Source organism: Acidovorax sp. LjRoot66 (assembly GCF_964253305.1).
Classification (GTDB): Bacteria; Pseudomonadota; Gammaproteobacteria; order Burkholderiales; family Burkholderiaceae_C; genus Acidovorax.
In genome coordinates this window covers 334158-442170 of record NZ_CAXUQU020000001.1, presented here as the reverse complement: position 1 = coordinate 442170, position 108013 = coordinate 334158, and the positions used below count along the sequence as shown (strand labels likewise).

Genomic DNA, 108013 nt, shown 5'->3' with positions numbered 1-108013 from the left:
AGGCCAGATTGCCCGGGCCGGGGATCGCCAGGAACAGCACGATGGCAGCCACGAAGGCGCCGTAATCCGCAATGCCAAACATGAGAACCCCCAGGGGAAAGACGAGCCGCGAGTGGGCGAATACTGCTGCGACAACAAACGAGCAGCGAGCGGCGAGTTTACGCGACCCGTGCGCGGGACCTTGCCCTTTTTACCAACAGCGGGTCATGCCGGGCGCATCCAGACGATGCAGCGCTCGGCCTCCAGGCCCGGCACGGTGAGCTGTTCCACGTGAAACACCTGCACGCTGGCAGGCAGGGCCGCAATTTCCTCCGTGGGGTGCTTGCCCTTCATGGCCAGCCACACGCTCTGCGCGCCCAGTGCCTGGCGCGACCAGGTGGTGAAATCCACCAGCGAGGCGAAGGCCCGGCTGGTCACCACGTCGAAGGGGCCGTCCAGGCTCTCGACCCGGGCATGCACGCCACGCAGGTTGGGGAGCTTGAGAGACACCGCTACCTGCTGGATGAAGGCGGCCTTCTTGGCCACCGTGTCCACGCAGCTCACATCCACTTCAGGGCAGCAGACGGCGATCACCACGCCCGGCAGGCCGGCACCGGCACCTACGTCGAGCAGGCGGGCACCCTGCCCTGGCGGCAAGGCCTCTTGCGCCAACGCGCGGCGCAGCGGCGGTACCGCCGCCAGGCTGTCCAGCAGGTGGTGGGTCAGCATCTCCTTCGGGTCACGCACGGCCGTGAGGTTGTAGACCTTGGTCCACTTCTGGATCAGGTCCAGGTAGCACAGCAGGGCATCGGCCTGCGCACCGGTGAGCGGTACGCCCAGTTGCTCGGCGGCCGACAGCAGCGTGGGGCGGAAGGCCGCCGTGGTGGCGGAAGGGGTGTTCATGACCATCTCTCGGTATCCGTTGTTCAGTAGGCAGTGCGTCGGGTTGCGTGGTTTCGCTCGGTGGTTCCACGTGAAACCACCCAACCACTGCGGCCATCAGGAGCCGGCGCTGTTCCAGCAGTTGGCTGGCTGGTCCTTGGTCTGCACCCAGTAGCGGGTGCCCTGACCCAGGGTCGTATTCGTGGTGCGCATGCCCTGCAGGCCGCCGCTGTTCAGGCCATCCAGCACATCGGCCATGCGCCAGCCGCTGCCTAACTCCTTTTCGCACCGGGCCGACGCCAGGGCTGCGGAGGTCAGGATCGCGCCCATCACGGGCTGGGTCGGTGCCAGCATGCCACCGGTCCAACCGGCATAGATGGCATCGGAGGCCCCTGCAGGTTTGGCAGCTGTGCCGGGCTGGATGCACAGCACGGGCAGCACCACGCGGCACGAGGTGTCGCCCTGCTGGTGGTTGCAGGGGTGGTCGTCCTTCAAGGGCCGATCCGTCGCGCGGGGCTCCCCTGCGCAGCCCAGGCGAGCGATCTCGGCGGGCACGGTGGCATCGTCCGCCACCACCGCAAAGGTGAGGCCATGGCCGATGCCCGAGCTGGCCGCCGCTGGCACCGCTGCCGTGGACACCGCCCCGGACGCCACCGTCTGTGCCGGGCGGACGGGAACAGGAGTGCCTCGCGACAACACAGCGCTTTCCTTGCCGGTTTGCGCCTCGGCGCGCTTGTCGCGCTGGTGCTTCATCCACAGCGGAATGGCCAGCAGCAGCACCAAAACAGCCACCACGGCGATGGCACGCACCATCAACAACTCGCCGCGCTGGCGCGCGCGCAGCCCTGCCCTGCCTTTGCCGGCCACGGGCCGCTCAGTGCGCTGTGGTTTCTGCATGGGCACGTGCGCCGGCAATACCACGGAAAGCGCCCTTCTTGAGATGCACCATGAGCAGTGAAATCGTCGCAGGCGTGATGCCCGAGATGCGCGATGCCAGGCCCAGCGTTTCGGGGCGGTGGCGGGTCAAAATCTGGCGCGCCTCGATGGAGAGCGCCGACACCTGCATGTAATCCAGGTCGTCCGGCAGCTTGAGGCTCTCGTAGTGGGCGGCGCGCTCCACCTCATCCTTCTGGCGGTCGATGTAGCCCGAGTACTTGGCCGCGATCTCCAGCTGCTCGACAACAGACTCGTTCAAGCTGCCCAGGGTTTCACGTGAAACATCGGCCGAGGCGTACTTGCCACCGTCCATACCCACCAGCGCCGCGTAGCCCACATCAGGTCGGCGAAGCAGCTCGAACAGGTTGTACTCGTGCTCGATGCTCTTGCCCAATACCCGTTCGGACTCGGCCGCAGGCAGGCTGCGTGGGTTCACCCAGGTGGCCTTGAGGCGCTCTGTTTCACGTGAAACAGCGTCGCGCTTGCGGCTGAAGGCGTCCCAGCGGGCATCGTCCACCAGACCCATCTTGCGGCCCATCTCGGTCAGGCGCAGGTCGGCATTGTCCTCACGCAGCTGCAGGCGGAACTCGGCCCGGCTGGTGAACATGCGGTAGGGCTCGTTCACGCCCTTGGTGATCAGGTCGTCCACCAGCACGCCCAGGTAGGCCTCGTCGCGGCCCGGCAGCCAGGGGCCATCGCCCCGGCACTGCAACGCCGCGTTGACGCCAGCGAACAGACCTTGGGCGGCGGCTTCTTCGTAGCCCGTTGTTCCATTGATCTGGCCTGCAAAGAACAGGCCCTGGATCTGGCGCGTCTCGAAGCTGCTCTTGAGCGAGCGCGGGTCGAAGTAGTCGTACTCGATGGCGTATCCCGGGCGCAGGATGTGCGCGTTCTCCAGACCCGGCATGCTGCGCACCAGCTCGTACTGGATGTCGAACGGCAGGCTGGTGCTGATGCCGTTGGGGTAAAACTCGTGCGTGGTCAGGCCTTCGGGTTCCAGAAAGATCTGGTGGCTGTCCTTGTCGGCAAAGCGGTTGATCTTGTCTTCCACGCTCGGGCAGTAGCGCGGGCCCACGCCCTCGATCTTGCCGGTGAACATGGGGCTGCGGTCGAAGCCGCTGCGGATGATCTCGTGCGTGCGCTCGTTGGTGTGCGTCACCCAGCACGGCATCTGGCGCGGGTGCATGGTCGCATGGCCCATGAAGCTGAACACCGGCACCGTGCCCTCGTTCACGCCGCCCGGCATGCCGTCGCCGGGCTGCTCCGCGCACTTGGAAAAGTCGATGCTGCGCCCATCCAGGCGCGGCGGCGTACCGGTCTTCAGGCGCCCCTGGGGCAGCTTGAGCTCCTTGAGGCGTGCCGACAGCGACACGGCGGGTGGGTCCCCTGCCCGGCCGGCCGCGTAGTTGTTCAAGCCCACATGGATCTTGCCATCGAGGAAGGTGCCGGCCGTGAGCACCACCGTGCGCGAACGGAAGCGGATGCCCACCTGCGTGACGGCGCCCACCACCCGGTCGCCCTCCACCATCAGGTCGTCCACCGCCTGCTGGAACAGCCACAGGTTGGGCTGGTTCTCCAGCATGCGGCGGATGGCGGCCTTGTACAGAATGCGGTCGGCCTGCGCACGGGTAGCGCGCACGGCTGGGCCCTTGGAACTGTTGAGGATGCGGAACTGGATGCCGCCCTCGTCCGTGGCCAACGCCATGGCGCCGCCCAGGGCGTCCACCTCCTTGACCAGGTGGCCTTTGCCGATGCCGCCGATGCTGGGGTTGCAGCTCATCTGCCCCAGCGTCTCGATGTTGTGCGTGAGCAGCAGCGTCTTGCTGCCCATGCGGGCAGCCGCCAGCGCGGCCTCGGTGCCGGCATGGCCACCGCCGACGACGATCACATCAAATTCCTGGGGGTACAACATGGGAACGCTCCGGGGCCTGTCAGGCCCGATAATCAAAAATCCCGGTACGACACCTGTGGCCGGGCCCCGCCCGGGTGCGGGGGTACAAGCCTGCACCCTGCCCCGGCGGGCAACCCGGGATTTTCCCACTTTGCGCCAGCCCTGTCTGCGGGCAGCCCTATCGTCCGCCGCCCTACCCGACTGGTGGGCGATTAGCGGGTACGGATGGCAGCGGTCCACACGGACAGCTGCACAGCGATGTTTCACGTGGAACCCTTCACTGTGCAGCTTCCAAGTTGCGCCACGGCGAGAGCACTCCGGCGCGCTTGCAGGAATCCTGCCCCCGCCCTGTGCTCCAATCCAGCCATGCACAAGAACTCCCTCCTCGTCTTCGCCGGCAGCACGCGCCAGCAATCGTTCAACCGCCGCCTGGCCCACGCGACCGCCGCGATCGCCCGCGATGCGGGTGCCGAGGTCACGCTGCTGGAGCTGTCGGACTTCGACATCCCCATGTACAACGCCGACCTGGAGGCGCAAGGCACGCCGGCCGACGTGGTGCGGCTCAAACAGGTGCTGTGGGCGCACCCGGCATGGATCGTCTGCTCGCCCGAGTACAACGGCAGCTACACCGCCCTGCTCAAGAACACCATCGACTGGGCATCGAGCCCCGTGAACGGCAACCCCGAGTGGCAGGACGGCACCAAGCCCTTCCGCGGCAAGGTGGTGGGCATGCTCAGCGCCTCCAACGGCGGCCTGGGCGGCCTGCGCTCGCAAAGCCACCTGGCACCGCTGCTGCACAACCTGGAGTGCTGGCTGGCACCCAAAGCCTTTGCCCTGGGCCAGGCCAGCACGGCTTTCGACCAAGCGGGTGCCCTGGTGCAACCCGTCCATCGCGAACGCGTGCGTGCCGTGGTCGACCAGGTGCTGTGGGCCTCGGCCCGCCTGAACGCCGCTTAAGCTATAAAATTTATAGCAATCTGATGCAATGCCGATCCGGCTGCGGCGCCTGCTGCACCGCCCCGTCCATCAGCTCGCCCATCCCCGGCATGCCCCAGGGCAAGCCGGCGGGTGTGCGCTGCATCCAGCTCGGGGACGACGCGCGCTGCCTCATTTTTGGGCACCCTGCACGCCCTGCCGTCTGCAGCGGCCTGCAGCCCTCGGCCGAGATGTGCGCCGACAGCACGCCAGCGGCCATGGCCTTCCTGACCCGGCTCGAAGACCTTACCCGCCCCTCGGCCTGATCAGTCTTCCTCGTCGTCGTCCTTGTCGGCCTCGGGCGGCACATCCAGCGCCACCCGGGTTTCGAACTTGGAGCAGTTCATCGCGAAGGTGCTCTTGAAGTTGCGCACATTGTTGTTCGACGAAAACACCTCGCGCGTAAACGCGTGGTAGCGCTCCATCGACGCGGAGTTGATGATCAGCAGAAAGTCGAACTCACCCGAGACCTCGTAGCAGGCCATCACATCGTCCTGCGCCGCCATCTTGGCCTCGAAGTTGCGCAGCAGCGCATCGTTCTGCTTGTCCAGCTCCACCGACACGAACACCGTGAGCGCGCGCCCCACGCGCTGCCGGTTCACCACCGCGACCTGCTTGAGCAGGATGCCCGCCGCGCGCAGGATGGCAATGCGCCGCTGGCAGGTGGCCGGCGAGCTGTTGACCTTGCGGGCCAGCACGCGCAGCGGCTGCGAGGCGTCTTCCTGCAGCAGGTTGAGGATCTGGATGTCCAGGCGGTCGAGGTTCATGGCTTGCTCAGGGTAGCAAAGAAGGATGAGACAAACACATCACTTTCCTTGAGATTTTGAGACACAGGACCTATTGAACGCCTGATTGCGGTGAATTCAACCAGGCAGCTCGCCCAACAATGCGTAGGAGCCATCCGACACCTTGGAACGCATTGCCATGACCACCACCGCCGCCGATTTCGACCAGCAGCTCGTGCGCTGGCGCCACGACCTGCACCGCCACCCCGAGACCGGATTCAACGAGGTGCAGACGGCCAACTACGTGGCGCGCATCCTCTCGGCACTGGGCCTCGACGTCCATCGAGGCATCGGCGGCACCGGGGTGGTGGCCAACCTCAGCGTGGGCAGCGGCGGCCCCACCATCGGCCTGCGCGCCGATATGGATGCCCTGGCAATGGCCGAGGCCGCCCCCGGCCGGGCCCATGCCTCCAGCCACCCAGGCTGCATGCATGCCTGCGGGCACGACGGCCACATGGCCATGGTGCTCGGCGCCGCGCAGCTGCTGGCCGAGCGCCGCGACTTCGACGGCACGGTGCGCTTCATCTTCCAGCCTGCCGAGGAGCATGGCAAAGGCGCCGCAGCGATGATGGCCGATGGCCTGTTCGAGCGCTTCCCCGTCGATGAGATCTACGGCGCGCACAACATCCCCGGTATGCCGGCCGGCCACATGGCCATCCGCAGCGGCGGCATCATGGCCAGCGAGGACAACTTCGTGATCAAGATCACCGGCCGTGGCGGCCATGCGGCACGCCCGCACATGGCCATCGATCCGCTGGTCATCGGCGCCGAGATCGTGCTCGCGCTGCAGACCGTGGTGGCGCGCTCGGTGGACCCCAGCCAGCCGGCCGTGGTGTCATGCACCGAATTCACCACCGACGGCATCCGCAACGCCCTGCCCACCCACGTCACCATCCAGGGTGACACGCGCAGCTATTCGCCGGCGGTCCAGGCCCTCCTGGAAAAACGCATGCGCGAGATCTGCGAAGGCATCTGCGCGGCGCACGGCGCCACCTGCCGCTTCACGTACACGCACGAGTTCGCGCCCACCGTGAACTGGCCGGCCTGCGTGGAGGTGGCCAGTGCCGCCGCAGAGGCCGTCATCGGTGCCGAGCGCCTGGACCGCAATGTCACGCCGATGATGATCTCGGAAGACTTCGGGGCCTTCCTGCAGGTGGTCCCCGGGGCGTTCATGTTCATCGGCAACGGCGAGGCCGGCAGCCCCGGTGGCGTGCCCTTGCACAACGCCGGCTACGACTTCAACGATACCGTGTTGCCTATAGGCGCGCGCTACTTCGCAGAAATCGCCCGCGTGCGCCTGCCCATTTCCTGAACCCGAGAATCCCATGCTGTTCACCAACCCCCAGGCCACACGCCGCCCCTACGACCCTGACCTGCAGCGTGTGATGAACCTCGCCCAGGGCCACGAAAGCCGCCAGTGGCTCTCTGACTGGACGCAACTGCGCCTTGGCAGCACCCCGCTGCACGCCCTGCCCCACCTGGCGCGGCAACTGGGGCTCGGTCAGATCCATGTGAAGGACGAATCAGTGCGCTCGCCGCTCGCCAGCTTCAAGGCACTGGGTGCGCCCGTGGCGCTGCTGCGCCTGGTGCGGCGCCAGTGGCCCGCTGAAGCCTGGGCACCCGCCGACCTGCTCGCCGGCCGGCATGCGTCGGCCCTTGCCGGTTTCACGGTGATCAGCGCCACCGACGGCAACCACGGCCGGGCCCTGGCCGCTGCTGCGCAGAGCATCGGCTGCCGCTGCGTCATCGTGCTGCATGCCCACGTCAGCGCCGAGCGCGAGCAGCCCATCCGCGCGCTGGGCGCCGAGATCGTGCGCATCGCCGGCAACTACGACGATTCCGTGCAGGAGGCCGAGCGCCTGGCCCGCGCCCACGGCTGGTGGGTGGTCTCCGACACCTCGTACGACGGCTACGAGGAGATTCCGCGCGACGTGATGCAGGGCTACGGAATCCTGGTCGAGGAGCTGCTCGAACAGATCCCTGCACGCACCGATGGCGCCTGTCCCTTCACCCATGTGCTGCTGCAGGGCGGCGTGGGCGGCCTGGCCGCCGGCGTCGTGGCGCATTTCTGGGAGCGCGATGGCGCCGCACGCCCGGCTTTCATCGCCGTGGAGCCCGAGCAGGCCGACTGCCTGCTGCAAAGCGCCATCGCTGGCCGGCCCGCCCGCGCCACGGGCAGCGTGGACTCGGTGATGGCGGGCCTGGCCTGCGGCGAGACCTCGCCCCTGGCATGGCGCTTCCTGCAGCCTGCGGTGGACCTGTTCATGACGGTGGGCGACGCCCAGGCCGAGGAGGCCATGCGCACCCTGGCCAGTGGCGCCGCCGGCGACATGCCCGTGCTCAGCGGCGAATCGGGCGCCGCCAGCCTGGCCGGGCTGGTCGCGCTCATGGCCAACCCGGAGCTGGCCGCCCAGGCCGGCCTCGGCGCCGACTCCCGCGTGCTGCTGATCAGCACCGAAGGCGCTACCGCCCCGGGCGTCTACGAAGCCATCACCGGCCGCAGCCCTGCCAGCGTGCTGCAGGCCCAGCTTGCATGGATGGCACGCCCGTCGCACGGATGACAATGGATGAACCCACGACCCCAGGAACCCCGATGACCCCTTCCGCCCTTGATTTCGACGCACCCGAGGTGCGCCGCCTGCGCGACGACCTGGCCCTGGCCCTGCGTGCCGCCGCCCACCACGGCCTGTCCGAAGGCGTGTGCAACCATTTCAGCGTCGAACTGCCCGATGGCTCGGGCCGCTTCCTGCTCAATCCGCGCGGCCTGATGTGGAGCGAGGTGCAGGCCGAGGACATCGTGCTCATCGACGAACAGGGCCAGCGCCTGGCTGGCCGCCACGAGGTGGAACCCACGGCCATGTTCATCCATGCCGCGATCCACCGCATCTGCAAGAAGGCCTGCGTGCTGCACACCCACATGCCCTACGCCACGGCGCTCACGCTCACCACCGACCGCTGCCTGGACACCACGCTCTCGCAGAACGCCATGCGCTTCCATGGCCGCACGGCCGTGGACCCGCACTACAACGGCTTCGCACTCGACGTGCGCGAAGGCGAACGCATCGCCGGCGTGCTGCAGGCGGCGGACATCGGCTTCCTCGGCAACCACGGCGTGGTGGTCTGCGGCGACCGCATCGACTACGCCTACGACGACCTCTACTACCTGGAGCGCGCCTGCATGGCCCAGGTGCTGGCGCAGTCCACCGGCCGCCCCCTGGCCCCGGCGAGCGCCGCGCTGGCGCAGCACGTCAGCGAGCAGTCCATGGGCGAGCGCCTGCAGTCCGAGCTGTTCTTCGAGGCGCTGCGCAGGACGCTCTGAGCATTTTGCGGTTCCGGGCTGTCACACAGCGGACCCCTGGCGCGTCTGGTTATCGACCAGACTACGCTTGGAGATGCGCCATGACCACCACCCTGCCCCCGGCCTACCAGGCCGATGACACCTTCACCGCCCTGCGCCCGCGCCTGTTCGGCATTGCCTACCGCATGCTGGGCGTGCGTGCCGATGCCGAGGACGCCCTGCAGGACGCCTGGCTGCGCTGGAGCCACGCGGACACCAGCACCCTGCAGTCGGCCGAGGCCTGGCTGGTCACCGTGGTCACGCGCCTGTCCATCGACCGGCTGCGTGCCGCCAAGGCTGAGCGCGAGGCCTATGTCGGCTGGTGGCTGCCCGAGCCGCTGGTGGAGCAGCTCGACGAGCACACGCCCGAGGCCGCGGCCGAGCTGGCGGGCGAACTCTCGGTCGCCTTCCTGTACGTGCTCGAACGCCTGGGGCCCGAGGAGCGTGCCGCCTTTCTGCTGCGCCAGGTGTTCGACTACGACTACCCCGAGATCGCCGCCCAGCTGGGCAAGACCGAGGCCACCTGTCGGCAGATGGTGCACCGCGCCAGCGAGCGCGTGCAGCAGGCGCGCACCCGCTTCGAGGTGCCCCGGGGCGTGCACCACCAGCTGCTCGAACGCTTCATCGCCGCCGCCCACAGCGGCCAGCGCGATGCCATACAGGCCCTGCTGTCCGAAGACGCGATGCTCATCGGTGACGGCGGTGGCAAGGTGCAGTCCTTCCCGCACCCGCTGGTGGGCGCCTTCCGCATCGCCAACCTGTTCTGGGCCCAGTGGCGGCGCATGGCCGAGCAGGTGGTCTACCGCCCGGTGCTGATCAATGGCGAGCCGGGCCTGCTGCGCTACATCGACGGCCGGCTCGAATCGGCCCAGGCCATCGTGACCGACGGCGAGCGCATCGTCGCCATCTACGCGATCCGCAACCCGGACAAGCTCGCGGGCATCCCGCTCACACTCGGCTGAAAACTTTTTTGCGATCGGCTGTCACAAGGGCACATGCCCACGCGTCTTGAAGTGTATGGAAGCCAACGAAAGGCCCGGCGCCTTCCAGTTTCCACCCTTCATCACCACCACCAGGAGTTTCCACCATGTCCCAGCACACCGCCCGCCTGCCCTACCACCAGCTCGCCAACAAGGCCTTCATGGGCCTCGTGAACCTGTCCGAGACCATCAAGAAGGGCAGCATCGGCGCCCGCCTGGCCGAACTCGTCTTCCTGCGCGTCTCGCAGATCAACGGCTGCGCCTACTGCATGGACATGCACTGGACCTATCTGGTCAAGGACGGCATGGAGCCGCGCCACCTCAACGCCGTGGCCGGCTGGCGCGAAGCGCCCTTCTTCAGCGAGCGCGAGCGCACCGCCTTGCGCTGGGCCGAGATCATCACCGCCACGCCGCACAGCGACGCCAGCGACGCAGAGTTCGCCCTGCTCAAGGCACAGTTCAACGACACCGAAATCGCCGAGCTGGGCTTTGCCATCGGCGTCATCAACGCCTGGAACCTGATCAACGCAGGCATGCGCGCGCCCATCCCGGTCCAGGCGGGCTGAACGCGCGCGTTTTCCCGCCCTGAACCCAGGTCGGCGACAATACGGGGCCGGCCGGTGTGGTGCGGCCCGGATCCTGATGCGCGCCCTGCCTCGGACCCCAGCGAGCCCCCTGGCGCAAAGGACCGGCATGCCGATCGCCCCGCAGGAGCTGGTGGCCCAACTGGACCCCCTGGTCTCCGATCCCCGCCGGCTGGCCGCCGTCCATAGCGTGGCGCTGCTGGACAGCCCGGCCGAGGAGGCCTTCGACGCCATGAGCCGCCTGGCCGTGAACCTCGTGGGCGCGCCCGCGAGCTTCCTTTCCATCGTCGACGCCGAGCGCGACTTCTACAAGAGCGCCCACGGCTTTCCGCAAGAGCTGGCCTCTGCCCGCGAGGTGCATGGCCGCACCTTCTGCCACTACGCCATCGCCAGCACCGATCCGCTGGTGATCGGAGACACCCACGCCGACCCGCTGTGGCGTGCCGTGCCCATCGTCGACAGCCTGGACGTGCGCGCCTACGTCGGCGTGCCCCTCATCGTCGATGGCCAGCCCATCGGCAGCTTCTGCGTCATCGACAACCAGCCACGCACCTGGACCGAGACCGAGATCGAGACCCTGGTACAGCTCGCCAAGGCCGCCGCGCGCGAGATCCAGCTGCGCAGCGCGCTCAAGGAGTCCGAGGCCAATGCCGAACGCGCCCATGCGCTGGCCAAGGCCAACGAAGAGCTGCTCGCCGTGGTCGCGCACGACCTGCGCTCGCCGCTGCAGGTGATGGGCCTGAACACCACCGTGCTCGCCCGCGCCGGCCATGCCCCCTCGCTGCCGGCCATCCGCCGCATCGAAGGCGCCATCACCTCCATGAAACGCCTGGTGGACGACCTGCTCTCCACCCATGCCGTCGACAGCCGCGAACGCACCTTGTGCGAGACCATCGCACCGACCCGGCTGCTGGCCGATGCGGCAGACGCCATGGGCATGGTGGCCGAGCGCGCCGGCATCCACCTGCACCTGGTGCCCGGGCAGACCGGCGAGGTCTTCGTGGACTACGCCCAGCTGCTGCGCGTGCTGTGCAACCTGATCGGCAACTGCCTCAAGTACTGCCCGGCGGGCAGCACCGTCTCCCTCAGCGCGACGGAGACCGCCGACAGCATCGTCATCCGGGTCACCGACGATGGTCCCGGCATGGGCGAGGCCGAGCAGTCCTGCGCCTTCGAGCGCGGCTGGCAGGGCAGCGCCGGCGTGGCCGGGCAGGACGGCGCGGGCCTGGGCCTGTGGATCGTGCGCACCCTGGTCGAGCAGAACCAGGGCCGCGTCGCGCTGCACAGCGCAGCCGGCCAGGGCACCGAGGTCGCCGTGCGCCTGCCGCGCCACCGCAGCTGAGCGCCCGAGCGGCCGCTGCGGCGGCCCGACGCGAGCAACACCGGCACGGGACTCAGGGAATGCCGTACTTGTTGGGGTAGCGGATGTTCTCGCGCATGTGCGCGCTCATCGGGATGCGCAGCGTGGCCGTGTCGAACCACTGGCGGTACAGCGCCGCCAGCTCGCCCGAGTGCATGAGGCCCAGCACCGTGCGGTCCACCACCTCGCGCAGCGGCAGGTCGTCCTTGGGCAGCATGAAGGCATAGGGCTCCACGGTGAGGTGGCGGCCGGTCACATGCAGCTCGTCGCGCAGCGGCGATGATGCGATGAGGCCGTAGAGCAGCACATCGTCCTGCGCGAAGGCATCGACCTGGCCCCGCTCCACCAGGCGCACGCCCTCGGCGTCGGTGGCCACCAGGGTCACGGCGATCTCCTGCTCACGCTCCACGCGCTGCAGCGTCTCCTGCGCCGTCGTGCCCCGGCTCACGGCAATGCGCCGCCGCCACAGGCTGGGCACCCCGTCGAGCTGCACCGACTGGCGCGCGAGAAAGCGCACACCCGTGGTGAACAGCGTGTGCGAAAAGTCCACCTCCTTTTGCCGGCCAACGGTGTTGGTGTTGCCCCCGCACTCGATGTCGATGCGGCCGGCCGCAAGCAGCGGGATGCGCTGCGCCGCCTCCAGCGGGCGGAACGCCACGCGCAGGTCCGGCAGGCCCAGCTGTTTGCGCAGCGCCTCCATGACCTTGTTGCACACGGCGATCGAATAGCCCACGGTATTGCCCGCCGCATCGCGAAAGGCAAAGGTGCCGGGCGTGGGGATATAGCCCACGTGCACCGTGCCGCTGCGCGCGATGCGGGCCAGTGCGCCGCCCGTGCCCTGGGCATGGGCCAGAGGGCCCAGCAGGGCCAGCACGATCAGGACCGACAGGGACTTCGCGAGAACACGTGCATACATGGCTCACTCCCTAGCCCAGCCCCGGCGGCACCGCCAGGTACCAGCGCGTCGCCTGCTCGAAGGCATGGCCCACGCGCAAGGCCGTGGCCTCGTCGAACGGCCGCGCAATGAACTGCAGCGACACCGGCAGCCCCAGGCGCGTAAAGCCCGCCGGCACCGCCACCGAGCACAGGTCCAGCAGGTTCACGAAGCGGCCGAAGCGCGACAGCGGCGTGGCCAGCTCGTCCACCTCGGTGAGCGGTATCGCGGCGATAGCATTGGTCGGAAAGGCACAGACATCGATCCCGTCCATCGCGGCCAGCATCTCGGCCTTGGCCTGCTCGCGCAGCCTGAGCAGCTGCAGGTACTGCGCCGCGCCGATATCGCGCCCGAGCAGGATGCGCCGGCGCACATGCGGGTCGAACTCCAGCCCCTCCTGCTCGAACAGCGTGCCCAGGTTCGCATAACCCTCGGCGCTCATCAGGCTGCCTGCCACGCGCATGGATTCGGCCAGGCTCTGCGGCAGCGTGCGCTCCACGCGCTGCAGGCCCAGGCCCTCCAGCACGCGCACGGCCTCGTCGCAGGCGGCCAGCACCTCGGGGTCCATGTCCACGCGCTCGGCCTCGGGCAGCACCCACATGCGCATGCCGGCCACACCGCGTGCGGCATCGAGCTGCGGCAGCACCGCGCGTGCAGGCACCGGCAGCGACACGGCATCGCGCGGGTCGGGGCCCGAGAGCACGTCCAGCAAAATGGCGCTGTCGCGCACCGTGCGCGTGAGCGGGCCCACGGTGTCGTGCGTGGGGCACAGCTCGATGAGCCCGTGGCGGCTGATCAGCCCGCGCGTGGTTTTCAGGCCCACCACCCCGCACAGCCCCGAAGGGATACGCACCGAGCCGCCCGTGTCCGTGCCTATGCTGGCCGTGCACAGGCCCGCCGCCAGCGCCACGGCCGAACCGCTGCTGCTGCCGCCGGGCGTGCGGTGGGTGCGCAGGTCCCAGGGGTTCCAGGGCGTGCCCATGGCCGCATTGGTGCCCCAGCCGCCAAAGGCGAACTCCACGGTGTGCGTCTTGCCGATCACCACCGCGCCGGCCGCACGCAGGCGTTCCACCACGGCCGCGCTGGCGGTGGAGGTGCGAGGCGGCCGCGCCTTGGAGCCCGCCGCAATCGGCTTGCCCTCGACCTCGAACAAGTCCTTCACGGCCACCGTCACGCCGTGCAGCGGGCCCAGGCGGATGCCCGCGCGCGCCATCTGGTCCAGCCCGCGCGCGGCGGCACGGGCCTCGTCGGCATAGACGTCGGTGAAGGCATGCAGGCGGCCGCCGTGCTGCGCGATGCGCGCAAGTTGGGATTCGAGCAGCGCCTCGCTCGACAGTTCTCCGCAGGCGATGGCCTGGGCCAGTTGCTCCAGCGGCGCATAGGTCATGGATGCCATGGAATTCTTGGTATTCATGCCGCCCCCACCGCGCGGCGCCCATGGGCCAGGCGGCGCTCCAGAAGCCGCGACAGCATGGACAGGGGAAAGGCGATGGCGAAATACAGCAGCCCCACCAGGATGAAGATGTGCAGCGGCAGGAAGTACTCGCTGGACATGGCCTTGGCCGTGAGCATCAGCTCGTTGGTGGCGATCAGCGCGCACAGCGAGCTGTCCTTGAGCAGCGCGACGTAGCTGTTGAGCAGCGGCGGCAGCATCACCCGCAGGGCTTGCGGCAGAGTGACGTGCAGGAACACCTGGCGCGGCGTGAGCCCCGCGGCCAGCCCCGCCTCGCGCTGCCCGCCGTGCACGGATTTCAGGCCGCCGCGCAGCACCTCGGCCACGTAGGCCGAGCCGTGCACCCCGAGGCCAATGGCCCCCGCCCAGTAGCCCGGCAGCGTGATGCCGGCCGCCGGCAGCGCGAAGTAGATGGCCAGCAGCAATGCCAGCAGCGGCACCGCGCGCAGCAGTTGGATAAAGCCGTTGGCCCCGTGGCGCAGCAGTGCCACACCACTGCGCAGCATCCACACCAGCAAGGCGCCGAGCACCAGTGCGATGGCGAAGCCGATGGCCGAGAGCTCGGCCGTGACGCACGCCGCCTGCGCCAGGCGCGGCCACCACTCGGCCAGGTACTCGGCATAGGGCGCGAGAAAGGCGTTCATCGCGCACCCCCTGCCGTGCGGCGTTCCAGCCGCGCAAAGGCCCAGCTGATGGGCAGCACCATGGCCGCATACAGCAGCATGGCGGTCAGGTAGATCAGCGGCGTCTCGAAGGTCGAGGTGACCAGGTTGCGCGCGTAAAACATCACCTCGGGCGCCGCGATGGCCGAGGCGATGGACGTGTCCTTGACCAGCTGGCTCGCGTAGTTGCCCAGCGAGGGCAGCGTCACGCGCAGCATCTGCGGCAGCAGCACGCTGCGCAGCGCCTGCGCGGGCGTCAGGCCCACGGCCAGGGCGGCCTCGCGCTGGCCCGCATGCAGACAGCGCAGGCCGGCCGCGAACACGTCGCACAGAACCGCCGCGCCCACCAGGCCCAAGCCGAGCACCGCAGCGGTCAGTGGCGACAGCCGCACCCCCACGGACGCCAGGCCGAAGTACAGCACGAACAGGTGCGCCAGTGCCGGCACGTTGCGCATCCATTCCACATAGGCCGCAATGGCCAGCTGCAGCAGACGCTGGCGCACGAAGACCACGGCCAGCGCCAGCAGCAGGCCCAGGCTGGCCGCCAGCAGGCCGGCGCCCAGGGCCACCTGCCCGGCCGTGAGCGCGCCCCGTGCCAGCGTGGCCACGATCAGAGTGAAGGTGTCGATGCCAGGCATGCTCATGCCCCCACCTGGCCGAGGAAGCTGCGCGTGCGCTCCATGCGCGGCTGGTCGATCACCTGGGCAGCGAGTCCTTCTTCCACCACATGCCCGCCGTCCATGAAGATCACGCGGTCGGCCACGTCGCGCGCAAAGCGGATCTCGTGCGTCACCAGGATCATCGAGCGGCCCTCCTCGGCCAGCTCGCGGATGACGCCCAGCACCTCGCCCACCAGCTCCGGGTCCAGCGCCGAGGTCGGCTCATCGAAGAGGATCAGCTTGGGCTTCTGTGCCAGCGTGCGCGCAATCGCCACACGCTGCTGCTGCCCGCCCGAGAGCTGCTCGGGGTAGGCATCGGCCTTATGGCGCAGGTGCACCTTGTCGAGCATCTCCTCGGCCAGCGCATGGGCCTCGTCGCGCCGCATGCCGGCGGCCTTGATGGAGGCCAGCGCCACGTTCTCACGCACGGTGAGGTGCGGCCACAGGTAGAACAGCTGGAACACCATGCCGATCTCGCGGCGCTGTGGCGCCAGTTCGGTGTCGGTCATGAAGCGCCAGCCCCCCTTGCGGTCAGGCAACTGGCCGATGCGCTTCGACTTGAGCAGCACCTCGCCGGCCTGGGGCTTTTCGAGGAAGTTCAGGCAGCGCAGGCAGGTGGACTTGCCCGAGCCGCTGGGCCCGATCAGCGAAAGCGTCTCACCCTTTTGCAGGTCGAAGGAAATGCCCTTGAGCACTTCGGCCGGGCCGTAGCTCTTCCTGAGGCCGCTGACTTGAAGCAGGGGATGGTTCACATGGTTCTCCAGACAAAACTGCGGGTGCCGCGGCACGGTCCTTGCAGCCGCACCCCTCGATACCCAGTGCCTCCATGCTAGGAATACCGACCCTCTGTTCATTGCAGGCGGTCGCCGCTATATTGAACGTATGCGACATGCAGGGAAAACCCGATGCCCCCACCCAAAGCGCCCCCCGATGCCCTCTCTGACGAGATTGGTGCAGCCGCGCACCAGGCCAGTGCACAGAACGCAGGCGACATTGGTGCACTGATCGGCCGGCTCGACGCCTCACCCCGGGCGGCCGCCACGCGCAAGCGGCCCGCCCACGCGTCAGCCACCGAGCTGCGCGTGGGCATCCTGCTGTGGCCGCAGTTCCCGCTGCTGTCGCTGGCCGGGCTGTGCGATGGCCTGCGCCACGCGGCCGACGTGGGCGACCAGAGCCGGCAGATCCGCTGCTCGTGGACCATCCTCGGCGTGCCGGGGCAATCGGTTCAGGCCAGCTGCGGCGTGGCCGTGCCGGTGCAGGAATCGCTCTCGTCCGAATGCGACTACGACTACATCGCCGTCATCGGCGGGCTGCTGCCCGCCATCCCCACCGCGAGCCCGCGCTACCAGGCCTTCCTGCACTTCGCTGCCTCGCTGGGCAAGCCGCTGATCGGCATCTGCACCGGCACCTTCGCGCTGGCGCACGCGGGGCTCATGGCCGGGCGCCAGGCCTGCGTGCACCCCTACCATGTGGAGGACTGGAAGGCCGCCTTCCCGGCCCTGGACTACCGCACGGACTGCCACTACGTGTTCGACGGCGACCGCATCAGCTGCGCGGGCGGCATCTCCATCGTGGAGCTCACGGCCGAGCTGGTGCGCCTGCATTGCGGGCCCGACCGCGCGGCCAAGGTCATCCACCAGATGACGGTGAACCCCGCCGCCAGCAGCACCCACGTGGCGCGCCGCCATGCGCTGGGCTACGGCACGGCCGACCACGACAAGCTGCGCCAGGCCATCGTGCTGATGGAAAAGAACATCGGCACGCCGCTGGAGATCGCGGTCATCGCGCGACTCGTGGATTCGAGCAGCCGCCAGCTCGAGCGCGTCTTCCTGGCCGAGACGCGCACCACGCCGTCGGAGTTCTACCGCAACGCGCGCCTCAAGTACGCGCGCTGGATGCTCACCAGCACCGACCTGCCGGTGATCACCATCGCCTACGAGTGCGGCTTTTCCGATGCCTCGCACTTCATCCGGCACTTCCAGCAGCTGTACGGCATGCCGCCGGGGCGCATGCGCAAGGCGCTGCAGGCCGGCACCGTGGAGGCCTGAAGCAAGAACGCCGCATGCGTTCCCAGGGGCATGCACGCGGCTCGCCAGGGTCTCAAAAGCTCACTTGCAGGAAGGCAGCTTCCAGTCTGCCGCGCGGTCCACGCCGGCCCGGGCGTTCTGGCCCACCGGGATGTACCAGACGTCCTGCACCAGGCCGTAGGTCTTGCCGATCTTGCGCAGCTCGCAGGTCTGCCAGAGTTTGGCGATCTCGGTGTTGACCGCCTTGAGAAGCTCGGGGTTGTCCTTGTTCAGGCCGAATACCACCTGCCCCGGGCCGGTGAGCAGCGGGTAGTCGGGCGAGGCATCGCTGAAGGCGTTGAACTTGATCTTCCACTGCGGGTTCTGCGAGATCGCGTACTGCATCACCGGCGGGTCGCCGATCACCGCGTCGATGCGCCCGGCCAGCAGGTCGCGCACGGCCGCGTCCGAGGTGTCGTACAGCGCCAGCTGCAGGCCACTGATCTTGCGCAGCTCGGGGATGAACGAGAAGCCCGTGATCGTGCCGACCTTCTTGCCCTCCAGGTCCTTCAACTTGCTCCAGTCGGTCTTGTCGGACTGCGTGATGCCGTTCTTGAAGTAGTGGATGGGGTCGCTCAGCGCCATGATCTTCGAGCGCTGTTCCGTCCAGCCCATGGTGCCGGCCATCACGTCCACGCGCTTCGATTGCACCGAGGCGATGGTGCCCGACCACTCCATCAGCGCCGGCTTGACCTTGAGCTGCAACGCCTCGGCGACGCGCTGCAGGATTTCGCCGTCGTAGCCCACCATCCGGCCGTCCTGGTAGCCCGTGCCCGGCATGTCGCCCGAGAAGGCGATGGTGAAGGCGCCCTTGTCCACGGTCTCCAGGGCATGGGCCGAAAGCCCCAGGGCGGACAGACAGGTGGCGGCCGCGAACGAGGCCAGCAGCCTCGCGATTTTGAGTGTTGGCATGGTGGTGATCTCCAGAAGTCCGGTGGTGGTTCCCTCCCATCGTGCGATGGGGTGAATCGACTGTAGGGACGCCTGCCGCGTGGCGATTGGAGGTGCGCACGGCGAAATGGAATGCCCGCGACATTGCGGGAATGCCCCAGGAAACAGCTCCGTTGTGTAGCCTGCCGGACAGTCCAAGGGCTGCAGGCGGCCTACAGTGGGCCTTCCGATACCCACAACTCCAGGAGACACACCCCATGATCGCCATCCCCTCCCTGCAAGAAAGCGTCAGCCCCGAAGAATGGCAGCTGCGCTGCGACCTGGCCGCCTGCTACCGCCTGGTGGCACTGTACGGCTGGAGCGACCTGGTGTTCACCCACATCAGCGCCAAGCTGCCCGAGTCGGTGTCGGGCCCCGAGCACCAGTTCCTGATCAACCCCTACGGACTGATGTTCGACGAGATCACGGCATCGAGCCTGATCAAGGTCGACATGCAGTGCAACAAGCTGCACGACTCGCCCTTCCCGGTGAACCCGGCCGGTTTCGTGATCCACAGCGCCGTGCACGAGGCCCGGCACGATGCCCAGTGCGTGCTGCACACCCACACCCGCGCCGGCGTGGCGGTGAGCGCGCAGAAATGCGGCGTGCTGCCCATCAGCCAGCAGAGCACCTTCGTGCTCGCCTCGCTGGCCTACCACGGCTACGAGGGCGTGGCCTTTCGCGACGAGGAAAAGCCGCGCCTGCAGGCTGACCTGGGCGAGGCCAACTTCCTCATGCTGCGCAACCACGGGCTGCTCACGGTGGGCAAGTCGATTGCCGACGCCTTCCTGTCGATGTACACCTTCGAGAACACCTGCCGCATCCAGATCGACGCCCAGGCCGGCGGCGAGCTCAACCCGTTGGACCCGCAGATCGTGAGTGGCGTGGCCCAGGCCATGCGCGTGCAGACCGGTGGCCTGGGCGGTGCCTTTGTCTGGCCCTCGCTGTTGCGCAAGGCGCAGCGCGACGCGCCTGGTTACGACAGCTGACACTTGCCCCGGGCAACCCGGGCGGCTTTACCGCCCGGGTCATGCAAAAAGCGGGAGCAGCGCATAGGATCGGGGGTTCCCGCCGTATCCAACCCAGAGGACCCACAATGAAACTCTACTACTCTCCTGGCGCCTGCTCCCTGTCTCCGCACATCGCATTGCATGAAGCGGGCCTGGCGTTCACGCCCGTGCTGGCCAGCACCAAGAGCCACAAGCTGCAGGACGGCACCGACTACTACACCATCAATCCGCTGGGCTACGTACCCCTGCTGGAGCTGGACGACGGCACGCGCCTGCGCGAAGGCCCGGCCATCCTGCAGTACATCGCCGACCAGGTGCCGCTGAAGATGCTGGCCCCCCAGAACGGCTCGCTGCAGCGCTACCGCCTGCAGGAATGGCTGACCTTCATCGGCACCGAGATCCACAAGGGCTTCAGCCCCCTGTTCAACCCCGCCACGCCCGAGGAATACAAGACCATCGCGCGCGACAAGCTGCTGCAGCGCCTGCAGTGGGTGGACGGCCAGCTGGCCGACAAGCAGTACCTGATGGGCGAACAGTTCACCGTCGCCGACGGCTACCTGTTCACCGTGACCAACTGGGCCAAGCCCACCAACGTGGACATCTCGGCCTTCACCCACCTGGCCGCCTACCGCGACCGCGTGGCCGCCCGCCCTGCCGTGCAGGAAGCCATGAAGGCTGAAGGCCTGCTCAAGTAAGCAGCGCCGAGCGGCCGCCGCTGGCGCGTCATGCCTCCAGCGGTTTCTGCCGCGACGCCACGGCCGCGCCGATCCACAGCGCGCAGGCCGAGAACACCAGCCCGCGCGCCAGCCCGCCGGGGCCATCGGCGATCCAGCCGACCACCGTGGGCCCGACGATCTGGCCGGCCGCGAAGACGATGGTGAAGGCGCTGATGCCGCTGGCCCACAGCGCCTGCGGCAGGTTGTGCCGCACCAGCGCCGTGGTGGAGGCCACCACCGACAGGAACACCGCGCCGAACAGCAGGCCCGAGGCCAGCACCACGGGCCACGCCGAGGTCAGCGCCGGCAGCACCGTGGCCACGCCCAGCAGGCCGTTGAGCAGGGCCAGCGCCTGCCCTCCCCGGCTGCGGTCCAGGAGGCCCGCCCAGATGCGCGAGGACAGCACCACCGCCAGCCCCAGCAGCGCATAGAACCAGGTCACGGCCGTGCCGCTGGCGCCCTGCTCACGCAGCAGCGCCACCACGAAGGTCATGTAGCCGATATAGCCCACACCGAACAGGCCATAGCCCAGCAGCGCCGGCGCAAAGGCCGCCCAGCGCATGCCACCGGTTGCCGGCTGCGAGGAAGCTGCGGCAGCGGCCGGTGCGGCCAGGGCCTGCAGCGCCCGCGCCGGCCACAGCAGCACCAGCGTGGCTGCCACGCAGGCCAGGGCCAGTGCCCACCACGCCCAGGCCCAGGGGTGCGGGCCCGGTGCAGTGGCCAGCACCGCCGGCACCAGCACCGCCGACAGGCTGATGCCCCAGCCCGTGCCGCCGTAGTACAGGCCCAGCAGCAGGCCGCTGCGCCCGGGCTGCTGCGCGCCCAGCCGCGCCGCGAGCAGGCCGCCGCAGACGAAGACCAGCGCACTCGCCACCCCGGCCAGCAGGCGCTGCACCAGCAGCGGCACGGCATCCACGAAAAAGCCGCACAGCCCCATGAACACGGTGGCCAGCACCGACCCCGCCACAAGCAAGGTGCCGGGCGAAAAGCGGCGCAGCAACATCGGCGTGGCCAGGGCGCCCAGCAGGTAGCCCAGCGCATTCACGGTGTTCATGGCCCCGGCCAGCGTGTAGGACCAGGAGAGGTCCTCGCGCATCGGCGGCAGCAGCAGCGCGTAGGCAAAGCGCGTGATACCGAGCGAGACAGCCGCCCCCATCGACAGGGCCACGGCCAGCCACAGGCCATTGCGCAGCAGGGCGGAGGAAGGCGCGGGCGGGTCATGGCTCATGGCGGCCATTGTGCCGGGCAAGGGTCCACGGTGCTGTCGCCCGCTGTTCTCCATGCGCAGCCTCCCAGGCCTTGCGGTAACACAAATCCCTTGCCCTGTGTTGCGCCAGCCCACTGCAGCCTTTGCCGATTGCGAATACGCTTGTCCGTCATTTCCGGTCCTTGCGACCTCCGCACGAACGAAAGCTCCGCTCCATGTCCACAGCCTCTCTTTTCGATCCCCTCCAGGTCGGTGACATCCACTTGGCCAACCGCATCGCCATGGCACCGCTCACGCGCAACCGCGCACCCAATGCCGTGCCGGCCGAGATCACGGCCACCTACTACGCGCAGCGCGCCAGCGCCGGCCTGCTGATCACCGAGGCCACGGCCATCAGCCACCAGGGCCAGGGCTATGCCGACGTGCCGGGCTTGTACGGCACCGAGCAGCTCGATGCCTGGAAGAAGGTCACCACCGCCGTGCACAAGGCCGGCGGCAAGATCGTGACCCAGCTGTGGCACGTGGGCCGCATCTCGCACAACGACCTGCAACCCGATGGCGGCGCACCCGTGGCGCCCTCGGCCCTCATCGCCAAGTCCAAGACCTACCTGATCGACCGCGCCACCGGCAAGGGCAGCTTCGCCCCCACCTCGCAGCCGCGCGCGCTCGACGCATCCGAGCTGCCCGGCATCGTGCACAGCTACGCGGCCGCCGCCCGCAACGCGGTGGAGACCGCCGGCTTCGACGGCGTGGAGATCCATGGCGCCAACGGCTACCTGCTCGATCAGTTCCTCAAGACCGGCGCCAACCAGCGCACCGACGACTACGGCGGCAGCATCGAGAACCGCGCCCGCCTGCTGCTCGAGGCCACGCGCGCCGCCGTGGATGCCGTGGGTGGCGGCAAGGTCGGCATCCGCCTGTCGCCCGTCACGCCGGCCAACGATATCGTGGACGAAGACCCGCAGCCCCTGTTCGACTACGTGATCCGCCAGCTCGCCCAGCTGCGCCTGGCCTACATCCACGTGATCGAAGGCGCTACCGGCGGCCCGCGCGAACTGCCGGACCGCCCCTTCGACTACGCCGCCCTCAAGACGGCCTACCGCGAAGCCGGCGGCAAGGGTGCCTGGATGGTCAACAACGCCTACGACGCCGGCCTGGCCGAGAAAGTGGTGGCCGACGGCACGGCCGACATCGTGGCCTTCGGCAAGCTCTACATCGCCAACCCCGACCTGGTCGAGCGCCTGCGCACCAAGGCCCCGCTCAACGCCTGGGACCAGAGCACCTTCTACGGCGGCGGCGAGAAGGGCTATACCGACTACCCGACGCTCGCTGAGACAGCAGCGTAACAAGCGTTGTCAGCTCTCGGGCGGTGCCTGCCTCAGCAGCGCATGCAATGCGCGCTGTACACGCCAGTGCCCCCGTGCAAGGGCCGCCCCGCCGCACCGGGGGCGTCCCCCCTTTGGGGGGATGACGCGAAGCGGCTCAGGGGGGCTACCCCAGCCCTATCGGACTGGGGGCCCGCATCACGATGCGGGTGAACAAGCGGTCATAGGCCCCGTCGCGGACCGGGCCCTGCGCCAGGGGATTGATGTTGCTGGCAAACGCCGCATCCACGGCCGCCCAGTCCTGCGCATCCAGGTGCGCGTGGGCTGCGGGAAGCACCACGGTCTCTTCGATCCGCATGTGCTCTAGGTAGAAGGCCACATAGCGCTGCAGGGCCTCCTCGAACGCGCTGCGCCGCGTGTCCCCCAAGAGTTCCCAGGCCAGCAGCAGGTGCTGCAGCTCGCGCACGGCTGCCTCCCCGCCTGCATGCTCGCGCTCGAGTTGCGCGATGGCTGCCGCCGCCTCGGGCGCACGCTCCGCCACTCGGGGGAAAAGCCACTGCGACTCCTTGGGGTGGTGCTGGCGCTCGGGAAACTCATCGATGTAGAACAGCATCGCGCGCATCACGTCGAAGAACGCGGCCGGCGCGTCGGCCGGCCCCCGGTCCAGCATCAGTTCCAGCGAGCGCAGCACCGCTGCCAGCGAGGCGTGTTCGTCGCGAATGGTCCGCACACTGGCATGGGGCATGGCTTCGCTCCTGAAGATTACATTGCCCCAAGGGTGCCATGCCGGTGTCCGGACCGACCTGACGCAGGTCAATGAAAGCCCCATGAAAAAAGCCCCGCTCGCAGAAGCGCGCGGGGCCTTGCCCTGGGGCCGAAGACGGCGTGGCGTCAGCGTGCCAACAGCTGGCGCGAGCCCGTTGGTGCACGCAGCGATGCATGCTGATGGGGCTGGGCCACGGGGCTGCCGCTGTGACCGCCATGGCCGCTGTGGGCCATCGACTCGTCGAGCTGGAACTGCTGCACCACTTCCGACAGGCGCGCCGCCTGCTCGCGCAGCGACTCGGCCGCGGCAGCGGACTCTTCCACCAGCGCCGCGTTCTGCTGCGTCATGCGGTCGATCTCGCCCACCGACTGGTTCACCTGGCCGATGCCGGCCGACTGCTCGGTGGCCGCGGCCGTGATCTCGCCGATGATGTCGCCCACGCGTTGCACGCTGGCCACGATCTCCTTCATCGCCGTGCCCGCGTCTTCCACATGGCGCACACCGCCGTCCACGGCGGTCACGCTGTTGCTGATCAGCGCCTTGATGTCGCTGGCCGCTGCGGCCGAACGCTGGGCCAGGCTGCGCACTTCGCTGGCCACCACGGCAAAGCCACGGCCCTGCTCGCCCGCACGGGCCGCTTCGACCGCCGCGTTCAGCGCCAGGATGTTGGTCTGGAAGGCGATGGAGTCGATCAGGCCGATGATGTCGCCGATCTTGCGGCTCGATGCCGAGATCTCCTGCATGCTGGCCACGGCCTGCTGCACCACCGAGCCGCCACGCGTGGCGGTATTGGAGGCCGATGCCGCCAACTGGTTGGCCATCTGCGAGGACGATGCCGTCTGCTGCACGGTGGAGGTCAGCTGCGACAGTGAGGCCACGGCCTCCTGCGCGTTGCTGGCCGTCTGCTCGGTGCGCTGCGACAGGTCCTGGTTGCCCGTGGCGATCTCCTGGCTGGCCGTGGCGATGTTGCCGCTGGCATCGCGCACCTGCGCCACCAGCGAACCCAGGCCCTGCTGCATGTCGCGCAGCGCGCGCTGCAGATCGGCCACCTCGTCCTTGCCCTGCGGGTTGATGGGCTGCGACAGATCGCCACCGGCAATCGCCTGCGCCATGCGCCGGGCTTCGGCCAGTGGGTTGCAGATGGACTGCATGTTCAGCAGCGTGAGCGGCACCACCACCACCACCGTGATCAGCACAGCCAACGCGAACAGCAACTTGGTCTGCGCAGTGACGCTGCTCTGCTGCTCCACGGCCTTGGCCACATCGGCACGCAGCACCTCATCGAGCTGCACCATGAGCTTGTCGGCCTGGTCGAACTCGGCCACGGCCTTGCCGCTCATGCGGTTGGCGATGGTGGCCGTGTCGTAGCCCCCCGCCTCCAGCTGGCGCGCCACATGGGCGAACTGCTCGCGGTAGCTGTCCAGGCGCTTGATGATGTCGCGTACCACGGGGTTGTCGCTGTCCTCGGGTCCGTCCAGGAACTTGGTGGCGATCTTCTTGGCCTTCTCCTGGCTGGCCAGCCACTTGGCCTGTGCCACCTTCACAACCTCGGGCTTCTCGTAGCCGATGATCATGTCCTTCTCGAGCTGGCGGATGGTGCCCATCTCGCCGCGCAGCTCGGCCATGTACCCCACTTCGGCGAAGGAGTTGGCCATGAAGTCCTCGCTGAGATCGGCAATGCGGAACATGCCCAGCATGCCGGCACCCCCCAGCAGCCCCAGCAGACCCAGCACCACGCCAATGGCCCCCAGCATGCGGAATCGAATGGTGAACTGCCGCATGAGCGAGAAAAGATTCATGATCTGTCGTCCTTATGGATGTGTGTGCCCGTGCCGGACTGCAAGGAAGGCGTCTGCGACGCAGGGCCTTCCCCACCCCCGTGTCCGCCGGGCTGCAACAAAACGTTGCAGTTTGCCAGACAAGTGTGACCATGCGCCATACGTGTTTATCACATGCGCCAGCGCTTGAGCAGGAGGGCATTCGCCATCACGCTTACCGAGCTGAGCGCCATAGCAGCCCCGGCCACCACCGGGCTCAGGTAACCCAGCGCCGCCAAGGGGATGCCGGCCACGTTGTAGGCAAAGGCCCAGAACAGGTTCTGGCGGATTTTCATCACCGTGCGGTGCGAAATGTCCAGCGCTGCCGCCACCAGCAAGGGGTCACCGCGCATCAGCGTGATGCCCGCCGCATGCATGGCCACATCGGTGCCATTGCCCATGGCCATGCCCACGTCGGCGGCGGCCAGGGCCGGCGCGTCGTTCACGCCGTCGCCCACCATGGCCACCACATGGCCGCCCTGTTGCAATGCGGCCACCCGCACGGCCTTGTCACCCGGCAGCACCTCGGCCATGACCTCGCCCGCCGCCGGGTCGAGCCCCAGGCGGCGCGCCATGGCCTCGGCCGCCCCCCGGTTGTCGCCCGACAGCATCACCGTGCGGATGCCCCGGGCCTTGAGGGCCGCCAGCGCCTCGCGCGCGCCCGGCTTGGGCTCATCGCCAAAGGCCAGCAATGCGCGCAAGGCCAGGCCCTGGGCCGTGCGCTCGGCCACCGCAGAGACGGTAGCGCCCTCGGCCTGCAGATCGGTGGCACGGCCGGCCAGCGATCCCAGGTCCACCTCCAGCTCCTGCATCCAGCGCAGGCTGCCCACGAGGTAGCTGGCGCCCTGCACTTCGCCTTCGGTGCCACGGCCCGGCACGGCGCGCACGGCATCTGGGGCCTGCAGGGCCAGCTGGCGCTCCTGCGCCGCGCGCACCACGGCGCGCGCCAGCGGGTGCTCGCTGCCGCTCTGCACCGCCGCGACCGCCGCCAGCACCGCGCCTTCGACTAGGCCCGGCACCACCTCGAAGGCGGTCAGCCGCGGCTGGCCCACGGTCAGCGTGCCGGTCTTGTCGAAGGCCACCGTGTCCACCTGGTGCGCACGCTCCAGCGCCTGCGCATCCTTGATCAAAATGCCGTGCTTGGCGGCCACGCCCGTGCCCGCCATGATGGCGGCCGGCGTCGCCAGGCCCAGCGCACAGGGGCAGGCGATCACCAGCACCGCCACGGCGTGGATCAGTGCCGCCTCCATGCCAGCACCGGCCCACAGCCAGCCCAGCAAGGTGGCCAGGGCCATGGCCAGTACCACCGGCACGAACACGGCCGACACCTTGTCCACCAGCCGCTGCAGCGGGGCCTTGGCGGCCTGCGCATCCTCCACCAGGCGGATGATGTGCGCCAGCACCGTCTCGGCGCCCACGGCCGTCACCGCCATCACGACGCGCCCGTCGCCGTTGATCGAGCCGCCCGTGAGGGGCGCGCCCACGTCGCGCGCCACCGGCAGCGGCTCGCCAGTCAGCATGGATTCGTCCACCTGCGTGTGGCCCTCGTGCACCGTGCCGTCCACCGGGATGCGCTCGCCCGGGCGCACCACCAGCCGGTCGCCCACCAGCACCTCGGCCACAGGCACGTCCACCTCGCCGGCCTTGCCCAACAGGTGCACCACGTCGGGCCTCAAGGCATGCAGCGCATGGATGGCGGTGGTGGTCTGGCGCTTGGCGCGTGCCTCCAGCCACTTGCCCAGCAGCACCAGCGTGACCACCACGGCCGAGGCCTCGAAATACAGGTGCGGCGCATGGCCAGCATGTGCAGTAAGCCATAGCCACACCGACAGGCCCCAGCCCGCGCTGGTGCCCAGCGCCACCAGCAGGTCCATGTTGCCCGTGAGGGCCTTCAGTGCATGCCAGCCCGCTTTGTAGAAGCGCGCCCCCAGGATGAACTGCACCGGCGTGGCCAGTGCGAACTGCAGCCACGCGGGCAGCATCCAGTCCTGCCCGAAGAGATCACCCAGCATGGGCAGCACCAGCGGTGCCGACAGCGCCAGGCCCACGCCCACGGGCAGGAAGCCAGCCCAGGGCGACAGGTCCTCGGCCGCATCGGCGTGGTCCTTCGCCAGCGGCTCGTAGCCCGCATTGCGCACGGCGCGGCGCAGTTGCGCCTCCAGCGCAGCGGCATCGCTGCCGGCGGGCGCCGCCACGCCGATGCGGGCGGACTCCGTGGCCAGGTTGACCGAGGCATCCTGCACGCCCGGCACCTTGCGCAGCGCGCGCTCCACGCGGCCCACGCAGCTGGCGCAGGTCATGCCGCCGATGCCCAGGTCGAACTGTTGCAGGGCCTCAAGGGCCCGGTCAGGGGTGGTGTCGTTGGTCATGAGGGGTACCTTACAGCTTGCCATGGTGTCAAGGTCAAGCCCTTGCCCCAGATCAAGTCGGCGCCTTGTCCGATACGGTGGCATTGCCGGCGGTGGTCGAATTTTGTGCATGACAAGCCCTACACCCCCACGGGCGCGCACCGGCCAGGCCCCCCAGCCGCTGGACCGCGCCGAATTCCGCGAACGCTTCCTGCTCGACTTCCAGGACCCGCGCTTTGCCGACGAGGCCGGCGACGCCCTGGACCGCATCGAGGCCATCGCCTGGCGCAACTACGACGACAACCGCAAGGCGCCACGCACACGCAAGGCCGGGCCCGGCTATGCCGACCCGGACTACGACCTGTCGGTCGACTGGCTGGAGGCCAAGGAGCGCATCGACGCAGCGCGTGCGCGCTGGGCCGACCCGGCCAGCCCCTCGCGCGTGCTGCTGGTCTGCGGCTCGGCACGCAACGACGGCACCTGCCCCGGCGAGATCTCCAAGAGCTGGCGCATGCTCAACATGGCGCGCGACGTGCTGGCCGCCGAGCACATTGAAATCGACCTGCTCGACCTGAGCCGCGTCACCTCCGACTACGGGCGCCACATCCATCCCTGCAAGGGCTGCGTCTCCACGGCCATGCCGCTGTGCCACTTTCCGTGCAGCTGCTACCCCAACCATGCCATGCGCCAGACGGGAGACTGGATGAACGAGATCTACGAACGCTGGACCGCCGCGCACGGCGTGATGATCATCACCCCCGTGTACTGGTACCAGTCGCCCAGCCCGCTCAAGCTCATGATCGACCGCCTGGTCTGTGCCGACGGCGGCAACCCCGACCCCACCAGCACCCACGGCAAGAAGTCCGCCGAGGCCAAGGCGCTGGAGCTGGCCGGCTGGGGCTACCCCAAGCACCTCGAAGGCCGCACCTACGCCCTGGCCGTGCACGGCGACGTGGCCGGCATCGAGATGTCGCGCCGAGGCCTGTCGGACTGGCTCGACTGGATGGGCTTCATCGACGCCGGCCAGGCTGCGCGCCTGGACCGCTACATCGGCTACTACGAAAGCTACGCCCAAAGCCACGAGGTGCTGGACCGCGACACCGCCATGCAGGCCGAGATCCGCGGCGCCGCACAGGCCCTGGCCGCGGCGGTGGGCGAGCTGCGCGCGGGCACCCTCTCGCGCCCCGATGCCGGCGTACGCCGCGCCCGGCCGAAGTAGGCAGTCCCTCTTCAAGGTTTTGCAGCAGGGCTTGACCTTGCCACCATGTGAAGGTTTACGCTCCAGGCTGTTCAATGCAATCAGCCAACCAGCAAGGAGTATTCACATGCAGCCATCTACCACCACCAGCCATGACTTCCAGGTCCAGGGCATGACCTGCGGCCACTGCGAGCGCGCCGTGACCCAGGCCGTGCAGGGCGTGGACCCGGCCGCCAACGTGCGCATCGACCGCGCCAGCGGCAATGTGCATGTGGAGCACAGCAGCGCCGCGCGCGAAGCGCTGGCCGCCGCCATCGCCGAAGAAGGCTACGCCGTCGCGGCATGAGCAAGACCGACTGGCCCGTGCCCATCGGCGAGGCCGCGCGCCGCGCCGGGGTTTCGGCGCGCATGGTGCGCCACTACGAGTCCCTGGGCCTGGTGGCCGGCGTGGCGCGCACCGACAGCGGCTACCGCCAGTACACCGCGGCCGACGTGCATGGCCTGCGCTTCATCCGCCGCGCACGCGACCTGGGCTTTTCGATGGAAGAGATCGCCGGCCTGCTCGCCCTGTGGCAGGACCGCAGCCGCGCCAGCAGTCAGGTCAAGCGCATCGCCCAGGCCCACATCGAGGACCTGAACGAGCGCATCGCCGCCATGCAGGCCATGCAGCGCAGCCTGCAAACGCTGGTGTCGTGCTGCCATGGGGATGAGCGGCCGGACTGCCCGATCCTGGATGACCTGGCGGGGGAGCCAGCTCCCCCCAGGCACTAGGCGCGCTTGCGCGGTGCCGCTGCTGCAGCCGGTGCCACCTTGCGCACCCGCTTGGCAGGCGCCTTGGCCACCACCGCGCCATCGGCGCGCCGCAACACCCCCTGGCACAGCGTCGCTATGCACTGCTCGGCCACCTGCTCGGCCGTGTACTCGCCGCCGGGCTGGTACCAGCGGCCGATCCAGCTCAGCGCCCCGGCGATCACGAAGGCCGTCATCTTCGGATCGCACGGCTCCAGCGAGCCCTCCTGCACGCCCTCGGCCACCAGGCGTCGGAACTCCCGGTCGATGGCGGATTTGTGGCGGCGTAGTTCGGCGCGGCTCTCGGGCGGCAGCTGCTCGTCGCCCACACGGATCAGGCACTTGCCGAAATCCTCTGTGACGATGCGCGCATAGACCTGCATGCAGGTCATGAGCTGGTCGACGGCCTTGCCGCCAGCCGCGCGCGAGGCATCGATGCCCTCGAGCATCATCTGCAGGCCCTTGCTCACGCACTGCAGCAGGATCTCGTCCTTGTTCTTCACGTAGTAGTACAGCGTGGGCTTGGTGACGTTCAGCCGCGCGGCGATGTCGTCGAGCGAGGTGGCGTGAAAGCCGCGTTCGTTGAACAGCTGCGCGGCGGCCTGCAGCACGGCATTGCGCTTGGCTTCGCGCTGCTGTTCGCGGTGCGACGCGGGCGCCCAGGGCGACGCGGGCGGGCGGTCCGCACTGCGGGGGGGCGACACGGTGGGGCTGGGCATGGCGGGCTGGTTCCTCGGGAAAGTACGGATGCTGGTTTGGCGCAGGGCCTTCCAGAATCTACTCGTGAGTAAACAGTTTACGCACAAGTAGAAAATTTCTGCAGGCCCGCAGGCATTTTCTGGTCAGCACAAACCCGCATTAGAAAGCCAATGGAGACACACCCACCCGGCAATCCCCCCGCCAGCGCGCCGCCCCTGCTGCAGGTCGATGGCGTCACGCTGGCCTTCGGCGGGGTCAAGGCGCTCACCGGCGTGGGCTTTGGCGTGCAGTCCGGCTCCATCACCGCCGTGATCGGGCCCAACGGCGCGGGCAAGACCTCGCTGTTCAACACCATCTCGGGCTTCTACCGCCCGGGCAGCGGCGCCATCCGTTTCAAGGGCCAGGACATCACGCGGGTGCCGGCCCCGCAGCGCGCCCGGCTGGGCCTGGGGCGGAGCTTCCAGAACATCGCGCTGTTCCGCGGCATGACGGTGCTCGACAACATCAAGCTCGGGCGCCACGCGCACCTCAAGGCCAACGTGCTCGACGCGCTGCTGTACATCGGCCGCGCACGGCGCGAAGAGGCCGCCCTGCGCGCCGACATCGAGGAGCGCATCATCGACTTCCTGGAGATCGACCACATCCGCCACGCGCCGGTCTCGGCCCTGCCCTACGGCCTGCAAAAGCGCGTGGAGATGGCCCGCGCCCTGGCCATGCAGCCCGAGATCCTGATGCTCGACGAGCCCGTGGCCGGCATGAACCGCGAGGAGACCGAGGACATGGCGCGCTTCATCCTCGACGTGCGCGCCGAATGGGGCGTCACCGTGCTCATGGTCGAGCACGACATGGGCATGGTCATGGACCTGTCGGACCACGTGGTGGTGCTCAACTTCGGGCAGGTCATCGCCCAAGGCACGCCGGCCGAAGTGCAGGCCAACCCCGAGGTCATCCGCGCCTACCTGGGCTCGGGCGACGTGGGCGACCTGCGTGCCCGGCTGCATGCTGGGGCCGCGACGCCGCTGCAGGGAGTCGCATGATGGACTGGGCCTACCTGTTCGAAATCAGCCTCACCGGCATCTCCGGCGGTGGCCTGTACGCGCTGGCGGCACTGGCCTTCGTGATGGTCTACAAGGCCACGCGCGTGGTCAACATCGCCATCGGCGAGATGCTCATGGTCGGCGCCTACCTGTTCTTCACCTTCGCCGCCACCTTCGCGCTGCCGCTGTGGCTGGCCATTCCTGCAGCGGTGCTCGGCTCGGGCCTCTTGGGCGCGGTGATCGAGCGCACCATGATCCGCCCGCTGCTGGGCGAGCCGCCGATCTCCGTGTTCATGGTCACCGTGGGCCTGGCTTCGGTGCTCGTGGGCCTGGTGGAGATGATCTGGACGGCCGACCAGCGCCGCCTGCCCGAGTTCATGCCGACCAAGCCCATCATGATCGGCGAGGCCTTCCTCGCGCCCAAGGTGTTCTGGGGCGCGGTGATCGCGGTGGCCTTCATCGCGGCCGTGCTGCTGGTGTTCCGCTTCTGGCGCGGCGGCGTGGCCCTGCGCGCCACGGCCAGCGACCAGGCCGCCGCCTACTCGGTGGGCATCAACGTGCCGCGCGTGTTCTCGCTGGCCTGGGTGGTCTCGGCCATGATCGCCGCAGTCTCCGGGATCATCGTCGGCTCCATCGGCGGCATCTCGTCGAGCATGGGCGTGTTCGGCCTGTCGGTGCTGGTGGTGGTCATCGTCGGCGGGCTCGACAGCGCGCTCGGCGCCCTCATCGGCGGCGTGCTCATCGGCCTCATCGAGGCCCTGGCCGGCGCCTACCTGGGCGGCGAATACAAGCTCCTGGCCACCTTCATCGTGCTCGTGGCCGTGCTGCTGGTGCGGCCCTATGGACTGTTCGGCACGCACGAGATAGAGAGACTCTAGAAACATGCGCCCCCACGTTCATCACTTCGTGTATTCACTGCCCCCCAGGGGGGCGCAGGCCTGCCTTGGGGCGGCCCGGCGGGAGGCCTGATGCGCATCGGTACTCTCAAGGAATCCTACGTCGCCGACGCGGCGCTGTTCGACTCGCGCACGCAGAAGGTCTGGCTCGCCGTGGCCGCCGCGCTGCTGCTGCTGTTCCCCTTCATGGCCAGCGACTACTGGCTCTACCTGGCCTGCCTGGTCAGCATCAACGTCGCCAGCGCCACGGGGCTGAACATCCTCACGGGCTACACGGGGCTGGTGAGCCTGGGGCAGGCCGCCTTCATGGGCCTGGGGGCCTACACCGTGGCCGTGCTGGAGACGCGCGTGGGCACGCCCTTCCTCCTGAACCTGCTGGCTGGCGGCTTCGTGGCCATGCTGGGCGGCATCGTCGTGGGCATCCCCTCGCTGCGCGTCAAGGGCCTGTACCTGGCCATCGCCACCATCGCCGCATCGTTCATCGCGCACTTCATCTTCGCCAACTGGAAGTTCACGGGCGGCACCGGCGGCCTGAGCGTGCCGCCGGCCAAACTCTTCGGCCTGCCGCTCGATACCTCGTTCCGCCTGTACTGGGTGATCGTGCCGGTCACCGTGCTCATGCTGCTGGGCGCGGCCAACCTGTTTCGCACGCGCGTGGGCCGCGCCTTCATCGCCATCCGCGACCGCGACATCTCGGCCGAGGTGCTGGGCATACCGCTGCTGCGCTACAAGCTTTTGTCGTTCGGCCTGTCCTCGTTCTATGCGGGCGTGGCCGGCGGTCTGTGGGCCTACTTCTTTCGCGTGGTCACACCCGAGAGCTTTCCGCTGCTCATGTCGATCTTCTTCCTGGCGGCCATCATCGTCGGCGGCATGGGCTCCATCCTGGGCGGCATCCTGGGTGCGGTGTTCATGACCATGGTGCCCGAGCTGCTCAAGCTGGTGGTCGACCTGCTGCCCGGCGGCAACGAGCTCACGGTGTTCCTCTCGCCCGTGCGCACCGTGATCTTCGGCCTGCTGATCATCGGATTTCTGGTGTTCGAGCCGCAGGGGCTCGCAGAAGTGTGGCGGCGCATTCGCCGCTTTTTCCATCTGTGGCCGTTCCGCAATTGAGAGAGCCGCTGCAGCCCATAAAACCATGAAGGAGACAAGCACCATGCCCACGACCACCACCCCATCCCTCGCATCCCAGCGCCGCCGCACCCTGCTGCTCGCCGCAGGCGCCACGCTGGCCGCACCGCTCACCGCCACCGCACAGGCCAGCGGCGAAGACATCGTCATCGGCGGCTCCATCCCGCTCACGGGCGTGTTCGCGTTCGCGGGCGTGGGCATCAATGCCGGCATCGGCGACTACGTGAAGATGGTCAACGACGCGGGCGGCATCAAAGGCCGCAAGCTCAAGTACGTGCCCGAGGACACGGGCTACAAGGTCGACGTCTCGGTGGCGGCCTACAAGAAGATCACCAGCCAGAACAAGGTGAATCTCTACTACGGCGACTCCACGGGCTTTGCCAAGACCATCAATCCCGAGCTCGACCGCGCGGGCAGCACGCTGATGGCCGGCGCCTCGTTCGCGTCCGAACTCAACGACCCCGCCAAGTACCCCAACCAGTTCCTCGTCGGCCCCGACTACACCGAGATGTTCGGCATCCTGCTCAAGCACATCGCCAAGGAAAAGCCCGGTGCCAAGGTGGCCTTCGTATATTCGGACTCCGAGTTCGGCCGCGACCCCATCGACAAGAGCGAAGCAGCCGCCAAGGCACTCGGCCTGTCGGTGCCCGTCAAGATCATGACGCCCGCCGGCAGCGTGGACGTCTCGGGCGAGGTCATCAAGCTGCGCCGCGCCGCGCCCGACTACACCATCTTCCACGGCTACATCCTGGCCCCCATCCCCGAGTTCATCACCCAGGGCAAGCAGCAGGGCATGACCAGCAAGTGGATGGGCACCTTCTGGACCATGGACAGCTCCACCGTGATGAAGATGGGCGAGGCCGCCGACGGCTTCATGGGCGTGATGCCCTACCGCTACTACTACGACACCGAGAAGGCGCCCATGCTGGAGAAGATCCGCGCGCTGCGCCCCGAGTACCAGAGCACGGCCTACATCCAGGGCTTTCTCGCCGCCATGCTGTTCACCGAATCGGCCAAGCGCTGCCTGGATGCGGGCAAACCGCTCGATGGCAAGAACCTCAAGGCCGCGCTCAACAGCATCAAGGACTTCGACACCGGCGGCCTGATCGGCGTGCCGATCACCATCAGCGGCAACTCCATCCCTGTGGGCCGCGTGTACCGCGCGGACATGAAGGCCCAGAAGATGGTCGCCGCCTCTGACTGGATCAAGCTCTGATGTCCCTGACACCCCCCCTGAGTCGCTTCGCGCCTTCCCCCTTCAGGGGGACGCACCCCGAGGCCCGGCAAAGCCGGTTCCACGGGTGCGCTGGCAGAGCAGCGCCCACGGCATGCTCCGGGTGCGGCGCGGTGCGCGGTGGTCCTACCCTGCTGCCGAGACCGTGATGCCGCACGCTCCTGAGTTCGTCCTCGAAGTCAACAACATCGAGGTCATCTACAACAAGGTGGTGCAGGCCCTGCGCGGCCTGTCGCTGTCCGTGCCGCGCGGGCAGATCGTGGCGCTGCTGGGCAGCAACGGGGCGGGCAAGTCCACCACGCTCAAGGCGGTGTCGGGCCTGCTGGCGCTGGAGGATGGTGAAGTGCAGGGCGGCAGCATCCGCTTCAACGGCCAGCCCACTGCGGCGCTCGCACCTCAGCAGTTGGTGCGCAACGGCCTGTCGCACGTGATGGAAGGCCGCCGCGTGTTCGAGGACCTCACGGTGGAGGAGAACCTCGTAGCCGCCACCTATGCACTCACGGGCCGCAAGGATGCAAAGCCCGATTTCGACAGCGTCTACAGCTACTTCCCGCGCCTGCACGAGCGGCGCCGGGGCCTGGCCGGCTACCTCTCGGGCGGCGAGCAGCAGATGCTGGCCATCGGCCGCGCGCTCATCGCCCAGCCCCAGCTGATCCTGCTCGACGAACCTTCGCTGGGCCTGTCGCCGAAGCTCGTGGAAGACATCTTCACCATCATCGCGCGCATCAACGCCGAGCGCGGCACCTCCATGCTGCTGGTCGAACAGAACGCCACCGTGGCGCTGGCCGTCGCCCACCAGGGCTACATCATGGAGAACGGCAAGATCGTGATCGACGGCACGGCCGAGCGCCTGGCCAGCGACCCCGACGTGCGCGAGTTCTACCTCGGCATGGGCGGCGGTGGCGAAGCGAAAAGCTTCAAGGACATCAAGCACTACAAGCGCCGCAAAAGATGGCTGTCATGACCCTCCCCGAACTCACCCTGCCCCAGATGCTGCGCGAGCGCGCGCGCACCGAGCCCGGCCGCGTGGCCATCCGGCAAAAGGACTTCGGCATCTGGAAGCCCTTCACCTGGGCCAGCTACCACGAGCGGGCCAGCCACTTCGGCCTGGGGTTGCGCGCGCTCGGGCTGCCGGCCGGCGGCCATGTGGGCGTGATCTCGGAGAACCGCACGGAGTGGGTCCTGGCGCAGATGGGCGCCGGCCTGGTCGGTGCGGTCACCGTGGGCGTCTACCCCACCAGCCCCACCAACGAGGTGGCCTATGTGGTCGGCCATGCCGACATCGAGATCATGGTCTGCGAGGACCAGGAGCAGACCGACAAGCTGCTCGCGGCGCTGCCCGAGTTGCCGCGCCTCAAAAAGATCATCGTCATGGAGACCAAGGGCCTGCGCAGCTTCGCGCCCGAGGTGCGCGCGCTGATCGCCACCTTCACCGAGGTCGAGGCGCTGGGCGCCGCATCGGGATCGCAGGCGCTGGTGGACGAGGCACTCGCGCGCCAGACGCTCGACGACGTGGGCCTGATGATCTACACCTCGGGCTCCACCGGCAAGCCCAAGGGCGCGATGATCAGCTACCGCAACATCCGCGGCGTGGTGCCCGGCATCGTCGACCGGCTGCAGCTCGACGCGGCCACCACCCACCTGTCCTACCTGCCGCTGTGCCACGTGGCCGAGCAGATGCTCACCAGCTTCGTGCCGGTGTACATCGGTTCGCAGGTGAACTTCGGCGAATCCATCCGCACCGTGCAGGAGGATCTGCGCGAGGTAGCGCCCACCATGTTCCTGGGCGTGCCGCGCATCTGGGAGAAGATGCATGCCGCCATCCACATCAAGCTGCAGGAGACCGGGGGCCTGCGCCGCCGGCTGTTCCACCGCGCCATCGCCGCCTGCCAGCCCCTGGCCGAGAAGCCGCGCAGCAGCTGGAGCCTGGCCGAGCGGGCCACCTTCGCCGCCAGCTACTGGCTGGTGTTCCGTGCGCTGCAGAATTTCATCGGCCTGCGCGATGCGCGCGTGGCGCTCACCGGGGCCGCACCCATCCCGCCCGACGTGGTGCGCTTCTTTCGTGTGCTCGGCCTGCCGCTGGTGGAGGTCTACGGCCTGACCGAATCCACCGGCATGGTCACGGGCCACCGGCTGGACCAGGTGGTGGTGGGCACCGTGGGCGTGCCCACGCTGGGCGTGGAGCACCGCATTGCCGACAATGGCGAGCTGCAGCTGCGCGGCGACATGGTGTTCGCGGGCTACTACAAGAACCCCGAGGCCACGGCCACGAGCATCATCGACGGCTGGCTGCACACCGGCGACGTGGTGCGCGAAGAGCAGGGCCAACTGAAGATCGTCGACCGGCTCAAGGACATCATGATCACGGCCGGCGGCAAGAACCTCACGCCCTCGGAGATCGAGAACACCATGAAGGGCAGCCCCTTCATCAAGGAATGCATCATCGTCGCCGAGGGACGCAAGTTCGTCGGCGCGCTGGTGATGATCGACTACGAGACCGTGGGCAAGTGGGCCGAGGCCCGGCGCCTGGCGTTCACGCATTTCCGTTCGCTGGTCGAGGCACCCGAGGTGCGCGAACTCATCGACACCGAGATCCGCCGCGGCAACGAGCGCCTGGCCCAGGTCTCGCAGATCCGCCAGTTCCACCTTCTCACCAAGGAGCTGGACCACGACGACGGCGAGGTCACCGCCACCATGAAGGTGCGCCGCTCCAGCATCTACAAGACCTACGCTGCCGAGATCGAGGCGCTGTACCGCTGAGGAACCGACATGACCGACGACACCGAGGCTGCGCCTCCCGCCCTGCTGCACGAGCGCCAGGGCGCCATCGCCACCTTGCGCTTCAACCGCCCCGCCGCGCTCAACGCCATCGACGTGCCCATGGCCCAGGCCTTCCTGGCCGCCGTGCAGGCCATTGCGGCAGACGCCAGCGTGCGCGCCGTGGTGCTGCGCGGCAACGGCAAGGGCTTCATGGCCGGCGGCGATCTGGCCACCCTGCGCGCCAACCCCGTGCAGGGCGCGATGGAACTGCTCGGGCCGTTGCACGCGGGCCTGGCCCTGCTGGCGCAGATCGATGCGCCCGTGATCGCCCAGGTACACGGCGTGGCCGCAGGCGCCGGCCTGTCGATGCTGCTGCAGGCCGACTACGTGCTCATGGCCGAGGGCACGCGCCTGAACTTGGCCTACATCAACCTGGGCACCAGTTGCGACGTGGGCGCCTCCTGGGCGCTGCCGCGCATGGTGGGCCTGCGCCAGGCGCTGGAGATCGCGCTGCTCGGCGATTCCTTCACGGCCGACGACGCGCTGCGCCTGGGCCTGGTCAACCGCGTGGTACCCATGGCCGAACTCGACGCCGCCACCACCGCCGTGGCCGAGCGCCTGGCCGCCGGCCCCACCGTGGCCTACGGCGCAATGAAACGCCTCATGCGCCAGTCGCTGGAACGCAGCCTGCCCGAGCAGCTGGCGGCCGAGCAGCAGGCCTTTGCGCACTGCGCCGCCACCGCAGACTTCCGCGAAGGCATAGCGGCCTTCTACGCACGCCGGCCCGCCCAGTTCAATGGGCGCTGAATTCCCTTTCTTCTCTTTCGACACATTCCCCCCATGAGCAGCCTTCAAGACGTCTACGTCCTTTCCACCGCGCGCACCGCCATCGGCACCTTCGGCGGCAGCCTCAAGGACGTACCCAACACCGACCTCGCCACCACCGCCGTCAAGGCCGCCATCGCGCGCAGCGGCCTGCCGGCCGATGCCATCGGCCACGTGGTGATGGGCAACGTGATCCCCACCGACACCAAGGACGCCTACCTCGCGCGCGTGGCCGCCATCGATGCGGGCTGCCCCATCGAGACACCGGCCTTCAACGTCAACCGCCTGTGCGGCTCGGGCCTGCAGGCCATCATCTCGGCGGCCCAGGCCATCGGCTATGGCGACTGCGACATCGCCATCGGCGGCGGTAGTGAATCGATGAGCCGCGGCCCCTACTTCGACACCGCAGCGCGCTACGGCGCGCGCATGGGCGACGCGAAAAGCATCGACTAGGGCCTGTTCACCCCAATTTCGGGGTCGCGAAGGCCCTTGCCGGCGCGCCAATCTAGGCGCGCGACACAGCGTGTGCCCTTGCACACGCAAGGAACGCAACGACGAGTGGCGCGCCGGCAAGGGCCTTCCCTTCGGGTTGCCCGGCCTGGGGGCCGTCTGCAGCGTTGCCCGCGCTTGCAAGGTGCACACCTTGCTGCACACGGGCGCCTAGCATCCAGCCCCCAGGCCGGGCAACGCGATCCCCGAAATTGGGGTGAACAGGCCCTATGCTCGGCATCCTGCACGACCCGTGGCAGAAGATGCACATGGGCATCACCGCCGAGAACGTGGCCGAGCGCTACCGCATCGGCCGCGAGGCACAGGATCAGTTGGCCGTGCAAAGCCAGCAGCGCGCAGCGCACGCCATCGCTGCGGGCTACTTCCGCGAGCAGATCGTGCCGGTGGAGATCACCACGCGCAAAGGCGCGGTGGTCTTCGACACGGACGAGCACGTGCGCGCCAATACCACCCTGGAAGTGCTGGCCGGCATGAAGCCCGCGTTCAAGAAGGACGGCCTGGTCACCGCCGGCAATGCCTCAGGCATCAATGACGGCGCCGCCGCCGTGGTGCTGGCATCGGGCGCGCGCGCCTCGGCCCTGGGCCTGAAACCCCTGGCCCGCCTGGTGGGCTACGCGCATGCGGGCGTGGAGCCGGCCTACATGGGCATCGGCCCGGTGCCCGCCACACAGAAGGTCCTGCAGCGCACCGGCCTCACGGTGCAGGACATGGACGTGATCGAGGCCAACGAGGCCTTCGCCGCCCAGGCCTGCGCCGTGATCCAGGAGCTGGGCCTCGATCCGGCCAAGGTCAACCCCAACGGCTCGGGCATTTCGCTCGGCCACCCCGTGGGCGCCACGGGCGCCATCATCACCACCAAGGCCATCGCCGAGCTGCACCGCACGGGCGGGCGCTATGCGCTGGTGACCATGTGCATCGGCGGCGGTCAGGGGATTGCGGCGATCTTCGAACGGGTGTGATCCGCCCAGGCACCTGCTGCCTGGCGCATTGCTGAAAGCGGCACAGCAATGCGTGGCCATTTCCCATCAATCGGCGGCGCCATGTTTCTACGCTTGGGGGCTTCTTCCTCCTTGCTGAAAAACACCCCGTGCCGCACTTCACCGTTGTCCCGTCCCCTACCCGCTGGGGTGCTCCATGACCTGGGTCGCCCTGGGTCTCTTTGCCGGCCTGGTGCTGGGCACCTACGACTTCCTCACCAAGCTCGCGCTGCGCGAAAAGAGCGTGCTCGACGTGGTCGTGCTGAGTTCCGCGCTCGGCGCATTCCTGTGGCTGCCCTTTCTGCTCGCACCGGCCACTGCGGCACCTGCATTGCAGCCCTGGGGCCTCTACCCCGCACCGCTGGGCTGGCGCGAACAGGCACTGGTGCTGCCCAAGTCGCTGATGATGGTCGCCACCTGGGTACTGTCGTACTACGCGGTCAAGGCACTGCCGCTGTCGATCTCGGCCGGCGTGCGCGCGTCGGGCCCGCTGTGGACGGCGGCCGGTGCCATCGTGCTGCTCGGCGAGCAGCTCACCGGGTGGCAGTGGCTGGGCCTGGCGGTGTCCATGCTGTCCTACCATCTGTTCGCGCGCATCGGCAGCCGCGAGGGCATCCGCTTTCACCGCGACGGCTGGGTGCTATGCATGCTGGCCGCCACGCTGCTGTCCTCGGCCAACGCACTGTACGACAAGCACATCCTTGCCGGGCTGCGGCTGGACCTGGCGGCCGTGCAGGCCTGGTCGGCGCTGCAGCGCGGCGTGATCGCGCTGGCCCTGCTGCCCTGGGTGTGGCGCAGCGTTTCGCTGCGCGGCCTGTTCACGCGCCACTGGGCCGTGCCTGCGATCGCACTGGCCTATCTGGCGGCGGAATACCTCTACCTTGCTGCAGTGCAAACCGAGGGGGCCATGATCTCCGTGATTTCGGTGCTGCGCCGTACCAACCTGGTCATGGTGTTCGGGCTCAGCGCGCTGTTCTTCCAGGAGCGTTTCATTCGCCAGAAGACACTGGCCATCGCCGGCGTGCTGGCCGGCATCGTGCTCACGCTCTGGAACTGACGCGGTCCGGGGGCGCCAGACTTCGGATCCATGCCATCACCTGCTGCCCCTGCGGCGTAATGGCCATGCGCTCCGAGGCGAGCAGGTAGTACGACTGCTCGCAGGGCAGTGCCACCTCGCCCAGGCGCACCAGCGCACCGCTGGCCAGCAGGTCCTGCACCAGAGAACGCCGGCCCAGTGCGATGCCCTGCAGACCCAGGGCAGCGTCGAGCACAAAGCCCGTGTCCGTGAAGGCCATGCCCTGTTGGCGCGCTGCGGCAACCCGGATACCCGCCTTGTCCAGCCACGGCTTCCAGGGCTGGCGCGTGTGCGAGAGCAGCACCGCCTTGCGGAACGCAGCCACGCCCGCGGGCACGCCCAGGCGCGCCAGGTAGGCCGGCGCCGCCACGGGGAACCACTCATCGTCCATGAGTTTTTCGCAGTGGTGGGCGGCCGGTCGGGTGCGCGCAAAGCGCACGGCAATGTCGGCATCGCCCCGGTCCACGTCCACCGTGTCGATGGAGGGGTGGATCTCCACGCCCCACCCCGGCGGCTGTGCGTCCAGGCGCGACAGGGCTGGCACCAGGCGCCAGCGCGCGAACGAGGGCAAGGCGCTGATGCGCACCACGGGCAGCAGGCCTGCACCATCCGCACCGAAGATCTGCTGCAGGCGGTGCAGCGGCTCCTTGAGCTGCTGGTGCAGATGCACCCCTTCGACCGTGAGCGCCACGGCGCGCGTGCTGCGCACGAACAGCGGCCGCGCCAGCAGCCGCTCCAGTTCGCGGATGCGGTGGCTCACCGTGCTGTGCGACAGGTGCAGCTCCTCGGCCGCCTTGCCGAAACTGCACAGCCGCGCCACGGCATCGAAGGCAAGGATCAGGTGGATGGGCGGAATGGCTTTCATCGACCGCAGGCCGCGTTGTCCATGCCAGCCATTGCCGCGCCCCGCCCGCTCAGAACGGGGCCGAGTCGGGGTCGGTGTCCGCCGGTGCCGTCGCCGGCCCGGTGATGGCGCGCCCCGCCACGTCCTTGCCGCGTGCCGGCACGGGCACGGCGGCCGCCAGCCCCGGGCCCGAGGGGCCGCTGCCCGCGGGGATGGCTTGCGCAACAGCGCTGGCCCCAATGCCATCGGATTCACCGCCCAGCGCCTCGATCAGGTCGGGGATCAGCTTGGACAGCTCCCCTGTGGCGATGGCCACGTCAGTGTCGAAACCGCCGTCATCGGCCTTGGTGCCTTCGAACACGGTGTCCAGGAAGGACACCTTCTTGATCTGCAGCCCCTCGGTCAGCATCAGCGAGACGCGGTCGTCCCAGGTCAGCGCCAGCTTGGTGGGCAGCTTGCCGGCGGCGATGTGCGCCTGCACTTCCTCGATGTCCAGCGGGTGGCGCGAATAGCGCACCACGGCCTTGGACTCGTCGGCGCTCTTCAACTCGCATTCGCGGTCCACGGTGAAGCCCACGGGCGGCTCCTGCGTGCTCAACCAGTGCGACATGGCCACCTGCGGGCTGGTCTCGGTGTACAACAGCGAGACGGACAGGCCCGGCAGGTATTCGACCAGCAGCGAAACGACCTCGTCGGCACGGCCCTGGCTGGACGTGTCGAACACGATGGTGCGTGCTTCCCTGTCGATCCATACCCACATCGAGCCCTGCTTGGTGAAGGCCATGGGCAGCAGGTCGAGCTTGGCCTCTTCCTTGAGCTCCTTGCTCTCCTTCTTGCCGGGCTTGCGCCCGGTTTCCTTCTCGATGCGCTCGGCCTTTTCCTTCACGCGGCGGTTGAGCACCGAGCCTGGCAGCACCTTGGACTCGACCATGAAGCGCAGGATCCACTGCCCTCCCACCGACTCGACCATGGCGCCATGCTCATCGCCGCGCGGCGGCACCCAGCCCAGCGACTTTTCCTGCGTGGCACCGCACTCCATGAAGGGGGCCTTGGCCAGCGCCTCTTCCACCTGCGTCAATTCCACCTGCCATTGCGGAGCAATGCGGTACACGATCATGTTCTTGAACACGAAAAACCCTCTGGTTACCGGACGAAGCTGTCCACCGGTGCCATGCACGCCTGCGGCGCTGGCACGGAACCCTCCATTGTCGGTGGTCGGCGCCCCTTGCGTACCGGGCCGCAGTGCAACACAGGGAAAATCCATACGCCTGCTCCGCTTTTGATAGCTGCAAGGCCCCGCAGGTAAAGACGATCTTCTTGTCACAACTTTACACTGGGACAAACAACGTGCATGCGGGCGATACATGGCAGGCAGACACTGCAGTCAACCGCTGGAACCACCGTTCCGGGGCCCCTTCCTCCCTCTGAAAGGACTCTCACCATGGCTTTCCTGTCCCGCCACACCGTTGCCGCCGCCGTCCTCGCCGCCCTGGCCCTGCCGGTGCTGGCACAGCCCACCCCTGCCAACCCGCCCGCCGTGGGTGCGGCAGCCGCCCCCGATGCCCGCAAGGGCCCAGGCGAACACCGCGAACGCCACCAGGCCCACATGGCCCAGCGCGCCGCCGCGCTCAAGGCACAGCTCAAGCTGACCCCGGCGCAGGAACCAGCCTGGAACACCTTCACCGCCTCCATGCAACCGGGCGAACGCCAGGCCCGCCTGGACCACAAGGACATGGACAAGCTCACCACCCCCGAGCGCATCGACCGCATGCGCGCCATGCGTGCACAGCACGCCGCCGAGGCCGACCGCCGCGGTGAAGCCACCAAGGCCTTCTATGCCGTGCTGACGCCCGAGCAGCAAAAGACCTTCGATGCCCGCGCCCAGCGCATGGGCCCGCGGGGCGAACATGGCAAGCACGGCCCCCATGGCCACCGCGGCCATGGCGACAAGCCCGCCGGTGCAGCAGCAGCACCGGCAACGCAGAAGTAAGCACCGGGCGTGCGACACCCGCCTGCACGGCAGCGGTGTCGCAACCATCAGAAGGGGGCTCCATTCGGAGCCCTTTTCCTTTTTCCGCCATCAAGCTGCGGTTGCGGCCTACAAAACCACTGGTGGGGGCGTTCCTACACTCATTTACATACAGCTGTGTATGTCAAACCACGGAACAAAACCATGAACACCAAACCCTTCCGCCCGGCTTCATCCCCACTCTCCGTTGCGCTGGCAGCCGGCGTGGCGCTGGGCGCCCTGGCCGCTGTGCCGCAGACCGCCATGGCACAACAGAGCGCACAGGCCTCACCCTCCATCTACATCCAGGGCTCCCAGGCCCGCCGGGATACCGATGCCATCACCCTCGGCGGCACCTTGCCCTGGAAGGACTGGCAACGCCCGCTGTGGGGTGGCCAGCTCACGGGCTACTGGGATCTCTACGCCAGCCGCTGGACCTTTGACGGTGCGCAGGGCGGGCGCTCGCACACCACAGTGCTCGGCGTCACCCCCACCCTGCGCCTGCGCATGGACGAAGGCCGCTCGGCCTGGTTCTGGGAGGGCGGCATCGGCCTCACGGTGGCCGACAAGCGCTACGTCACGCCCGAACGCACCTTCAGCACCCGTGCCAACTTCGCCTCCCACCTGGGGCTGGGGGTCAGCCTGGGTGAGCAGCGCCAGCACGACATCGTGTTGCGCGTGCAGCATGTCTCCAACGCCGGGGTAAAGAAGCCCAACCCGGGCGAGAACTTCGCGCAGCTGCGCTACGGGTACCACTTCTGAGCCGGCCACCAGCCCCGGCGACCGGCCTACCCGGCACCTGGCCCCACAGCCCGCCTCTTCGGCGGGCTTTTTTGTGCCCAGGCTCCGATCCATCTGTGGATAACCATGGGTATGGTTGCCGAACAAGCCATTGGTTATCCACAGAACTGCCGCGCAGCCGAAAGTTGTTGTCATCCAACCGCAAAGTTCAACCCCGTCGTGCCACAGGGTTTGAAGCCACGCAAGTGCGCGCCAGCATTGGGAAAAACGGGCTTGTCCACAAAAAAGCCCCTGCTCTACTACTACTGCTATTGATTTATAGAGCTATTAAAGAATAACAAGCAAAACCTGATGCAGGGCGCGTCGACCGACCTGGAGCCTGTTGTACCCACAGAGCAACGCGCTGGCACCCTGCAGCTGCCCGTGCCCTTCACAGGCCGCAGAAGGCCCCTTCTTTGCACACGGCAGGCCAAGGGTCAGGCTGGCTTGCGAAGCCACGCCTGGCTGAACAGGAGGCCGCGCAGGGTCCGATAAGCCATTGCCAGGCTGCAGGCGACCTTGAAGGGTGCAAGGAGCCGCTCCCCGGGAGAGAAGCCGCGCCTGTGCAGTGACTTTTCCACGTATCGGCCTGTCCTTGTGCATAACTTTGGGGGAATTGCTGGCACAACTGCCCGGTTGTCCACAGCGAAGTGCGGTTCCCGGTTGTTGTCCCCGTTGGCGCGACAGCAGGAACCGCGTGCGGCACACAGGGTTCAGCGCCACGCAAGTGCTTGCCAGGACAGGGGAAAATGCACTTGTCCACACAAAATGACGCGCTCTACTACTACGACTATGTATTTATAAAGACTATAAGAAGAAGACAGGGAACAACATTCATCGTCGCTCCACTCCCTTCTTCTCCGGTCGAACTGGCTTCAGGCGCGAAAAGCGGCAGCTCTGCACTCCACGTAGCACATGTTCTAAAAAATAGCGCTACCGAAGCCAGTGCCCCCGCGCAAGGGCCGCCCCGCCGCGCTGGGGGCGTCCCCCTCCGGGGGAAGGCGCGAAGCGACTCAGGGGGGGTTTCTTATCCAGGACTGCGCAGGAAGGCCTCCAGCGCGTCCACAGGCAGGGGGCGGCTGAAGAGGTAGCCCTGGTAGAGCTGGCACCCTGCGCGGGCCAGCAGCTCGCGTTGCTCGGCGGTTTCGACGCCTTCGGCGATGACCTCCAGGCCCAGGCTGCGCGACAGGCCGATGATGGTGTCCACGATGGCTGCGTCGTTCGGGTCGGTGAGCAGGTCGCGCACGAAGCTCTGGTCGATCTTGAGCTGGTCCAGCGGCATGCGCTTCAGGTAGCTCAGGCTCGAGTAGCCGGTGCCGAAGTCGTCCAGCGAAAAGCCCACCCCGTAGGAGCGCAGCGCCGCCATGGTGGCGATGGTGGTTTCCATGTCCTCCACCAGCAGGCTCTCGGTCAGCTCCAGCTTGAGCAGGCCCGAGGGGGCGCCCGTGATGGCGAGCACCCGGGCCACGTCGTCCACGAAGCTCGCATGCCGGAACTGGCGCGAGCTCACGTTGACGGCCACGGTCAGGTGGCTCAGGGCGGGGTCGTCCTGCCAGCTGGCCAGGAGCTTGCACGCGGTGTGCAGCACCCAGCGGCCCAGCGGCAGGATCAGTCCGGTTTCCTCGGCCAGCGGGATGAACTGCGCCGGCGAGACCATGCCGCGCTGAGGGTGGGCCCAACGCAGCAGTGCCTCCACCCCCACCACCAGGCCCGACTGGCGCACCTGGGGCTGGAAGTGCAGCAGAAACTCATCCTGCGCCAGGGCCGAGCGCAGGTCGGTCTCGAGCGAGGCGCGCTCGGTCACCACGGCCTGCATCTGCGGGTCGAAAAAGCGCAGCGTGTTGCGGCCCGCCGTCTTGGCCTGGTACATGGCCAGGTCGGCCTGCTTGAGCAGCTCGCCCACGCTGGTCTGCTCGCTGGTGAAGGGGGCCACGCCGATGCTCGGCGTGCTGCGGTACTGGTAGCCCGCCAGGGCATAGGGCATGGCCAGCGTGGCCAGGATCTTCTCGCCCACCGAGCGCGCATGCAGCACCAGTTCGTCGGGCCGGACGCTCAGCTCCTCGAGCATCACCACGAACTCGTCGCCGCCCAGGCGGGCCACGGTGTCCACGGCGCGCACGCAGGTGTTCAGGCGCTGCGCCACCTGCTGCAGCAGCATGTCGCCCTGGTCATGGCCCAGGGTGTCGTTCAGGGTCTTGAAGTTGTCGAGGTCGATGAACAGCAGCGCCCCGCCCTGCTGGTGCCGCCGGGCACTAGCCAGCGCCTGGTGCATGCGGTCCATCAGCAGCATGCGGTTAGGCAGCCCGGTCAGCGGGTCGTAGAACGCCAGGCGCTGGATCTCGCGTTCGGTGGCCTTGCGCTGGCGGATGTCGGTGTTGATGGCCAGGATGGAATGGGGCTGGCCGTTGTCGCCGCGCACCAGGGTCCAGCGGCCCTCCACATCGATGGAACTGCCATCGCGGTGCTGCTGCACGATCTCGCCGGTCCACTCCCCATGCTCCAGCGTGGCCTGGGTGGCCCGGCGGAACTGCGTGGAGTCCTCGTACAGCAGGGTCTCGATCGACTGGCCCAGCACCTGCAGCTTAGACCAGCCATACAGGCGCTCGGCACTCAGATTCCAGAAGATGATGCGGTGTTCCAGGTCGCGCACGATGATCGCGTCCTGCGCCTTGTCCAGCAGCGAGGCCTGGTGGCGGATGCGTGCGTCCGCCACCTGGCGCTCGATCTCGGCCGAGGCGCGCGCCGCAAAGATCTGCAGGGTGGAGATGACGAAATTCGGGTCGGCGATGGCATGGCGGAACAGCACGAACACCAGGCCCACCACCTCGCCATCGGCGTTGCACAGCTGCTGCCCGGCGTAGCCACGGGCCTGCACCATGCGCAGCACCGGCGCATCCGGGTACAGCTGCTGTACCCCGTCGGCCACCACGAACTGGCGCTGGTCCAGCAGCTGCAGGCTGGGCGTGCCTTCGAGCGCGTAGTCGGTGGGCGCAAGGAACTGGCCGTCGAGCACGGCCGCCAGCGTGCTCACGCGCGGTGGCTGGTCATGGTACTGCGGCAGCAGGCGCACCACGCAGCCGCCCTGGGCATCCAGGGCCTCGGCCATGTTGCGCACCAGCTGCTCGAAGAATTCCGTGCCCGTGCTGGCCGACACGGCCGCTGCCACCTTGAGCACCGAGGCCTGCAGCCGCTGCTGCGCCTTCTGGGTGCGCAGGCTGTTGATGCCAAAGGCCAGGTCATTGGCCAGTTCCTGCAGCAACCCGGTCTCTTCGGTGCTGATCTGCAGGATATCGGGTGCGTACAGGTAGAGCAGGCCGAAGGTGCGGTCGCGGTCGCGCAGCGGCAGGCAGATCACGGCGTGGAAGCCGTGCTCCAGCATGCGCTCGGTCCAGTCCACGAAGTGGCTTTCCTGGCGGATGTCCTGCACGATCACGGGTTTGCCCGAGCGCACGGCGCGGCCCGCCGGGCCGCGCCCGTAGGCGTCGTCTTCCGACCAGCTCAGGTGCAGCGCTTCCAGGTACTGGTTGTTGTAGCCCGCATGGGCCACCGGTTCTATGGACTTGCGCTCATCGTCGCGCGCAAAACCCACCCAGCCCATGCGGTAGCCACCAATGTCCACCGCGATCTGGCAGATGGCCTGCAGCAAGGCGGCCTCGGAGGTGGCGCGCACCAGGGTTTCGTTGCAGGCACTCAGCAGGCGCTGGGCCCGGCCCATGCGGGCCAGTTCGGCCTCGTTGCGCACGCGCTCGGTCACGTCGGAGGCCAGGACCTGGCGCGCCCCCACGCCGTTGAAATCGATGTTGCCCGCCGTGATCTCCATGTCGATCAGGCTGCCGTCCTTGCGCACATGGCGGCGCACCTTGGGCAGGCTGCGCTGCTGCGGGTCGATGGCGCGCAGCCGGCGCTCGGCAGTTGCGCGGTGCTGCGCGGGCCACAGGTCCTGCATGTGCATGCGCAGCAGTTCCTTTTCGCTGTAGCCGTAGTGGTGCACCATGGCGTGGTTCACGGCCAGCAGGCGCAGGCTGCCCCGGTCATACACCCACATGGGCTGCGGGTGTTCGTCGAACAGCATGCGGTACTGCAGCTCCGAGGCATGCAGCTGCCCGGCCACGTGGCGCAGCTGCACCATGGCGCCGAGCGATTCGGCCAGGATCTCCAGGTGCGCCACGTCGCGCCGCGAAAAGGCATTGACCCGGTCCGAGGTGACCGTGAGCGAGCCCACCACCACGTCCCCTGCGCGCAGCGGCGCGGCCATCACCGAGCGCACGCCATGGCGGTGGACCATGGACTGCATGTCCCAGCCCTCGCCCTCGGTGTCGTTGCAAAGCACCGTGCGGCCCTGCTGGAGCGAGGGCCAGAGGATGCATTCATCCACCGCCAGCAGGTCGCCCTCGGGCCGCACCATGTCGCCGGCCGAGGCCTTGGCCGCCAGGTGCCGGCCCTCGATCAATTCCACCATGGCGCCGCGGGCGCCGGTCTGGCGCTTCACCGCCTCGGCCACCATGTGCAGCACGTCGGCGAGCGGCATGTCCAGCGAGGAGATGCGCTGCTGCAGGTGCAAGAGCTCGGCATGGTTGCGCGTGTCGCGCTGGGCTTCCAGTTCTACCGCCTTCTGTGCACTGTGGTCGGCCATGCCGCCGACCATGCGCACGGCGCGCCCGCTGCTGTCGCGGATCAGGAAGCCGCGGTCGAGCACCCAGGCATAGCTGCCGTCCTGGCGCCGAAAGCGGTAGGCGTCCGACCAGTGGCTGTCGGTTCCGTCGATGGCCGCGTGGATGCCCTTGAGCACCGCTTCGCTGTCCTCGGGATGCAGCCGCAGCGTCCAGGAGGTGCTGTCCGGCGGCAACTGGTCGAGCGGCACGCCGAACAGGGTCTGCATGCCCTCGTTCCACCACATGGCGTCGGTGGTAAGGTTCCAGTCCCAGATCGCATCGGCCGTGGCGCGCGAGACGAGCTGGAAGCGCTCTTCGCTGCGCTGCAGCGCCAGGTCGGCCTGGTGGCGTGCCGAGATGTCCTGGAAGGCCCCCTGGATGCGGATGACCCGGCCCTGCGCATCCCGCACCGCCTGGCCGGCGGTGCGCACCCAGAAATGCCGGTCCCCCGGCATGACGACTTCGGCCTCCAGGTCGAAGGGGGTACCGTGCCGCAGGCAGGCCCTGAACGCGTTGCGCAAGGCGCTGCGGTACGGCGGCGTGTAGAGGTCCAGGATCTGGCCCACGGCACCCACCCGCCGGGTCAGCCCGTAAGTGGCGGCGATTTCCTGCGACCAGCTCAGCCGCATGCTGGGCAGCTCCACGATCCAGCCGCCCACCTGGGCGATGCGGCCAGCCACGCGCAGCGTTTCTGCCTGCTCCACCAGCTCGTCGTGCATGCGGTCGCGCTGCTCCACCAGCTGTGCCAGCAGGCGCTGCTGGCGGCGCAGCTCCAGCTGCACCATGGCCTGCTCGGCCAGCACCTTGAGGCCGTCGAGCTGCTCGGCCTCCAGGCGGCGGGCACGGGTGTCCAGCACCGCCAGCGTGCCCAGGGCAAAGCCGTCGCCATTGACCAGCGGAACACAGGCGTAAAAGCGGATGTGCGGGCTGCCGGTGACCAGCGGGTTGTGGGAGAACACCGGGTGCGCGCTGGCATCGTCCACCACCACCGGGTCCTTGCTGCCGTTCAGTGCGTGGGCGCAGAAGGCAACCGCGCGGTCGGTCTCCTGGAACGGGATGCCCACGGCGGCCTTGAACCACTGGCGCTCGCTGTCCACGAAATTGACCACCGCCATCGGTGTCCGGCAGATGCGTGACGCCAGAACGGCCAGCTTGTTGAAGGCGTCCTCGGAGGGCGTGTCCAGGATGGCGTAGGACTGCAGTGCATGGAGCCGCGCAGCCTCAGCGGTGGCGTGCTCTGGATGCTGCATGGTCAGTCGCGCAAGGTGCCGCTCGGGCCGTGCGTGTCCGGGCGTCGGTGACACGTTCTTGCGGGGAGCGGTGTAGCCAGCATGGAAAGAGGAGCCCGGACCGGAGTCGATGATGAAAAAAGGGGTGGCAAAAGTCGCAGCGAAACACCCCCCGTCTGTCCTGGGGTGCCAGATGACCGTTTCTAGACGCAAACCGTGGTCGCTGCAACTTAAAAAGGCAATCCTACACCGGGAAGCGCTTGCCCCATGTCGGCCCTAACCCGCACTGTGGGCGGTGTGGCAGTCGCGGATGCAACCTTCGTGCAGCGCGAGGCTTGCTAGCCTTGCCGGCATGCAGATCTCCGAACTCGCCCGCCGCACCTCGGTCTCGGTGCACGCCCTGCGGCACTACGAAAGCCAGGGCCTGTTGCAGCCCGGGCGCCGGGCCAACGGCTACCGTGACTATGCCGAGGGTACCGAGCGCGAGGTGGTCTTCATCGCCATGTCGCGCCAGCTGGGCTTTGCGCTGCCGCGCATTGCCGAGCACCTGGCGGACTTTCGCGGCGGCCGGCTCACCATCGCCGCCATGGTGCAGGCCCTGCACCAGCGGGCGCAGGAGCTCGCTGACCAGGCGGCCCTGCTGCAGGCCCAGCGCCAGACGGTGCTGGACCACATCGCCTGGCTGCAGGCCAGGGAACCTGCCGCCAAGACCCCCAACCCGGCGCCGCCCCCCTGGCCGCGCGTGCGCAAGCGCCCGCTGGCCCCGGCCAGTTCCCCCATCCCCCGTGTCTCCAGGAGAAAACCATGACCCCACACGCCCCCGATTCCTCCGCGCTGCTCCAGGCCCATGTGCTGGCCATGCCGATTGCGCAAACCCTGGGCCTGCGCTTCACCCGGGTGGCCCATGGCCAGGTGGACCTGGAGATGCCGGTGCAGGAATCCCTGTGTTTCCGCCCAGGCCAGCTGCAGGCCACGGCGATCTTCGCGCTGGCCGACTTTGCCGCGGTGGCGGCTGCCGGCAGCACCCTGCCGGCCGGCTGGACGAATGCCACCGTGGATGCGCACGTGAAGCTGCTGGCCCCGGCCCGTGGCACCTGCCTGCGCGCCCGGGGCCGTGTGGTGGACGCGGGCCGCACGCTCACCGTCTGCGCGGCGGATGTCTATGCCGTCGCAGAGTCAGGTGATGAAACGCTGTGCGCCACGTTGCTGGCCACGGCGCGCAATGTGGAGGGTGCGGCGGCGCGCCCTCCACGTGAAGTCCTGTCCTGAATCAGCCCTTCCGTGCGCGGCGTGCGCGCACGGCCTGTGCCAGGCCTTCGAGCACCGGCACGGTCTGCACGAGGCTGATGCAGGCGTCCGTCACCGAGACGCCGTGCGCCAGCGGCTGGCCGGGCACGATGTCCTGGCGGCCTTCCTGCAAATGGCTTTCGACCATCAGGCCGGTGATGCGCGCATCGCCCGCGGCGATCTGGCGCGCCACGTCCTCGGCCACGGTGACCTGGCGCTGGTGCTGCTTGCTGCTGTTGGCGTGCGAGACGTCGACCATCACCTGCGGGCGCAGCCCGGCCGATTGCAGCATGGCGCAGGCGGCATCCACATCGGCCGCGCTGTAGTTGGGCGCCTTGCCGCCGCGCAGTATCACGTGGCAGTCGTTGTTGCCGCGCGTCTCGAAGATCGCCGCCTGGCCCATCTTGGTCATGCCCATGAAGGCGTGGGGCGCGCTGGCCGCCTGGATGGCATCGCTGGCCACCTTCACGCCGCCGTCGGTACCGTTCTTGAAGCCCACCGGGCACGACAGCCCGCTGGCCAGCTGCCGGTGGCTCTGGCTTTCCGTGGTGCGGGCGCCGATTGCGCCCCAGCTCACCAGGTCGCTGATGAACTGCGGGCTCAAGAGGTCCAGGAACTCCGTGCCCACCGGCAGGCCCAGTGCCAGCACGTCGAGCAGCAGCGCACGCGCCATCTCCAGCCCCTCGTTGATGGCAAAGCTGCCATCGAGGTGCGGGTCGTTGATGTAGCCCTTCCAGCCCACGGTGGTGCGTGGCTTCTCGAAGTACACGCGCATCACCACCAGCAGGTCGTCCGCGAGCACATCGGCCTGTGCCTTGAGCGCCCGTGCGTATTCCATGGCCTGGCCGTGGTCGTGGATGGAGCACGGCCCCACCACCACGACGAGGCGGTCGTCGTGCCCGTGCAGCACGCGCGAGATCGCGGCGCGGCTGGTTTCCACCAGCGTCTGCGCCGCCTCGGGCGCGGGCTGCCACTCCTGCAGCAGGGCCGGCGTGATCAGCGGGCGCACGGCCTTGATACGGGTGTCGTCGATGCGGGTCGTGTCGTGGGTGGAGAGCGCGGTGGTCGCGGGGGCGGTGTGTACGTGGAGGGTCATGCGCGCCATTTTCGCCTTGGATGCCGGAGGGCTTTGCGCCAGGGTGCTGTCCTACAGCGTTTCACCCACGCCGCAGATATACCTATAGCCAGTCCCAGCCCCGTCTCCAGGAGTTTCCATGGCCATCCAGAATGCCCTTGCCAGTGTCGCTGTCAGCAGCCTGCCCGACGCGGTGCAATGGTATGGCGCCCTGTTCGAACGCGGACCCGATTCGCAGCCCATGCCCGAACTGGCGGAATGGACCCTTCCGCAGGGCGGCTGGCTGCAGGTCTACGAACTGCCCAGGCGCGCCGGCCGCTGCTCGGTCACGCTGGCGGTGGACGACATCGACGAACAGGGCGAGCAACTGGAGCGCATGGGAGTGGACACCGCCCAGCGCTCGAACAGCAAGAAGGTGCGCGCCATTTTGGTGACGGACCCGGACGGCAACCACCTGGCCTTTGCCCAGGCCCTGGGCGGTCAGCGCCTGGCGAGTTGATCAAGGCCGGCGGAAGGCGGGCTTTTGCCCGGCCCAGTGCTTGGCACTGAGGTAATCCAGCCGCACCGTGCCGCCGCTCGAAGGCGCATGCACGAAGCGCCCCTCCCCCACGTAGATGCCGGCATGGTTGGGCTGGCGCCCGGTGCCGAACACCACCAGGTCACCCGCGCGCAGCTCACCGGACTCGAGCGGGTAACCCCAAGAATTGAGCGCGGCCACGGTGCGCGGCGGCGGCGTGCCGACCTGGTTGCGGTAGACATAGCCGATCAGCCCGCTGCAGTCGAAGCCTGAATCCGGCGTATTGCCGCCGTAGCGGTAGGGCGTGCCCACCAGGCCCAGCGCATGGATGGCAATGCCGTGCGCCTGGTCCGGGCTCAGCGGCGGCGTCGTGCGGACCGGGGCGGACGGAAAAGAGGAGGACGACGACGAGGGGGGCCGGGAGGTGCCGCAGCCTGCGATCAGCAGCGCAGCGGACACCAGGGCCAGACAGGAAAGAACACGCATGGATCGCAAGCGTACCGCACCCTGTGCGCGGGGGTGAATGCCCCGCCGTGGCAACCGCCTTTTGTGAAGGCATCGCCACTGTTGTCTCCGTCTTCGTTTACACCGTTGCGGTCGCTGCCCGGGCGCCTTCGCTGCGCTCGGCGAGCCGGTTGGCCACGCTCACGATGGCCTGCACCGAGGCGGTCACGATGTTGTGGCTGGTGCCGGCGCCGAAGGTGGAGCCGGCCACGCCGTCGAGCGCCGCTTCCACGATGGCCAGGGCCTGGGCGTTGGCCCCCGTGCCCGTGGCACGCTCCTCGTAGTGGTCCACGCGCAGCGGCAGGCCCAGCGCGTCCACCGTCGCGGCGATGGGGCCGTTGCCCTCGCCCTGCAGGGACTGGCGCACGCCATCGATGCTCACGTCGAGCTCGATACCCTGGCCGTCATCGGCCAGCTTGTGTCCATGGCAGACGATGGCCGCGTTGGGGCCGCTGGCCAGGTAGGTGGACTGGAACAGCTTCCACAGCGCATCGCCGGTCATCTCGCCCTCGCTGGCATCGGTCTGGCGCTGCACCACGGCGCTGAACTCCACCTGCATGCGCCGTGGCATCACCACGCCGTGCTCGCGCTCGAGCAAAAAGGCGATGCCGCCCTTGCCCGACTGGCTGTTCACGCGGATCACGCTGTCGTAAGTGCGGCCGAGGTCGGCCGGGTCGATGGGCAGGTAGGGCACTTCCCACAGGCCGTTCGGGTCCTGCGCGGCAAAGCCCTTCTTGATCGCGTCCTGGTGCGAGCCCGAGAACGCGGTGAACACCAGGTCGCCCGCATAGGGGTGGCGCGGGTGCACGGGCAGTGCCGTGCATTCCTCGGCCACGCGCGCCACGGCGGTGATGTCCGAAAAATCCAGCCCCGGGTGTACGCCCTGGGTGTACATGTTGAGCGCCAGGGTCACGATGTCCACGTTGCCGCAGCGCTCGCCGTTGCCGAAGAGGCAGCCTTCCACACGGTCGGCGCCGGCCATCATCGCCAGCTCTGCGGCGGCCACGCCCGTGCCCCGGTCGTTGTGCGGGTGCACCGAGAGCACCACGTGCTCGCGCGGTGCCAGGCGCCGGTGCATCCACTCGATCTGGTCGGCAAAGACGTTGGGCGAGGCGTTCTCCACCGTGGTCGGCAGGTTGATGATGATGCGCCGCTGCGGGCCCACGCCCCACGCGTGGATGGCTGTCTGGCAGGCGCGCAGCGAGACTTCGAGCTCGGTGGCGCTGAAGGTCTCGGGCGAATACTGCAGCGTCCACTGCGTCTCGGGCTGGGCATCGGTCAGTCGCTTCAAATGCGAGACATGCTGGTCGATGAACTCCATCACCTGCGTCACGTTCATGCCGAAGACGATGCGCCGCCAGGCCGGTGCCGTGGCGTTGTACAGGTGCACGATGGCGCGCGGCGCGCCGCGCACGGCCTCCACGGTGCGCTCGATCAGGTCGGAGCGCGATTGCGTCATGGCCATGATGGTCACGTCGTCGGGAATCAGGTTTTCGTCGATGAGGCGGCGCACGAAGTCGAAATCGGTCTGCGAGGCGGCCGGAAAGCCCACCTCGATCTCCTTGAAACCGATGCGCACCAGCTCCTGGAACAGGCGCATCTTGCGCTCGCCGTTCATCGGCTCGAACAAGGCCTGGTTGCCGTCGCGCAGGTCGGTGGACAACCAGATCGGCGCCTGGGTGATGGAACGTGAGGGCCAGGTGCGGTCGGTGAGCGCGACGGGGGCGATGGGCTGGTACTTGGTGGCGGGCTTGGCGATCATGAGAGGCTCCACGAACGCTGTGCGGCGCGCCATCTGAAGGGAAGGCGCTGCCTGCACAGCAGGTCAAACGAATGAAAAAACGAGTGACGTCCCCTGCAGCCCTTTGCGTGGAAGCAAAGGCTGGTTCGCGGGCCGGGGTCAGGGGGAAATCAGGTGTTGCGCGACGTGGCGGCAACGATGGCGAACGCAGGCAGACCCCGGCCAGGCACTAGGCCTAGCGATAGGGTGGATAGGGACATGCTGCGTTGCATAGCAGCAAATCCTAGCACAGGCCTGGCCGCGCTGCCAAGCCCTGGGTCTTCAGACCCCTTGGGTGCGCCGGCTCCAGTCCTCCACCGTCCCCTGCTCCAGCCGCCGTGCCACCAGCTTCTGCCATGCCGCCGGCAAGGGCAACGCCGCCAGTTCGCGCAGCAGCGCGGCATCGAGCACGCGGTGGTAGAGCACCCCGATCACGCGCGCCAGCGGCCAGGCCGGGTACGGGCGTGCCACCAGCGTGATGGCGTCACCCGCCTGCACGGTGCCGAGCGCGAGCACGCGGTAGTACCAGCCGGTGCGGCCTGTGCGCTGCAGGCGCAGCGCCATGTCGGGCAGGCCGAAGCGGGTGTTGAGCTTCCAGCACGGTTGGCGCGTCTGCGTGACCTCCAGCAGCACGCTGCCCATGCGTATGCGGTCGGCCCAGCACAGGTCGGCCTCGGCCATGCCGGTGCTGGCGATGTTCTCGCCAAAGGCCCCCGGCTGCTCCAGCACGGGCAGATCACTGAGCTCGCTGCGCCACAGCGCGTAGTGGTCCAGCGGGTACTGGTGCACGGCCTTGTCGGGGCCGCCGTGGATGCGGATGTCGCCCTGCTCGTCGCCCTGCAGGCCGGCCGCGTCCACAGGCACCGGGCCCGCGACGGCCTGCTTGGCAATGGCGCTGCGTGTGTCCGGCCGGTCGCCGAACGGCACGGCGGCCCCACGCAGCACGGCCGCGACCTGGCCCAGCAGCACCGGGCTCATGCGTGGCCGCCCCCGATGCCGTCGAGCCAGGCGCCGAACACGGCCTCGGCCGCACGGGCCAGCGCGCTGCCATGCTCCCGGGCCCCGCTGCGCAGCGCCTGCAGGTCCACGCCAGCCGCGGCCAGCTCGCAGGCATGGCCCACCAGCCACTGCTCGATGCGCGAGAGGTCCGCCTCCAGGTGGAACTGCAAGGCGAGCGCATGCGTGCCCACGGCAAAGGCCTGGTGCGGGCACAGGGGCGTGGTGGCCAGGTTTTCGGCGCCGGGTGGTATCTCGAACTGGTCGCCATGCCAGTGCAGCACCGGCGTGCCCCGGGCCAGGGGGGCCAGCACCGAGCGTTCGCCGCGTGGTGTGAGGGCCAGCGGCGCAAAGCCGATCTCCTTGTGCCGCATGGGTGCCACGCCGGCACCCAGCGCGCGGGCCATGAGCTGCGCGCCCAGGCAGATGCCCAGCACCGGCAGCCGGCGTGCCAGCCGCTCGCGCAGCAGCGCCAGCGTATCGGTGAGGAACGGGTAGGCCGCCTCGTCGCAGGCGCCGATAGGCCCGCCCAGCACCAACAGCAGGTCGGGCGCGGGGTGCAGGCAGTCCTGCAGCGGGCCCACGCCCGCGTCGTGCGTGTGCAGGGCGTAGCCGCGCTGCTGCAGCACAGGGGCCAGCAGGCCCAGGTCTTCGAAGGGCACATGGCGCAGCACGAGCGCGGTCTTCATGGTGGCTTCCATTTTTGTACTAGTACATTAAAATGAATGTATGAGTACATTGTACGTCTCCGGAAAAACCACTGCGGACATCGCCGACAGCCTGCTGGCCGCCATGCGCGACGGAACCCTGCCGCCTGGCAATCCCCTGCCTGCGGTGCGCGTGGCGGCGCAGCAACTGGGCGTCAACCCCAACACCGTGGCGGCTGCGTACGCGCGCCTGCGCGATGCCGGCCATGTCGTGACCGATGGGCGCCGCGGCACGCGTGTGGTCGAGCCGCCTGAGCGCATGCCCCACGCCTATGCCGTGCCCCAGGGCCTGCGCGACCTGGCCAGTGGCAATGTCGATGCGGCCCTGCTGCCCCAATTGCAGGGCGGCGCAGCAACCTGGGCGGCACTGACCTCCTCTGCGGGCTACGACGCCCCGGCCGACCTGCCCGCATTGCAGGCCGAGGCGCGCCAATGGCTGTCGGCCCAGGGCCTGCCTTGCGAAGAGATCGCCGTGTTCTCCGGCACGCTCGATGCGGTGGAACGGGCCCTGCGTGCGCACACGCGCCCGGGCGAGCGCGTCGCGGTCGAAGACCCCTGCTGGCCGCCCATGGTGGCGCTGCTGCACAGCCTGCGCCTGAAGCCCGTGCCGCTGTCCGTGGATGGCGAAGGCGTGTGCATTCCCGATGCCGGGGTGCTCGCAGGCTGCACGGCCCTGGTGCTCACGCCCCGCGCGCACAACCCCACGGGCGCGGCGCTCAGCCCCGCGCGATGGAAGGCGCTGCGCGTCCAACTGCAGGCGCTGCCCCACCTGCTCGTGGTGCTCGATGACCACTGGGGCCCGCTGTCCGCCGCGCCACTGGCCATGGCCGCATCACTCCCCCCGCTGTGGCTGCACGTGGTGTCGGTCAGCAAGTTCCTCGGGCCCGACGTGCGCGTGGCGCTGGGCACGGGCAGCCCTGCCCTGCTGCAATCCATGCAGGCGCAGCAGGCCCTGGGGCCGCGCTGGGTCAGCCGCATCCTGCAAGGCCTGGCGGCCAGCCTGTGGCGGCAGATGCGCGACGGCAGCGCGCTGGTGCAGGCCGGCGGCTCGTACGCCGCACGGCGCCAGGGCCTGGTGCAGGCACTGGCCGCGCAGCAGATCACCGTGGCGCCCGGCGAGGGCCTGCACCTGTGGCTGCCCGTGGCCGATGAGGCCGCCGTCGTGCAGTCCATGGCCTCGCGCGGCTGGGCCGTGCAGGCCGGCGGCCCGCTGCGCCTGGCCAGCGCGCCGGCCGTGCGCGTGAGCCTGGGCGGCTGCAAGCCAACGGACATGCCGCGCCTGGCGGCCGACCTCGCGCAGGCGCTGCGCGCGCCGGGGCGTGCGGTGTTCTGAAGCGCTGTCATCCAGTCCGGCGGCAGCGCTTCTAGAATCGCGCCCATCTTCACAAACCACACCGGAGACCACCCATGCCCTACATGCTGCTCATCATGGAACCCCCAGGCCAGCGCGCCGAGCGTGGCCTCGCGGCCGGGCAAGAGGTCTATGCGCGCATGCAGCGCTTCGGCGCCGGGCTGCAGGCCCGCGGCCTGCTGCTGGGTGGCGAATCGCTGGCCAACAACACCGAGGGCGTGCGCCTGCAGGTGCGCGAAGGCCAGCCGCGCCTGGTGGACGGCCCCTTCGCCGAGACCAAGGAAATGGTCGGCGGCTTCTTCCTTGTGGACTGCTCCACGCGCGAGGAGGCCCTGGCCATCGCACGCGAATGTCCGGCCGCCGAGTGGGCGACCATCGAAGTGCGCGCCATCGCTCCCTGCTACGACGGTGCGGCCGCCTGAGCGGCCGCAGACCCGTCAATTGTCGTTCTCGGCCTTGCCCTGCGCGGCGTAGGCCAGGCCGATCTTGCGATACAGCCGGTGCCAGACGAATATGTAGAGCACCACCACCAGGCAGGCCACGCCCAGCGCGGGGCGGAAAGGCGTCGAGAACACAAAGCGCCAGGCCCAGTACAGCTCCGAGAAGCCCATCAGCGCAAAGGTGCCCAGGCCAACCCACGGGCCCTCGGCGCGCCAGGCGCCCACCGATACGAAGGCGTGGGCGATGAGCGCGGAGAGTGCCAGCAGCGCATTGGTCACCATGGACAGCACGGGCCGCACCTCGAACCAGCCCGCCAGCCCCTTGAGCGTGGGCGCGTCGTCGGACCTGGAGGTCAGCGCCGCCTTGACGATCATGGCCATGAACAGGCCCTTGCTCTTCCAGCCGCTCGAACCGGACCCGCCCAGCATCGCATCGGCCAGCTTGCGCGTGAGCCAGTCGTGGCGGGAGGATGAACCGCTGCTGCCATCGCCGTCGTCCTCGTCGTCCTTCTCCTCGGGCGGCAACTGCGCGATGGCTCCCGGCACCTGGTCGCGCAGTGCCTCGGGCACGTGCTCCATGGCCCCACTGCGGCTGCGCACGGCATAGGCGCACACAATGAGGGTCCGCAGCGCCTCGGGCACCTCATCCAGGCGCCAGCCGCCGTCCTTCACATGCTCGATGCAGGCTTCTTCGTTCAGCATGGCCGGCGGGATCTGCCGGAACTCCTTGACACCCTGGCGCAGCGCCGCCGCATAGCGCTCGGGGGTCATCAGGCGCCGCGGAACGAAGCGCACGGTGTCTTCGTCGGCCTCCATGGCTACGTCCACCATGGCATCGGTGATGCGCTCGCGCGGAATGTCGGCTAGCGTGCGCGGGTGTGTGCCCAGTTGCTCCATCAATGTCGCGTCGTCGGCGGCACTGGCCTGCCCGCGCGCCAGCGCGTGCAGCCAGCGGGTGTCTTCGTGGTCGCCCCACTCCGACTGGAACTGCGGGTACAGGGACAGCACGGTGGATGCCTCCAGCGCTGCCTCCCGTTCATGGCCCAGGGCCCGGTGGGCGCTGGCCATCACGTAGTGGGCATTCTCGGGGTTGCTGACCTCCGAGCGGCCCTGCTGCGCGTCGGCGATAGCGCCTTCATGGTCACCGGCCCACAGTTTTGCCCAGGCCCGCGTGACATGCCAATGGCTGGCCTGGCTCGGCTCGCCCTGCTTGCGCAAGCGCTCCAGGTGGTCCTCGATCATGCGGGTAGCCACCTTCACGCGCTCGGCCTCCGGCACCTCCAGGAACACGCTGGGGCTCTCCTTGAGCGCCGCCACGCACACCGCCACGCTGCGCATCGGCCGGGGGATTTTCTTGAGCGACAGGCCGTTGGTGCGTGCCGATGCCAGGCACAGTTCGGGGGTGACCAGGGCCGGCGGAATGTGCTCGATCAGGCTGCCATAGTCGTGCCGCACGGCACGTTCGGCCAGCTCGGGCGTGAGCTTCGCCGGATCGATATAGCTGATGTTGTAGATGTCGGCCTTGAGCGCCGCGGCCTCCAGCGCATCGGTGCGCAGCCAGCGCGCCACGTTGCGCAGCGGCACCTCGGCGCGCACGGCCTTGAGCGCCATTTCGGGCGTGACCAGGCAGCCCCAGACGTCGTACAGGCTGTTCTTGTCCCAAGTGGTCGGCAGGCGGCTGCACCGTTCGTCGCGGTAGTCCCAGTCGCGGTCCCCGGCATAGAGCCCGCGTGCCAGGGCCAGGCCCTCGGCGGTCATGCATTCGGACGGGATGGCGGTCGCCGTGCGCACGTCCCTGCGGATCAGCGCCTCCAGCCGGACAGGCGTGTGCAGGTACGCGGGCAGCCAGGACAGGTTGTCCACGTAGTGGGCCAGTGTGGCGTCGGCCATCGCATCGTCCATCCACTGCGCGGGCACGCGGTAGATCGCATAGTGGTCATCGGCCACGGCCTGCAGCCATTCCTCGCGGGTCTGGGGCTCGGCGGGCGTCGGCGCAGCGGTGCCGCCCTCGCCTGCATCCGCTTCATCCCCGGGCGTGCCCGCCACTGCGCTGTTGTGTGCGCGGCGTGCCGTCTCCAGGGCATCCAGGCTGGGCGAGGCCATCAGCCACAGTTCCCACCAGGCGTCCCCGTCGCCCGTATCCGAATGCGCGTACAGCGTGAGCCATTGCTCGCGCGACTCGCGCAGCACACCGCTGTCGCCGGGCAGGGCCTGCGCCAGCGGCACGGCCCAGGCGTAGCTGCGTTGCTCCCTGCGGTTCCACGGCACGATGCACTCCGGGTCTGCGTCAGGCTTGCCGTAGCGCGCGGTCAGCGTGTCCAGCAAGGCGGTGCGCAACTGCCCCACGGCATCGCCAAGTTCGCTGCCCAGGTAGTCGTAGTAGCCGTTGTGCTCTTCGCTGATGTAGGCGCGCGCGATGCGGCGCACGGCCACGGTGCGGTTGGCCTGCACGGTGGCTTCGTCCTCATCGTCGTCCTCGTATTCATCATCATCACCATCGTCGTCATCGCGGGCACCATGCTCCGGGGAGGACTCGCGTTCCAGCGTTTCGCCAGCCGCCATGCGGTGCAGGCGTGCCTCGGCCTCGGCCAGCAGGTCTTCGGCCAGGTCGGTGACCTCCTGAGGCGCTACCATGCCTTCCAGGTGGTCCGTGGCGGGGGGCGTGAAGAACGGGCCTGGCGGCCGGCAGCCATCCAGCGCATTGTTGCTGCGCCACAGGGGCGTGCCGTCGGCCTGCTGCAGGGCGACCTGCTGGCCGTCGTACACGGCGCGCCACACCAGGGCACCCTCGTTGTCGACAAAGTGCACCTGGCCATCGCGCGTGAGAAAAGGCACCAGCGGTGTGTCCGGCTCTTCGCCCACCAGCCAGCCATCGCCATCGGTCAGCGGCTCCAGCAGCGGCTCGCCCACTGTGAACACCCGCCCGTCCGGGTGCAGCATGCCCCAGGTGCCTGGTCCGGCATCGCCCCTGCGCGACGACGCGAGCACCACCGCGCAGCCGCCTGCGGCACGGAAGTGGCTGCCCCAGGCCAGCGCCGGTGTGGACAGTGCCGTGCCGTCGGCGCGCAGGAAATCCGTGCCGTTGTGCGTGTTGGCCGCCAGGCCGCAGACCATGCGGTCGGACAGGTGCCTCTCGCCCTTGACCACCACGCGGCCCCGGGCATCAAGGTAGCCGTGGCCGTTGTACCAGGATTCGGCCTCATCGAAATAGGCCAGGCCGGCGTCGTTGAACGCCTGGATGCGTGGGTAGCGCGGCTCCATCACCCACTGGCCGCGGGTGTTGATCAGGCCCCATTTGTCCTCCTCGATCGAGGCCGGGGTCACCGGCAGCTCGCCGAAGGGCCACACGAAATCGAAACGGGGCTCGATCACCCAGCGGCCGTCTCGGTCCACAAAGCCCTGCAGGCGCTGGTTCTTCTCCCGGTTCCAGTGCGTTGCGCGCGCCAGGCCGCCGGCACCGAATGGGCTGAGGTCATGAAAGCTCTGCTCCGATGTGAACCGCCCCTCGCGGTCGATGGTGCGCCAGGCGTTCTCGGCCACCTTCACGGCGCACAGCCCATCGCGGAAGGGCCGCGTGTCCTCGAAGCGCGGCGCTATCACCACCTCGCCCGCCAGGTTCACAAAACCCCAGCGCCCGTCCTGCAGAAAGCGCGCCATGCCGTCTTCGGAATAGTTGCGCGCGTTCTCCAGCGTGGGCGGCACGCGCCAGCGGCCCTCGGCATCGATGTAGCCCCAGCGGCCATCACCGGCCTGGGCGGCGGAGACCCAGCCCCCGTGCCCGTCGGCGTTGAAGCGAAGCAGGGACCGCAGTCCCTCTGCCGGTGCCACGGCCCGGTCCGGGTGCACGATCACGTGGGCGTTGCGGCTGCCGTCGGGCGACAGCGGGATGCTGGCGACCCAGGGGGGCGCCGCAGTGGTGTTCTTTTCCATGGTCCTTTTCCTCCGCGCGGGATCGTAAGGGCGGGTCCGGGAGCCCGGAGCCAAAGACCCCGTCCGCCAGCGAAAAACCGGGCATTTGTCACGCTTGCAGCCACCAGACCCTGCGGCCGGGGCGGGTTTTGGGGTCAAGGTGTATTAATTCGTCAAAAATGTTGCCTTCAGTGCTGCAGGGACAGGGCTGCCACGCGCACGGCGGCCAGGAACTTGCCCGCGGCCGGTGTGGGCACGGCACCGCGCCGAGTGATCGCACTGATGGTCAGTCGGGGCAGGCGCTCGCGCACGGGGATGGCGCGGATGCCATGGCGCGCCAGCTCCCGGTCCAGCGCCGGGCGCGCGAACACGCTGATCAGATCGCCCCGGCCCACCAGTGCGCGCGTGATTTCCATCGAGCGGCTGACCACGATGCGCGCGGGCGCGGGCACGCCGCTGCCGGCGAACAGGTCTTCGACCATGGCCCGGTCCCAGCCCACCCATTCCTCGTGCTGCAGCGCCGCCAGGCTGCGCGCCCGGGCGCGCGGGTGGCCCACCCGTGCGCAGATGGCCAGCGGCGTGGACAGCAGCTCTTCGCAATCGAACTCGGGGCCGGTGCGCTCCACGCGGTGCTGTACCAGGGCCAGGTCCAGCAGGCCCTCGCGCAGCGCGGGCAGCACCAGGGGCGCCAGGCCTTCGCTGAACTCCAGCGCGGTGGCCGGCAGCTCGGCACGGAACAGCGCCAGCGCCTGCGGCAGCAGCGCCATCGCCGGCACGGACGACACCGCCACGCGCACACAACCGAGCTGGCCATCGCGCATCTGGCGCAGCTCGTCGCGTGCGCGCTCGGCCTCCTGCTCCAGCAGGCGTGCGCGGCGCTCGAAGGCCAGCCCGTATGCGGTCGGGGTGACACCGTGGGCACTGCGCACGAACAGCGGCACCGCCAGGTGCTCCTCCAACTCGCGGATGGCGCGCGAGATGGCGGGCTGGGTGATGTGCAGCGCGTTCGCCGCCTGGCGGATGCTGTGCAGCTCCACCACGGCGAGAAAGGCCTTGAGCTGGTGCGGTTTCATGGAAGCCTCTGGTGCGCAAGGTGATGCATTCTGGTTTTCACGACAACGAAATTGTGACTGTTCGCGGCATGGGCTTGGGGATAGAGTGGTTGCCGTCCCTGTCCATTCTTACGAAGGCGTCTTCCATGAAACTCCGGCTCCTGCCGCTGGCCGCACTGCTCGCCGGCCTGGCGATGTCCGCCTCTGCCCAGACCACCTCGCCCCTGGCCCAGCGCGTGCTGGCCCTGTCCGATGCGGCCGAACCCCAGGTGATCGCCTGGCGCCGCCACATCCACCAGCACCCTGAGCTGTCGTATGAGGAGGTGCAGACAGCCGCCTACATCGCGGCCGCGCTGGCCAGGATGCCCGGCATCGAAGTGCAGACCGGCATCGCCAAGACCGGCATCAAGGCCGTGCTGCGCGGCGGCAAGCCGGGCCCCGTGGTGGCCCTGCGCGCCGACATGGATGCCCTGCCCGTGCAGGAGCGCAACGACCTGCCCTTCAAGTCCACTGCGCGTGCGCAGTGGCGCGGCAACGAGACGCCGGTGTCCCACGCCTGCGGGCACGACACGCACGTGGCCATGCTGCTGGGCGCGGCGCAAGCGCTGTCCAGCGTGCGCAGCGAACTCGCGGGCACGGTGGTCTTTCTCTTCCAGCCGGCCGAGGAACTGGGCCCGGGTCCCGTGCCCAGCGGCGCCAAGGCCATGATGGAGGCCAAGGTGCTCGACAACCCCAAGGTCGACGTCGTGATGGGCCAGCACATCAGCGCCCGCGCACCGGGCAACACCCTGGCCTACCGCGCCGGCAGCTTCATGGCCAGCGGCGATGTGTTCAACATCAAGCTCCAGGGCAAGGGCGGCCACGGCTCCTCGCCCTGGACGGCCAAGGACCCGACGCTGGCGGCCGCCGAGATCGTGCTCGCCCTGCAGGGCATCATCAGCCAGCAGATCGACCCGCTCGACGGCCCCACTGTGGTCACCGTGGGCCTGCTGCAAAGCGGCAACCGCGTGAACATCCTGCCCGACACGGCCGAGATTGGCGGCACTGTGCGGTCGCTCTCGGCGCGCAACCAGAAGGTCGCGCACGACAGCATCCGCCTGAAGGCCCAGAAGATCGCCGAGAGTGCCGGCCTCACGGCCGAGGTCACCATCGACACTGGCTACGAGGTGGTGGTCAGCGATCCGAAGATCACGGCTGCCCTGGCCCCGGCCTTCGCTGTGGCTGCAGGCGGCGCCGACAAGGCCAGGGAGGTGCTGCCCTCCATGGGGTCCGAAGACTTCGGCTCCTTCGGCGGCAGCGGCGTGCCCGTGGTGTTCTGGAACCTCTATGCCTCGCCCTTCGGCGACAAGTCCGGCGCACCCAACCATTCGTCCGAATTCGTGATCGACGAGAAGGCCCTGCGCATTGGCGTGCGTGCGCTCACCAGCGCCACCCTCGCCTATATGGCGCAGAACCCCGCGGCCAAGCGCTGACCGCTGCGGCCCCCCCGCAAGCAGCCCATGCCGGCCCCGGCATGGGCTGTTTTCATTGGGGGATGGAAATTATCTAAGTACAAACCCTTGTTTTTCGACATCCGTGTCGATTCTGCGGGCGCCTGTTCGTCGTGGAGGATGAGCGCAGGGAATTTCCATCCCCCTGCACAGCGACTTCCACACACAGGAGATGTGCCATGCGATTCATGATTCTGGTGAAAGCCAGCCCCGAGAGCGAAGCCGGCATGCTGCCGGGCGAGGACATGCTTGCCGTGATGGGCGCCTACCACGAGGAACTGTCGCGCGCTGGGGTGCTGCTCGATGGCATGGGCCTCAAGGCCAGCGCCCAGGGCTGGCGTGTGTACTACGGCAGCGGTGGCCAGCGCACGGTGGTCGATGGGCCCTTCACCGAGACCAAGGAACTGATCGCCGGCTACACGCTGATCCAGGTGCGCTCGCGCGACGAGGCCATGGAGTGGGCGCGCCGCTTTCCCAACCCGCGCGGCGAGGGGCTCCCGGCCGAGATCGAGGTGCGCCCGGTCTTCGAGCTCGACGACTTTGCACCGGGCGAAGGCGTGCAGCGCTTTCGCGACATTGAGGCCGCACGCGGCTGACCCCGATTTCCCACGACCACCCCAGGATTCACCATGATCAAGACCATTGCTTTCGTCGTGCTGGCCGCCCTGGCCCTGCTGCTGGCCTATGCGGCCACCCGCCCTGATACCTTCCGTGTGGAGCGCAGCCGCGTGATCGAGGCCCCGCCCGAGCGCGTGTTCGGCCTGGTCCAGGACCTGCGCCGCTTCAACACCTGGAACCCCTACGAGCGCAAGGACCCCGGTGCCAAGGGCGAGTACAGCACCGCCACCTCCGGCCCCGGCGCCCGCTACGCCTGGCAGGGCGACAAGGTGGGCACGGGCAGCATGGAGATCACCGAGGCCACCGTGCCCTCCCATGTGGGCATGAAGCTCGACTTCGTCGCACCGTTCGAGGCCCACAACCGCGTTGACTTCACGCTGGCGCCCGATGGTGGCGGCAAGGCCACCCGCGTCACCTGGGCCATGCACGGCCCCGTGCCCTACCTGGCCAAGCTCATGCACCTGTTCTTCAACATGGACCACATGGTCGGCAAGGACTTCGAGGACGGCCTGGGCTTCCTCGCGGCCGAGGCTGCCAAGTGATCCTGTCCGGCTTTCGCATCACCCCCTGTTTTCCCCGTCCGTTATCCCTTATCGTTTCATCCACTCAGGAGACCGCCATGCAACACCAGATGATCTTCGTCAACCTGCCCATCAAGGACATGGGCCGCTCGCAAGCCTTCTTCCGCGCGCTGGGCTATGACTTCAACCCGCAGTTCACCAACGAGCAGGGTGCCTGCCTGGTGCTCGGCGAGAACCTCTTCGTGATGCTGCTCGTCGAGGAGTTCTACAAGACCTTCACCGACAAGGCGGTGGCCGATGCGAAGAAGACCTCCGAGGTGCTGGTCTGCCTGTCGGCCCAGAGCCGCGAGGAGATCGACACCCTGGTGGCCAAGGCCGTGGCCGCCGGCGCCACGTCACCGCGCGCACCGCAGGACCATGGCTTCATGTACGCCCATGGCTTCGACGACCTCGATGGCCACACCTGGGAGTTCGCCTACATGGTCGACGCCAGCAAGGCACTCGGCTGACCATGGCTGCGCCCAGCCCCGATGCCCTGCACCGCACCATCGGATCGGTATGGCGCATCGAGGCGGCCCGCATCATTGCCCGCGTGGCGCGCATGACGCGCGACGTGGGCCGGGCCGAAGAGCTGGCGCAGGATGCGCTGGTGGCTGCCCTGGAGCACTGGCCCTCCAGCGGCCTGCCTGACAACCCCGCCGCCTGGCTCATGACCACCGCCCGCAACCGTGCCCTGGACCACCTGCGCCAGCAGGCCATGCAGGCGCGCGAGCACGAGGCCCTGGGCCATGACATGGAAGCACTCGAAGCCCAGTACACGCCGGACTTCGTCGATGCGCTCGATGCCGCACGCCAGGACGACATCGGCGACGACCTGCTGCGCCTGATCTTCACCGCCTGCCACCCCGTGCTGTCGACCGAGGCGCGCGTGGCCCTCACGCTGCGGCTGCTGGGCGGCCTGTCCACCGTGGAGATCGCGCGCGCCTTCCTGGTGCCCGAGGCCACCGTGGCCCAGCGCATCGTGCGCGCCAAGCGCAGCCTCACGGCCGCGCATGTGCCCTTCGAGGTGCCCGGCGCGGCCGAGCGTGCGCCGCGCCTGGCCTCGGTGCTCGAAGTGATCTATTTGGTCTTCAACGAAGGTTATGCCGCCACGGCGGGCGACGACTGGATGCGCCCGGCCCTGTGCGATGAGGCATTGCGCCTGGTGCGCGTGCTGGCCGGCCTCACGCCCGACGAACCCGAGGTGCAGGGTCTGGTGGCGCTGCTGGAGATACAGGCCTCGCGCCTGCCCGCACGCACCGATGCCGAGGGTCGCCCCGTGCTGCTCATGGACCAGGACCGCGCACGCTGGGACCACCTGCTGGTGCGCCGCGGCCTGGCCGCGCTCGACCGGGCCGAGCAACTGGCCCGCGCCGGCCACCCCTGGGGGCCCTACGCGCTGCAGGGCGCCATCGCGGCCTGCCATGCGCGCGCACGCCGTGCTGCGGACACCGACTGGAACCACATCGTGGCACTGTACGACGCGCTGCTGCAGGTTGCGCCCTCACCCGTCGTGGCGCTCAACCGCGCCGTGGCCGTGGGCATGGCCGACGGGCCCGCCGCCGCACTGGTGCTGGTCGATGCACTGGGCGCCGACCCCGCCCTGCGCGACTACCACTGGCTGCCCAGCGTGCGTGGCGACCTGCTGGCCAAGCTGGACCGCAGTGCAGAAGCGCGTGCCCAGTTCGAACTGGCCGCCACGCTTACGCACAATGCGCAGGAACAGTCCCTGCTGCGGGCCCGCGCGGCAGACTGCGGCGCGTGACAGGACGGGAGTGACAGGGTGTGGCTTTTGCCGTAACGTGCGGCACTCCACGGAGTGATCGCCATGCAGTTCCCGTCCACGCCCCCATTCCCGCTCGAAGGCGGTTGCGACTGCCACCACGTGCGCTACCGCATGGAAACGGCACCCCTGTTCGTGCACTGCTGCCACTGCCGCTGGTGCCAGCGCGAGAGCGGGGCTTCCTTCGCGCTGAACGCCATGATCGAGGCCGACCGCATCCGCCTGCTGGGCGGCCCGCCTGTGCTGGTCGACACCCCTTCGGAAAGCGGCCTGGGCCAGAAGATCGCGCGCTGCCCGCACTGCCATGTGGCCGTGTGGAGCCACTATGCGGGCGCGGGCCCGCTGGTGTCCTTCGTGCGCGTGGGCACGCTCGATGCGCCCGACCACCTGCCGCCGGACATCCACATCTTCACCCTCGCCAAGCAGCCCTGGGTGGTGCTGCCGCAAGGCGCGGCTGTGGTTACTGAATACTATGAACGCGAAGCGCATTGGCCGCCCGAGAGCCTGTTGCGCCGCCAGGTGCTGTTGCCCAAGATCGCGGCCTACCGGGCCGCGATGGGCTTCGAGCCGTCGTGAACGCCGGCCGGGGTCAGCCCGGCAGCGGCGGCGGGCTCCTGCGCTTCTTGCGCGGCAGGCCCCGTAGGGAGGGGTGCACGGAAGGTTTGGGCGGCGCACCCAGTGCCGCGCGCGCCAGGGCATCGGCCTCGCCATTGCGGTGGCGGGGAATCCACTGCAGCTGTACTTCGCCGAAGCTTTCGAGCAGGACGCGTGCAGCGGCGTACAGCGACTCCAGCCGTTCAACGCATGGCTTGGCAAGCCCGCCTAGCTGCTCCACCAGGATGCTGCTGTCGCTGTAGACCTGCAATGTGGTGGCGCCGCGGGCCCGGGCTTCGTTCAAGGCCATCACCAGCGCACCCAGTTCGGCCTCGTTGTTGCAGCCGGTGGTGTGCGTGGCCTGCGACAGGGCGTGGCGCGTGCCGTCGGGCGCGACCAGCACGGCGCCCAGGCCCATGCGGCCGGGGTTGGGTATGGCGCTGCCATCGCAGTGGATAACCCAGGCCGCCGGGGCCAACCCGTCCATGGAATCGGCGGAAAAGGGCTTATTCAGGCTGGCGGTAGAAGGCTTCCACCGTGCCCTTGAGCTTGATCATCAGCGGCTGGCCCTTGCGGTCCAGCGTCTTGCCGGCGGGCACCTTCACCCAGCCTTCGCTGACGCAGTACTCCTGCACGTCAGAGCGGTCCTTGCCGTTGAAGCGGATGCCGATGTCGTGCTCGAACACGGCCGCGACATGGTGCGGGCTGCGCGGGTCGACGGACAGGTGGTCGGGCAGCGGTGGGGCTTGGGTGGTATCGGTCATGGGAAAAATGGTGTGAATCGGTTCAAGAAGGCAACCGCGCATTTTCGGCGATTCGCCGTATGCCCGCGCCAGCAAACAAGGGTTGCGGGCAGGGAGATCGGTCAGCAGGTCACCGGGATCACAGGCTTGCCATGCTGTGCGAGCAGCTTGCCGATACCGGGCTTGGCACAGCGCTGAAGCGCCATCAGCAGCGCATGGCCGGGCTCGGCTACGCCCCAGCGCTGGCGCAGGTCGTGCTGCATGCGCGCCAGCAACTCGGCGGCCATCTCGGCATCGGCCAGGGCCCGGTGGGCCTGGCCCGTGCGCGGCAGGCCGTGGTAGTCCACCAGCGTACCCAGTTTGTGGCTCGGCGCATCGGGGTACAGCCTGCGCGAGAGCAGCACCGTGCAGGCGAACGCGTGCGGCGCGGCCACGCCCGCCAGCGCCAGCTCGGCCTGCCAGAACTTGCTGTCGAACGCGGCGTTGTGTGCCACCATGGGCGCATTGCCCACGAAGCGGGCGGCGTCCTGCATCACGCCGGCGGCCTCGGGCGCGGCGTTCACCATGGCATTGGTGATGCCTGTGAGCTGGGTGATGAAGGCAGGGATCCAGGCGCCGGTTTTCATCAGGCTCTGGAACCGGTCGACCACGCGGCCGTTTTCCAGCAGCACGATGGCCACCTCGGTCGCGCGGGCGCCCTGACCGGGCGAAATGCCGGTGGTTTCAAAGTCGATGACGGCGATACGGGACATGTGGCCTGGAGGATAAACCGAAGCCCTTGCCCCGGCCCCGGCCCAGGGTTTGCGGCCCTGCCAGGCGGGCTTCACGCCAGCGTATAGGTGTAGTCCACCGGCACGACGCGCTCGTAGACCGTCTGGCTGGCGGCGTTCTTCATCAGCAGCCGGACGCTGGTGAGCTTGCCGGGGTCGATGACGGTGAAGTGCTTGGATACGACGCCCGTGCCCACCTGCCTGCCCGTGGTGCCTTCATAGGTCATGTTGGTCTGTGTTTCGGGAATGGCCCAGATGTCCAGGCCTTCCTCGGTGTTGATCGCATAGGCGATGTCCACGCCGATGCGTGTGCCGGCCTTCACCACGGCCGGCGAGGGGATGGACAGGGTGATGCCGGTGATCTCCGACCCCTTGCCGTCGTTCATCCACTCTTCGTCGACCTCGGCCTGTTTGTAGGTGAAGTCCACCGCCAGCGCCTGGTTGAAGACTTCCACGAAGTCCTGGTTCTTGGCCACGATGAACAGCTCGCGCACCGTACCGGCCTGCGTCAGATGCACCGAACGGCCGATCCGGCCCGTGCCGGGCTCCATGCGGTCGTGCGAACCCTCGTAGACCGAGTCGTAGGTGGTGTCGAGGATCTTCACCCAGACATACAGCGGCTCGCGGGGTGCCGAGTAGCGGTAGTCCAGCGCCACGGTGATGGGGGTGTTGGCCTGCAGCACACTGCCCGAGGGCGGGTCGATGCGCACGCCGGTGATCTTCAGGTCGGTGCGGGTGTTGTCCTGGCGCCTGGCGCGCCGCACAAAGTAGACGACAAGTCCGATGGCCACCAGTCCCGCGATGGAAATGTAGACGTTTTCCACGGTGAATTTCCCCCCAGGTACCGCACCTTGCTGTAGGTATGGATGAGGCGGTGCGTGGTGCCCCGGGGGCAAATTATGGTGGCGCGTGGCCGGGGATCAACAGCGGGGGTGTGCCAGGAAGAAGCGCAGCATCTCCTCGGTGGCCGACACGGCCCGGGGATCGGTATGGCTGCCGCGCGCATCGCCGCCGGCCCAGGCGTGGCCGCCACCGTGCAGCACCCAGTGCTCTGCCAGCGTGGCGCCGCCGCTCTGGTACAGGGTGCGCGTATAGCCCTGGCCGTGGGCCGACCGGCCGGTGGTCACCGCAGGGCGTACCTCGCCATCGGCGGCGGCCAGCGCGGCCTCCACCAGTTGCTCGCCATTGCGGGCATGCACGGTGGCATCGGCGTCGCCATGGAAGACGATCAGGGGCAGCGCCGTGCCCAGCTGAATGACGGGGGGCGTGGTCGTCGCGAACGGGCTGGTGCTGGCCGCCTTGGCGCCGGTCTTCATCGCCGAGAGCGCCGCCATCACGTTCTGCGCCGCGCCGGCCGACAGGCCCGAATGCACGCCCACGGCGGCAAACAGGTCGGGGTATTCGCGCGCCAGCAGAGCCGCCATGGCACCACCGGCCGAGAGGCCCGCCACATAGACGCGGTTGCCGTCCACCGGGTGGCGTGCCATCACCTCGCGCACCATGGCCACCAGCGTGGCCGGCTCGCCGCCGCCGCGCCGCTGGTCCTGTGGCCGGAACCAGTTCCAGCAGGCCTTGGGGTTGGCGCTGCCCGCCTGGGCCGGGTAGAGCACCAGGGCATTCGCCCGCGCCGCCGCGCCGTTCATGCCCGTGCCGGTGGCGAAGTCCTCGGGGTTCTGGGTGCAGCCATGCAGCATGAGCAGCAGGGGCATGGGTGCACCGGTGTCGGCTCCGGGCGGCACATACAGGTAGTAATGGTCCTGCGGGGCGCCAGCCAGCGCAAAGGCCACCCGGGTGAAGCTGCCGGGCGCCTGCGCGGCAGCGGGACGGGCTCTCGCGGGGTCCGTGGCCGGGGAGGGCTGGCTGCGGGCAGGCGTGTCATCCGGCAGGTCGATCACCACGGCGTCTTCGACATCGGCCTGCGCAAAGCCATTGCGCCAGCCTGTACCGGCTGGGCTGGACGCGGGCATTCCTGCCCGGCCTTCGCGCAAGGTGCCGGTGGCGCCGGCATGGGGCGCTGTGGCGCTTGCCGCGCCCGCAGTGGCGGGTATTCCGCCCAGGGCCTGCTGGATGGCGCGGGTGGCATCGGCCAGCTGGCCTTTGCGCACCAGGTCGGTGGCGTTGCCGAGGAGTTGCTTGAGATTGTGGTTCCAGTCCATGGGAAGGTCCTTGGGGTGAGCTGGTAGGGCGTGCGCCGTTCATGGCACGGCCGCCCCTGGGCGGCTGGTGCCGTCGGTTTTTGTCTCGGAATGCCGCCGCTCGAAAGGGTCGGTCTGGAATGGAAAAGGAAAGAAATCGCCGTTGTGGTGCGCTGGGCACCCCGCCACGGTAGGCGCTTGTCTCAGCCGATGCGGCCCGCCAGCGCCGCCTTGACGGCCGGGCTGGCGTGGAACGCCCCGAGCACGGTGACCGAGGCGATCGTCGCCTGCGCCAGCGCGGGCGGCACGTCGTCCTCGATGCTGGCCAGGCCCAGCACGCGGATCTCCAGCGTCTGGCCTGCGGCCTGCACGGCCTCCAGGTCGGTGCGGCCAAAGCGCTGCAGTCCCAGCACCAGCATCTTGCGTGCCACCACCTGGCGCACCTCCTCGTTCTGGGTGCTCAACTGGTTGCGGATGGCGGTGCGGATGAAATCCGTGCGGTTGGCGTAGAAGCCCTCCGATACGAGCAGATCGATGTGCCCCAGGTCCACATAGCCGAGGTTGATGGTGATCTTTTCCGAATCGGGGACCTTGCTGCGCAAGGCCAGGGAAGTGTTGGAAGTGGGGGTCATAGTGCCTTCTGGCCGTCTTGTGCCATCCATATGGATGGTAATTGGATGGTGCATCTGCGTTTTCAAGGGCCTGCCATCAAAAAGAAAGAGCCCAAGGGCCCTTTCTGGTGCGTGGCAGCCGTGCGCGGCATCAGCCCGCGCCGCGGCTCCCACCACCGCTGCTGCTGCCGGCCCCGCCCTGGCGCGATTGCCCCTGGTTACCACTGCCCAGGTGGGTGTCGCGGTCGCCACGGCTCTCGGGCGTGCGGCGGCCCTGGTTGATCTGCGTGGTCTTGTCGCCCGTGCTGTTGTGGGCGTTGGCCACCTTGCCGCTGCCGTCGCTGGTGGCATTCAGGTCGTCGTCGGTCTGGTTTTCCTTGCTGCTCATGCCAAATCTCCTGTAGTCCGGGGATGAACGGTGCGCCCGACGGGAGGCGGGGCGCGCCAGCGGGAGGCGCTGCCTCAGGACAGCGTCAGTTCCTTGTGCTCGCCCAGGTCGCGTGGCTGCTCGCCGGTGATGGCGGCCTTGGCCATCTTGTACAGCTGCACCATCTTGCTTTCCTTGACGTCCCAGTACTCGGCATGGCCGACGCGCACGGCCAGCAGGGCCAGGTTGGGGTCGGTGTGGCCCGCAGGGAACCAGGCCTTGGCCATGGGCGACCACAGGGCTTCCTTCTGCGCCAAGTCTTCCATGAAGCTGGCCTGGCCCGACAGGGACACGTAGCTGTCGTCACCGGGGTCGGCGTACGACACGTTCACCTGGCCGTCGGTCAGCAGGCGGCCATAGAGCTCGCCATTGCGGGGGATGAAGAAGTACAGCAGCGACTGTTCATCGATGCTGCGGTTCTGCGTGGTCAGCGGATGCGCGTGCAGCATGCCATTGGCATGGCGGTGGGTGAGCATGCCGAATTTGATGTCCTTGATCAGCTTCCACAGCGTCTCGCGGGCGGGGGTGTCGTGTTGCATGGGGTGTCTCCGGCAGATGGTGAATCGGTAAAAATTCACTGTAGGCCGCTCCCCTTCCCCGTCGTGTCGGCTCAGCGCGCGGTCGGGCGTGCGCGTTTGTCCCACAAGTCTGCGCTCACAGACCCTTTATGTCCTGCAACACCCCTTGTAACGAGGCTTCCAGCGCAGGAAGATCGTCTGTGACGGTCTTGAACAGGATCTCATGCGCCACCTGCTCGTAGCCATGGGCAAGGATGTTGCGCAGTCCGATCACCCTGCGCCAGGGAATGCCAGGCATCTGCCGTGCGCGCTCGGCATCGACGCGCGTTGCCGCTTCTCCGAGATTGATGAACAGCTTCTCCACCGCCAGGCAGAGCACCCTTTGCTGCGCAAACTCGGCGGCGCTCATGGACACCACCAGGGTCCGCAGTTCCTGCACGAACTGCAGCATGTCGGCCAAGTGGGCGGGCGTGCGATCGATCGTCACTGGAACAGGGGGCGCAACTGGGGCTCTATGCTGCGGCGGCGAAAGGGGTTGTTCATCACCGATGGAAAAGCCAGATCGATCTTGCGGCCAGCAAACGCCTCAGACAGTTCGTCCTGCATGTCCACCAGCGCAAAACCGCTGGGGGCCTCGCCAGGAATGAATTCCACCAGCAGGTCGATGTCGCTGTCGGGGCCCTCCTGGTCCACGGCTGCCGAGCCGAACATCTGCAGGCGGCGCACATGGTAGCGCCGGCAGATGTCTGCTATGTGGGACTGTTGGGCAGGGCCGATGTGCATGCCGCAATTATGCGGGAGTGGCCCTGGCGTGCGCATTCACGCTTTCTTCAGAAACTCCGATTTGAGCAACATGCTCCCCAGGTCCGTCTTGCAGTCCACGTTGTGGCCATCGGCACCGTCGACCAGGCGGATGCCCTTGATCTTGGTGCCCTTCTTGAGGGTGGATGACGAGCCCTTGACCTTGAGGTCCTTTACCAGGATGACCGCGTCGCCGTCGGCCAGCGGGTTGCCATGGGCATCGCGCACGGTGCCGTCGCTCCTGGCCTCGTCGGCCTCTGCCGCCTCGGCCACCATGGGCCATTCGAAGCTGCAGTCCGGGCAGACATAGCTGCCGCTGCCATCGGGGTAGGTGTTCTCCAGGCCGCATTGGGGGCAGGCGGGGATGGCGCGGGTCATGGAAGGCTTTCTTTCTTTTCTGGAGAGAGGGTCGGTGCCGCATGGCGGCAAAGGGGGGCGCTGCTCAGCGTGGCCTGCGCTGCTCCAGCGCAAACGGCGGCAGGCCCTTGAGCAGGCGCTGCCCGTACGAGGTGTTCATGAGCCGCTTGTCGTAGCAGTACACGTGGGCCTGGTCCTCTTCGGTGCGGATGGCGCGGCCCACCCACTGGGCCAGGCGGATCGCGGTGGCGGGCACCACTAGCTCGCTGAAGGGGTCGCGCCCCACGGCGCGCAGCCATTCAGCGCGGGCCTCGCCCACGGGATCGTCGGGCGGGGCGAAGGGCAGCTTGGTGATAAACACCGACTCGCACAGCCGGCCCGGCAGGTCCAGCCCCTCGCCAAAGGACTGCATGCCGAAGATGACCGAGGGCTGCCCCTCGGCCACGCGCTCTCGATGGCGCTTGAGCAGTTGCGTGCGCGGCAGCGCGTTCTGCACCAGCACCACGCTGCGCATGGCGGTGGGCAGGGCCTCCACGGCCTGGCGCATCTGCTCGCGCGAGGTGAACAGCACCAGCGCGCCGTATTCCACATTGGCGATGTCGTAGAGCAGCGCATCCACCATCTCGGCCGTGAACTGGGCCGCGTTCTTGGGGTCGGCCCGGGTCTCGGCGGCAATCAGCGTGCCCTGGGCGGCGTAGTCGAATGGGCTCGGTACCTCCAGCGTGGTGGCCGCCGCGTCGCCGTGCAGGCCCGACTCGCGCATGAAGAACTCGAAGTGCCCGCAGCTCGTGAGGGTGGCCGAGGTCAGCACCGCGCCGCGCACCGCGCTCCACAGGTGGTTGCGCAAGGTGGTGCCCGGCAGGATGGGGCTGGCATGCGCCTTGACCACGATGAAGTCGCCCTCCACCTCCAGCGTGAACCACTTGGCCGCCGGCACCGCGCCCTCGGGTGCATCTTGCAGCAGCAGCTGGGCGGTGGCGTGCAGCTCTTCCAGGCGCGGCGCCAGCATGCCGATCTGCGCGTACAGGGTGGACAGGCGGCGCGCCTCGTCGGGCTTGTCGCGCATCTCGGCACGCAGGGATTTGGAGATGGCGCGCAGCGCTTCGAGAAAACCGTCGGCGCTCGCGGCCAGCAGGCCCAGCGGGGCGATCACTGGCTCGGGCAACTCACCGCGCGGCACGCGCACGCGCGCCGGTCCCCAGGCGTCCTTCTGGCTCTTGAGCGCCGGACCGTAGACGTCCATCACGATGCGCGCCAGGTCCTGCAGCGTCTGGCGCAGCTGGCCCGAGTGCTTGGGGATGTCGGCGATTTCTTCCACCTCCAGCAGCGCGCCGATGCGCAGGCCGCGGCTGGCCAGGCGCTCGATCCAGGTCACGCGGCTCAGGTCCATGCTGCAGGCGAACTGGTCGAGGGCCGTTGCGGGCAGGTGGTGGGCCTCGTCCAGCACCAGCAGGCAGTTGTCCAGCTCGGGTAGCACGCGCGCGCCCAGCGAGGACAGCAGCAGGTCATGGTTGGCCACGATCACCTGGGCGCCGATCAGCTCCTTGCGCTTGTCATAGTAGGTGCACTGGCTGAACGCCGGGCAGTGCTTGCCGGTGCAGGAGGCCCCCTCGGCCGCCACGGCGCTCCACACCTCGGGCTCGGGTGGCGTGTCCAGGCTGTCACGGTCGCCGTCCCAACCGCCCTTGCCCAGGGTCTGCGACATGGCCGAGTAGAACTGGATGCGTGCCTCGGTCTCCTGGCGCGGGCGCTTGGCCCGGGCCGCAGCCTCTTCCTCGGCAAACAGGTCGTCGTCCATCACCTCCTCGGCCTCGCCGGTGCCGGCCAGGCGGTCGAGCTTGAGCTTGCAGACATAGCGCCCACGTCCCTTGGCCAGCGCAAACTTGAAGGGCTGGGGCAGCAGCAGTGCCAGTGCGGGCAGGTCCTTGTTGACCAATTGCTCCTGCAGCGCCACTGTGGCGGTGGATATCAGCACCCGGGTGCCGCGCGAGAGCGCCATGGCGATGGCCGGCGCGCAGTAGGCCAGCGACTTGCCCACACCCGTGCCGGCCTGGATCACGGCGATGGAACGGGTGGGCGCAGCCTCGCCCGCTTCCTCGTCCACCTTGCCCAGCGTGGCCTGGCTGAAGGTCTGTGCCACCTGCTCGGCCATGCGCCGCTGCCCACCCCGGCTGCGGAACCCCGGGGTGGCCCGCACCACCGCATCGAACGACTGCAGGGCCGCCTGGGCCCACTCTGTTGAAGACATAAGGACGAGAGTGTGGCATATGGTTGGGCATACAGTGTTTTTGGGGGGTGGTGCGGCCTGTGGCGCGCATGGGGTATGGGCCTACACCGCAGGCTGCGGGGCATGTCTACGATGGTGTACGACACCCAATGCGCCCCCGGGGCGCCCAGGAGAATCCCATGCCCACCACCGCCGACCGCCAGAAGAACGAACCCTCGGTGGACACCACCAAACGCCAGACAGCCAGCACCCCGACCAGCGGCGATGCCGATGCGCAGAACGTCCCCCAGGAAGAAAGCCCCAAGCTGCCCCATGAGCGCGACCAGTCGGTGGACATGACCCATGGCAAGCCCGACGCACAGGTGCAGCAGGCCTACCGCGACGTGCAGCGTGGCCTGCAGGACACGGACCGCGGCCCCCCAGCCGACAAGGCCTACCAGAAGCAGAAGTAGCCAGGCATTGCGCCAGCGGTGCCGCCAAGCGGTGCATCGGCGCAACACCTGCGAATCGCCCGCCACGAGCGAGCGTTGCGGTGTGGCAATCAATGGTTTGCCAGCGCAACCCATTCCCCTATACTGAAAAAATACTGAAACGGCACCCCCGTGCGAAAGACGGGTCCGCAAAGTCACCGGTCTACCGGCCCATGGAACCTGTTCCGGGGCTCACGACAGCGGAACTGCCACGTTGGATCCAGGTTGCTCAGGGGAGCTGCCGTCTCAGTTGCCGCCGCATACAACAACCGAGAGGCCGCCCCAGCGATGCAACACCGCCCAGGTCCCGCACTCGCCGTTTCTGCTCCTGATCTTCCTGCTTCGAGCGCGGGCCTGGCCATCCATGGCCGCCTTCACGGGCGCCATCCTGCACAGGGGGCTTGACTGGTATGGGCGGGGGGCTTGTCATCGGTACCCAGGACATTGCGCAGAAGGACCAGCTGGTGTTGCGCGCACTGGTTCGGCTGCTCGAAGGCGGGGTGAACATCCGGGCGCGGTTCAGTGAGCAACTGGCCGAGTGCAACGTGGTCTTCGTTCCCGGCCACTGGCCCTACCGCTTCCATGCCCCGTGCATCACCGTGCGCGTGATGGACCCCGAGGACGTGGGGGCGGCGCTGGAAGCCACAGCCGATCTCACGGTGACCACTCCCTTGCGCATGACCAATGTCATCGCCGTCCTGCAGTCGGCCACCCAGCGCGTGCATGGCGCATCGCAGTTTGATCCGGTCAAGGGCCAGCGCGCCCTGTTCGAGCTGCTGGGCGAGCGCACCCGCATGGCCGAGCGCCGCCGCGCCGTGGTGCCCATGAGCGCCGGCCAGCAGATCGTGTTCGACTTCGTGCAGCAGCTGGTGCATACCTCCATGCCCATGGACGTGCTGCTATCGGGCGCCTATGCGCTGGGCGAGCCGCACCGCGTCAGCCCGGTGGAGGAAGAGCTCATCCGTTCCGTGCCCGCCCACAGCCTGCGCCACCTGCTGTGGGGCCTGGCCATGCGGTTGGCGCAGACGGGTGCCAGCGCCCCCGAGCGCACCGGCCACTACCGGCTTTCGCGCTGGCCCGATGCAGTGGGCCTCACCGCCGCAGGCCATCCCCGCCTGGCGGCGCTGCTGACCAGCCAGGCGCTGAGCTACGAGCAGGCCTGCGCCAAGAGCGGCGTGCCCGAAGCCACCGTGCGCTGGTTCCTCGAAGCCTGCCTGGCGCTGGGGCTGGCGGTGGACGAAGGCAGCGCCGGGGCCGCATCTGCCCCCACCCAGTCCGCGGCGGCGCCAGCCGCCGTAGGCGCCGCGAAGCCTCCCAATCCACCGACCGCAGCCGGCCCACCGGGCTGGCTCGGCAACCTGCGTGAACGGCTCAAGCTATGGTGATGCCCTCCCCTGCACCTGCTGTGTCCGCAGGCACCTCCCGCGATCTCAAGATCGTCTTCACGGGGCCCATGGGCGCCGGCAAGACCACCGCGATCCGCGCCATCAGCGATGGCGAGGTTCTCTCCACCGACGTACCCATCACCGGCGGCGCCGAGCTCTCCATGCCCGGCAAGACCATGACCACCGTAGGGCTCGACTACGGCGAATGCCGCCTGGGCGACCAGTGGGTGCTCAAGCTCTTCGGCACGCCCGGGCAGGAGCGCTTTCGCTTCATGTGGGACATCCTGGGCGCGGGCGCCTTTGGCCTGATCGTGCTGGCCGACAACTCGCAGCCCGACCCGGTGGGCGAGGTGGCGCGCTACCTCAAGGCCTTCGCCCCCCACGTGCCGGCGCGGCGCACCGTGGTCGGCGTGGGCCGGCTCGACACGCACCCCTCGCCCGGCATCGTGGACTACTGCGAGCAGCTGGGCGCCCTCGGATACAACCCCCCCGTGCTCGAGGTGGACGTGCGGCGCGATGCCGACGTGCGCCTCTTGCTGTCGGTCCTGGTGAGCATGGCGGAGATCGAACATGAGTAGCAGCATTGGCAGCACCCCGGGCTTTTCGTCTGCCGGCACGGCGCTGCGCCTGGTCACCATTGCCCAGCTGGCCGAACTGTTGGGCGAACTGCAGCGCGGCACGCCCGGCATCCTGAGCGCCACCCTGGCCAGTGCCGACGGCTTCACGGTGGCCTCCACCCTCTCTGACAGCCAGGACGCCGACCGGCTCTCGGCCATGTCCGGCTCGCTCAGTGCGCTGGCCGGCGCCATGACGCGCGAGGCCGGGCACAGTGCGCCCGAGCGGCTGATCCTTGAATCGGGCAGTGGCCACATCGTCTCGATGAATGTGCCCGTGCCCTCGGGCGACCTGGTGCTCACCGTGGTCACCAACGAATCGTCGCTGCTGGGCAAGCTGCTTTGGAGCTGCCGCAACACGGCGGACCAGGTGGTTGCCGCCTGTGTTGCCACGCCGCAACCGGGCAGCGCCCCGTCTTTGTAGTTCCGTTCCCTGTTCCACTACCACCGGAGACCACGCCATGGCATTCACCCCCAAAGAACTCCTGAACCAGCTCATGCAGACCGAGGGCGCCATGTGCGCCGCGCTGGTGGACTACAACAGCGGCATGCTGCTCGAATCCGTGGGCACGGGCCTCGACCTGGAGCTGGCCGCCGCCGGCAACACCGAGGTCGTGCGCGCCAAGATGAAGACCATGAAGTCGCTGGGTCTGGCGGGCAGCATCGAGGACATCCTGATCACGCTGACCCAGCAGTACCACATCATCCGCCCGGTGGAAAAGCACGACGGCCTGTTCATCTACTACGTGCTCGACCGCAGCCGCGCCAACCTGGCCATGGCCCGCCGCAAGGTGCTCGAAGCCGAGGCGCAGACCAACATCTGACGGTCAGCTGCTGGCGCCCGGCGCGAACCAGCGCGGCAACAGCGGCAGGGCTTCTTCCAGCGAACCCAGCACGGCCACGCAGGCCTGCGCCACCTCGGGCGCTGGCTGCAGCAGGTCCGGCACCACCACCAGCCCCATGCCCGCAGCCAGGGCTGCACAGGCACCGTTGTGGCTGTCCTCGAAGGCCAGGCACTGTGCCGGCGCCACGCCCAGGCGCTGGGCGGCCAGCAGGTACAGCGCCGGGTCGGGTTTGCCGCGCAGCACCTCGTTGCCGCCGGCCACGGCCGCGAAGTGCGGCAGCACGCCCACGCGCGCCAGGCGCTGCGCGATCTCGTCGGTGCGCGACGATGAGGCCACCGCACACGGAATGCCCGCGGCCTGCAAGTGCGCGAGCAGCGCTGCCGCACCGGGCTTGAGCGGGAACAGCAGCTCCTTGCCCTCCCCTTCCTCCAGCGCGGCCCGCACCGCCACCATGGCCTGCTCGAACGGCGCCACCCCGCCCAGGTGTGCCTGCAGGATGGCGTGCGAGTCCTGCGCGGCCTTGCCCACCACCTGCAGGTAGTCGCTCTCGCGTAGCACCACGCCCAGCGCCAGGGCCGCCTCGGTCCAGGCGCGCAGGGTCGCGCGCTCGGAATCGACGAGCAGGCCGTCCATGTCGAAGATGGCGGCGGTGAAGGGCGGGCGGGGCATGCCGGTCAGCCCCGCTGCTGCAAGGCCCGCTCGATGCGGTTGCGCTGCACCGTGGTCTTGGGCACCTTGAAGGGGAACCAGCTGCGCACGTCCTCTTCGAGGCCGATGCCGTGCATGTAGTTGTAGATCGCCTTCTTGAGCGCGCCGCCCAGCGCGTCGTGGTCCACGCCCGTGGGGTCGTGAAAGCCGATGTCGTTCTTGGCAAAGCTCACCGGCGGCAGGGGCTCCAGCGTCACGCCGTACTCCTCGGGCGCCTTGCCCACGGGCGAGTGCACGGTGCAGGCAAAGCGGTGGAAGAAGCCGCTCTGGATGCAGCCGTTGGCGAACAGCTGGCGCACGTACTCGAGCGCGTCCACCGTGTCCTGCACCGTCTGCGTGGGAAAGCCGTACATCAGGTAGGCGTGCACCAGAATGCCCGCGTCGGTGAAGGCCCGCGTCACGCGCGCCACCTGGTCCACCGAGACGCCCTTCTTCATCAGGTCTAGCAGCCGGTCCGAGGCCACTTCGAGCCCGCCCGAGACGGCGATGCAGCCGCTGTCGGCCAGCAGCTCTGCCAGTTCGGGCGTGAAGGTTTTCTCGAAGCGGATGTTGCCCCACCACGAGATGCCCGCGTTGCGCTCGATCAGCTCGGTGGCCAGGGTCTTGAGCGCCTTGGGCGGCGCGGCCTCGTCCACGAAGTGAAAGCCCGTCTGCCCCGTTTCGCGCACGATGGCTTCGATGCGGTCGGCCAGCACGCTGGCCGAGGCGCCCTCGTAGCGGCTGATGTAATCGAGGCTCACGTCGCAGAAGCTGCACTTCTTCCAGTAGCAGCCGTGCGCCACGGTGAGCTTGTTCCAGCGCCCGTCGCTCCACAGGCGGTGCATGGGGTTGAGCATGTCCAAGAGCGACAAATACTTGTCCAGCGGCAGCCCGTCCCAGGTGGGCGTACCCACCTCGGCAAAGGCGATGTCCGCCTCCTGCATGTTGATGTAGCGCACCGCGCCGCTCTCGGCAACGCGCACGAAGGTGCGAACCAGGCGCTGGCGCCCGCGCTGGCCCTGTATGTGCTCCAGCAGCGCCAACAGCGGCCGTTCGCCCGCGTCCAGCGACACGTAGTCGAAGTAGTCGAACACGCGCGGCTCGGTCAGGTCGCGCAGCTCGGTGTTCACGAAGCCGCCGCCCAGCACGGTGACGATGTGCGGGTGCGCCGCCTTGATCGCCTGCGCGATGCGAAACGCCGCGTACACCGCGCCCGGGAAGGGCACCGACAGCAGCACCACCGTGGGTGCATGGCGCTCTACTGCCGCCAGGGCCAGCGTGCGCAGGGTCTCGTCCACCAGGTTCAGCGGCCCGGCCAGGGCTGCGGCCAGTGGGTCGAACGTGGGCTGGCTGCCCGCCAGCGACTCGGCATAGCGCACGAACTCGAAGCGTGGGTCCACTGCATCGCGCAGCACGTCGGCCAGGTCGTTCAGGTAAAGCGTGGCCAGGTGCTTGGCACGGTCGTGCAAGCCCAGGGCGCCGAAGGCCCAGCCCAGCGGGTCGCCGCCCTCGTCGTCCACGTACACATCGAGCGTGGCGAAGCGCGGCCCCTCGGGCAGGAAGTTGCGCCCCACGATGCGGTGCGCCAACGTGGTGTCGCGCCCCTGCAAAAAGGCGATGGTCGGCGCGATGGTGGCCAGGTAGCGGTCACGCTGCGCCGCAAAGGCCTGCACGGCAGGGCTGTGCTTCTTGGCCGGCAGCGCAGCCACCTTGGCCGCCACGGCGCGCAGGCCATCGGGCGACAGCAGCTGCAGCACCAGGGCCAGCGCCAGGTCCTCCTGCACCGCCGTGATCTCGCGCGAGCGCAGAAAGCCCGTGAGGTAGGCCGTCGACGGGTAGGGCGTGTTCAGTTGCGTCATCGGCGGGATGACGGACAGGACGCGAAGCGGTGGGGCAGACATGGTGGGGGCGGTCAGGGCGATGCAGTGCCGCCTCGTGGGGAATCGTGGAAGAAGTGCCCGATTATCCCGCGTGACCCTTACCCAGCGGGGGCGTGCGACTTACAGGGGCTGGGGCGGCGGCTCCACCGCCGCATCCGGCGTGCCCGCCAGGTAGTTGTTCTTCACGCGCACATAGTGCTCGGCCGAATAACGCAGGTAGGCGAGCTCCTGGTCCGTCAGCGCACGCTGGCGCACGGCGGGCCGGCCGATATACAGGTAGCCGCTCTCCAGCACTTTGCCGGGCGACACCAGGCTGCCGGCGCCGAGCATCACGCGGTCGCCGATCACCGCGTCGTCCATGACGATCGAGCCCATGCCGATCAAACACTCGTCGCCGATGCGGCAGCCGTGCAGGATCACCGCATGGCCTATGGTCACGTGGCTGCCGATGATCAGCGGCGAGCCCTCGGGCTTGCTGGCATTGCGGTGTGAGACATGGCCCATGGTCAGGTCCTGCACGTTCGTGGCCTCGCCCACCACGATGCGGTTCACATCGCCGCGCAGCACGGCGTTGCACCACACGGACGCGTCTTTGCCAAGGGTGACGTCGCCGATCACCTGGGCCGAGTCGTGGAGGAAGACGCCGGTGCCGAGCACGGGCGCAGTGTCGAGGTAGGGAGCGATGGGCATGGGATGTGTTCAGCTCTGAAAAGCGAAGCGCCGAGCCTAATGCAAAGTCAGGCGCCGCCGCGCAGGTGCACTGCGATCAGGGGCGCCACCTGCGCCGCATGCCGGTTCGCCAGGTCGTGTGCGCCACCGGGCACCACCTGCAGCCGGCTGTGCGGCAGCAACGCCTGCAGGCGCTGGCCCACGCTCAAGGGGCTGATCGGGTCCGCATCGCCCCACAGCAGCAGCGTGGGCGCCGCCACATCGGCCATGGCGCCGGTCAGGTCCTCGCGGTAGTCGGCAAACCAGCGCGGCACGGTGGGGTGGGCCTGGGTGAAGGCCGGCCGCCAGTCCTGCGCGCCATGGGCGGACATGTCGACGCCGCCCGAGGTGGCCGCCAGCACCAGGTGCGTGACCTGGTCAGGACGTTGGAGGGCCGCCTGGATGGCCACGATGCCGCCCATGGACTGCGCGACCAGCGCCGTGGGCCGGTCGATGGCATCCACCACCCGCGCCACCAGGTCCGCCATCCCGCGCACACCGGGGTCGGCCGGCACCGGGCCGAAGCCGGGCCAGCCCATCAGCCGGCGGGCGGCCGGGTGGTCCAGCAGGCCCGACACGGGTTGCCAGAACTGCGGGTCGCCACCGACGCCCGGGAGGAAGAGGATCTGGGAGGGTTGTTGTTGTTGCTGCAGTGCCATGGGCCGGCAGCATACGCCGTGGGCGTCAGCCCGGCGGGGCCACGGCGTAAAAGCCCAGGAACATGTCCACCGCATCTGCCAGCACCTGCTGCTGCACGGCGGGTGCCAGCGGCGGCTGGCCCATGGCCAGCTGGGGCCAGAAGGCGAAGGACTTGACCATGCCATGCAGCTGGTGGGCCGCGTAGTGGGCGTCGACCCCGGTGCGCAGGCGGCCGTCCTGCTGGGCGGCGCGCATCCACTGCGGCAGGCCTTCCTCCTTTTCGGACAGGCGTTCCACCAGGGCGCGGGCGCGCTCGGGCGTGTGCATCAGCTCGGCCATGGCCACGCGCGAGAGGTCGATGAAGCTCGCGTCATTGAGCAGCTGCATCTTCTGCTCCAGCAGCGCCAGCAGCTGCGCGCGCAGGGGCTGTGCGGTCTCGTAGCGGATCTCGGGCAGCGCATGGCCGCGCTCCCACAGCTGGCCCAGGATGGCCTCGAACAACTCGTCCTTGCTCGGAAAGTGGTTGTACACCGTGCGCTTGGAGACATCGGCCGCCGCAGCCACCCGGTCCATGCTGGTGCCGGCAAAGCCATGCTCGCGGAACTCCGCGATGGCAGCCTGCACGATGGCCTCGCGCTTGCGGTCGGTCAGTCGGGTGGCAGGAGTCGTGGGCGGGGCTATGGAGCTCATAGCCGAAATTTTACACCGGGGAGTTTACTTTTTTCAAAACAACACTACACTGTGCAGTGCACTTTTCAGAAAAGGCAGCCCCCATGTTTCGCCGCGTGCCCCGCATCCTCCTCATCCTCACCGCAATCACCGCCATGGCCTACAGCATCCTCTCCTGTGCCAACCTGCCCTCTGCCTCGTACGAGCAGTCGCCCCAGTACGTGGACGGCAAGTTCCGCAACGTCGCGCCGCGCCAGGCGCCCGGCTTCTTCAAGACGGTGGCCATCTTCTGGCGCTTTGCCACCGACAAGCCGGCCAACACCGTGCCCGCCAAGCCCATCGAGGTCAAGCCGCTCACCCAGGCCGACGTGCTGGCAGCGCCCGACCAGAGCCTGTGGCGCCTGGGCCATTCGACCATGCTGCTCAAGCTCGATGGCAAGTTCTGGCTCACCGACCCGGTGTTCTCCGAGCGCGCCTCGCCCTTCCAGTTCCTGGGGCCCAAGCGCTTTCACGCGCCGCCGCTCACCATCGACGAGCTGCCGCCCATCACCGGCGTGGTGCTCTCGCATGACCACTACGACCACCTCGATTTCGACGCCATCCAGAAGCTGGCGCCCAAGGTCGAGCATTTCCTCACCCCGCTGGGCGTGGGCGACCGCCTCATCGCCTGGGGCGTGCCCGCCGCCAAGGTGCAGCAGTTCGACTGGTGGCAGGGCACCAGCGTGGGCGGCGTGAAGTTCGTCGCCACCCCGGCCCAGCACTTCTCGGGCCGCACCCTGTCGGACGGCAACCGCACGCTGTGGGCGTCCTGGGTCATCATGGCCGGCGACACGCGCATCTTCTTCACCGGCGACACCGGCTACTTCGACGGCTTCAAGGCCATCGGCGAGCGCTACGGCCCGTTCGACCTGACCATGGTCGAAACCGGTGCCTACGACGCCCAGTGGCCGGACGTGCACATGCAGCCCGAGGAAAGCCTGCAGGCCCACCGCGACGTGCGCGGCCACCACATGATGCCCATCCACAACGGCACCTTCGACCTGGCCCTGCACCCCTGGCACGAGCCCTTCGATCGCATCACCCAGCTGGCCGCCGCCGGCAATGTGCCCCTGGTGGCGCCGGTGATGGGCGAGCGCCTCGACATCCGCAACCCCGCGCTGTCGCAAAGCTGGTGGAAAAGCGCGGAGTGAGCAACTTGGTGATCAGGCGCGCGGCAGCCGCCGGGCCAGCCGGCCCACGGTGCGCGCCGCAGCTGTGATCTCGGCCACGCCGAAGCCCGCGTAGCCGAAGAGCCAGCCGCGCCGGTCGGACTCCATCGCATAGCGCGACAGCGGTGCCAACATCACCCCCGCCGCCTGGGCCTGGCGGCACAGCGCCTCGTCGTCGCTGCCCGGCGCACGCTCGCACAGCAGGTGCATGCCCCGGTCGCTAGCGGCCAGCTGCAACGCGCCGTCGCTGGCATCGGCCAGTGCATCGCGCAGGGCCTGCTGGCGTGCCTGGTACAGCTCGCGCATCTGGCGCAGGTGGCGCAGCAGGTGCCCCTCGGCAATGAACTGCGCCAGCACCGCCTGCGCATCGCCGGGCGCATGCCGATCGGTGATGGCACGCGCCATGGCAAACGGCTGCACCAGCGCCGGCGGCGCCACGATGAAGCCCAGGCGCAGGCCCGGGTGCAATGTCTTGGAGAAGGTGCCCACGTACAGCACCCGCTCCGACCCCGGCAGGCTGCACAGCGCCGGCACGCGCTGCGCGCCGTACTGGAACTCGCCGTCGTAGTCGTCCTCCACCACCCAGGCATCGTGCGCGCGCGCCCACTGCAGCAGTGCCTGGCGCCGCGCCAGGCCCATGCGCACGCCCGTGGGGTACTGGTGCGTGGGCGTCACCACCGCCATGTGCGCACCGGGCCAGCGCTCTGTGGCCTGGGCAATGCAGGCGCCCTCGCCGTCCATGGCCATGGGCCAGGCCCGCACGCCGTGGCCCAGCAGCGCAGCGCGTATGCCGGGGTAGCCGGGGTCTTCCACCAGCACCTCGTCGCCCACGTCCAGCAGCAGCCGCGCGATCAGGTCGATGGCCTGCTGCGAGCCCGAGCACACCACCACCTGGCCCGCATCGCAGCGGATGCCGCGCGATGCCCACAGCCACTGCGCCACCGCCTCGCGCAGCTGCGGGTCGCCGGCCGGGTCCAGGTACTGCGCGCGCGCCGCGCGCTGGCCGGGGCCGGCCTGGCGTGCCAGGCGGTCCCACACGGCGTAGGGAAAGGTGTCCACCTCGGGCGCCCCCATGCGAAAGGCCTGCGCCACAGCCACCGGCGGGTTCCAGCGCGCCGCTGTGTCGGCAATCAGTTGGCCCCTGCGCGACAGGCCCCTGGGCGGCGCCACCAACTGCTGCTGGGTGCGGGTGGTGGCGCCCCCGGCCGCCTGCGAGACATAGGTGCCATCGCCCACGCGCGCCTCCACATAGCCCTCGGCCTGCAGGCGCTGCACGGCCCACAGCACCGTGTTGCGAGAGACACCCAGCGCCGCGGCATGCTCGCGCGAGGGCGGCAGCCGCGTGCCCGCGCGCAGGCTGCCCTGCTCGATGGCACCGCGCAGGCGCTCATAGACCTGCTGGCGCAGCGTGCTGCTGCTGCCGACGGTGGGATTGGCTCTGGCAACCGGCATGAATTGGCCCCCTGAATGTGGCGACACGGCCATAAACTGAGGAACCATTGTAGAAACCCCCCGGTCCCCACCCGGCCACAGCCGAAAGCACCCCCACCATGGCAGAGCATTTCGCCACCATCACCTGGCAACGCGGCAGCGACGATTTTCTCGACAAGCGCTACCACCGCGCCCACACTTGGCAGTTCGACGGCGGCGCCACCGTGGCCGCATCGTCCTCGCCGCACGTCGTGCCCCTGCCCTACTCAGACGCGACCGCGGTCGACCCCGAGGAGGCCTACGTCGCTGCGCTGTCCAGCTGCCACATGCTGTGGTTCATGGATTTCGTCAGCCGCGCGGGCTATCGGCTCGACAGCTACAGCGACGCCTCCGTGGGCACCATGGCCAAGAATGATGCGGGCCAGCTCGTCGTGACCCATGTGCAGCTCAAGCCGGTCACCCGCTTCGATGCGGCCCACGCACCCAGCGCCGCGCAGCTCGACGACCTGCACCACAAGGCCCATGCCTCGTGCTTCCTGGCCAACTCGGTCAAGACGCAGATCGACTGCGCGCCCGTGCTGCAACTGAGCGAAGGGGGCTGAACCATGGCCAATGCCAACCGCCAGTTCCGCGTGGCCGACGCCGCCGTGCTGCAGTCCCTGGTGCGTGCCCAGCCCCTGGCCACGCTGGTCATCACGCGCGAAGGCGCGCTGCACGCCAACCATGTGCCGCTGTACCTCGATCCCACGCGCGGCGAGCACGGCACGCTGGTCGGTCACGTGGCGCGCGCCAACAGCGTATGGCCGCTGCTGCCGCAGACCGCCGTGGCCATCTTCCACGGGCCGCAGGCCTATATCTCGCCCACCTGGTATCCGTCCAAGGCCATCGACGGCAAGCAGGTGCCCACCTGGAACTACGCCACCGTGCATGCCCACGGCACGCTCACCGCGCTCAAGGACGACCCCGCCACACTCCGGTCCATCCTGCACACGCTGAGCCAGGCGCACGAAGCGCACCGTCCCGAGCCCTGGCGCCTGGACGACGCACCGCCGGCCTACATCGAGCAGATGATGCGCGCCATCGTCGGCATCGAGCTCGCGGTGGAGCGCTGGGAGGGCGTATGGAAGGTCAGCCAGAACCGCACCGACACCGACCGCGCGGGCGTGGTCGCCGGCCTCACGGCCGAAGGCACGCCTGCGGCGCTGGCCATGGCCGCGCTGGTGCAGCAGGGCGCACCAGGCGCCGCCGCCTGAAACCTCAGGCGTCCAGCGTTTCCACGCGCAGCGTCGTCACCGCCCCGGCAACGGCCGGGTGCGCCGCCAGCGCGTGCACCGCCAAATCCACCGTGGCCTGGGCCACCGCATCGGTCAGCACCAGCACCTGGGCGCCACTGCCCGGGGGCAGCGCCTTGTCTGCCGCCAGCACCACTTGCGCCACCGGTACCTGCTGGGCGGCCAGCCAGGCGCCCACGGCCCCGATGTCCTGCGCCACGTGCACCGGCACGCGCAGGTAGTGGCGCGTGTGCACGGCGGCGCGCGGCAGCACGGCCAGGTGTTCGTCCACCGCATGGGCGTGAAAGCCCAGGTGCGGCACGCGCTGCGCCGCGTTCGTGCCGTCGAGCCGCGCCACGTCCACCAGGTCGGCGATCACGGCCGATGCCGTCTGCTCCGAGCCCGCGCCCGCGCCGTAGTACATGGTCACCCCGGCCGCATCGCCCTTGACCATGATGCCGTTCATCGAGCCGTTGACATGCGCCATGAGGTGCGTGGCCGGCACCAGCGCGGGCTGCACGCGCAGCTCCACGCCAGCGTCGCCCTGCCGGCGCGCCACGCCCAGCAGCTTGATGCGGTAGCCCAGCTGCTCCGCGCAGGCCACGTCCAGCCCCTGCAGCGCGGTGATGCCCTCCACCTGCGCATCGGCAAAGCGCACCGGCATGCCGAAGGCATTGGCCGCCAGCAGCGTGATCTTGTGCGCCGCGTCCACGCCCTCGATGTCGAAGGCCGGGTCCGCCTCGGCATAGCCCAGGGCCTGCGCCTGCTCAAGCGCCTCTGCAAACCCCAGGCCTTCGTCGCGCATCTTGCTCAGGATGAAATTGGTGGTGCCGTTGATGATGCCTGCCACCCACTCGATGCGGTTGGCCGTGAGGCCCTCGCGCAGCGCCTTGATGATGGGGATGCTCACGGCCACCGCCCCCTCATAGGCCAGCGCCACGCCATGCTGGCGCGCGGCGGCAAACAGCTCGTTGCCATGCACCGCCAGCAGCGCCTTGTTGGCCGTCACCACGTGCTTGCCCGCCGCCATGGCCGCCAGCAGCCATTCGCGCGCCGGGCCGGTGCCGCCTGCGGCCTCCACCACCACGTCCACATCGGGGTGGGTGGCCACCTGCATCGGGTCGTTGGTCAGTGCCACGCCCGTGCCCACCACGCCGGCGGCGCGCGCCAGGTTGCGCGCCGCCACCACCACCACCTCGATGCCACGCCCGGCGCGGGCTGCAACCACGTCCTGGTTGCGTGCCAGCACGCGGAAAGTTCCTGCGCCCACGGTGCCAATGCCGATCATGCCCACGCGCAGGGGGCGGGTGGCAGCAGGCATGGCCATGGTCGTGGCAATGCTGTGCTGCTCAGGCTGAAGGGATTGGACGGGATCGCGGTACATAAAGAGCTTCCTTCTCCGGGTTGCTGGCTGCCAGGCAGCCAAAAAACAAACGAACAAAACAAAAAACCCAGCTGCCAGAGCTGGGTTTCATTCGTTCATTCCGGGGAGGAGGGAGAGAGCGATCACCAGGTGGCTGCCGAAACGGCCACCTGCGCGTGCTCAGGTGGCCGCAGGGGTAATGGTGGTAATCATTCGTGCACCCATCGCCCGCGTGAACGCAGGCAGCATCATGCACATGCCCATGGGGGCAGCGGCAAACGCGGTGTGGATGGAGGTGTACGACATGGTTGACAGTGTAGCGGATTGGGCGTGGGGGGCGTCAAGGGGTCGTTGCATGGTCCGTGGTTCGCACCATGCGTATCGCATCGAACGGGCAGCGCACCGCACACAGCGCGCACCCCGTGCAGCCCGGCTCGTCGTGCAGCATGGATCGCTTGGGCCCCCAGCTGTGCGGCCCCTGTACCTGCAGCGACAGCACGTGCGGGGGGCACACGGCGATGCACCAGCCGCAGCCGGTGCAGCGGTCGGTGTCGATGGCGGGCAGGGCCTTGCGTGGGGCTGTGCTCATACGGGCAGTGTGCCCCCAGCGTGCCTGCCCTGCAAGGCTCGCGGTACAGTGCCGGCCATGGACTCCGACAACCTCATCACCCGCCACCTCCTCATCACCGGCCATGTGCAGGGGGTCGGCTACCGCTGGTCCATGACCCAGGCAGCCAAGCGCCTGGGCGTGCAGGGCTGGGTGCGCAACCGCAGCGATGGCCGGGTGGAGGCCTGCGCCTGGGGCACCCCGCAGGCCGTGCAGGCCCTCGTCGACTGGGCGCACCAGGGGCCCGCGCAGGCGCAGGTGAAGCGCGTAGTGGTGGGCAATGTGCCCGATGGCGGTGAGCCACCGCAGGGCTTCACGCAGCGCGACACGGTCTAGAACAACGCTTGTGTGGTGCCCTGCTCTGCCTTTGGCAGCGCGATCCCCAGCTGCCTGATCAGCTCCATGGCCCCCGCCGGCGCACGTTCCTTCGCGCCGTTGATGAAGTACACGAACACATCGCGCGGCCGCTCGCCGCCCGTCCAGGTGCGCACGCCCTGGGCCCACTGCGCAATCACCTCGGGCGTATAGCCGGTGGGCACGTCGGCCTGGCTGCGCATCAGGCGCAGGTAGGCAAAATCGGCCGCCCCATCGGCGATGGCCGGGAATTTCTCGGAATCGGTGTGCACCGGCACGCAGCCATACCGGCGCGCCAGTTCGATGAAGGCCGGCGTGGCAAAGCTCTCGTGGCGCACGTCCAGCACATGGCGCAGCGTGCGCCCGTCCACCGCCTGGGGCAGCAGGGCCAGAAAGGCCTCGAAATCCCCCGGCTCGAACTGCTTGCTCGGCATGAACTGCCAGACGATGGGCCCGAGCTTGTCCTTGAGCTCGGAGATCCCGCTGTCGACAAAGCGCTTGATCGAATCGCCCGCCTCGGCCAGCACCCGGCGGTTGGTCGCAAAGCGGTTGGCCTTGAGCGAGAACATGAACCCATCGGGCGTCTCGCCGTGCCACTTGGCAAAGGTGGGCGGCTTGAAGGTGCTGTAGTAGGTGCCGTTGACCTCGATGGCCGTGAGCTGGCGGCTGGCGTAGTGCAGCTCCTTGGCGTGCGACAGGCCTGCGGGGTAGAAGTTGCCGCGCCAGGGCTCGAAGGTCCAGCCGCCGATGCCGATGCGGATGTGCTGCTGCTTGCTGTTGCTGCTGTCAGTCATGGCGTTCCCTGTCACGAGTCAATCCACGGAAAGGGCACTGTACCAGCGCGGCCCGGCTACAGCGCTATGCCGGCAACTCCACCCGTGCCTCCAGCCCCTCGCCGCCATCCTCGCGTGGCGCCAGCACCAGACGTCCGCCCAGCGCCTGGGCCAGCTCGTTCGCAATGGCCAGGCCCAGGCCCGTGCCGCCGGTGCCACGGTTGCGCGAATCCTCCAGCCGCACATAGGGCTGCAGCACGGTGGCCAGGTCCGCCTGTGGTATGCCCGGGCCGCGGTCCAGCACGCGCACGCACCATCGGCCCTGCGGGGCGGCCTCCAGCGCCAGCTCGGCACTGCCCGCAAACTTGAGCGCGTTGTCCACCAGGTTGCACAGCAGCCGGCGCAGCGCGTGCGGGCGCGTGTCGCAGATGCCGCCTGCCGCGTGCAGCACGCGCACCGGCATGCCCGCGTCGGCGTAGTCCATGGCCAGGCTTTCCACCAGCGCGCGCAGGTCCACGCGCTGCAGGGGCTCGCGCACGGCCTGGGGCGATCGCGCGTAGGCAATGCCCTCCTCCACCAGCGACTGCATCTCGGCCAGGTCGGCATGCAGCTTGTCGCGCAGGGTCGCGTCGTCCAGCAGGTCGGCGCGCAGCCGCAGGCGGGTGATGGGGGTCTGCAGGTCGTGCGACACCGCCGCCAGGATCTGCATGCGCTCCTGCAGGTACGCCTGTATGCGCTGCTGCATGCGGTTGAAGGCGGCGGCGGCGCGCACCACCTCGCGCGGGCCGTCCTCGGCCAGGGGCACCGCCGCCTGCGCGGCGCCCAGGGCATCGGCCGCGTCGGCCAGCGCGTTCAAGGGGCGGGTGGCCGCGCGCACGGCCCAGGCGCACAGGCCCACCAGCACCGCCAGCTGCAGCGCCAGGGCCGCCAGCACCCAGCGCGACACCTGCAGCCGGGGCTCGTCCATGTCCACGGCCAGCGGCGTGCCGTCCACCAGGCGCAGCTGCAGACGCAGCTCGGTGCCGGGCAGCCCAGGGTCCACCACCTGCACCGTACGGCCGGGCGGTAGCGCCTCTGCCACGGTGCCTGCCACCAGCAGCGCCAGGGTCGACTGGCTGGCGGGTACCGGCAGCGGCTCGGCCAGCACGAAGCGGTAGTTGCGCCGCGCCAGGCGCGTGAGCCACTGGCCGCGCTCGCCAGCGGGCAGCCGCTCCAGCACCGCCACCGAGCTGGCCACGTCGCTTGCCAGGTAGCCCACCATGGCGTTGCGCATGCTCATGCTGCGCTCGGTCACCGCCAGCATGAAGGTCAGCGCATGCGCCAGCGCCAGGCCCAGCGCCAGCACCAGCAGAATGCGCCCGAACAGCGAGCCCGGCCACCAGCGCTTCATGCGCTTCCCGCCCCTGCCTGCGCGGCTTGCACCGCAGCGCAGAACACATAGCCCTCGTTGCGCACTGTCTTGATATAGCGCGAGCCGCGCACGCCGTCGCCCAGGCGCTGGCGCACGCGGCTCACCAGCAGGTCGATGGAGCGGTCGAACACCTCGGCATCGCGCCCCTGCGTCAGCTGCAGCAACTGGTCGCGCGTCAGCACGCGCTGCGGGTGGTCCAGCAGCACGCGCAGCAGCCGGTACTCCGCACCCGACAGGGCCACCACCGCGCCGCTGGCATCCAGCAGATGGCGCGCCGTGGTGTCCAGCCGCCAGTCGCCAAACGCCAGCTCGCGCGCCGGCTCGGTGACTGCCAGGTTGGGCGGCAGCATGCGCGTGCGCCGCAGCACCGCGTGGATGCGCGCCAGCAGCTCGCGCGCTGCAAAGGGCTTGGTCACGTAGTCGTCGGCCCCCAGCTCCAGGCCCAGGATGCGGTCGGCCTCGTCGCTGCGCGCGGTGAGCATGATGATGGGCAGCGCCGGTGCGCCCGGGCTGCGCAGCTCGCGGCACAGCGCAATGCCGTCGGTGCCGGGCAGCATCAGGTCCAGCACCAGCAGGTCGATGCGCGTGCCCGCCAGCACCGCGCGCATCTGCCGCCCATCGGCCGCCACGCTCACCTGCAGGCCCTGCTTGCGCAGGTACTGGGCCGCCAGTTCGCGGATGCCGGCATCGTCGTCGACGATCAGTACATGGTCTTCAGGCTGCTGCTGCATGGGCTCGATTCTCCAGGCAATGCGGGCGCGCCCGCAGCGGGTTTGTATCCCAACTTGTCGGCGCGCAGGCGCTACACCTGCGCACACCAAAAGCCCCCGGGCGGACAAATGCCCGATACCTGGACTGGCTTCAATGCAGTCTTCCTGAACTTCACCACGAGGGCTCCTCCATGACACCGCAGTCTGCCACCGCCTTCCACCTGCTGGCCGCGCTCACCCTGTACGCCGCACTGCCACCCGCCGGCGCCCAGCAGGCCGGCGCCGAATCCCGGGCCCCGCTGGGCCGCTGGGTCACCGAAAGCGGCAACCTCGAAGTGGAGGTCGCCCCCTGCAGCAGCGGCAGCGCCACCCTGTGCGGCAAGGTCGTCAAGGTCATGGCCAACCGCTCCATGGCCGGCCCCGGCCAGGCCGGCGAGTTCGCCGACAAGCGCCCGGCCCTGGGCATGACCCTGCTCTCGGGCTTCAGGCCAAGCGGCGCCAACGAACACACAGGCGAAATCTACAACCGCGAGAACGCCAAGACCTACAGCGCCACCCTCACCCCCGCCGGCACCGACCAGCTGCGCGTGCACGCCTACGTGGGCATCGCGCTGTTCGGCAAGACGCAGGTCTGGCGCCGGCCTGCGCCAGCACCCACCGCAGGCGCTGGGGCCCTGCCATGACCGTGCCCTGGCCCACCTGAGCTGCGCCCCTCTTTCCCCATCCCCCTGCCCAACCCCTAATTTTCTCCAGGAGATATCCACCATGCACCCGCCCCGCCGCGCCCTGTCGCTTGCCGTCGCCACGGCCTTTCTCGCCCTGGCCCAGGCCAGCCACGCGCAACCTGCGTTGCCACCACCCGACGCTACCGACCCCATCGCGCTCAAGCTCATGCAGGGCTTTCCGCCCCCGCCCGACAAGCAGGTGCGGCTGGCCAACATCCTCAAGTACCCCAACGCCCGCTGGGCCCTGCACCACCTGCGCGAGCTGGGCCCCACCGCCAACATAGCGCGCGGCCCGGGCCCCGCAAGCGAGATGCAGGCCACGCCGCGCGAACTCGATGCCCTGCCTTTCCTCGACGACAAGGGCGCCAAGACCACGCTGGCCAACTGGCAAAAGGCCACCTATACCGACGGCCTGCTGGTCATCCACCAGGGCCGCGTGGTGTACGAGCGCCACTACGTCGGCAACCAGCCGCACGTGCCCCATGTGCTGTGGTCCATGAGCAAGTCGCTCACCGGCCTGCTGGCCACCGAGCTGATCCAGCAGGGGCTGATCGACCCCGCCGCCCCCGTCACCCGCTACCTGCCCGAGCTGGCCGGCAGCGCCTGGGCCGATGCCACCGTGCAGCAGACTCTGGACATGACCACCGGCGTACAGTACGCCGAAGACTTTGCCAGCCCCGCCTCGGGCATCTTCCAGTACCTCATCGCCGCCGGCCTGGTGCCCGCGCCACCCAACTACCCGGGTGCCAAGGCACTGTTCGACTACCTGCCCACCGTGCAGAAAGAGGGCGAGCACGGCAAGGGCTTCAACTACAAGACGGTGGACACCGAGGTCATCGGCTGGATCCTGCAGCGCGTGACCGGCAAGAGCTTTGCCACCCTGATGTCCGAGCGCATCTGGGCCCCCATCGGCGCCGAGCAAGACGCCTATGTCTTCGCCGACCCCAACGGCACCCAGTCCACCAGCGTGGGCGTCAACGCCACGCTGCGCGACCTGGGCCGCCTGGGCGAAACGCTGCGCCAGAACGGCCACTTCAACGGCAAGCAGGTCATCTCCGCCGCCACCGTGGCCGAGCTGCGCAAGGGCGCCGACCCCGAGAAGTTCAAGGCCGCCGGCCAGACCATGCGCGCAGGCTACTCGTACCACAACCACTGGTGGCTGCCCCACGATGCCGATGGCACTTTCGAGGCCAAGGGCCTCATGGGCCAGCACATCCACATCAACCCGGCCGCGCAGCTGGTGGTGGTCAAGCTCTCGTCGCACCCCGTGCCCAACACCGCCTTCACGCACAACTATGACCGCCTGGCTTTCGCCGCGCTGGCCGGCGCGCTGCGCTAAAGACTGGGCAGCAGCCAAAAGAAAGGGCTGGGCGCGTGAAGCGGCCCAGCCCTACTCACCGGGCCGTTGCAGGCCTGGTGATGCACTCGCGAAGTTCAGTTGACCAGCGTCGCCGTCAGCGTGATCTCCGGCACCGCGGCCAGCGCCTTCGACAGCGGGCAGTTCGCCTTGGCCTCGGCCGCAAGCTTCTGGAATGCCGCCTCGTCCATGCCCGGCACCTTGGCCTTGAGCGTGAGCGCAATGCGGTCGATGACGAAGCCATCGCCCTCCTTGGTCAGCCGCACCGCCGCCGTGGTGTCGATCACCTCGGTGGCAATGCCCGCCTTTTCGGCCGCAAAGGCAAACGCCATGGTGAAGCACGAGGCATGCGCTGCACCCACGATCTCCTCGGGGTTGGTGCCCTTGCGGTCATCGCCAAAACGGCTGCCAAAGCCATAGGGGTGCTTGTCGAGTGCGCCGGTCTCGGTGCTCACCTGGCCCTGGCCGGTCTTGCCCGCACCTTCCCAATGAACGCTGGCTTTCTTTTCAGACATGGTTTGGCTCCTGTAAATGCAAAGGGACTATCGGACCACGCGGGTGCCCCCGCTGGGGTCGGATGCCACGGGCAATGCGGGTGCGCATCGTCCTACAGGTGCGCCCAGCGCGCAATGAGAAAAGGGCCCTTGCGGGGCCCTTCGATGGATTGATTGTGGACTGCCCTGGTCTATCAGGGCGCGCTCAGCACCTGCTGGCGCTTGGTCTCGTACTCGCCCGAGGTGATCAGGTTGGCATCGCGCATCTGCTTGAGCCACTGCAGGCGCGACTCTTTCTTGCTGGCGGACATGGGCGCGGCGGCAGTCGTCGCCGCAGGTGCGGGCTGGGCCGGGTTCACCACCGCCACCGTGGCGGCGGCGGGCACGCTTTGCGCTGCGGGGGCTGCTGCTGGTGCTGGCGGGGCAACGCGGCCCACCGGCTTGGAGTCGGACGCGAAAGGCATTGACATCGCGGCGGTTGCCGTGGGTGACGCAGGCCTTGGCCCAGGCGCTGGCGCTGCTGCTGCGGGCGCTGCAGTGCGGGCCACCGGCTTGAAGTCGGGCACGAACGGCATCGACACCGTGGCGCCTGCCGGGGCTGGCGCAGACCCTGGGACGGGCGCCGTACCGGGTGCTGGGGTGGATGCAGGTGCCGGTACGGGTGTCGCTACCAAAGCCGGTGCGGGTGCAACGGCCATCGGCACGCCGCCCGCCGTTGCGAAGGCAATGCCCGGCTTCACCGCGATCATCTTGGAGGCCAGCACCCCCTGGCGGCCCCTGGCATCGTCCGTTTGGGTGAGGTTGCTGCGCGCCTGGAACAGGCCCATCTTTACCTCTTGCCACACGAAGTAGTTCCTGGCCGCCTGCACGTCGATGCTGATGGAGGCTTGGTTCTCAGCCATCGACTCGATGGTGTACCGGCCCGGTGCCACGTTCAGGTAGAAGAAGCTCTTGGGCCCCGTGTAGCCCAGGTTCTGGTTGTTGAGGTTCACCGGCATGGAGATCGCGCCGCCGAATATCTCGTCGCGGAAGATGTACAGCGAAGCCGTTTCGGCCTGGGGTGCGAACTGCTTGGCCTTGACCTCTTCTGTCATGGAGGCCCGGGGCACCTGCGCGCAGCCCACGAGGGCCAGCGCAGCAATGAACAAGGCAAGCGCACGGAAATATCGTGTCAGAAAACGCATGATGGATGTTGGATTCGTTGTTGGGTGGTACTGCGCTCCCCACGCAGGCGGGCAAACCCGCCCGCGCACTCTAGCATCGGGTTGCAACTGCTTACAGCGGGCGCAGCAACTTAGGTGCGTGTGCCTATGGGGTGTGCGGTGGGCGCAACACCCCCCTTTTGGCGATTGATCAGCCGGCCTGCATGTGCGAAAGCCACCGCCCCGGCGCCATGCCCACCTGGCCCTTGAAGCGCCGCGTCAGGTGGCTCTGGTCGGCAAAGCCGCAGGCCGCCGCCACATCGGCCACCGCGCCGCCCTGCCGCAGCGCAGCCTGCGCCTGGCGCACGCGCACCATGTTCAGGTAGGCGTGCGGCGCCATGCCGTAGGTGGCGGTGAAGGCGCGCGTCAGGTGTGCGCGCGACAGGCCGGCCTGCGTGGCCAGGGCCTGCACCGTCACGTCGTCGGCAAAGTGGACATGGAGGTACTCGCGCACCAGGGCCATGCGCTGGCGGCCTGCGTTCACGCTCTGCGCCCAGTCCACCCGCACCTCGCCATGGCGGCCCAGCAGCGCCTGCACGGCGGCGGCGGTGCGCTCCTCGCCATGCAGCGACTCCTGCCGCTCGGCCACCGCCGCCACGGCCCGCTGCAGCAGCAGTGCGCCCTGCGGGTCGTGCACCACGGGTGCCTTGAAGTAGTGGGCCGCACCGGTGGGGCTCCCTGCCGCCCGGTCTGCCACCAGGGCGTGCACCAGCGCAGCATCCACATACAGCATCGAATAGCCAAACCCCGCATCCGTGCCCCGGCTGCCGTCGTGCGGCTCATCGGGGTTGAACAAGATCACATCGCCCGCCAGGCTGGCATGGCGCGCACCCCGGCACGCAAAGGTCTGCACCCCCGAGCGCGTGACCCCGATCGAATACGTCTCGTGGCTGTGCCGCTCGAACCGGTGCTGCGTGAAATGCGCGTTGAGCAGCGTCACCCCGCCCGACGCCAGCGGCCGCATCTCGGCCCAGTCGCGCGGGCTGGGCGACGCGGGAGAAGAGGAGGAAGAGGAGGAGCTTGGGTCCCCGGCGTGCATGCAACAAATGTACAAGACCGCCCCGCGCCCGGTGGCGACACTGCAGACAGCAACCCGCCCATCGGCGCGGTATAGCCAAGCCATACAGCCAACTTACCCCATGCCTGACACCACCAACGCCCCCACCCCCGTCCCCGCCATCAACCTGGCCCACAAGCTCACCCAGTTCACCGAGCACTGGGCCCCGCGCACCGTGGCCGAGTTCAACGGCCACGACATCATGGTCGCCAAGATCCAGGGCGAGTACCAGTGGCACAGCCACCCCCACACCGACGACTTCTTCCTTGTACTGCAGGGCACCGTAGAGATCGACCTGCCCGGCGGCGCCATGGTCACCCTGCACCCCGGCCAACTCTACGTGGTGCCCAAGGGGGTGGAGCACCGCCCGCGCGCCAGTGGCGAGGCGCATATTTTGCTGATCGAATCGACAGGCACGCCCAACAGCGGCGATGCGGCCACGGCCGCGCCGCGCAGGGTGTTGTAGGTAGGCCCTGCCCTCTGGCACGGCATTGGGCCGTTTGCCTACGCCACGCCAGCGTGGGTGCATAGACCATGGAGTTCCACCCGACAACACCAGGAGCACACCATGGCCCGAGACAACACCACCATCAACCACGACCTCAACCCCGATCCCATCACCGGCGCACCCGGCGCCCACCCCGTCGGCACCGGCATCGGCGCGGCGGGTGGTGCGGTCACCGGCGCCGCTGCCGGCTCCCTTGGCGGCCCCATCGGCACCGCAGTGGGTGCCGTGGTCGGCGCAGTCGTCGGCGGCTTGGCCGGCAAGGGCGCCGCTGAAGCCGTCAACCCCACGGCCGAAGACGCCTACTGGCGCGACGCCCATGGCCGGGAACCCTATTACTCCGATGCCTACACCTACGAAGACTATGCACCCGCCTACCGCCACGGCTACCAGAGCGTGATCGACGGGCGCGGCACCACCTGGGACGACGCCCGTGGCCACCTGCAAACCCGCTGGGATTCGGACCGCGAGACCAGCCGCCTGAGCTGGATGGAAGCCGAGCCTGCTGCCAAGGCCGCCTGGGAGCGCGCCGACCGCATTTGGAAGCAAACCAAGCAAGAGTAAGCACGGCTTTGCTTTCGACCGTCTGACGTCGTTGGGGCGCCTTGCCGTGCTACAGCACTGTCTACGGCGCCCCGTCTTGTCATCCGGTCGAATGCAAACCCGTTGGGGTAGTCGCGCCTGTGGTCGATTGGCCGCAGCGCGTGATTGACTGAACGGCTGGTCTGGTCAGCCGATCACCTCAACAACCTTCCCGGTCGAATCCGTGATCGTCGTCTTCTGCACCTGCCACTCCACCTCGGGCAGCAGCGGCAGCGTATAGCGGCCCTCACGCGGCTGTATCGTCTGCGCAAACTGCTGCACCGTGGCGTCGGTCAGGCGCAGCACCACAGCACTCTCCCCCTCGCCCCGCCATTCAACCGCGTTCTGGCCATCGGCACCCGCAGGCTCCAGCAGCAACTGCCACTCGTGCCCCGCCACGCGCAGCGTGCGGCCAAACGGCAGGCGCAGCGGCAGCAGGGCCACCAGCTCCTCCACTTGGCGGGCACCGAGGGTCACCTGCGTCAGCGGCTTGCGCAGCAGGCGCTTTACCTGCTTAAGGCCCAGCACATCGGTAAACAGGTACCCGCTGGATGACCCATCCTGCCGCAAGCCCTCGTCCACCTGCTGCTTGACCGCCGGGTGGGCCAGCAGCGAGGCGCGGCTCAGGTCCGTCACCCACAGCGGCATGTGCGGCAGCAGCACATCGAGCAGGTTGCGCGTGCGCCACTGCTTGGCCGCGCGCTCTTCGTCCAGCGTCATGCCCACCACCTGCAAAAAGGTTACCTCGCCATTGCGTGTGGCAAGGGGCTCGGCCAGCTCTGGGTCTGTCAGAAAGCCCATGGAGGAGATCTGCGTGGCCTGCCCCAGCGCAATGGGGCCGTTGGCGGTCATCCAATCCCCGTCTTTGAAAACGTTACCGCTCTGGAAAACATAGCGCGCCAGGTTCTGCAAAAAACTCAGCGCCCACATCGGGGGCTCTGCATCCGTCGCGGTGTCGGGCGCAATCGCCAGCCGAAAGGTCAACTCAAAGCCATAGCCACTCACCGCTGGGTCGTCCGACTCCTTGGCATACAGCTCGCTGAACCCATAGGTGACAAAGTGCCAGTGCGGCACCGGGTCCGTGCGTCGCCACGCGCTGATGCCATCCAGCGGGTCTGGCCCGCCCAGCCTGTAAGAGATCAGCGTGCCGAAGTGCTTGGGCTCCTGGCCGGGATAGAGCTGGTCCAGGCGGGTGGAGATGGCGTCCCAGCCGGGGGAGGCGTCGTCGGAATCGTTGATGGTGGTTGTGTTCATGTCTGTGAAATGCACAGGGACGAGAGCTGGTTTCAGTTGAAGCTTGCACGATAGGTGACCGGGTCCAATGAACAGTGTTGTTCAAGCGCTCCCACCAAAGCAAACAAGCGGGGAGCCTTTCTGAACTCAAATAGGCGATACAGGTGGAATTGGTCTTTGGCTTTGCTTGAGAGCGTGAGCTCGCCCCTCGATACAAAGAACGGCGTGTCTTTCCCAAACGTCGTGGTCTTCACTTCCACGAATCGCTCACGCCCATCAGTTTCATACGACAGCACATCAAACCCTAGTCCATCTCCCTTGGTGCGAGAGACGTGTTCCACGCGGTCTGCAAGTTTTGGTTGGCCCAATTGGTTGAGTCGCCAGTGTTCATACTGGAGCACAAACTCCTCTCCCGCCAAACCAAGCGATTGGTTCCGCGCTTCCCGTTCCAGATAGTCTCTTTTGACTCCCGCGAAGCTCAGAGGTGATTGCGCCTCTGCGGTCCGGTGTTGTCTGATCGGCGCCTGCGCTTTCACGTGCGAGAAATCTGATTGCAGAGGAGCCATGGCAGGCTGCTGAACCGCAACCATCGCCGCTTGATCAAGCGATGGCCTTGCTCCTACCTGCTCTTCCAACACGGCGAGCAAGAGCGCTTGAAAATTCGACCGTGGCTGATAGCCCCGAATGTATGGAAACCCCAGCGTAAGCATGGCTGCACTGATGTTGCCGTGCTTGAACTCTATTGATCCATCTGAGCGGCCATTGAGTTTGGACTGGAGCGCGCGGCGGTGCGCTGTTTTGCTGTAGCTTTGGCCGGCCAGCTCCAACGTCAGCATGTGGAGGTAGTCTGCGACGATGGCCTCAACTTCTTCCCTCGACCAATCCATCGCCTCCTCCTTCTCACATTGGGCACTCCTGGCAGTGGAGAGCCGCGTTATTAGAGCACTGTCAACATTTCTGCGACTACAGCAAACTCCTCGTCTTCGCCAACCTCCAGCACGATGGTTTCAAATCCTGGGCTGTCCGTCTCTGGCCACAGCTCTATGCGGGTATGGCGCCACGTCCCATCTGCGTCTGCAACTTTCTCACTTGAGTATCGTTTGATGGTGTAGCTGCCACCAGTTTCGGGGTCATCAATGCTGCGGTGCTGAACCACCACAATCTTGCCATTGCGAGTACCCCCTGGTGCTGCGCGGAAAAGGCACCAAGAGCCGTTGGGTATCCGCTTGTTCATGGACTCGCCCACCACTTGGGCTACAAAAAAGCCAGGCTGGTAGGGAATCCAGTCCGGCAGCTCGATCCAGTCTTGCGCACCTTCTTCGAGCGACTGCGATTCAGAAAATGAGCCGGCCGCAAATCGCAGGTCGATCAGCGGAGCTGCATTCTTTCCTGCGGCCCGTTCGGTAGCGGTCACCACACGCAGTGGGATGACGTTGCTTGCTGGTGCTTTCGCAGCTACGACGCTATCAAAGTGCTCAACAAGTTGCTCCGTGATGACGCCACGAAGGCGCGAACGCAGGTACTCCGCCAAAGGGCGGTCTGTGCAATACACAAAACACCCGCGCATTCCTCGCGTCATCAGCGTGCGGTAGGTGTTCTTGATGATGCGGTCCGCCATCTCCTGGGCAGCGACAGGGTCCTTCTTCATCAGGCTTTTCAAACCCTTGATGGATTTGTCTGACCGGGCGCGGCCGCCGGCATCGGGCTGGATCTGACCGTCCCTGTACACAAGGTCCGGGCCGATGATCACTCCGACATAGTCCAGCTCCAGGCCTTGGCAGGTGTGTATGCAGCCGACCTGCTCCACAGAGCCTGGGGTCACTATCCAGAGGCTACCGTCCTGGCTGAGATTCCAACGGCGCTGATAGCCGTAATCCGGAATGTCAATGTCGTACGCCTGCGGATCCGTTTTGCTGGGCCAGCCCCAGCAGTAGCCGGCCACTACCCGCGCCTTGTTGGCAACCTGGTTCTTCTTGTGAATCAGCTCATGCAGCTCGGTTGGGCTGTCGACCACGCGAAAATCGTATTCGGTGGTGTCAAGCGTCTGGTTGGCCGTAGAGCGGATGGCCAGGGTGTCATCCAGCCACGCCATGTAGCCATCGGAACCACTGCAACGGAACTGCGATGCCAGGTTCAGTTCGGTCACTTGCGCCCCCAGCGTAGCGGCCCATTTGCGCAGCTCGCCGGTGTGACCGATGTCCGAGATGGTGACGCGTTGGTCGTCATCCACGAAGAACACACTGCACCGTGCCGAAGTGATGATCTCCTTGACCTGGTTTTCACCCAGGTTGCCATACAAACCGGACTTCTCGTTGAGCCGATGTGCCTCGTCCACGATCAGCGCATCGAAGCTATCCGCAGCAGGGTCGGTAAATCCGCCGGAACCGCTGAACAGGTTGCTGATGCGGGTCTTCTTGAACGTACCCGTCAGCTTTGCCTCGAACACTGCGCGTGGCGCCGCGTTCTTCGACACGTAGCGGGAGTTCCGTCCCTTTGCAATCAACGCCGCCAACAGGTTGATGGCGACCACCGATTTGCCGGTGCCTGGGCCGCCTTGCACGATGACGACTTGCTTTGTTCCGTTAACAGCCTTCGCCTCAGACTCCAGCACGCTTTCATAGACCAGCTTCTGGTCATCGATCAGCACGAACTCGTTCTTGCCCTGCAAGAGGCCGACCACGGCATCTGCCAACATTTTTGACGGCTGAATGCGACCATGCTCGATGCGATACAGCAGTTTCTTGCTGTCCCCATGCCGCACATGCTGCCGGATAAAGGCCTGCAGCCGGTCCTTTTCGGGCTTGAGGAACAGCGGAGCCTTGTCGATGTGAGTTGTGTAGCTTGGGTGGTCGATCACCCCGTCGCGCTGAGGATAGTTGTGCAGGTAAGCGCAGGGCTGCAGCACAATCCCATCGTCCAGCACGGCGGTATTGAAGTCATTGAGCAGCGCGGCGTAGGACCACGCTTGGTACGAAGGATGCGCACCCTCGGTCTCACCCGCCCGCCCGCCCCGGCGTGCCCAGATGATCCCGTCTTTCTCGCTGACGCGTGCTTCAGACCATTGCTTGAGCTCGACAATAACCACCTTGGGTTGGTGGTGCTCGTCCAGGCCGGTGATCAGAAAGTCGATGCGTTTGGCAGTCTGCGGTACTTGGTACTCGATGGCCACGCCCGCATCGTCGGGAATCTCGTCGTCGTACAGCACCTTCGCCATGTGCGACAGCGAATTGGTCCAAGACCGCAGCTCGGCGGGGCCAACGTTTTGGCCGGTGGCATGCTTGTAGTGCTTCGAGACAACGTCCTCGATGTTGTCAGCAAAAGCATGCTGCAGAAATTCGCGCTTGTTGGCTTGATAGATGATCACCCGCGATGCACTCCCTGTACTTTGAACCGCCTGCCCTCGCCGCATTGCAGCAGGCGCTACGGGCAGAGGTATTGTGGTGCACGGTAGGACAGCGGCTACAGCTCGTCGTACTTGCGGCTACTCCCCCGCGCTTGATTCACCGGGTATTTCTGCCCATTGATCTCCACCTTGGCATTCGCAGCCTCGATCAGATCCACATCCAGCGCCGTAGCCATCTGCACCAGGTACAGCAGCACATCCGCCATCTCATGCGCAACGGCCTGCTTCTTGTCAGCCGGCAGGTTGCGGCTCTGCTCCTCGGTCAGCCACTGAAAGTGCTCCAGCAGCTCGCCGGCCTCCACGATCAACGCGGAGGCCAAATTCTTGGGCGAATGGAACTGGCCCCAGTCGCGCTGCTGCGCAAACTCCTGCAGACGCAGGGCCAGTTGCTGGAGTGATGCGGGGTCTTGGGACTGGGGCATGCCGAGTGATCGTCTTTCTCCGCGTCAGCGGCAGTTCTCCGCCACGTCACGCTGTGCCGCAGCCATTTCGGATTGGCGCCTGCTGTCTTCCAGGTACTGCTTGTCGCCCTTGTTGTCGTACTGGAACACGGGGCGCGCTGTCTTGAGGGTGCCCAGGTTGCGGCGCGCGGTGTTGCAGCGCGATGAGCGGTTGTACGCCTCGGCCTGCTGGCGCGCCTGTTGGGCGGCCTGGGCGTCGGCGGTTTGTTGCGTGCCGGCGCCTGTGCTGCCTGCGTAAGGCGAGCGCTGCCGCGCAGGCGGGGCACTGGGCGGAAGGGGGTCGCTGGAGGGCGGGGTGACCTTGATGTTGACGCTGCCCCCGGTGCCGCCGCTCATGTGGCAGGGCTGGTCCTGGAAGGCGGTCTTGCCGTCAGGCTGGGTGCACTTGTACGTTTGCGCCCAGGCGGGCGATGGGGCGGCAGCGAGTGCAGTGACAGCTATTGCCGCCGTAGCAGCGGCAGCTTTCCATTGGTTTGGCAGTGGCATGGTGTTCAGCACAAGAACAGAAGGTGGTGATGATGGAGGAGCGCCGGGACACTCTTAATCACTTGAATGCTTTCTCAACCCTACTGAGCCGGGTCGACCCAGGGATTCAAAATCGGCACTCCGAGCGATTGGAAGTCGGCGGTATTTCTTGTCACCACGGTCATGCCATGCACGAGCGCGGTAGCCGCGATCAAACTGTCCATGACAGGGCGCGGGTTTGGTACATGGAGTGACGCGCAACGCTGCGCGACGAGCGTATCAATCGGAAGGATCCGGCCAGCGAAAGCGGGCAACACGTGCTGGTCGAACCACGTTCTGAAAATGGCACCCTGTGGGGGATCTCGGCGTTCGGCCAGCAAGACACCTGTTTCCAACTCCTGCACGGTGATCGCCGACAGGTACAAGGCCATTGCATCCACTTGGTCAGCCCACCTGGCAACGTTGTGGTCGGCCCGACCCAGGCGAACCTTTCGCAGTTCAGACACGACGTTGGTATCGAGGACGAACATCAGGAGAAATCAACAGGGCGGGCAAGCTCACGCGAGCGCGTGACTACCAGTTCGGCATCTGCCGCACCGGGCATGGCCAAAAGGTCGGAAATTTTCTGGCGGCCCCCCGTAAGGCTCTGGTATAGCTCGTAGCTCATCAGCACGTGGGCGGGACGGCCCCGGTCTGTAATGAACACCGGGCCATCGTTTGCTGCACGCTTTGCATCGCCAGCTGCCTGGTTGAACTCACGGCTGGACAGGGTGGTGATTGTCATGGCAGTACCTCACGCCGATAGATATGTAGCAATGTTGCTACATATCTGTTCGAAAATCAAGTATTCCAAGGTACACAGAGACTGATGGGTGCCGGCCCCTGCAGGGTCAAGTAGGTGCTGCTCAACCCATCAAACGTCGATGTTGCCCGCCCGCAGCGCGTTGGTTTCGATGAAGTCGCGGCGCGGCTCCACCTCGTCGCCCATGAGCATGGTGAATACGCGGTCGGCCTCGATGGCGTCGTCGATCTGCACGCGCAGCAGGCGGCGCACGTTGGGGTCCATCGTGGTTTCCCACAGCTGCTCGGGGTTCATCTCGCCCAGGCCCTTGTAGCGCTGGCGGCTGGTGCTGCGCTCGGCTTCGCTGATCAGCCACTTCATGGCCTGGCGGAAGTCGCCCACTTTTTCTTCCTTGCGCTTTTCGCCTTCGCCGCGCAGGGCCTTGGCGCCCTCGCCCAGCAGGCCGCGGAAGGTGTTGGCGGCCAGTGCCAGGGCGCCGTAGTCAGCGCCGTGCACAAAGTCTTGCGTGATCACGCTGCTCTTGATGTTGCCGTGGTGGCGGCGGCTGATGCGCAGCACGTGCTTGTCGGTGCGTTCGTCGAACTCGCTGGCCACTTCGGCCGGGGCGCCGGTGGTGTTCAGCTCGCGCAGCTTGGCCTGCAGGGCCACGGCGCTGGCTTCGGATTCGGTGGCGGCGTCCAGGTTCAAGGCCACGCCGTCGGCAATGGCGCGCAGGGCCTCGGGGTCCATGAAGTTGCTCAGGCGCGCAATCACGCTCTCGGCCACCTGGTGCTTGGTGGCCAGGTCGGTCAGGGTGTCGCCGCTCAGCGTTTGCGGGTTGTCGCCGCCGGTGCTCACGCTGGCGTGGTTCAGCGCAATGCGCAGCAAGAAGCCGTCGAGCGCGGGCGCGTCCTTCAGGTACAGCTCTTCCTTGCCGGCCTTGACCTTGTATAGCGGTGGCTGGGCAATGTAGATGTGGCCGCGCTCCACTAGCTCGGGCATCTGGCGGTAGAAGAAGGTGAGCAGCAGGGTGCGGATGTGGGCGCCGTCAACGTCGGCGTCGGTCATGATGATGATGCGGTGGTAGCGCAGCTTGGCCACGTCGAAGTCATCGCCACCGGTGGTGCCGCCGGCCTTGCCGATGCCGGTGCCCAGGGCGGTGATCAGCGTCAAAATTTCGTTGCTGGTCAGCAGCTTTTCGTAGCGGGCCTTCTCTACGTTCAAAATC

At 68.1% G+C, this 108013-nt stretch carries 110 protein-coding genes, 2 pseudogenes and 1 riboswitch (2 of these 113 only partly in view); of the genes and pseudogenes, 51 read left to right on the top strand and 61 right to left on the bottom strand.

Annotated elements, in window-relative coordinates; genetic code table 11:
• The 4 genes from ACSQ3Y_RS02070 to mnmG all read right to left on the bottom strand — a co-directional run.
• Positions 1-82, bottom strand: partial view of a LysE family transporter gene (locus ACSQ3Y_RS02070; RefSeq protein ID WP_057200393.1) — the 5' end (the start) only. It extends 533 nt beyond the left edge of the window; 82 of the gene's 615 nt are visible here — the first part of the coding sequence; the start codon lies at positions 80-82; its stop codon lies beyond the left edge, outside the window.
• A gap of 122 nt (positions 83-204) precedes the next feature.
• Positions 205-882, bottom strand: a complete 678-nt coding sequence (gene rsmG / locus ACSQ3Y_RS02065) for a 16S rRNA (guanine(527)-N(7))-methyltransferase RsmG (protein WP_057200797.1) — start codon at positions 880-882, stop codon at positions 205-207.
• Between the two features lie 96 nt (positions 883-978).
• On the bottom strand, positions 979-1758 hold the full coding sequence (locus ACSQ3Y_RS02060; RefSeq protein WP_157412361.1) for a hypothetical protein: 780 nt from the start codon (positions 1756-1758) through the stop codon (positions 979-981).
• Entirely contained in the window at positions 1736-3709 is a 1974-nt protein-coding gene (gene mnmG / locus ACSQ3Y_RS02055; RefSeq protein WP_057200395.1) for a tRNA uridine-5-carboxymethylaminomethyl(34) synthesis enzyme MnmG, read from the bottom strand. Before mnmG ends, ACSQ3Y_RS02060 begins: the two co-directional genes overlap by 23 nt.
• A 345-nt stretch (positions 3710-4054) precedes the next feature.
• On the opposite strand from mnmG, the gene ACSQ3Y_RS02050 reads away from it, so the two are divergent.
• Together ACSQ3Y_RS02050 and ACSQ3Y_RS02045 are read left to right on the top strand one after the other, a co-directional pair.
• Positions 4055-4645, top strand: a complete 591-nt coding sequence (locus ACSQ3Y_RS02050) for an NADPH-dependent FMN reductase (protein ID WP_436176280.1) — start codon at positions 4055-4057, stop codon at positions 4643-4645.
• Between the two features lie 23 nt (positions 4646-4668).
• Positions 4669-4929: a YkgJ family cysteine cluster protein gene (locus ACSQ3Y_RS02045; protein ID WP_057200397.1), complete on the top strand. Its 261-nt coding sequence runs from the start codon at positions 4669-4671 to the stop codon at positions 4927-4929.
• On the opposite strand, the gene ACSQ3Y_RS02040 is transcribed toward ACSQ3Y_RS02045, so the two are convergent.
• Positions 4930-5430 (bottom strand): Lrp/AsnC family transcriptional regulator, encoded by a 501-nt coding sequence (locus ACSQ3Y_RS02040; protein WP_057200798.1) that lies wholly within the window; start codon positions 5428-5430, stop codon positions 4930-4932.
• Positions 5431-5587: 157 nt separating this feature from the next.
• On the opposite strand from ACSQ3Y_RS02040, the gene ACSQ3Y_RS02035 reads away from it, so the two are divergent.
• The 6 genes from ACSQ3Y_RS02035 (at position 5588) to ACSQ3Y_RS02010 (ending at position 11691) form a co-directional block, all read left to right on the top strand.
• A complete protein-coding gene (locus ACSQ3Y_RS02035; RefSeq protein ID WP_436176279.1) occupies positions 5588-6760 on the top strand; it encodes a M20 aminoacylase family protein in 1173 nt (390 codons plus the stop codon).
• Between the two features lie 13 nt (positions 6761-6773).
• Positions 6774-8009 carry a diaminopropionate ammonia-lyase gene (locus ACSQ3Y_RS02030; RefSeq protein ID WP_436176278.1) on the top strand — a complete coding sequence of 412 codons (1236 nt, stop codon included), beginning with the start codon at positions 6774-6776 and terminating at the stop codon, positions 8007-8009.
• A gap of 32 nt (positions 8010-8041) precedes the next feature.
• Positions 8042-8767, top strand: a complete 726-nt coding sequence (locus tag ACSQ3Y_RS02025) for an aldolase (RefSeq protein ID WP_057266841.1) — start codon at positions 8042-8044, stop codon at positions 8765-8767.
• Positions 8768-8847: 80 nt separating this feature from the next.
• Complete coding sequence (locus tag ACSQ3Y_RS02020) at positions 8848-9747, top strand: RNA polymerase sigma-70 factor (RefSeq protein WP_436176277.1); 900 nt, start codon at positions 8848-8850, stop codon at positions 9745-9747.
• A 125-nt stretch (positions 9748-9872) separates the two neighbouring features.
• Complete coding sequence (locus ACSQ3Y_RS02015; protein ID WP_057200402.1) at positions 9873-10331, top strand: carboxymuconolactone decarboxylase family protein; 459 nt, start codon at positions 9873-9875, stop codon at positions 10329-10331.
• A 127-nt stretch (positions 10332-10458) separates the two neighbouring features.
• Positions 10459-11691: a GAF domain-containing sensor histidine kinase gene (locus ACSQ3Y_RS02010; protein ID WP_057200403.1), complete on the top strand. Its 1233-nt coding sequence runs from the start codon at positions 10459-10461 to the stop codon at positions 11689-11691.
• 52 nt (positions 11692-11743) lie between these two features.
• Here ACSQ3Y_RS02010 and ACSQ3Y_RS02005 read toward each other — a convergent pair whose 3' ends face one another.
• Genes ACSQ3Y_RS02005 through ACSQ3Y_RS01985 form a run of 5 tightly spaced genes read right to left on the bottom strand, consistent with a single transcriptional unit; the run spans position 11744 to position 16169 of the window.
• On the bottom strand, positions 11744-12625 hold the full coding sequence (locus ACSQ3Y_RS02005; RefSeq protein ID WP_057200404.1) for an amino acid ABC transporter substrate-binding protein: 882 nt from the start codon (positions 12623-12625) through the stop codon (positions 11744-11746).
• 10 nt (positions 12626-12635) lie between these two features.
• Positions 12636-14039, bottom strand: a complete 1404-nt coding sequence (locus ACSQ3Y_RS02000) for an amidase (protein WP_436176276.1) — start codon at positions 14037-14039, stop codon at positions 12636-12638.
• Between the two features lie 14 nt (positions 14040-14053).
• Entirely contained in the window at positions 14054-14740 is a 687-nt protein-coding gene (locus ACSQ3Y_RS01995; protein ID WP_436176275.1) for an amino acid ABC transporter permease, read from the bottom strand.
• A complete protein-coding gene (locus ACSQ3Y_RS01990; RefSeq protein WP_436176274.1) occupies positions 14737-15402 on the bottom strand; it encodes an amino acid ABC transporter permease in 666 nt (221 codons plus the stop codon). The genes ACSQ3Y_RS01995 and ACSQ3Y_RS01990 overlap by 4 nt, the downstream gene beginning before the upstream one ends.
• Positions 15399-16169 carry an amino acid ABC transporter ATP-binding protein gene (locus ACSQ3Y_RS01985; protein ID WP_436176273.1) on the bottom strand — a complete coding sequence of 257 codons (771 nt, stop codon included), beginning with the start codon at positions 16167-16169 and terminating at the stop codon, positions 15399-15401. Before ACSQ3Y_RS01985 ends, ACSQ3Y_RS01990 begins: the two co-directional genes overlap by 4 nt.
• A gap of 153 nt (positions 16170-16322) precedes the next feature.
• Here ACSQ3Y_RS01985 and ACSQ3Y_RS01980 point away from each other — a divergent pair, with 153 nt between their 5' ends.
• Positions 16323-17465 carry a GlxA family transcriptional regulator gene (locus ACSQ3Y_RS01980; RefSeq protein WP_436176272.1) on the top strand — a complete coding sequence of 381 codons (1143 nt, stop codon included), beginning with the start codon at positions 16323-16325 and terminating at the stop codon, positions 17463-17465.
• 60 nt (positions 17466-17525) lie between these two features.
• On the opposite strand, the gene ACSQ3Y_RS01975 is transcribed toward ACSQ3Y_RS01980, so the two are convergent.
• On the bottom strand, positions 17526-18395 hold the full coding sequence (locus ACSQ3Y_RS01975; protein WP_436176271.1) for an ABC transporter substrate-binding protein: 870 nt from the start codon (positions 18393-18395) through the stop codon (positions 17526-17528).
• Positions 18396-18631: 236 nt separating this feature from the next.
• On the opposite strand from ACSQ3Y_RS01975, the gene ACSQ3Y_RS01970 reads away from it, so the two are divergent.
• Positions 18632-19402 carry a class II aldolase/adducin family protein gene (locus ACSQ3Y_RS01970; protein ID WP_436176270.1) on the top strand — a complete coding sequence of 257 codons (771 nt, stop codon included), beginning with the start codon at positions 18632-18634 and terminating at the stop codon, positions 19400-19402.
• A 107-nt stretch (positions 19403-19509) separates the two neighbouring features.
• Positions 19510-20118 carry a glutathione transferase GstA gene (gene gstA, locus ACSQ3Y_RS01965; RefSeq protein WP_057200413.1) on the top strand — a complete coding sequence of 203 codons (609 nt, stop codon included), beginning with the start codon at positions 19510-19512 and terminating at the stop codon, positions 20116-20118.
• Positions 20119-20146: 28 nt separating this feature from the next.
• Here gstA and ACSQ3Y_RS01960 read toward each other — a convergent pair whose 3' ends face one another.
• Positions 20147-21367 carry a YbfB/YjiJ family MFS transporter gene (locus ACSQ3Y_RS01960; RefSeq protein ID WP_436176269.1) on the bottom strand — a complete coding sequence of 407 codons (1221 nt, stop codon included), beginning with the start codon at positions 21365-21367 and terminating at the stop codon, positions 20147-20149.
• A 194-nt stretch (positions 21368-21561) separates the two neighbouring features.
• Between ACSQ3Y_RS01960 and ACSQ3Y_RS01955 the strand changes: the two genes are divergently transcribed.
• The gene (locus ACSQ3Y_RS01955) at positions 21562-22692 is read left to right on the top strand and encodes an alkene reductase (protein WP_057266851.1); all 1131 of its coding nucleotides are present in this window, start codon (positions 21562-21564) and stop codon (positions 22690-22692) included.
• A gap of 145 nt (positions 22693-22837) precedes the next feature.
• Here the strand turns inward: ACSQ3Y_RS01955 and ACSQ3Y_RS01950 are convergent, their stop codons facing one another.
• The 3 genes from ACSQ3Y_RS01950 to ACSQ3Y_RS01940 form a co-directional block, all read right to left on the bottom strand.
• Positions 22838-23416 (bottom strand): hemerythrin domain-containing protein, encoded by a 579-nt coding sequence (locus tag ACSQ3Y_RS01950; protein ID WP_436176268.1) that lies wholly within the window; start codon positions 23414-23416, stop codon positions 22838-22840.
• A 146-nt stretch (positions 23417-23562) separates the two neighbouring features.
• On the bottom strand, positions 23563-25236 hold the full coding sequence (locus ACSQ3Y_RS01945; RefSeq protein ID WP_436176267.1) for a methyl-accepting chemotaxis protein: 1674 nt from the start codon (positions 25234-25236) through the stop codon (positions 23563-23565).
• Between the two features lie 149 nt (positions 25237-25385).
• Positions 25386-27623, bottom strand: coding sequence for a heavy metal translocating P-type ATPase (locus ACSQ3Y_RS01940; protein WP_436176266.1), 2238 nt, complete (start codon positions 27621-27623; stop codon positions 25386-25388).
• Between the two features lie 109 nt (positions 27624-27732).
• Between ACSQ3Y_RS01940 and ACSQ3Y_RS01935 the strand changes: the two genes are divergently transcribed.
• The 3 genes from ACSQ3Y_RS01935 to cueR all read left to right on the top strand — a co-directional run bounded on the left by ACSQ3Y_RS01935 (position 27733) and on the right by cueR (position 29571).
• Positions 27733-28821 (top strand): flavodoxin family protein, encoded by a 1089-nt coding sequence (locus ACSQ3Y_RS01935; protein WP_436176265.1) that lies wholly within the window; start codon positions 27733-27735, stop codon positions 28819-28821.
• Positions 28822-28927: 106 nt separating this feature from the next.
• Positions 28928-29146, top strand: coding sequence for a heavy-metal-associated domain-containing protein (locus ACSQ3Y_RS01930; protein ID WP_436176264.1), 219 nt, complete (start codon positions 28928-28930; stop codon positions 29144-29146).
• On the top strand, positions 29143-29571 hold the full coding sequence (cueR, locus tag ACSQ3Y_RS01925; RefSeq protein ID WP_436176263.1) for a Cu(I)-responsive transcriptional regulator: 429 nt from the start codon (positions 29143-29145) through the stop codon (positions 29569-29571). Before ACSQ3Y_RS01930 ends, cueR begins: the two co-directional genes overlap by 4 nt.
• Here the strand turns inward: cueR and ACSQ3Y_RS01920 are convergent.
• Positions 29568-30308 carry a TetR/AcrR family transcriptional regulator gene (locus tag ACSQ3Y_RS01920; protein ID WP_436176262.1) on the bottom strand — a complete coding sequence of 247 codons (741 nt, stop codon included), beginning with the start codon at positions 30306-30308 and terminating at the stop codon, positions 29568-29570. The two genes, cueR and ACSQ3Y_RS01920, sit on opposite strands and share 4 nt — an antisense overlap.
• 150 nt (positions 30309-30458) lie before the next feature.
• On the opposite strand from ACSQ3Y_RS01920, the gene ACSQ3Y_RS01915 reads away from it, so the two are divergent.
• The 10 genes and pseudogenes from ACSQ3Y_RS01915 (at position 30459) to ACSQ3Y_RS01870 (ending at position 40712) form a co-directional block, all read left to right on the top strand.
• Positions 30459-31325: an ABC transporter ATP-binding protein gene (locus ACSQ3Y_RS01915; protein ID WP_436176261.1), complete on the top strand. Its 867-nt coding sequence runs from the start codon at positions 30459-30461 to the stop codon at positions 31323-31325.
• Positions 31322-32203 carry a branched-chain amino acid ABC transporter permease gene (locus tag ACSQ3Y_RS01910; RefSeq protein ID WP_057266858.1) on the top strand — a complete coding sequence of 294 codons (882 nt, stop codon included), beginning with the start codon at positions 31322-31324 and terminating at the stop codon, positions 32201-32203. Before ACSQ3Y_RS01915 ends, ACSQ3Y_RS01910 begins: the two co-directional genes overlap by 4 nt.
• Positions 32204-32293: 90 nt before the next feature.
• The gene (locus tag ACSQ3Y_RS01905; RefSeq protein ID WP_436176260.1) at positions 32294-33331 is read left to right on the top strand and encodes a branched-chain amino acid ABC transporter permease; all 1038 of its coding nucleotides are present in this window, start codon (positions 32294-32296) and stop codon (positions 33329-33331) included.
• Between the two features lie 43 nt (positions 33332-33374).
• On the top strand, positions 33375-34565 hold the full coding sequence (locus ACSQ3Y_RS01900) for an ABC transporter substrate-binding protein (RefSeq protein ID WP_436176259.1): 1191 nt from the start codon (positions 33375-33377) through the stop codon (positions 34563-34565).
• A 166-nt stretch (positions 34566-34731) separates the two neighbouring features.
• Positions 34732-35547, top strand: a complete 816-nt coding sequence (locus ACSQ3Y_RS01895; protein WP_436176258.1) for an ABC transporter ATP-binding protein — start codon at positions 34732-34734, stop codon at positions 35545-35547.
• The gene (locus ACSQ3Y_RS01890; RefSeq protein ID WP_436176257.1) at positions 35544-37343 is read left to right on the top strand and encodes an AMP-dependent synthetase/ligase; all 1800 of its coding nucleotides are present in this window, start codon (positions 35544-35546) and stop codon (positions 37341-37343) included. Before ACSQ3Y_RS01895 ends, ACSQ3Y_RS01890 begins: the two co-directional genes overlap by 4 nt.
• A gap of 9 nt (positions 37344-37352) precedes the next feature.
• The gene (locus ACSQ3Y_RS01885) at positions 37353-38150 is read left to right on the top strand and encodes an enoyl-CoA hydratase/isomerase family protein (protein WP_057266861.1); all 798 of its coding nucleotides are present in this window, start codon (positions 37353-37355) and stop codon (positions 38148-38150) included.
• A 33-nt stretch (positions 38151-38183) separates the two neighbouring features.
• Positions 38184-38618: pseudogene (locus tag ACSQ3Y_RS01880) on the top strand (beta-ketoacyl synthase N-terminal-like domain-containing protein); the annotation flags it as partial.
• Positions 38619-38887: 269 nt separating this feature from the next.
• A pseudogene (locus ACSQ3Y_RS01875) lies at positions 38888-39637 on the top strand (acetyl-CoA C-acyltransferase); the annotation flags it as partial.
• 175 nt (positions 39638-39812) lie between these two features.
• Positions 39813-40712 (top strand): EamA family transporter, encoded by a 900-nt coding sequence (locus ACSQ3Y_RS01870; protein ID WP_428002962.1) that lies wholly within the window; start codon positions 39813-39815, stop codon positions 40710-40712.
• Here ACSQ3Y_RS01870 and ACSQ3Y_RS01865 read toward each other — a convergent pair.
• Positions 40696-41595, bottom strand: a complete 900-nt coding sequence (locus ACSQ3Y_RS01865) for a LysR substrate-binding domain-containing protein (protein WP_436176256.1) — start codon at positions 41593-41595, stop codon at positions 40696-40698. The genes ACSQ3Y_RS01870 and ACSQ3Y_RS01865 overlap by 17 nt on opposite strands.
• Before the next feature lie 49 nt (positions 41596-41644).
• Positions 41645-42703 carry a recombination-associated protein RdgC gene (locus ACSQ3Y_RS01860; RefSeq protein ID WP_436176255.1) on the bottom strand — a complete coding sequence of 353 codons (1059 nt, stop codon included), beginning with the start codon at positions 42701-42703 and terminating at the stop codon, positions 41645-41647.
• A gap of 312 nt (positions 42704-43015) precedes the next feature.
• Between ACSQ3Y_RS01860 and ACSQ3Y_RS01855 the strand changes: the two genes are divergently transcribed.
• Together ACSQ3Y_RS01855 and ACSQ3Y_RS01850 are read left to right on the top strand one after the other, a co-directional pair.
• Positions 43016-43564, top strand: coding sequence for a Spy/CpxP family protein refolding chaperone (locus tag ACSQ3Y_RS01855; protein ID WP_436176254.1), 549 nt, complete (start codon positions 43016-43018; stop codon positions 43562-43564).
• 183 nt (positions 43565-43747) lie between these two features.
• Positions 43748-44344: an acyloxyacyl hydrolase gene (locus ACSQ3Y_RS01850; protein ID WP_436176253.1), complete on the top strand. Its 597-nt coding sequence runs from the start codon at positions 43748-43750 to the stop codon at positions 44342-44344.
• 1045 nt (positions 44345-45389) lie between these two features.
• Here the strand turns inward: ACSQ3Y_RS01850 and ACSQ3Y_RS01845 are convergent.
• Positions 45390-50264 (bottom strand): EAL domain-containing protein, encoded by a 4875-nt coding sequence (locus ACSQ3Y_RS01845; RefSeq protein ID WP_436176252.1) that lies wholly within the window; start codon positions 50262-50264, stop codon positions 45390-45392.
• Between the two features lie 331 nt (positions 50265-50595).
• On the opposite strand from ACSQ3Y_RS01845, the gene ACSQ3Y_RS01840 reads away from it, so the two are divergent.
• Together ACSQ3Y_RS01840 and ACSQ3Y_RS01835 are read left to right on the top strand one after the other, a co-directional pair.
• The gene (locus ACSQ3Y_RS01840; RefSeq protein WP_436176251.1) at positions 50596-51051 is read left to right on the top strand and encodes a MerR family DNA-binding transcriptional regulator; all 456 of its coding nucleotides are present in this window, start codon (positions 50596-50598) and stop codon (positions 51049-51051) included.
• Positions 51048-51512: a PaaI family thioesterase gene (locus ACSQ3Y_RS01835; protein WP_057200434.1), complete on the top strand. Its 465-nt coding sequence runs from the start codon at positions 51048-51050 to the stop codon at positions 51510-51512. Before ACSQ3Y_RS01840 ends, ACSQ3Y_RS01835 begins: the two co-directional genes overlap by 4 nt.
• A gap of 1 nt (position 51513) precedes the next feature.
• Here ACSQ3Y_RS01835 and ACSQ3Y_RS01830 read toward each other — a convergent pair whose 3' ends face one another.
• The gene (locus ACSQ3Y_RS01830) at positions 51514-52626 is read right to left on the bottom strand and encodes a 3-deoxy-7-phosphoheptulonate synthase (RefSeq protein WP_436176250.1); all 1113 of its coding nucleotides are present in this window, start codon (positions 52624-52626) and stop codon (positions 51514-51516) included.
• 118 nt (positions 52627-52744) lie between these two features.
• Between ACSQ3Y_RS01830 and ACSQ3Y_RS01825 the strand changes: the two genes are divergently transcribed.
• Complete coding sequence (locus ACSQ3Y_RS01825) at positions 52745-53104, top strand: VOC family protein (protein ID WP_057200435.1); 360 nt, start codon at positions 52745-52747, stop codon at positions 53102-53104.
• Here the strand turns inward: ACSQ3Y_RS01825 and ACSQ3Y_RS01820 are convergent, their stop codons facing one another.
• From ACSQ3Y_RS01820 to ACSQ3Y_RS01805, 4 genes are all read right to left on the bottom strand, one after another.
• On the bottom strand, positions 53105-53608 hold the full coding sequence (locus tag ACSQ3Y_RS01820; protein ID WP_436176249.1) for a C40 family peptidase: 504 nt from the start codon (positions 53606-53608) through the stop codon (positions 53105-53107).
• 97 nt (positions 53609-53705) lie between these two features.
• Positions 53706-55388 (bottom strand): 2-isopropylmalate synthase, encoded by a 1683-nt coding sequence (gene leuA, locus ACSQ3Y_RS01815; protein WP_436176248.1) that lies wholly within the window; start codon positions 55386-55388, stop codon positions 53706-53708.
• A 300-nt stretch (positions 55389-55688) separates the two neighbouring features.
• Positions 55689-56384 (bottom strand): MOSC domain-containing protein, encoded by a 696-nt coding sequence (locus tag ACSQ3Y_RS01810; RefSeq protein ID WP_436176247.1) that lies wholly within the window; start codon positions 56382-56384, stop codon positions 55689-55691.
• Entirely contained in the window at positions 56381-57091 is a 711-nt protein-coding gene (locus tag ACSQ3Y_RS01805; protein WP_436176246.1) for a glutamine amidotransferase, read from the bottom strand. Before ACSQ3Y_RS01805 ends, ACSQ3Y_RS01810 begins: the two co-directional genes overlap by 4 nt.
• A gap of 40 nt (positions 57092-57131) precedes the next feature.
• Between ACSQ3Y_RS01805 and ACSQ3Y_RS01800 the strand changes: the two genes are divergently transcribed.
• The gene (locus tag ACSQ3Y_RS01800; protein WP_436176245.1) at positions 57132-58442 is read left to right on the top strand and encodes an aminotransferase class I/II-fold pyridoxal phosphate-dependent enzyme; all 1311 of its coding nucleotides are present in this window, start codon (positions 57132-57134) and stop codon (positions 58440-58442) included.
• Between the two features lie 74 nt (positions 58443-58516).
• Entirely contained in the window at positions 58517-58882 is a 366-nt protein-coding gene (locus ACSQ3Y_RS01795; protein WP_436176244.1) for a YciI family protein, read from the top strand.
• Positions 58883-58897: 15 nt separating this feature from the next.
• Here the strand turns inward: ACSQ3Y_RS01795 and ACSQ3Y_RS01790 are convergent, their stop codons facing one another.
• Together ACSQ3Y_RS01790 and ACSQ3Y_RS01785 are read right to left on the bottom strand one after the other, a co-directional pair.
• Positions 58898-62830 carry a WG repeat-containing protein gene (locus ACSQ3Y_RS01790; RefSeq protein ID WP_436176243.1) on the bottom strand — a complete coding sequence of 1311 codons (3933 nt, stop codon included), beginning with the start codon at positions 62828-62830 and terminating at the stop codon, positions 58898-58900.
• A 167-nt stretch (positions 62831-62997) separates the two neighbouring features.
• The gene (locus ACSQ3Y_RS01785; RefSeq protein ID WP_436176242.1) at positions 62998-63882 is read right to left on the bottom strand and encodes a LysR family transcriptional regulator; all 885 of its coding nucleotides are present in this window, start codon (positions 63880-63882) and stop codon (positions 62998-63000) included.
• 125 nt (positions 63883-64007) lie between these two features.
• Here ACSQ3Y_RS01785 and ACSQ3Y_RS01780 point away from each other — a divergent pair, with 125 nt between their 5' ends.
• The 6 genes from ACSQ3Y_RS01780 (at position 64008) to ACSQ3Y_RS01755 (ending at position 68888) form a co-directional block, all read left to right on the top strand.
• Positions 64008-65333: a M20 metallopeptidase family protein gene (locus ACSQ3Y_RS01780; protein WP_436176241.1), complete on the top strand. Its 1326-nt coding sequence runs from the start codon at positions 64008-64010 to the stop codon at positions 65331-65333.
• A 197-nt stretch (positions 65334-65530) separates the two neighbouring features.
• Positions 65531-65947, top strand: coding sequence for a YciI family protein (locus ACSQ3Y_RS01775; protein WP_436176240.1), 417 nt, complete (start codon positions 65531-65533; stop codon positions 65945-65947).
• A gap of 33 nt (positions 65948-65980) precedes the next feature.
• Complete coding sequence (locus ACSQ3Y_RS01770) at positions 65981-66511, top strand: SRPBCC family protein (protein WP_057200444.1); 531 nt, start codon at positions 65981-65983, stop codon at positions 66509-66511.
• Between the two features lie 77 nt (positions 66512-66588).
• On the top strand, positions 66589-66999 hold the full coding sequence (locus ACSQ3Y_RS01765; protein ID WP_436176239.1) for a VOC family protein: 411 nt from the start codon (positions 66589-66591) through the stop codon (positions 66997-66999).
• A gap of 2 nt (positions 67000-67001) precedes the next feature.
• Positions 67002-68294 carry an RNA polymerase sigma factor gene (locus ACSQ3Y_RS01760; protein ID WP_436176238.1) on the top strand — a complete coding sequence of 431 codons (1293 nt, stop codon included), beginning with the start codon at positions 67002-67004 and terminating at the stop codon, positions 68292-68294.
• 63 nt (positions 68295-68357) lie between these two features.
• The gene (locus ACSQ3Y_RS01755; RefSeq protein ID WP_436176237.1) at positions 68358-68888 is read left to right on the top strand and encodes a GFA family protein; all 531 of its coding nucleotides are present in this window, start codon (positions 68358-68360) and stop codon (positions 68886-68888) included.
• A gap of 13 nt (positions 68889-68901) precedes the next feature.
• On the opposite strand, the gene ACSQ3Y_RS01750 is transcribed toward ACSQ3Y_RS01755, so the two are convergent.
• The 12 genes from ACSQ3Y_RS01750 to dinG form a co-directional block, all read right to left on the bottom strand.
• Positions 68902-69393 (bottom strand): ribonuclease HI family protein, encoded by a 492-nt coding sequence (locus tag ACSQ3Y_RS01750; protein WP_436176236.1) that lies wholly within the window; start codon positions 69391-69393, stop codon positions 68902-68904.
• Positions 69394-69412: 19 nt separating this feature from the next.
• Positions 69413-69670 (bottom strand): DUF3297 family protein, encoded by a 258-nt coding sequence (locus tag ACSQ3Y_RS01745; protein WP_057200448.1) that lies wholly within the window; start codon positions 69668-69670, stop codon positions 69413-69415.
• Between the two features lie 101 nt (positions 69671-69771).
• A complete protein-coding gene (locus ACSQ3Y_RS01740; RefSeq protein WP_057200449.1) occupies positions 69772-70401 on the bottom strand; it encodes a 3'-5' exonuclease in 630 nt (209 codons plus the stop codon).
• A 71-nt stretch (positions 70402-70472) separates the two neighbouring features.
• Complete coding sequence (locus ACSQ3Y_RS01735) at positions 70473-71243, bottom strand: hypothetical protein (protein ID WP_057266880.1); 771 nt, start codon at positions 71241-71243, stop codon at positions 70473-70475.
• Positions 71244-71339: 96 nt separating this feature from the next.
• The gene (locus ACSQ3Y_RS01730) at positions 71340-72575 is read right to left on the bottom strand and encodes an extracellular catalytic domain type 1 short-chain-length polyhydroxyalkanoate depolymerase (RefSeq protein WP_436176235.1); all 1236 of its coding nucleotides are present in this window, start codon (positions 72573-72575) and stop codon (positions 71340-71342) included.
• Between the two features lie 182 nt (positions 72576-72757).
• Complete coding sequence (locus ACSQ3Y_RS01725; RefSeq protein WP_428002984.1) at positions 72758-73186, bottom strand: CopG family transcriptional regulator; 429 nt, start codon at positions 73184-73186, stop codon at positions 72758-72760.
• Positions 73187-73316: 130 nt separating this feature from the next.
• Positions 73317-73553 (bottom strand): hypothetical protein, encoded by a 237-nt coding sequence (locus tag ACSQ3Y_RS01720; protein WP_428002985.1) that lies wholly within the window; start codon positions 73551-73553, stop codon positions 73317-73319.
• 74 nt (positions 73554-73627) lie between these two features.
• Positions 73628-74131, bottom strand: a complete 504-nt coding sequence (locus ACSQ3Y_RS01715) for a pyridoxamine 5'-phosphate oxidase family protein (protein WP_436176234.1) — start codon at positions 74129-74131, stop codon at positions 73628-73630.
• A gap of 115 nt (positions 74132-74246) precedes the next feature.
• The gene (locus ACSQ3Y_RS01710) at positions 74247-74597 is read right to left on the bottom strand and encodes a HepT-like ribonuclease domain-containing protein (RefSeq protein ID WP_436176233.1); all 351 of its coding nucleotides are present in this window, start codon (positions 74595-74597) and stop codon (positions 74247-74249) included.
• Positions 74594-74893 carry a nucleotidyltransferase family protein gene (locus tag ACSQ3Y_RS01705; RefSeq protein WP_436176232.1) on the bottom strand — a complete coding sequence of 100 codons (300 nt, stop codon included), beginning with the start codon at positions 74891-74893 and terminating at the stop codon, positions 74594-74596. The genes ACSQ3Y_RS01710 and ACSQ3Y_RS01705 overlap by 4 nt, the downstream gene beginning before the upstream one ends.
• 36 nt (positions 74894-74929) lie before the next feature.
• A complete protein-coding gene (locus tag ACSQ3Y_RS01700; RefSeq protein ID WP_057266885.1) occupies positions 74930-75289 on the bottom strand; it encodes a zinc ribbon domain-containing protein YjdM in 360 nt (119 codons plus the stop codon).
• A gap of 64 nt (positions 75290-75353) precedes the next feature.
• Positions 75354-77516 (bottom strand): ATP-dependent DNA helicase DinG, encoded by a 2163-nt coding sequence (dinG, locus tag ACSQ3Y_RS01695; protein ID WP_436176231.1) that lies wholly within the window; start codon positions 77514-77516, stop codon positions 75354-75356.
• Between the two features lie 158 nt (positions 77517-77674).
• On the opposite strand from dinG, the gene ACSQ3Y_RS01690 reads away from it, so the two are divergent.
• The 5 genes from ACSQ3Y_RS01690 to ACSQ3Y_RS01670 all read left to right on the top strand — a co-directional run bounded on the left by ACSQ3Y_RS01690 (position 77675) and on the right by ACSQ3Y_RS01670 (position 80788).
• Positions 77675-77947, top strand: a complete 273-nt coding sequence (locus tag ACSQ3Y_RS01690; protein WP_057200458.1) for a hypothetical protein — start codon at positions 77675-77677, stop codon at positions 77945-77947.
• Positions 77948-78078: 131 nt separating this feature from the next.
• Positions 78079-78179, top strand: a riboswitch (cyclic di-GMP riboswitch).
• 196 nt (positions 78180-78375) lie between these two features.
• The gene (locus tag ACSQ3Y_RS01685) at positions 78376-79350 is read left to right on the top strand and encodes a hypothetical protein (RefSeq protein WP_436176230.1); all 975 of its coding nucleotides are present in this window, start codon (positions 78376-78378) and stop codon (positions 79348-79350) included.
• Positions 79350-79928 carry a GTP-binding protein gene (locus ACSQ3Y_RS01680; RefSeq protein WP_057267294.1) on the top strand — a complete coding sequence of 193 codons (579 nt, stop codon included), beginning with the start codon at positions 79350-79352 and terminating at the stop codon, positions 79926-79928. Before ACSQ3Y_RS01685 ends, ACSQ3Y_RS01680 begins: the two co-directional genes overlap by 1 nt.
• Positions 79921-80388, top strand: a complete 468-nt coding sequence (locus ACSQ3Y_RS01675) for a roadblock/LC7 domain-containing protein (protein WP_057266889.1) — start codon at positions 79921-79923, stop codon at positions 80386-80388. The genes ACSQ3Y_RS01680 and ACSQ3Y_RS01675 overlap by 8 nt, the downstream gene beginning before the upstream one ends.
• 37 nt (positions 80389-80425) lie before the next feature.
• Positions 80426-80788 carry a hypothetical protein gene (locus ACSQ3Y_RS01670; RefSeq protein ID WP_057200462.1) on the top strand — a complete coding sequence of 121 codons (363 nt, stop codon included), beginning with the start codon at positions 80426-80428 and terminating at the stop codon, positions 80786-80788.
• 3 nt (positions 80789-80791) lie between these two features.
• Here ACSQ3Y_RS01670 and ACSQ3Y_RS01665 read toward each other — a convergent pair whose 3' ends face one another.
• From ACSQ3Y_RS01665 to ACSQ3Y_RS01645, 5 genes are all read right to left on the bottom strand, one after another.
• Complete coding sequence (locus tag ACSQ3Y_RS01665; protein WP_436176229.1) at positions 80792-81478, bottom strand: HAD family hydrolase; 687 nt, start codon at positions 81476-81478, stop codon at positions 80792-80794.
• Positions 81479-81483: 5 nt separating this feature from the next.
• Positions 81484-83397 (bottom strand): B12-binding domain-containing radical SAM protein, encoded by a 1914-nt coding sequence (locus ACSQ3Y_RS01660; RefSeq protein ID WP_436176228.1) that lies wholly within the window; start codon positions 83395-83397, stop codon positions 81484-81486.
• 99 nt (positions 83398-83496) lie between these two features.
• Entirely contained in the window at positions 83497-84066 is a 570-nt protein-coding gene (locus ACSQ3Y_RS01655) for a gamma carbonic anhydrase family protein (RefSeq protein ID WP_436176227.1), read from the bottom strand.
• A gap of 47 nt (positions 84067-84113) precedes the next feature.
• Positions 84114-84743 (bottom strand): alpha/beta fold hydrolase, encoded by a 630-nt coding sequence (locus tag ACSQ3Y_RS01650; RefSeq protein WP_436176226.1) that lies wholly within the window; start codon positions 84741-84743, stop codon positions 84114-84116.
• Between the two features lie 25 nt (positions 84744-84768).
• On the bottom strand, positions 84769-85413 hold the full coding sequence (locus ACSQ3Y_RS01645) for a TetR/AcrR family transcriptional regulator (RefSeq protein WP_436176225.1): 645 nt from the start codon (positions 85411-85413) through the stop codon (positions 84769-84771).
• Between the two features lie 83 nt (positions 85414-85496).
• Between ACSQ3Y_RS01645 and ACSQ3Y_RS01640 the strand changes: the two genes are divergently transcribed.
• Positions 85497-86582, top strand: coding sequence for an MBL fold metallo-hydrolase (locus ACSQ3Y_RS01640; RefSeq protein ID WP_436176224.1), 1086 nt, complete (start codon positions 85497-85499; stop codon positions 86580-86582).
• Positions 86583-86594: 12 nt separating this feature from the next.
• Here the strand turns inward: ACSQ3Y_RS01640 and ACSQ3Y_RS01635 are convergent, their stop codons facing one another.
• Entirely contained in the window at positions 86595-88052 is a 1458-nt protein-coding gene (locus ACSQ3Y_RS01635) for a PLP-dependent aminotransferase family protein (RefSeq protein ID WP_436176223.1), read from the bottom strand.
• A 98-nt stretch (positions 88053-88150) separates the two neighbouring features.
• Between ACSQ3Y_RS01635 and ACSQ3Y_RS01630 the strand changes: the two genes are divergently transcribed.
• Both ACSQ3Y_RS01630 and ACSQ3Y_RS01625 read left to right on the top strand, forming a co-directional pair.
• Complete coding sequence (locus tag ACSQ3Y_RS01630; protein ID WP_436176222.1) at positions 88151-88633, top strand: OsmC family protein; 483 nt, start codon at positions 88151-88153, stop codon at positions 88631-88633.
• Between the two features lie 3 nt (positions 88634-88636).
• On the top strand, positions 88637-89284 hold the full coding sequence (locus ACSQ3Y_RS01625; RefSeq protein ID WP_436176221.1) for an FMN-binding negative transcriptional regulator: 648 nt from the start codon (positions 88637-88639) through the stop codon (positions 89282-89284).
• 4 nt (positions 89285-89288) lie between these two features.
• Here ACSQ3Y_RS01625 and ACSQ3Y_RS01620 read toward each other — a convergent pair whose 3' ends face one another.
• The 3 genes from ACSQ3Y_RS01620 to ACSQ3Y_RS01610 all read right to left on the bottom strand — a co-directional run bounded on the left by ACSQ3Y_RS01620 (position 89289) and on the right by ACSQ3Y_RS01610 (position 91254).
• Positions 89289-90686 (bottom strand): homoserine dehydrogenase, encoded by a 1398-nt coding sequence (locus ACSQ3Y_RS01620; RefSeq protein ID WP_436176220.1) that lies wholly within the window; start codon positions 90684-90686, stop codon positions 89289-89291.
• 159 nt (positions 90687-90845) lie between these two features.
• Positions 90846-90971: a hypothetical protein gene (locus ACSQ3Y_RS01615; protein WP_436176219.1), complete on the bottom strand. Its 126-nt coding sequence runs from the start codon at positions 90969-90971 to the stop codon at positions 90846-90848.
• 34 nt (positions 90972-91005) lie between these two features.
• The gene (locus ACSQ3Y_RS01610; RefSeq protein WP_436176218.1) at positions 91006-91254 is read right to left on the bottom strand and encodes an ATP-binding protein; all 249 of its coding nucleotides are present in this window, start codon (positions 91252-91254) and stop codon (positions 91006-91008) included.
• Between the two features lie 57 nt (positions 91255-91311).
• Between ACSQ3Y_RS01610 and ACSQ3Y_RS01605 the strand changes: the two genes are divergently transcribed.
• Positions 91312-91608, top strand: coding sequence for an acylphosphatase (locus ACSQ3Y_RS01605; protein ID WP_436176217.1), 297 nt, complete (start codon positions 91312-91314; stop codon positions 91606-91608).
• Here the strand turns inward: ACSQ3Y_RS01605 and ACSQ3Y_RS01600 are convergent.
• The 3 genes from ACSQ3Y_RS01600 to ACSQ3Y_RS01590 form a co-directional block, all read right to left on the bottom strand.
• Positions 91605-92420, bottom strand: a complete 816-nt coding sequence (locus ACSQ3Y_RS01600; RefSeq protein WP_436176216.1) for a DUF72 domain-containing protein — start codon at positions 92418-92420, stop codon at positions 91605-91607. The two genes, ACSQ3Y_RS01605 and ACSQ3Y_RS01600, sit on opposite strands and share 4 nt — an antisense overlap.
• Positions 92421-92484: 64 nt before the next feature.
• Complete coding sequence (locus ACSQ3Y_RS01595) at positions 92485-93789, bottom strand: ATP-binding protein (RefSeq protein WP_436176215.1); 1305 nt, start codon at positions 93787-93789, stop codon at positions 92485-92487.
• Positions 93786-94541, bottom strand: a complete 756-nt coding sequence (locus tag ACSQ3Y_RS01590) for a response regulator (protein ID WP_436176214.1) — start codon at positions 94539-94541, stop codon at positions 93786-93788. Before ACSQ3Y_RS01590 ends, ACSQ3Y_RS01595 begins: the two co-directional genes overlap by 4 nt.
• Before the next feature lie 170 nt (positions 94542-94711).
• Between ACSQ3Y_RS01590 and ACSQ3Y_RS01585 the strand changes: the two genes are divergently transcribed.
• Positions 94712-95203 (top strand): DUF2147 domain-containing protein, encoded by a 492-nt coding sequence (locus ACSQ3Y_RS01585; protein WP_436176213.1) that lies wholly within the window; start codon positions 94712-94714, stop codon positions 95201-95203.
• Between the two features lie 82 nt (positions 95204-95285).
• Positions 95286-96584, top strand: coding sequence for a serine hydrolase domain-containing protein (locus ACSQ3Y_RS01580; RefSeq protein ID WP_436176212.1), 1299 nt, complete (start codon positions 95286-95288; stop codon positions 96582-96584).
• Positions 96585-96679: 95 nt separating this feature from the next.
• On the opposite strand, the gene ACSQ3Y_RS01575 is transcribed toward ACSQ3Y_RS01580, so the two are convergent.
• From ACSQ3Y_RS01575 to ACSQ3Y_RS01565, 3 genes are all read right to left on the bottom strand, one after another.
• Complete coding sequence (locus ACSQ3Y_RS01575) at positions 96680-97117, bottom strand: OsmC family protein (RefSeq protein WP_057200479.1); 438 nt, start codon at positions 97115-97117, stop codon at positions 96680-96682.
• 173 nt (positions 97118-97290) lie between these two features.
• Complete coding sequence (locus ACSQ3Y_RS01570; protein ID WP_436176211.1) at positions 97291-98280, bottom strand: DUF2846 domain-containing protein; 990 nt, start codon at positions 98278-98280, stop codon at positions 97291-97293.
• Between the two features lie 169 nt (positions 98281-98449).
• Complete coding sequence (locus ACSQ3Y_RS01565; protein ID WP_436176210.1) at positions 98450-99337, bottom strand: AraC family transcriptional regulator; 888 nt, start codon at positions 99335-99337, stop codon at positions 98450-98452.
• A gap of 100 nt (positions 99338-99437) precedes the next feature.
• On the opposite strand from ACSQ3Y_RS01565, the gene ACSQ3Y_RS01560 reads away from it, so the two are divergent.
• Both ACSQ3Y_RS01560 and ACSQ3Y_RS01555 read left to right on the top strand, forming a co-directional pair.
• Positions 99438-99821 carry a cupin domain-containing protein gene (locus ACSQ3Y_RS01560; RefSeq protein ID WP_436176209.1) on the top strand — a complete coding sequence of 128 codons (384 nt, stop codon included), beginning with the start codon at positions 99438-99440 and terminating at the stop codon, positions 99819-99821.
• A gap of 102 nt (positions 99822-99923) precedes the next feature.
• Entirely contained in the window at positions 99924-100424 is a 501-nt protein-coding gene (locus tag ACSQ3Y_RS01555; protein ID WP_436176208.1) for a hypothetical protein, read from the top strand.
• A 165-nt stretch (positions 100425-100589) separates the two neighbouring features.
• Here ACSQ3Y_RS01555 and ACSQ3Y_RS01550 read toward each other — a convergent pair whose 3' ends face one another.
• The 8 genes from ACSQ3Y_RS01550 to gyrB form a co-directional block, all read right to left on the bottom strand.
• Positions 100590-101696 (bottom strand): suppressor of fused domain protein, encoded by a 1107-nt coding sequence (locus tag ACSQ3Y_RS01550; protein ID WP_436176207.1) that lies wholly within the window; start codon positions 101694-101696, stop codon positions 100590-100592.
• A gap of 32 nt (positions 101697-101728) precedes the next feature.
• Positions 101729-102562, bottom strand: coding sequence for a DUF3883 domain-containing protein (locus tag ACSQ3Y_RS01545; protein ID WP_436176206.1), 834 nt, complete (start codon positions 102560-102562; stop codon positions 101729-101731).
• Positions 102563-102612: 50 nt separating this feature from the next.
• Positions 102613-105039, bottom strand: a complete 2427-nt coding sequence (locus ACSQ3Y_RS01540; RefSeq protein WP_436176205.1) for a DNA/RNA helicase domain-containing protein — start codon at positions 105037-105039, stop codon at positions 102613-102615.
• A 95-nt stretch (positions 105040-105134) separates the two neighbouring features.
• Positions 105135-105500, bottom strand: coding sequence for a nucleotide pyrophosphohydrolase (locus ACSQ3Y_RS01535; protein ID WP_436176204.1), 366 nt, complete (start codon positions 105498-105500; stop codon positions 105135-105137).
• Between the two features lie 24 nt (positions 105501-105524).
• A complete protein-coding gene (locus tag ACSQ3Y_RS01530) occupies positions 105525-106025 on the bottom strand; it encodes a DUF4124 domain-containing protein (protein WP_428003021.1) in 501 nt (166 codons plus the stop codon).
• An 80-nt stretch (positions 106026-106105) separates the two neighbouring features.
• Positions 106106-106537, bottom strand: a complete 432-nt coding sequence (locus ACSQ3Y_RS01525; RefSeq protein WP_428003761.1) for a type II toxin-antitoxin system VapC family toxin — start codon at positions 106535-106537, stop codon at positions 106106-106108.
• Positions 106534-106788: a type II toxin-antitoxin system Phd/YefM family antitoxin gene (locus tag ACSQ3Y_RS01520; RefSeq protein WP_436176203.1), complete on the bottom strand. Its 255-nt coding sequence runs from the start codon at positions 106786-106788 to the stop codon at positions 106534-106536. Before ACSQ3Y_RS01520 ends, ACSQ3Y_RS01525 begins: the two co-directional genes overlap by 4 nt.
• Before the next feature lie 129 nt (positions 106789-106917).
• Positions 106918-108013: the end of a DNA topoisomerase (ATP-hydrolyzing) subunit B gene (gene gyrB / locus ACSQ3Y_RS01515; RefSeq protein WP_436176202.1), read on the bottom strand. It continues 1514 nt past the right edge of the window; the window shows 1096 of its 2610 coding nt (coding positions 1515-2610); its start codon lies beyond the right edge, outside the window — the gene reads right to left on this strand; the stop codon is at positions 106918-106920.

Bases quoted from the DNA above. Each gene is read 5' to 3' on its own strand.
- rsmG (WP_057200797.1), bottom strand. From the start codon at position 882: ATGAACACCCCTTCCGCCACCACGGCGGCCTTCCGCCCCACGCTGCTG.
- ACSQ3Y_RS02060 (WP_157412361.1), bottom strand. From the start codon at position 1,758: ATGCAGAAACCACAGCGCACTGAGCGGCCCGTGGCCGGCAAAGGCAGG.
- mnmG (WP_057200395.1), bottom strand. From the start codon at position 3,709: ATGTTGTACCCCCAGGAATTTGATGTGATCGTCGTCGGCGGTGGCCAT.
- ACSQ3Y_RS02050 (WP_436176280.1), top strand. From the start codon at position 4,055: ATGCACAAGAACTCCCTCCTCGTCTTCGCCGGCAGCACGCGCCAGCAA.
- ACSQ3Y_RS02045 (WP_057200397.1), top strand. From the start codon at position 4,669: ATGCAATGCCGATCCGGCTGCGGCGCCTGCTGCACCGCCCCGTCCATC.
- ACSQ3Y_RS02040 (WP_057200798.1), bottom strand. From the start codon at position 5,430: ATGAACCTCGACCGCCTGGACATCCAGATCCTCAACCTGCTGCAGGAA.
- ACSQ3Y_RS02035 (WP_436176279.1), top strand. From the start codon at position 5,588: ATGACCACCACCGCCGCCGATTTCGACCAGCAGCTCGTGCGCTGGCGC.
- ACSQ3Y_RS02030 (WP_436176278.1), top strand. From the start codon at position 6,774: ATGCTGTTCACCAACCCCCAGGCCACACGCCGCCCCTACGACCCTGAC.
- ACSQ3Y_RS02025 (WP_057266841.1), top strand. From the start codon at position 8,042: ATGACCCCTTCCGCCCTTGATTTCGACGCACCCGAGGTGCGCCGCCTG.
- ACSQ3Y_RS02020 (WP_436176277.1), top strand. From the start codon at position 8,848: ATGACCACCACCCTGCCCCCGGCCTACCAGGCCGATGACACCTTCACC.
- ACSQ3Y_RS02015 (WP_057200402.1), top strand. From the start codon at position 9,873: ATGTCCCAGCACACCGCCCGCCTGCCCTACCACCAGCTCGCCAACAAG.
- ACSQ3Y_RS02010 (WP_057200403.1), top strand. From the start codon at position 10,459: ATGCCGATCGCCCCGCAGGAGCTGGTGGCCCAACTGGACCCCCTGGTC.
- ACSQ3Y_RS02005 (WP_057200404.1), bottom strand. From the start codon at position 12,625: ATGTATGCACGTGTTCTCGCGAAGTCCCTGTCGGTCCTGATCGTGCTG.
- ACSQ3Y_RS02000 (WP_436176276.1), bottom strand. From the start codon at position 14,039: ATGGCATCCATGACCTATGCGCCGCTGGAGCAACTGGCCCAGGCCATC.
- ACSQ3Y_RS01995 (WP_436176275.1), bottom strand. From the start codon at position 14,740: ATGAACGCCTTTCTCGCGCCCTATGCCGAGTACCTGGCCGAGTGGTGG.
- ACSQ3Y_RS01990 (WP_436176274.1), bottom strand. From the start codon at position 15,402: ATGAGCATGCCTGGCATCGACACCTTCACTCTGATCGTGGCCACGCTG.
- ACSQ3Y_RS01980 (WP_436176272.1), top strand. From the start codon at position 16,323: ATGCCCCCACCCAAAGCGCCCCCCGATGCCCTCTCTGACGAGATTGGT.
- ACSQ3Y_RS01975 (WP_436176271.1), bottom strand. From the start codon at position 18,395: ATGCCAACACTCAAAATCGCGAGGCTGCTGGCCTCGTTCGCGGCCGCC.
- ACSQ3Y_RS01970 (WP_436176270.1), top strand. From the start codon at position 18,632: ATGATCGCCATCCCCTCCCTGCAAGAAAGCGTCAGCCCCGAAGAATGG.
- gstA (WP_057200413.1), top strand. From the start codon at position 19,510: ATGAAACTCTACTACTCTCCTGGCGCCTGCTCCCTGTCTCCGCACATC.
- ACSQ3Y_RS01960 (WP_436176269.1), bottom strand. From the start codon at position 21,367: ATGAGCCATGACCCGCCCGCGCCTTCCTCCGCCCTGCTGCGCAATGGC.
- ACSQ3Y_RS01955 (WP_057266851.1), top strand. From the start codon at position 21,562: ATGTCCACAGCCTCTCTTTTCGATCCCCTCCAGGTCGGTGACATCCAC.
- ACSQ3Y_RS01950 (WP_436176268.1), bottom strand. From the start codon at position 23,416: ATGCCCCATGCCAGTGTGCGGACCATTCGCGACGAACACGCCTCGCTG.
- ACSQ3Y_RS01945 (WP_436176267.1), bottom strand. From the start codon at position 25,236: ATGAATCTTTTCTCGCTCATGCGGCAGTTCACCATTCGATTCCGCATG.
- ACSQ3Y_RS01940 (WP_436176266.1), bottom strand. From the start codon at position 27,623: ATGACCAACGACACCACCCCTGACCGGGCCCTTGAGGCCCTGCAACAG.
- ACSQ3Y_RS01935 (WP_436176265.1), top strand. From the start codon at position 27,733: ATGACAAGCCCTACACCCCCACGGGCGCGCACCGGCCAGGCCCCCCAG.
- ACSQ3Y_RS01930 (WP_436176264.1), top strand. From the start codon at position 28,928: ATGCAGCCATCTACCACCACCAGCCATGACTTCCAGGTCCAGGGCATG.
- cueR (WP_436176263.1), top strand. From the start codon at position 29,143: ATGAGCAAGACCGACTGGCCCGTGCCCATCGGCGAGGCCGCGCGCCGC.
- ACSQ3Y_RS01920 (WP_436176262.1), bottom strand. From the start codon at position 30,308: ATGCCCAGCCCCACCGTGTCGCCCCCCCGCAGTGCGGACCGCCCGCCC.
- ACSQ3Y_RS01915 (WP_436176261.1), top strand. From the start codon at position 30,459: ATGGAGACACACCCACCCGGCAATCCCCCCGCCAGCGCGCCGCCCCTG.
- ACSQ3Y_RS01910 (WP_057266858.1), top strand. From the start codon at position 31,322: ATGATGGACTGGGCCTACCTGTTCGAAATCAGCCTCACCGGCATCTCC.
- ACSQ3Y_RS01905 (WP_436176260.1), top strand. From the start codon at position 32,294: ATGCGCATCGGTACTCTCAAGGAATCCTACGTCGCCGACGCGGCGCTG.
- ACSQ3Y_RS01900 (WP_436176259.1), top strand. From the start codon at position 33,375: ATGCCCACGACCACCACCCCATCCCTCGCATCCCAGCGCCGCCGCACC.
- ACSQ3Y_RS01895 (WP_436176258.1), top strand. From the start codon at position 34,732: ATGCCGCACGCTCCTGAGTTCGTCCTCGAAGTCAACAACATCGAGGTC.
- ACSQ3Y_RS01890 (WP_436176257.1), top strand. From the start codon at position 35,544: ATGACCCTCCCCGAACTCACCCTGCCCCAGATGCTGCGCGAGCGCGCG.
- ACSQ3Y_RS01885 (WP_057266861.1), top strand. From the start codon at position 37,353: ATGACCGACGACACCGAGGCTGCGCCTCCCGCCCTGCTGCACGAGCGC.
- ACSQ3Y_RS01870 (WP_428002962.1), top strand. From the start codon at position 39,813: ATGACCTGGGTCGCCCTGGGTCTCTTTGCCGGCCTGGTGCTGGGCACC.
- ACSQ3Y_RS01865 (WP_436176256.1), bottom strand. From the start codon at position 41,595: ATGAAAGCCATTCCGCCCATCCACCTGATCCTTGCCTTCGATGCCGTG.
- ACSQ3Y_RS01855 (WP_436176254.1), top strand. From the start codon at position 43,016: ATGGCTTTCCTGTCCCGCCACACCGTTGCCGCCGCCGTCCTCGCCGCC.
- ACSQ3Y_RS01850 (WP_436176253.1), top strand. From the start codon at position 43,748: ATGAACACCAAACCCTTCCGCCCGGCTTCATCCCCACTCTCCGTTGCG.
- ACSQ3Y_RS01845 (WP_436176252.1), bottom strand. From the start codon at position 50,264: ATGCAGCATCCAGAGCACGCCACCGCTGAGGCTGCGCGGCTCCATGCA.
- ACSQ3Y_RS01840 (WP_436176251.1), top strand. From the start codon at position 50,596: ATGCAGATCTCCGAACTCGCCCGCCGCACCTCGGTCTCGGTGCACGCC.
- ACSQ3Y_RS01835 (WP_057200434.1), top strand. From the start codon at position 51,048: ATGACCCCACACGCCCCCGATTCCTCCGCGCTGCTCCAGGCCCATGTG.
- ACSQ3Y_RS01830 (WP_436176250.1), bottom strand. From the start codon at position 52,626: ATGACCCTCCACGTACACACCGCCCCCGCGACCACCGCGCTCTCCACC.
- ACSQ3Y_RS01825 (WP_057200435.1), top strand. From the start codon at position 52,745: ATGGCCATCCAGAATGCCCTTGCCAGTGTCGCTGTCAGCAGCCTGCCC.
- ACSQ3Y_RS01820 (WP_436176249.1), bottom strand. From the start codon at position 53,608: ATGCGTGTTCTTTCCTGTCTGGCCCTGGTGTCCGCTGCGCTGCTGATC.
- leuA (WP_436176248.1), bottom strand. From the start codon at position 55,388: ATGATCGCCAAGCCCGCCACCAAGTACCAGCCCATCGCCCCCGTCGCG.
- ACSQ3Y_RS01810 (WP_436176247.1), bottom strand. From the start codon at position 56,384: ATGAGCCCGGTGCTGCTGGGCCAGGTCGCGGCCGTGCTGCGTGGGGCC.
- ACSQ3Y_RS01805 (WP_436176246.1), bottom strand. From the start codon at position 57,091: ATGAAGACCGCGCTCGTGCTGCGCCATGTGCCCTTCGAAGACCTGGGC.
- ACSQ3Y_RS01800 (WP_436176245.1), top strand. From the start codon at position 57,132: ATGAGTACATTGTACGTCTCCGGAAAAACCACTGCGGACATCGCCGAC.
- ACSQ3Y_RS01795 (WP_436176244.1), top strand. From the start codon at position 58,517: ATGCCCTACATGCTGCTCATCATGGAACCCCCAGGCCAGCGCGCCGAG.
- ACSQ3Y_RS01790 (WP_436176243.1), bottom strand. From the start codon at position 62,830: ATGGAAAAGAACACCACTGCGGCGCCCCCCTGGGTCGCCAGCATCCCG.
- ACSQ3Y_RS01785 (WP_436176242.1), bottom strand. From the start codon at position 63,882: ATGAAACCGCACCAGCTCAAGGCCTTTCTCGCCGTGGTGGAGCTGCAC.
- ACSQ3Y_RS01780 (WP_436176241.1), top strand. From the start codon at position 64,008: ATGAAACTCCGGCTCCTGCCGCTGGCCGCACTGCTCGCCGGCCTGGCG.
- ACSQ3Y_RS01775 (WP_436176240.1), top strand. From the start codon at position 65,531: ATGCGATTCATGATTCTGGTGAAAGCCAGCCCCGAGAGCGAAGCCGGC.
- ACSQ3Y_RS01770 (WP_057200444.1), top strand. From the start codon at position 65,981: ATGATCAAGACCATTGCTTTCGTCGTGCTGGCCGCCCTGGCCCTGCTG.
- ACSQ3Y_RS01765 (WP_436176239.1), top strand. From the start codon at position 66,589: ATGCAACACCAGATGATCTTCGTCAACCTGCCCATCAAGGACATGGGC.
- ACSQ3Y_RS01760 (WP_436176238.1), top strand. From the start codon at position 67,002: ATGGCTGCGCCCAGCCCCGATGCCCTGCACCGCACCATCGGATCGGTA.
- ACSQ3Y_RS01755 (WP_436176237.1), top strand. From the start codon at position 68,358: ATGCAGTTCCCGTCCACGCCCCCATTCCCGCTCGAAGGCGGTTGCGAC.
- ACSQ3Y_RS01750 (WP_436176236.1), bottom strand. From the start codon at position 69,393: ATGGACGGGTTGGCCCCGGCGGCCTGGGTTATCCACTGCGATGGCAGC.
- ACSQ3Y_RS01745 (WP_057200448.1), bottom strand. From the start codon at position 69,670: ATGACCGATACCACCCAAGCCCCACCGCTGCCCGACCACCTGTCCGTC.
- ACSQ3Y_RS01740 (WP_057200449.1), bottom strand. From the start codon at position 70,401: ATGTCCCGTATCGCCGTCATCGACTTTGAAACCACCGGCATTTCGCCC.
- ACSQ3Y_RS01730 (WP_436176235.1), bottom strand. From the start codon at position 72,575: ATGGACTGGAACCACAATCTCAAGCAACTCCTCGGCAACGCCACCGAC.
- ACSQ3Y_RS01725 (WP_428002984.1), bottom strand. From the start codon at position 73,186: ATGACCCCCACTTCCAACACTTCCCTGGCCTTGCGCAGCAAGGTCCCC.
- ACSQ3Y_RS01720 (WP_428002985.1), bottom strand. From the start codon at position 73,553: ATGAGCAGCAAGGAAAACCAGACCGACGACGACCTGAATGCCACCAGC.
- ACSQ3Y_RS01715 (WP_436176234.1), bottom strand. From the start codon at position 74,131: ATGCAACACGACACCCCCGCCCGCGAGACGCTGTGGAAGCTGATCAAG.
- ACSQ3Y_RS01705 (WP_436176232.1), bottom strand. From the start codon at position 74,893: ATGCACATCGGCCCTGCCCAACAGTCCCACATAGCAGACATCTGCCGG.
- ACSQ3Y_RS01700 (WP_057266885.1), bottom strand. From the start codon at position 75,289: ATGACCCGCGCCATCCCCGCCTGCCCCCAATGCGGCCTGGAGAACACC.
- dinG (WP_436176231.1), bottom strand. From the start codon at position 77,516: ATGTCTTCAACAGAGTGGGCCCAGGCGGCCCTGCAGTCGTTCGATGCG.
- ACSQ3Y_RS01690 (WP_057200458.1), top strand. From the start codon at position 77,675: ATGCCCACCACCGCCGACCGCCAGAAGAACGAACCCTCGGTGGACACC.
- ACSQ3Y_RS01685 (WP_436176230.1), top strand. From the start codon at position 78,376: ATGGGCGGGGGGCTTGTCATCGGTACCCAGGACATTGCGCAGAAGGAC.
- ACSQ3Y_RS01680 (WP_057267294.1), top strand. From the start codon at position 79,350: ATGCCCTCCCCTGCACCTGCTGTGTCCGCAGGCACCTCCCGCGATCTC.
- ACSQ3Y_RS01675 (WP_057266889.1), top strand. From the start codon at position 79,921: ATGAGTAGCAGCATTGGCAGCACCCCGGGCTTTTCGTCTGCCGGCACG.
- ACSQ3Y_RS01670 (WP_057200462.1), top strand. From the start codon at position 80,426: ATGGCATTCACCCCCAAAGAACTCCTGAACCAGCTCATGCAGACCGAG.
- ACSQ3Y_RS01665 (WP_436176229.1), bottom strand. From the start codon at position 81,478: ATGCCCCGCCCGCCCTTCACCGCCGCCATCTTCGACATGGACGGCCTG.
- ACSQ3Y_RS01660 (WP_436176228.1), bottom strand. From the start codon at position 83,397: ATGTCTGCCCCACCGCTTCGCGTCCTGTCCGTCATCCCGCCGATGACG.
- ACSQ3Y_RS01655 (WP_436176227.1), bottom strand. From the start codon at position 84,066: ATGCCCATCGCTCCCTACCTCGACACTGCGCCCGTGCTCGGCACCGGC.
- ACSQ3Y_RS01650 (WP_436176226.1), bottom strand. From the start codon at position 84,743: ATGGCACTGCAGCAACAACAACAACCCTCCCAGATCCTCTTCCTCCCG.
- ACSQ3Y_RS01645 (WP_436176225.1), bottom strand. From the start codon at position 85,413: ATGAGCTCCATAGCCCCGCCCACGACTCCTGCCACCCGACTGACCGAC.
- ACSQ3Y_RS01640 (WP_436176224.1), top strand. From the start codon at position 85,497: ATGTTTCGCCGCGTGCCCCGCATCCTCCTCATCCTCACCGCAATCACC.
- ACSQ3Y_RS01635 (WP_436176223.1), bottom strand. From the start codon at position 88,052: ATGCCGGTTGCCAGAGCCAATCCCACCGTCGGCAGCAGCAGCACGCTG.
- ACSQ3Y_RS01630 (WP_436176222.1), top strand. From the start codon at position 88,151: ATGGCAGAGCATTTCGCCACCATCACCTGGCAACGCGGCAGCGACGAT.
- ACSQ3Y_RS01625 (WP_436176221.1), top strand. From the start codon at position 88,637: ATGGCCAATGCCAACCGCCAGTTCCGCGTGGCCGACGCCGCCGTGCTG.
- ACSQ3Y_RS01620 (WP_436176220.1), bottom strand. From the start codon at position 90,686: ATGTACCGCGATCCCGTCCAATCCCTTCAGCCTGAGCAGCACAGCATT.
- ACSQ3Y_RS01615 (WP_436176219.1), bottom strand. From the start codon at position 90,971: ATGTCGTACACCTCCATCCACACCGCGTTTGCCGCTGCCCCCATGGGC.
- ACSQ3Y_RS01610 (WP_436176218.1), bottom strand. From the start codon at position 91,254: ATGAGCACAGCCCCACGCAAGGCCCTGCCCGCCATCGACACCGACCGC.
- ACSQ3Y_RS01605 (WP_436176217.1), top strand. From the start codon at position 91,312: ATGGACTCCGACAACCTCATCACCCGCCACCTCCTCATCACCGGCCAT.
- ACSQ3Y_RS01600 (WP_436176216.1), bottom strand. From the start codon at position 92,420: ATGACTGACAGCAGCAACAGCAAGCAGCAGCACATCCGCATCGGCATC.
- ACSQ3Y_RS01595 (WP_436176215.1), bottom strand. From the start codon at position 93,789: ATGAAGCGCTGGTGGCCGGGCTCGCTGTTCGGGCGCATTCTGCTGGTG.
- ACSQ3Y_RS01590 (WP_436176214.1), bottom strand. From the start codon at position 94,541: ATGCAGCAGCAGCCTGAAGACCATGTACTGATCGTCGACGACGATGCC.
- ACSQ3Y_RS01585 (WP_436176213.1), top strand. From the start codon at position 94,712: ATGACACCGCAGTCTGCCACCGCCTTCCACCTGCTGGCCGCGCTCACC.
- ACSQ3Y_RS01580 (WP_436176212.1), top strand. From the start codon at position 95,286: ATGCACCCGCCCCGCCGCGCCCTGTCGCTTGCCGTCGCCACGGCCTTT.
- ACSQ3Y_RS01575 (WP_057200479.1), bottom strand. From the start codon at position 97,117: ATGTCTGAAAAGAAAGCCAGCGTTCATTGGGAAGGTGCGGGCAAGACC.
- ACSQ3Y_RS01570 (WP_436176211.1), bottom strand. From the start codon at position 98,280: ATGCGTTTTCTGACACGATATTTCCGTGCGCTTGCCTTGTTCATTGCT.
- ACSQ3Y_RS01565 (WP_436176210.1), bottom strand. From the start codon at position 99,337: ATGCACGCCGGGGACCCAAGCTCCTCCTCTTCCTCCTCTTCTCCCGCG.
- ACSQ3Y_RS01560 (WP_436176209.1), top strand. From the start codon at position 99,438: ATGCCTGACACCACCAACGCCCCCACCCCCGTCCCCGCCATCAACCTG.
- ACSQ3Y_RS01555 (WP_436176208.1), top strand. From the start codon at position 99,924: ATGGCCCGAGACAACACCACCATCAACCACGACCTCAACCCCGATCCC.
- ACSQ3Y_RS01550 (WP_436176207.1), bottom strand. From the start codon at position 101,696: ATGAACACAACCACCATCAACGATTCCGACGACGCCTCCCCCGGCTGG.
- ACSQ3Y_RS01545 (WP_436176206.1), bottom strand. From the start codon at position 102,562: ATGGATTGGTCGAGGGAAGAAGTTGAGGCCATCGTCGCAGACTACCTC.
- ACSQ3Y_RS01535 (WP_436176204.1), bottom strand. From the start codon at position 105,500: ATGCCCCAGTCCCAAGACCCCGCATCACTCCAGCAACTGGCCCTGCGT.
- ACSQ3Y_RS01530 (WP_428003021.1), bottom strand. From the start codon at position 106,025: ATGCCACTGCCAAACCAATGGAAAGCTGCCGCTGCTACGGCGGCAATA.
- ACSQ3Y_RS01520 (WP_436176203.1), bottom strand. From the start codon at position 106,788: ATGACAATCACCACCCTGTCCAGCCGTGAGTTCAACCAGGCAGCTGGC.